General features: G+C 67.3%; 101 protein-coding genes (1 of these 101 only partly in view). 49 read left to right on the top strand and 52 right to left on the bottom strand.

The window, feature by feature from the left end; all coding sequences use genetic code 11:
- From ACI766_RS29560 to ACI766_RS29550, 3 genes are all read right to left on the bottom strand, one after another.
- Positions 1-1091: the 5' portion of a CitMHS family transporter gene (locus tag ACI766_RS29560; protein ID WP_003096918.1), read on the bottom strand. Its footprint begins 214 nt before the window's first position; the window shows 1091 of its 1305 coding nt (coding positions 1-1091); it begins with the start codon at positions 1089-1091; the stop codon falls past the left edge of the window.
- A 279-nt stretch (positions 1092-1370) separates the two neighbouring features.
- Complete coding sequence (locus ACI766_RS29555) at positions 1371-1733, bottom strand: DUF2388 domain-containing protein (protein ID WP_003102543.1); 363 nt, start codon at positions 1731-1733, stop codon at positions 1371-1373.
- Positions 1730-2674 (bottom strand): AEC family transporter, encoded by a 945-nt coding sequence (locus ACI766_RS29550; RefSeq protein WP_003096914.1) that lies wholly within the window; start codon positions 2672-2674, stop codon positions 1730-1732. Before ACI766_RS29550 ends, ACI766_RS29555 begins: the two co-directional genes overlap by 4 nt.
- Positions 2675-2741: 67 nt before the next feature.
- On the opposite strand from ACI766_RS29550, the gene ACI766_RS29545 reads away from it, so the two are divergent.
- On the top strand, positions 2742-3161 hold the full coding sequence (locus ACI766_RS29545; protein WP_023087936.1) for a GFA family protein: 420 nt from the start codon (positions 2742-2744) through the stop codon (positions 3159-3161).
- Positions 3162-3268: 107 nt separating this feature from the next.
- On the opposite strand, the gene ACI766_RS29540 is transcribed toward ACI766_RS29545, so the two are convergent.
- The 10 genes from ACI766_RS29540 to ACI766_RS29495 all read right to left on the bottom strand — a co-directional run bounded on the left by ACI766_RS29540 (position 3269) and on the right by ACI766_RS29495 (position 12540).
- Positions 3269-5227, bottom strand: a complete 1959-nt coding sequence (locus ACI766_RS29540; protein ID WP_003102547.1) for a DUF4105 domain-containing protein — start codon at positions 5225-5227, stop codon at positions 3269-3271.
- A complete protein-coding gene (locus tag ACI766_RS29535) occupies positions 5224-5544 on the bottom strand; it encodes a DUF2388 domain-containing protein (protein WP_003114112.1) in 321 nt (106 codons plus the stop codon). The genes ACI766_RS29540 and ACI766_RS29535 overlap by 4 nt, the downstream gene beginning before the upstream one ends.
- Before the next feature lie 43 nt (positions 5545-5587).
- Positions 5588-5881, bottom strand: coding sequence for a DUF2388 domain-containing protein (locus ACI766_RS29530; protein WP_003096909.1), 294 nt, complete (start codon positions 5879-5881; stop codon positions 5588-5590).
- Between the two features lie 124 nt (positions 5882-6005).
- A complete protein-coding gene (locus ACI766_RS29525; RefSeq protein WP_003096907.1) occupies positions 6006-6323 on the bottom strand; it encodes a DUF2388 domain-containing protein in 318 nt (105 codons plus the stop codon).
- A 95-nt stretch (positions 6324-6418) separates the two neighbouring features.
- The gene (locus ACI766_RS29520) at positions 6419-6631 is read right to left on the bottom strand and encodes a DUF1127 domain-containing protein (RefSeq protein ID WP_003096905.1); all 213 of its coding nucleotides are present in this window, start codon (positions 6629-6631) and stop codon (positions 6419-6421) included.
- 162 nt (positions 6632-6793) lie between these two features.
- Positions 6794-7630 carry a class I SAM-dependent methyltransferase gene (locus tag ACI766_RS29515; protein WP_087823925.1) on the bottom strand — a complete coding sequence of 279 codons (837 nt, stop codon included), beginning with the start codon at positions 7628-7630 and terminating at the stop codon, positions 6794-6796.
- On the bottom strand, positions 7624-8766 hold the full coding sequence (locus tag ACI766_RS29510) for an acyltransferase family protein (protein WP_003118465.1): 1143 nt from the start codon (positions 8764-8766) through the stop codon (positions 7624-7626). Before ACI766_RS29510 ends, ACI766_RS29515 begins: the two co-directional genes overlap by 7 nt.
- Positions 8763-9626 carry a class I SAM-dependent methyltransferase gene (locus ACI766_RS29505; RefSeq protein ID WP_003114110.1) on the bottom strand — a complete coding sequence of 288 codons (864 nt, stop codon included), beginning with the start codon at positions 9624-9626 and terminating at the stop codon, positions 8763-8765. Before ACI766_RS29505 ends, ACI766_RS29510 begins: the two co-directional genes overlap by 4 nt.
- Positions 9623-10924 (bottom strand): glycosyltransferase, encoded by a 1302-nt coding sequence (locus tag ACI766_RS29500; RefSeq protein ID WP_023122432.1) that lies wholly within the window; start codon positions 10922-10924, stop codon positions 9623-9625. Before ACI766_RS29500 ends, ACI766_RS29505 begins: the two co-directional genes overlap by 4 nt.
- Positions 10918-12540: a glycosyltransferase gene (locus tag ACI766_RS29495; RefSeq protein WP_023122431.1), complete on the bottom strand. Its 1623-nt coding sequence runs from the start codon at positions 12538-12540 to the stop codon at positions 10918-10920. The genes ACI766_RS29500 and ACI766_RS29495 overlap by 7 nt, the downstream gene beginning before the upstream one ends.
- A 407-nt stretch (positions 12541-12947) precedes the next feature.
- Between ACI766_RS29495 and rmd the strand changes: the two genes are divergently transcribed.
- The 8 genes from rmd to wbpZ are packed head-to-tail and all read left to right on the top strand — an operon-like array spanning position 12948 to position 21971.
- Positions 12948-13862 carry a GDP-6-deoxy-D-mannose reductase gene (gene rmd, locus ACI766_RS29490; RefSeq protein WP_003114107.1) on the top strand — a complete coding sequence of 305 codons (915 nt, stop codon included), beginning with the start codon at positions 12948-12950 and terminating at the stop codon, positions 13860-13862.
- On the top strand, positions 13859-14830 hold the full coding sequence (gmd, locus tag ACI766_RS29485; protein ID WP_003096890.1) for a GDP-mannose 4,6-dehydratase: 972 nt from the start codon (positions 13859-13861) through the stop codon (positions 14828-14830). The genes rmd and gmd overlap by 4 nt, the downstream gene beginning before the upstream one ends.
- 3 nt (positions 14831-14833) lie before the next feature.
- Positions 14834-16273, top strand: coding sequence for a mannose-1-phosphate guanylyltransferase/mannose-6-phosphate isomerase (locus ACI766_RS29480; RefSeq protein ID WP_003096889.1), 1440 nt, complete (start codon positions 14834-14836; stop codon positions 16271-16273).
- Positions 16273-17070, top strand: a complete 798-nt coding sequence (locus ACI766_RS29475; protein WP_003096887.1) for an ABC transporter permease — start codon at positions 16273-16275, stop codon at positions 17068-17070. The genes ACI766_RS29480 and ACI766_RS29475 overlap by 1 nt, the downstream gene beginning before the upstream one ends.
- Positions 17070-18335, top strand: coding sequence for an ABC transporter ATP-binding protein (locus ACI766_RS29470; protein ID WP_003142110.1), 1266 nt, complete (start codon positions 17070-17072; stop codon positions 18333-18335). Before ACI766_RS29475 ends, ACI766_RS29470 begins: the two co-directional genes overlap by 1 nt.
- A complete protein-coding gene (locus tag ACI766_RS29465; RefSeq protein ID WP_003096882.1) occupies positions 18332-19714 on the top strand; it encodes a glycosyltransferase family 4 protein in 1383 nt (460 codons plus the stop codon). The genes ACI766_RS29470 and ACI766_RS29465 overlap by 4 nt, the downstream gene beginning before the upstream one ends.
- Positions 19698-20825, top strand: coding sequence for a glycosyltransferase family 4 protein (locus ACI766_RS29460; protein ID WP_003122346.1), 1128 nt, complete (start codon positions 19698-19700; stop codon positions 20823-20825). The genes ACI766_RS29465 and ACI766_RS29460 overlap by 17 nt, the downstream gene beginning before the upstream one ends.
- Entirely contained in the window at positions 20826-21971 is a 1146-nt protein-coding gene (gene wbpZ, locus ACI766_RS29455) for a D-rhamnosyltransferase WbpZ (RefSeq protein ID WP_010792440.1), read from the top strand.
- A gap of 55 nt (positions 21972-22026) precedes the next feature.
- On the opposite strand, the gene ACI766_RS29450 is transcribed toward wbpZ, so the two are convergent.
- The 4 genes from ACI766_RS29450 to uvrD all read right to left on the bottom strand — a co-directional run bounded on the left by ACI766_RS29450 (position 22027) and on the right by uvrD (position 26851).
- Positions 22027-22230, bottom strand: a complete 204-nt coding sequence (locus ACI766_RS29450) for a DUF1127 domain-containing protein (RefSeq protein ID WP_003096877.1) — start codon at positions 22228-22230, stop codon at positions 22027-22029.
- A gap of 377 nt (positions 22231-22607) precedes the next feature.
- Positions 22608-24101 (bottom strand): acetyl-CoA hydrolase/transferase family protein, encoded by a 1494-nt coding sequence (locus tag ACI766_RS29445; RefSeq protein ID WP_003096875.1) that lies wholly within the window; start codon positions 24099-24101, stop codon positions 22608-22610.
- Between the two features lie 97 nt (positions 24102-24198).
- Positions 24199-24627, bottom strand: coding sequence for an EamA family transporter (locus ACI766_RS29440; protein WP_003096873.1), 429 nt, complete (start codon positions 24625-24627; stop codon positions 24199-24201).
- Between the two features lie 37 nt (positions 24628-24664).
- The gene (uvrD, locus tag ACI766_RS29435; RefSeq protein ID WP_073665107.1) at positions 24665-26851 is read right to left on the bottom strand and encodes a DNA helicase II; all 2187 of its coding nucleotides are present in this window, start codon (positions 26849-26851) and stop codon (positions 24665-24667) included.
- Between the two features lie 176 nt (positions 26852-27027).
- Between uvrD and ACI766_RS29430 the strand changes: the two genes are divergently transcribed.
- Genes ACI766_RS29430 through ACI766_RS29420 form a run of 3 tightly spaced genes read left to right on the top strand, consistent with a single transcriptional unit; the run spans position 27028 to position 32862 of the window.
- The gene (locus tag ACI766_RS29430; protein WP_019372309.1) at positions 27028-29880 is read left to right on the top strand and encodes a putative bifunctional diguanylate cyclase/phosphodiesterase; all 2853 of its coding nucleotides are present in this window, start codon (positions 27028-27030) and stop codon (positions 29878-29880) included.
- A 58-nt stretch (positions 29881-29938) separates the two neighbouring features.
- Positions 29939-32140: a hypothetical protein gene (locus tag ACI766_RS29425; RefSeq protein WP_019372308.1), complete on the top strand. Its 2202-nt coding sequence runs from the start codon at positions 29939-29941 to the stop codon at positions 32138-32140.
- The gene (locus ACI766_RS29420; RefSeq protein ID WP_019372307.1) at positions 32137-32862 is read left to right on the top strand and encodes a DUF3142 domain-containing protein; all 726 of its coding nucleotides are present in this window, start codon (positions 32137-32139) and stop codon (positions 32860-32862) included. The genes ACI766_RS29425 and ACI766_RS29420 overlap by 4 nt, the downstream gene beginning before the upstream one ends.
- On the opposite strand, the gene yegQ is transcribed toward ACI766_RS29420, so the two are convergent.
- Both yegQ and zwf read right to left on the bottom strand, forming a co-directional pair.
- On the bottom strand, positions 32856-34250 hold the full coding sequence (gene yegQ, locus ACI766_RS29415; RefSeq protein ID WP_003105560.1) for a tRNA 5-hydroxyuridine modification protein YegQ: 1395 nt from the start codon (positions 34248-34250) through the stop codon (positions 32856-32858). The two genes, ACI766_RS29420 and yegQ, sit on opposite strands and share 7 nt — an antisense overlap.
- A gap of 80 nt (positions 34251-34330) precedes the next feature.
- Positions 34331-35797 carry a glucose-6-phosphate dehydrogenase gene (gene zwf, locus ACI766_RS29410; RefSeq protein ID WP_003096859.1) on the bottom strand — a complete coding sequence of 489 codons (1467 nt, stop codon included), beginning with the start codon at positions 35795-35797 and terminating at the stop codon, positions 34331-34333.
- A gap of 85 nt (positions 35798-35882) precedes the next feature.
- Between zwf and hexR the strand changes: the two genes are divergently transcribed.
- Together hexR and ACI766_RS29400 are read left to right on the top strand one after the other, a co-directional pair.
- Positions 35883-36764, top strand: a complete 882-nt coding sequence (gene hexR / locus ACI766_RS29405) for a transcriptional regulator HexR (protein WP_003096857.1) — start codon at positions 35883-35885, stop codon at positions 36762-36764.
- Positions 36765-36870: 106 nt separating this feature from the next.
- Complete coding sequence (locus tag ACI766_RS29400; protein ID WP_003105559.1) at positions 36871-37086, top strand: PA3496 family putative envelope integrity protein; 216 nt, start codon at positions 36871-36873, stop codon at positions 37084-37086.
- Here the strand turns inward: ACI766_RS29400 and pycR are convergent.
- Positions 37040-37975, bottom strand: a complete 936-nt coding sequence (gene pycR / locus ACI766_RS29395) for a LysR family transcriptional regulator PycR (protein WP_003121355.1) — start codon at positions 37973-37975, stop codon at positions 37040-37042. The genes ACI766_RS29400 and pycR overlap by 47 nt on opposite strands.
- A gap of 213 nt (positions 37976-38188) precedes the next feature.
- Between pycR and ACI766_RS29390 the strand changes: the two genes are divergently transcribed.
- The 3 genes from ACI766_RS29390 (at position 38189) to mtr (ending at position 42877) form a co-directional block, all read left to right on the top strand.
- Entirely contained in the window at positions 38189-39604 is a 1416-nt protein-coding gene (locus ACI766_RS29390; RefSeq protein ID WP_003096848.1) for an acetyl-CoA carboxylase biotin carboxylase subunit, read from the top strand.
- Between the two features lie 15 nt (positions 39605-39619).
- Positions 39620-41443: a sodium-extruding oxaloacetate decarboxylase subunit alpha gene (gene oadA / locus ACI766_RS29385; protein WP_003096843.1), complete on the top strand. Its 1824-nt coding sequence runs from the start codon at positions 39620-39622 to the stop codon at positions 41441-41443.
- Between the two features lie 180 nt (positions 41444-41623).
- A complete protein-coding gene (mtr, locus tag ACI766_RS29380) occupies positions 41624-42877 on the top strand; it encodes a tryptophan permease (RefSeq protein ID WP_003096841.1) in 1254 nt (417 codons plus the stop codon).
- Between the two features lie 24 nt (positions 42878-42901).
- Here the strand turns inward: mtr and ACI766_RS29375 are convergent, their stop codons facing one another.
- Together ACI766_RS29375 and ACI766_RS29370 are read right to left on the bottom strand one after the other, a co-directional pair.
- On the bottom strand, positions 42902-43576 hold the full coding sequence (locus tag ACI766_RS29375; protein ID WP_003096837.1) for a GNAT family N-acetyltransferase: 675 nt from the start codon (positions 43574-43576) through the stop codon (positions 42902-42904).
- 8 nt (positions 43577-43584) lie between these two features.
- Positions 43585-44034: a GNAT family N-acetyltransferase gene (locus tag ACI766_RS29370; protein ID WP_003096834.1), complete on the bottom strand. Its 450-nt coding sequence runs from the start codon at positions 44032-44034 to the stop codon at positions 43585-43587.
- 127 nt (positions 44035-44161) lie between these two features.
- Here ACI766_RS29370 and ACI766_RS29365 point away from each other — a divergent pair, with 127 nt between their 5' ends.
- Both ACI766_RS29365 and ACI766_RS29360 read left to right on the top strand, forming a co-directional pair.
- On the top strand, positions 44162-45637 hold the full coding sequence (locus ACI766_RS29365; protein WP_003136388.1) for a PLP-dependent aminotransferase family protein: 1476 nt from the start codon (positions 44162-44164) through the stop codon (positions 45635-45637).
- A 36-nt stretch (positions 45638-45673) separates the two neighbouring features.
- On the top strand, positions 45674-46888 hold the full coding sequence (locus ACI766_RS29360; protein WP_003106317.1) for a YeeE/YedE family protein: 1215 nt from the start codon (positions 45674-45676) through the stop codon (positions 46886-46888).
- A 363-nt stretch (positions 46889-47251) separates the two neighbouring features.
- Here the strand turns inward: ACI766_RS29360 and aspA are convergent, their stop codons facing one another.
- The gene (aspA, locus tag ACI766_RS29355) at positions 47252-48676 is read right to left on the bottom strand and encodes an aspartate ammonia-lyase (protein ID WP_003096822.1); all 1425 of its coding nucleotides are present in this window, start codon (positions 48674-48676) and stop codon (positions 47252-47254) included.
- Positions 48677-48851: 175 nt separating this feature from the next.
- Here aspA and ACI766_RS29350 point away from each other — a divergent pair, with 175 nt between their 5' ends.
- Positions 48852-49760 carry a LysR substrate-binding domain-containing protein gene (locus ACI766_RS29350; protein WP_003096819.1) on the top strand — a complete coding sequence of 303 codons (909 nt, stop codon included), beginning with the start codon at positions 48852-48854 and terminating at the stop codon, positions 49758-49760.
- 36 nt (positions 49761-49796) lie between these two features.
- On the opposite strand, the gene adhP is transcribed toward ACI766_RS29350, so the two are convergent.
- Positions 49797-50825: an alcohol dehydrogenase AdhP gene (adhP, locus tag ACI766_RS29345; RefSeq protein ID WP_034025878.1), complete on the bottom strand. Its 1029-nt coding sequence runs from the start codon at positions 50823-50825 to the stop codon at positions 49797-49799.
- Between the two features lie 347 nt (positions 50826-51172).
- On the opposite strand from adhP, the gene purE reads away from it, so the two are divergent.
- From purE to ACI766_RS29325, 4 genes are all read left to right on the top strand, one after another.
- Positions 51173-51664, top strand: coding sequence for a 5-(carboxyamino)imidazole ribonucleotide mutase (gene purE / locus ACI766_RS29340; protein WP_003106314.1), 492 nt, complete (start codon positions 51173-51175; stop codon positions 51662-51664).
- A gap of 30 nt (positions 51665-51694) precedes the next feature.
- The gene (locus ACI766_RS29335) at positions 51695-52777 is read left to right on the top strand and encodes a 5-(carboxyamino)imidazole ribonucleotide synthase (RefSeq protein WP_021263192.1); all 1083 of its coding nucleotides are present in this window, start codon (positions 51695-51697) and stop codon (positions 52775-52777) included.
- A 114-nt stretch (positions 52778-52891) separates the two neighbouring features.
- Complete coding sequence (locus ACI766_RS29330; protein ID WP_003096795.1) at positions 52892-53137, top strand: GlsB/YeaQ/YmgE family stress response membrane protein; 246 nt, start codon at positions 52892-52894, stop codon at positions 53135-53137.
- Between the two features lie 61 nt (positions 53138-53198).
- Positions 53199-53747: a DUF3299 domain-containing protein gene (locus tag ACI766_RS29325; protein WP_003106310.1), complete on the top strand. Its 549-nt coding sequence runs from the start codon at positions 53199-53201 to the stop codon at positions 53745-53747.
- 65 nt (positions 53748-53812) lie between these two features.
- On the opposite strand, the gene ACI766_RS29320 is transcribed toward ACI766_RS29325, so the two are convergent.
- The 8 genes from ACI766_RS29320 to glyA form a co-directional block, all read right to left on the bottom strand.
- On the bottom strand, positions 53813-54769 hold the full coding sequence (locus ACI766_RS29320; protein WP_003122353.1) for a D-hexose-6-phosphate mutarotase: 957 nt from the start codon (positions 54767-54769) through the stop codon (positions 53813-53815).
- Between the two features lie 83 nt (positions 54770-54852).
- Positions 54853-56052, bottom strand: coding sequence for a formaldehyde dehydrogenase, glutathione-independent (gene fdhA / locus ACI766_RS29315; protein WP_003096788.1), 1200 nt, complete (start codon positions 56050-56052; stop codon positions 54853-54855).
- A 206-nt stretch (positions 56053-56258) separates the two neighbouring features.
- Positions 56259-57116 carry a formyltetrahydrofolate deformylase gene (locus ACI766_RS29310; protein ID WP_003096786.1) on the bottom strand — a complete coding sequence of 286 codons (858 nt, stop codon included), beginning with the start codon at positions 57114-57116 and terminating at the stop codon, positions 56259-56261.
- 49 nt (positions 57117-57165) lie between these two features.
- Positions 57166-57801 (bottom strand): sarcosine oxidase subunit gamma family protein, encoded by a 636-nt coding sequence (soxG, locus tag ACI766_RS29305; RefSeq protein ID WP_003096784.1) that lies wholly within the window; start codon positions 57799-57801, stop codon positions 57166-57168.
- Between the two features lie 93 nt (positions 57802-57894).
- Entirely contained in the window at positions 57895-60912 is a 3018-nt protein-coding gene (locus ACI766_RS29300; protein ID WP_023104820.1) for a sarcosine oxidase subunit alpha, read from the bottom strand.
- Entirely contained in the window at positions 60909-61229 is a 321-nt protein-coding gene (locus tag ACI766_RS29295; protein ID WP_003096781.1) for a sarcosine oxidase subunit delta, read from the bottom strand. The genes ACI766_RS29300 and ACI766_RS29295 overlap by 4 nt, the downstream gene beginning before the upstream one ends.
- Positions 61230-61322: 93 nt before the next feature.
- Positions 61323-62573, bottom strand: coding sequence for a sarcosine oxidase subunit beta (locus ACI766_RS29290; protein WP_003096779.1), 1251 nt, complete (start codon positions 62571-62573; stop codon positions 61323-61325).
- A gap of 85 nt (positions 62574-62658) precedes the next feature.
- Complete coding sequence (gene glyA, locus ACI766_RS29285) at positions 62659-63912, bottom strand: serine hydroxymethyltransferase (protein WP_010792442.1); 1254 nt, start codon at positions 63910-63912, stop codon at positions 62659-62661.
- Positions 63913-64127: 215 nt separating this feature from the next.
- Between glyA and ACI766_RS29280 the strand changes: the two genes are divergently transcribed.
- The 3 genes from ACI766_RS29280 to ACI766_RS29270 all read left to right on the top strand — a co-directional run bounded on the left by ACI766_RS29280 (position 64128) and on the right by ACI766_RS29270 (position 69732).
- The gene (locus ACI766_RS29280; RefSeq protein WP_003114452.1) at positions 64128-64769 is read left to right on the top strand and encodes a hypothetical protein; all 642 of its coding nucleotides are present in this window, start codon (positions 64128-64130) and stop codon (positions 64767-64769) included.
- Positions 64770-64849: 80 nt separating this feature from the next.
- Positions 64850-65890: a low specificity L-threonine aldolase gene (locus tag ACI766_RS29275; protein WP_003105702.1), complete on the top strand. Its 1041-nt coding sequence runs from the start codon at positions 64850-64852 to the stop codon at positions 65888-65890.
- Positions 65891-67302: 1412 nt separating this feature from the next.
- Entirely contained in the window at positions 67303-69732 is a 2430-nt protein-coding gene (locus ACI766_RS29270) for a ferredoxin (protein WP_087823949.1), read from the top strand.
- On the opposite strand, the gene gbcB is transcribed toward ACI766_RS29270, so the two are convergent.
- Positions 69726-70826, bottom strand: coding sequence for a glycine-betaine demethylase subunit GbcB (gbcB, locus tag ACI766_RS29265; RefSeq protein WP_003161131.1), 1101 nt, complete (start codon positions 70824-70826; stop codon positions 69726-69728). The two genes, ACI766_RS29270 and gbcB, sit on opposite strands and share 7 nt — an antisense overlap.
- A gap of 424 nt (positions 70827-71250) precedes the next feature.
- Here gbcB and gbcA point away from each other — a divergent pair, with 424 nt between their 5' ends.
- The 3 genes from gbcA to ACI766_RS29250 all read left to right on the top strand — a co-directional run bounded on the left by gbcA (position 71251) and on the right by ACI766_RS29250 (position 73556).
- Positions 71251-72540 (top strand): glycine-betaine demethylase subunit GbcA, encoded by a 1290-nt coding sequence (gene gbcA, locus ACI766_RS29260; RefSeq protein ID WP_003096766.1) that lies wholly within the window; start codon positions 71251-71253, stop codon positions 72538-72540.
- A gap of 274 nt (positions 72541-72814) precedes the next feature.
- Positions 72815-73375 carry an HdeD family acid-resistance protein gene (locus ACI766_RS29255; RefSeq protein WP_003096765.1) on the top strand — a complete coding sequence of 187 codons (561 nt, stop codon included), beginning with the start codon at positions 72815-72817 and terminating at the stop codon, positions 73373-73375.
- A gap of 4 nt (positions 73376-73379) precedes the next feature.
- On the top strand, positions 73380-73556 hold the full coding sequence (locus tag ACI766_RS29250; protein ID WP_003096763.1) for a hypothetical protein: 177 nt from the start codon (positions 73380-73382) through the stop codon (positions 73554-73556).
- Here the strand turns inward: ACI766_RS29250 and ACI766_RS29245 are convergent.
- The 13 genes from ACI766_RS29245 to ACI766_RS29185 all read right to left on the bottom strand — a co-directional run bounded on the left by ACI766_RS29245 (position 73553) and on the right by ACI766_RS29185 (position 84387).
- Positions 73553-73843, bottom strand: a complete 291-nt coding sequence (locus ACI766_RS29245) for a cell division protein ZapA (protein ID WP_003105708.1) — start codon at positions 73841-73843, stop codon at positions 73553-73555. The genes ACI766_RS29250 and ACI766_RS29245 overlap by 4 nt on opposite strands.
- On the bottom strand, positions 73840-74073 hold the full coding sequence (locus ACI766_RS29240) for a hypothetical protein (RefSeq protein ID WP_003105710.1): 234 nt from the start codon (positions 74071-74073) through the stop codon (positions 73840-73842). Before ACI766_RS29240 ends, ACI766_RS29245 begins: the two co-directional genes overlap by 4 nt.
- 95 nt (positions 74074-74168) lie before the next feature.
- Positions 74169-74402, bottom strand: coding sequence for a hypothetical protein (locus tag ACI766_RS29235; RefSeq protein WP_003105712.1), 234 nt, complete (start codon positions 74400-74402; stop codon positions 74169-74171).
- A gap of 13 nt (positions 74403-74415) precedes the next feature.
- Positions 74416-74820 carry a hypothetical protein gene (locus tag ACI766_RS29230; protein ID WP_003114450.1) on the bottom strand — a complete coding sequence of 135 codons (405 nt, stop codon included), beginning with the start codon at positions 74818-74820 and terminating at the stop codon, positions 74416-74418.
- A gap of 31 nt (positions 74821-74851) precedes the next feature.
- On the bottom strand, positions 74852-75058 hold the full coding sequence (locus ACI766_RS29225) for a helix-turn-helix domain-containing protein (protein ID WP_003096753.1): 207 nt from the start codon (positions 75056-75058) through the stop codon (positions 74852-74854).
- Positions 75059-75065: 7 nt separating this feature from the next.
- Positions 75066-75635, bottom strand: coding sequence for a hypothetical protein (locus ACI766_RS29220; RefSeq protein WP_003096751.1), 570 nt, complete (start codon positions 75633-75635; stop codon positions 75066-75068).
- Positions 75636-75759: 124 nt separating this feature from the next.
- Entirely contained in the window at positions 75760-76533 is a 774-nt protein-coding gene (locus ACI766_RS29215; RefSeq protein WP_087823950.1) for an electron transfer flavoprotein subunit beta, read from the bottom strand.
- A 35-nt stretch (positions 76534-76568) separates the two neighbouring features.
- Positions 76569-77801, bottom strand: coding sequence for an electron transfer flavoprotein subunit alpha/FixB family protein (locus ACI766_RS29210; protein ID WP_023082141.1), 1233 nt, complete (start codon positions 77799-77801; stop codon positions 76569-76571).
- 118 nt (positions 77802-77919) lie between these two features.
- Complete coding sequence (gene dgcB / locus ACI766_RS29205; protein ID WP_003107277.1) at positions 77920-79881, bottom strand: dimethylglycine demethylation protein DgcB; 1962 nt, start codon at positions 79879-79881, stop codon at positions 77920-77922.
- Positions 79882-79984: 103 nt separating this feature from the next.
- Positions 79985-82045, bottom strand: coding sequence for a dimethylglycine demethylation protein DgcA (gene dgcA, locus ACI766_RS29200; RefSeq protein ID WP_003107280.1), 2061 nt, complete (start codon positions 82043-82045; stop codon positions 79985-79987).
- A 15-nt stretch (positions 82046-82060) separates the two neighbouring features.
- Positions 82061-82591, bottom strand: coding sequence for a DUF5943 domain-containing protein (locus ACI766_RS29195; RefSeq protein ID WP_003107282.1), 531 nt, complete (start codon positions 82589-82591; stop codon positions 82061-82063).
- Between the two features lie 126 nt (positions 82592-82717).
- On the bottom strand, positions 82718-83695 hold the full coding sequence (locus tag ACI766_RS29190; protein WP_003106042.1) for a dipeptidase: 978 nt from the start codon (positions 83693-83695) through the stop codon (positions 82718-82720).
- 221 nt (positions 83696-83916) lie between these two features.
- Positions 83917-84387 (bottom strand): DUF1348 family protein, encoded by a 471-nt coding sequence (locus ACI766_RS29185; protein ID WP_003096740.1) that lies wholly within the window; start codon positions 84385-84387, stop codon positions 83917-83919.
- 153 nt (positions 84388-84540) lie between these two features.
- On the opposite strand from ACI766_RS29185, the gene cls reads away from it, so the two are divergent.
- The 5 genes from cls (at position 84541) to argE (ending at position 89980) form a co-directional block, all read left to right on the top strand.
- Positions 84541-86013, top strand: coding sequence for a cardiolipin synthase (gene cls, locus ACI766_RS29180; protein ID WP_003121332.1), 1473 nt, complete (start codon positions 84541-84543; stop codon positions 86011-86013).
- A gap of 293 nt (positions 86014-86306) precedes the next feature.
- Positions 86307-87659 (top strand): flavin-containing monooxygenase, encoded by a 1353-nt coding sequence (locus ACI766_RS29175; protein WP_003122387.1) that lies wholly within the window; start codon positions 86307-86309, stop codon positions 87657-87659.
- Positions 87659-88081 carry a RidA family protein gene (locus ACI766_RS29170; RefSeq protein ID WP_003096732.1) on the top strand — a complete coding sequence of 141 codons (423 nt, stop codon included), beginning with the start codon at positions 87659-87661 and terminating at the stop codon, positions 88079-88081. The genes ACI766_RS29175 and ACI766_RS29170 overlap by 1 nt, the downstream gene beginning before the upstream one ends.
- 13 nt (positions 88082-88094) lie before the next feature.
- A complete protein-coding gene (locus tag ACI766_RS29165; RefSeq protein ID WP_003106037.1) occupies positions 88095-88769 on the top strand; it encodes a DUF1028 domain-containing protein in 675 nt (224 codons plus the stop codon).
- A gap of 56 nt (positions 88770-88825) precedes the next feature.
- Positions 88826-89980, top strand: a complete 1155-nt coding sequence (gene argE, locus ACI766_RS29160; protein ID WP_003121330.1) for an acetylornithine deacetylase — start codon at positions 88826-88828, stop codon at positions 89978-89980.
- Here the strand turns inward: argE and cdhR are convergent.
- On the bottom strand, positions 89910-90920 hold the full coding sequence (gene cdhR, locus ACI766_RS29155) for an HTH-type transcriptional regulator CdhR (protein ID WP_003096721.1): 1011 nt from the start codon (positions 90918-90920) through the stop codon (positions 89910-89912). The two genes, argE and cdhR, sit on opposite strands and share 71 nt — an antisense overlap.
- A 210-nt stretch (positions 90921-91130) precedes the next feature.
- On the opposite strand from cdhR, the gene ACI766_RS29150 reads away from it, so the two are divergent.
- The 5 genes from ACI766_RS29150 (at position 91131) to ACI766_RS29130 (ending at position 95543) form a co-directional block, all read left to right on the top strand.
- Positions 91131-92069 (top strand): choline ABC transporter substrate-binding protein, encoded by a 939-nt coding sequence (locus ACI766_RS29150; protein ID WP_003096718.1) that lies wholly within the window; start codon positions 91131-91133, stop codon positions 92067-92069.
- Positions 92070-92141: 72 nt separating this feature from the next.
- Positions 92142-93026, top strand: coding sequence for a 3-keto-5-aminohexanoate cleavage protein (locus ACI766_RS29145; RefSeq protein ID WP_003096716.1), 885 nt, complete (start codon positions 92142-92144; stop codon positions 93024-93026).
- A 50-nt stretch (positions 93027-93076) separates the two neighbouring features.
- The gene (locus ACI766_RS29140) at positions 93077-94042 is read left to right on the top strand and encodes an L-carnitine dehydrogenase (RefSeq protein ID WP_003096713.1); all 966 of its coding nucleotides are present in this window, start codon (positions 93077-93079) and stop codon (positions 94040-94042) included.
- Between the two features lie 50 nt (positions 94043-94092).
- Positions 94093-94572 carry a thioesterase family protein gene (locus ACI766_RS29135; protein WP_023116425.1) on the top strand — a complete coding sequence of 160 codons (480 nt, stop codon included), beginning with the start codon at positions 94093-94095 and terminating at the stop codon, positions 94570-94572.
- Positions 94573-94577: 5 nt separating this feature from the next.
- The gene (locus tag ACI766_RS29130) at positions 94578-95543 is read left to right on the top strand and encodes an acylcarnitine hydrolase (RefSeq protein WP_003117174.1); all 966 of its coding nucleotides are present in this window, start codon (positions 94578-94580) and stop codon (positions 95541-95543) included.
- Here the strand turns inward: ACI766_RS29130 and ACI766_RS29125 are convergent.
- On the bottom strand, positions 95517-96584 hold the full coding sequence (locus tag ACI766_RS29125; RefSeq protein ID WP_003117173.1) for a YeiH family protein: 1068 nt from the start codon (positions 96582-96584) through the stop codon (positions 95517-95519). The genes ACI766_RS29130 and ACI766_RS29125 overlap by 27 nt on opposite strands.
- Before the next feature lie 107 nt (positions 96585-96691).
- On the opposite strand from ACI766_RS29125, the gene ACI766_RS29120 reads away from it, so the two are divergent.
- Positions 96692-97585: a LysR family transcriptional regulator gene (locus tag ACI766_RS29120; protein ID WP_003104838.1), complete on the top strand. Its 894-nt coding sequence runs from the start codon at positions 96692-96694 to the stop codon at positions 97583-97585.
- A gap of 268 nt (positions 97586-97853) precedes the next feature.
- Positions 97854-98102, top strand: coding sequence for a hypothetical protein (locus tag ACI766_RS29115; RefSeq protein WP_003096701.1), 249 nt, complete (start codon positions 97854-97856; stop codon positions 98100-98102).
- A gap of 46 nt (positions 98103-98148) precedes the next feature.
- Here ACI766_RS29115 and ACI766_RS29110 read toward each other — a convergent pair whose 3' ends face one another.
- Both ACI766_RS29110 and ACI766_RS29105 read right to left on the bottom strand, forming a co-directional pair.
- Positions 98149-99252, bottom strand: a complete 1104-nt coding sequence (locus tag ACI766_RS29110) for a GlxA family transcriptional regulator (protein ID WP_003096699.1) — start codon at positions 99250-99252, stop codon at positions 98149-98151.
- A 419-nt stretch (positions 99253-99671) separates the two neighbouring features.
- The gene (locus tag ACI766_RS29105) at positions 99672-101048 is read right to left on the bottom strand and encodes an L-serine ammonia-lyase (RefSeq protein ID WP_003104839.1); all 1377 of its coding nucleotides are present in this window, start codon (positions 101046-101048) and stop codon (positions 99672-99674) included.
- Positions 101049-101511: 463 nt separating this feature from the next.
- On the opposite strand from ACI766_RS29105, the gene ACI766_RS29100 reads away from it, so the two are divergent.
- Genes ACI766_RS29100 through choV form a run of 3 tightly spaced genes read left to right on the top strand, consistent with a single transcriptional unit; the run spans position 101512 to position 104513 of the window.
- The gene (locus tag ACI766_RS29100; RefSeq protein ID WP_003104841.1) at positions 101512-102450 is read left to right on the top strand and encodes a choline ABC transporter substrate-binding protein; all 939 of its coding nucleotides are present in this window, start codon (positions 101512-101514) and stop codon (positions 102448-102450) included.
- 41 nt (positions 102451-102491) lie between these two features.
- A complete protein-coding gene (gene choW / locus ACI766_RS29095) occupies positions 102492-103331 on the top strand; it encodes a choline ABC transporter permease subunit (RefSeq protein ID WP_003096692.1) in 840 nt (279 codons plus the stop codon).
- 3 nt (positions 103332-103334) lie between these two features.
- On the top strand, positions 103335-104513 hold the full coding sequence (gene choV, locus ACI766_RS29090; protein WP_003096690.1) for a choline ABC transporter ATP-binding protein: 1179 nt from the start codon (positions 103335-103337) through the stop codon (positions 104511-104513).
- Positions 104514-104729: 216 nt separating this feature from the next.
- On the opposite strand, the gene ACI766_RS29085 is transcribed toward choV, so the two are convergent.
- Positions 104730-106280 carry a BCCT family transporter gene (locus tag ACI766_RS29085; protein WP_025271450.1) on the bottom strand — a complete coding sequence of 517 codons (1551 nt, stop codon included), beginning with the start codon at positions 106278-106280 and terminating at the stop codon, positions 104730-104732.
- A 332-nt stretch (positions 106281-106612) separates the two neighbouring features.
- Here ACI766_RS29085 and betI point away from each other — a divergent pair, with 332 nt between their 5' ends.
- The 3 genes from betI to betA all read left to right on the top strand — a co-directional run bounded on the left by betI (position 106613) and on the right by betA (position 110560).
- Positions 106613-107206, top strand: coding sequence for a transcriptional regulator BetI (betI, locus tag ACI766_RS29080; RefSeq protein WP_003096684.1), 594 nt, complete (start codon positions 106613-106615; stop codon positions 107204-107206).
- A 60-nt stretch (positions 107207-107266) separates the two neighbouring features.
- Positions 107267-108739 carry a betaine-aldehyde dehydrogenase gene (gene betB / locus ACI766_RS29075; protein WP_003114436.1) on the top strand — a complete coding sequence of 491 codons (1473 nt, stop codon included), beginning with the start codon at positions 107267-107269 and terminating at the stop codon, positions 108737-108739.
- 135 nt (positions 108740-108874) lie between these two features.
- Complete coding sequence (betA, locus tag ACI766_RS29070) at positions 108875-110560, top strand: choline dehydrogenase (RefSeq protein ID WP_003136284.1); 1686 nt, start codon at positions 108875-108877, stop codon at positions 110558-110560.
- 45 nt (positions 110561-110605) lie between these two features.
- Here betA and ACI766_RS29065 read toward each other — a convergent pair whose 3' ends face one another.
- A complete protein-coding gene (locus tag ACI766_RS29065; RefSeq protein WP_003096677.1) occupies positions 110606-111010 on the bottom strand; it encodes an acyl-CoA thioesterase in 405 nt (134 codons plus the stop codon).
- Between the two features lie 287 nt (positions 111011-111297).
- Here ACI766_RS29065 and ACI766_RS29060 point away from each other — a divergent pair, with 287 nt between their 5' ends.
- Positions 111298-112614 (top strand): MFS transporter, encoded by a 1317-nt coding sequence (locus ACI766_RS29060; RefSeq protein ID WP_412828486.1) that lies wholly within the window; start codon positions 111298-111300, stop codon positions 112612-112614.
- Positions 112615-112720 lie beyond the last annotated feature (106 nt).

The raw sequence follows: 112720 nt of genomic DNA, 5'->3' as shown, positions 1-112720 counted from the left end.
CCGTATTCGGCGGCGGCCTGGGTGAGGATCGGCAGGACGCCGTAGTAGAAGGCGTCGTTGGACATGAAGAAGGTGAACGGCATGCTCACCAGCGCGGTGATGGTCGCCAGGTATGGGCCCAGCGCCGGCGGGATCACCGCCAGCAGGCTCTTGGACATGGCGTCGACCATCCCGGTGCCGGAGAGGATGCCGGTGAACACCCCGGCGGCGAAGATCAGCGAGACCACTGCGAGAATGTTCTCGGCGTGTGCGCCGATGCGCTTCTTCTGCTCCTGGATGCACGGGTAGTTGACGATCATGGCGATGCCGAAGGCGATCATGAACAGCACCGGCATCGGCAGCAGGCCGGCGATCAGGGTCGCCATCAGGACCACGGTGAGAATAGCGTTGAACCACAGCAGCTTGGGCCGGCGCGCCTCCGGATACTGCGACACGCTGATCTCCGCCAGGTCCTCATGGTCGGTGGGCAGGTGCAGCTCGCCGAGGCGGGCGCGCTCGCGCTTGCCGTAGATCCAGGCGATGGCGAAGATCGCCAGCAGCCCGGCGATCATCGCCGGGATCATCGGCACGAAGATATCCGCCGGGTCGACGTGCAGGGCACTCGCCGCGCGGGCGGTGGGGCCACCCCAGGGGGTCATGTTGAGCACGCCGCTGGAGAGCATGATCAGGCAGGCCATCACCAGCGGGCTCATGCCCAGGCGGCTGTACAACGGCAGTACGGCGGCCACGCAGATCATGTAGGTGGTCGAGCCGTCGCCGTCGAGGGAGACGATCATCGCCAGCGCCGCGGTGCCCAGCGAGACCTTCAGCGGGTCGCCCTTGACCAGCCGGAGGATCTTGCGCACCGCCGGGTCGAACAGCCCGGAGTCGATCATGATGGCGAAGTAGAGGATCGCGAACATCAGCATCACGCCGGTCGGCGCCAGGGTGCGGATGCCGTCGAGCATCATCGGGCCGAGGCCGGCGGCGAAACCGCCGATCAGGGCGAAGGCGATCGGGACCAGGATCAGCGCGATCAGCGCGGACAGGCGCTTGGTCATGATCAGGAACATGAAGGTCGCCACCATGGCGAAGGCGAGCAGGGTCAGCATGGGTTCACTCCGGGGAAGACGGCGGACGGGCGTGCGGCGTGCGGTCAGCAGGCGGCGGGCGGGTGGCGTCGCGCGGACGGAGTGCGGCTGTAGGCGTGTGCGGAACGGGGCATGGCAATCACCATTGTTGTTTTTGTACGGGTAAGCGGGCGTCTCGTGGGCGCGCCGTCGTGTCCGGTCTTCTGCCGGTGGTGGGCGGATGCTACGGCGGGAAGCTTTCAGGCAGCTTTCGCTGGATAACGGCGGGAAACGTGCGGGTAATTTCGGATATATGGTCGATCAGGGCTGCCGCGCGAGGAGCGCCGCGGCCAGTTGCAGGTCGCTGTACCCGGCGTATTCCGGGGCTTGGCGCAGGACCTGCAAGGCTGCCTGGAGGTACGCGCCACGGATCGCACCGTCGCTGGCGACGAAGCTGGCGGCGTCGTCCCGCGCCTGGACGAGCTTGTCGCCCTCGTCAGCGCTGGACTCCTGTGCGCTGACGGTGCTGCCGATGAACGGGCCGACGGTGGTGACGGCCGCCCAGAAGAAGGTGGCGGCGCCGGGTTCGTCGTCGAATTCGGGAAACACCTTGATGAAACCGAAGGCCGGTTGGCAGAGCAGGCAGAGCGCCGTGAGGGCGGCGGCGACGCGTCCTGTCGTCATGGGCTTCCTTGCAGCACGAGGAGTACGCCGACCAGAGTGGCGCCGGAAAGCAGCGTTTGCAAGGTAATGATGCCCGCCATCAGGTGGCCGTCGCCGCCCAGTTGGCGGGTCAGCACATAGGCGGTGGGCGCCGTCGGCAGGGCGAAGAACAGTACCAGCACGGCGCTTTCCATGCTCGGCAGGCCCAGCCCGCGAGCGATGGCGAAGGCCAGCAGGGGCATCGCCAGCAGCCGCGCCGCGCAGTTCCAGCCAAGGGCCGCGACTTCGCCGCCGAGTTCCTGGGGTTTCAGCGCCGCGCCGACGCACAGCAGGCCCAGCGGCAGGCTGGCCACCGCCAGCAGGTTGAGCAGGCGATCGCTGCCGCCGGGCAGGCCGACGCCGGCCAGGTTGACCAGTGCGCCGGCGAGGCAGGCGAGGATCAGCGGGTTCTTCAGGATCGGCAGCAGCAGCGCGCGCAGGCTGATGCCGCGCTCGGCGGTCAGCGCCCAGACCGACATCACGTTCACCGTCGGCACCATCAGCGCCAGCATCAGCGCGGCCAGGGTCAGGCCCGGCTTGCCGTACAGGCTGCCGACCGCGGCCAGGCCGAGATAGGTGTTGAAGCGCAATACGCCCTGGGCGATGGCGCCGAAGCGCCCGGCGTCCCAGCCGCGCCAGCGCTTGCAGAGCAGCAGGGCGAGCCAGGCGACGCCGAGCCCGAGCAGTACGGCCAGGGCCTGGCGGGCCAGGCCGGGGTCGTCCAGCGGCGCGGTCGCCAGGTTGCTGAACAGCAGCGCGGGAAACAGGATGAAGTAGTTCAGGCGTTCTGCGGCAGGCCAGAAGGCTTCGCCGGGAAAGTCCCAGCGGCGCAGGGCGTAACCGCCGACGATGAGGGCGAACAGCGGCCAGAGGGAGTAGAGCAGAGCGGTCACGGGCACCCCCGGATAGTGGAATCCGCTCATCTTGCGAGGTGGCTGCGGCACAGGGCAAGTCCGGCTTATGCTGGCACTCCCGCGAGGAGGATTCGCCATGCCCGAGACCCATACCGGCGGTTGCCATTGCGGCTATCTGCGCTACGCCGTCGCCGCGCCGCTGGACGATGTCGCTCACTGCCACTGCTCGATCTGCCGGCGCACCACAGGCGGCATCGTCACCACCTGGGCCACGGTGCCGCGCGCGGCGTTCCGCTGGCTGGCGGGCGAACCGGCGGAATATGCCTCGTCGGCCAGCTGCACGCGCTACTTCTGCCCGCGTTGCGGGGCCAACCTGGCGTTGTTCACCCGGCTCAGCGCCGATACCCTGGACTTCACCGTGGCCAGCCTCGACTATCCCGAGCGCGCCCCCGCCAACCGGCACATCTGGGTCGGCAGCCGCCTGCCATGGCTACACCTCGACCCGCAGTTGCCCGAAGAGGACGAGGAGTTCATCGCCGGAGCGGACGACCCGTGAGCGAAGACCGGAGGTGGCACCTGTAGGGCGAATAACGCAGAGCGTTATCCGCCGTCTGCGAGGCGCTGAAAGAGCGCTCGGGACCATGCGTCCTGCAGGCGCCTCCCTCAGGGCAGCATCAGCCCGCCGGCCGCCTTGTGCAGCTCGCGCAGGTGCGCGCCGACCTCCTTGATGTTGGCCTCGTTGGCTTCCAGCTCGGCGCGGCGCTCGGGATCGAGCAGGGCGCGGACCTCGCGGTCGAGGTCGTCGCTGAGCCGGCGCAGGCGCGCCTGGCGTTCGCGGGTCTGCTCTTCCAGGTGCTTCCACTCGGCGGCCTGCGGCAGGCCGTAGCCGCCCTCCAGGAGTTCCGCCGGACGACTGAGGAAGCCGCTGTCGTCGAGGATCTGCTGGAAGGTCTTGCCGGCCACTTCCAGGCGCTGGTCGCCGGCCGGCTTGTCCAGGTGGCCGAGGTACAGGCGCTTCAACTCGTCCTGGGCGAGCAGCAGCTGGCGCCGCAGCGAGGCCTGCTCGAGCAGCAGCAGCGCCGCGCTGGCGCGCAGGTCGGCCTTGGCGAACCAGGGCTGGCGCTCCCTGGCCGGCAGCGCCAGCCAGTCCTCGACCTTGTCCTGGGGAATGTGCAGGCGCTGCTTGAGCACGTCGAACATCGCCTGGTAGCGGTCGCGGAAGGAGTCGAAGCGGTAGCCCAGGCGCAGGGCTTCCTTGGGGTCGTCGAGCACACTGGGATCGGCCAGCTTGCGGTTCTCCAGCATCTCGAGCACGCCGTAGGGGGTGATGCTGTCCAGGCTTTGCAGCGGTCGCCGGGGGATGCCGCTGCGCAGCAGCTTGAGGGTTTCCACCGCGCAATTGTTGGAGATGAAGTAGTACTGGCCGTCGTAGCTCCAGTGACTCTGCGCGGCGCGCTCGACCAGGCTGGCGACCTCCTCGCGGTCCAGCTTCAGCGGCACCGAGGCGAGGCTGCGCAGCTCGACCTTGGTGTATTCCTCGATCACCTGCGACAGCGGCAGGACGAACAGGCGCGACGGATAGGCGCCGGTCAGGCCGTCCCAGCTGGACAATTGCAGGTCGCCGACGAAGGCGCGGTAGGACAGCACCAGATGCTGGTCGAGGTCCAGCCGGCAGTCCGGACCACGCGGCCGGCCGGGGGCGCAGATCACCAGGCGGAGCATGGTGTGGCCCCAGCGGCTGACCAGGTTGTCGTTGGCCTCGGCCAGCAGGTAGTCGACCTCGTAGACCCGCTCGGGGTCGAGCTGGCCCAGCGGCTGCTGGCCGAAGTCGCGGCCGGCGTTGAGGTAGGCGAAGCTCTGCGCACAGGCACTGTGTTCCGGCGCCCAGCCGAAGCGTTGCTGGTAGTAGCGGTAGAGCGCCGGGCGGCGGCAGGCGTAGCTGGGATCGAGGAGGAAGTACTCCATGTTCACCGCGACGAACTCGCGCGGATTGCTCAGCTCGTAGACGTCCGGGCTGCGCAGTACGAAGCCATTGTGCGCCTCGCGCCGCCCGCGCTGGCCGGCGCGCTGCGGCCAGCCGGCGAGATCGAGCAGGCGCGGGTCGTCGGAGAGCGTGAAGCGGCGACCGCTCTGCCCGCGGCAATCGGTGGGCTGGGCGATCCGGCCGAGGGTTTCTTCCTGGCGCGTGCAGCGGCGGATCTCGCGTTTTTCCTCCGCCGACCACAGGCGCGCGCGATCGTAGACGTGGGTCAGCTCGTGCAGCAGGGTCGCCAGCAGCTCGCGCCGCTCGGTGCCGTGCACGCGCCCGGTCTGGCGGCTGGCGGCGCTGCCGTCGGTGAGATCGGCCAGGTACTTGCGGTTCAGCGCGATGCGCTGCGGGCCACGGGCCTGGCCCATGCCGTTGGCGGGCAGGTCGTCGCGCCACTCGACCTCGATCTCGCGGTCCAGGCGTTCGCGGAAGGCCGGCGGCAACTTGTCCGCGGCTTCGTCCAAGAGTTGCTGGCTGGCCTCGCGCTGCGCAGGGTCCAGTTCAGGCGCGTCGAGTTTCAGGCGCAGGGCCGCCGTCGCGTTGCCGGCTCCGCAGAGGGCCAGCGCCAGCAGCCAGGCGCAGGCCTTCCTCACAGGGCGAGAATGGCTTCGGCAAGTACCTGGTCGGAGGCTTCCCGGGCTTCCGGCAGACGGCTGCGCAGGGTCCGCATCGCGGCTTCCAGCTGGGCGCCGCGAATGGCGCCGTCGCTGGCGACGAAACTGGCGGCGTCGTCGCGCGCCTCGGTGACCACTTTCATGTCGCGCACGGAAGTGGTGGTGTCGGAAGTGAAGTCGATGCTGCGGTCGAGGGCGCGGACGATGATATTGCTGGTCGCGACCACCGAGCGTGCTTCCGCGGCCGTGGCGCAGAGCGCCAGCAGCAGGGCGGCGAACAGGGGGCTATGACGCATGGAGCTACGGCGCATGGAGGTTCTCCGGAACGGTGGTGATCGCCTATTGGGCAAGAATTGCTTCGGCCAGTTCCTGATCGCTGGCCGCCAGCTCGGGGTGCGCGACACGCAACCAGCGCAGCGCCGCTTCCAGGCGCGCACCACGGATGCTGCCATCGCTGGCGACGAAGCTGGCCGCATCGCCCCGGGCATCGCGTAACAATTTGTTCTCGAACGGCGTGCTGGTCAGCTTGCTGGTGACGTAAAGGGACTTCGCGGTGAACGCCGTCGTGGTATCGAAGGCGTGCGCAGCGGGCGCCAGCAGGCAACAGAAGAGCAACGAGAACCGGTAACGCATGGGGTTGGGCGGAATAGGACTGGAACAGCCGCCAAGGCTAACGGAATGTGCGGCGCGGAGCCAGTGTGGCCGGTCGGCCAGGTCATCGCCGCAGCCGGGCGGCTGCGGCGGCGGGGCGGGCGACTCAGATGGTCAGGATCGCCTGGGCCAGTTGCATGTCGTTGGCGGCCAGGCTCGGCAGCTTGCCACGGATGTGGCGCAGTGCGGCTTCCAGGTGCGAACCGCGGATGTCGCCCTGGCTGGCGACGAAGCTGGCGGCGTCGTCGCGCGCTTCGAGGACGATCTTGTCGTCGCGGAAGGAATTGGTGATGTCCGAAGTGGCATTGGAGGTCATGCCGGTGGCGCGGACCAGGGTATCCGTGGTGACCACGAAGCTGCTGGCGAACGCGCTGGAGGCGCAGGCGAGCAGGGCAGCGGCACCGATCAGGCGCAGACGTTTCATGTGAGTTGCTCCGAACGAAGTCAGCGTAGACGGCCGCATCCGCGCGGCCGTGTCAACGCTGAGACTAACCAACTGTGCGCCACGTCACCAGCGGCTCAGCGCCAGAAAGGTTTCGAAATCTCTACGTAGCGTTCGCTCGGGCTGATTGCCAGGTCGGCGAGGTCGTGTTCGGACATTTGCGCAAGATGCTTGCGCGATCGAGCGTTTTGTCGCCAGGAATTCAATTTTTCCAGCAGGGCGGCGAGATGTGGATGGGCGGCCGGGAGACCGCTGGAACTCCCGGCGTGCGGGTGCGGGGATGTCCTCATCGTGCGTTCCTTCCCATCCCGGGGATGGGGGCGGGGTGTGGAACCTCATGATGCGCCGGGACCGCTGGCTTGCTCAGGGGCAACCACGCGGGAGTTGGACGGAACAGTTCGGTGGCCCCGGCAACTGTTCCGCCCGGCTGTAGCGGAACTGTTCCGGTGGTTCTACGCCTGGGCGGGCTTGCGCGCGATGATCACCTGGCTCTTGGCGACCACGGCGTCCAGGGCCTGCTTGATGGCCGGGCCGCGCGGCGAGTCGAGCAGCGCCTGCCAGGTCCTGGCCCAGTGTTCGAGGAGGGGATGGTCGGGATTGCCGAAATCGACCTTGGCCTCCCAGAACAGCAGCATCCACAGCGACCAGTAGAAGCCGTAGCGGCTGTGGCTGAGGATTTCCAGGCCGGCTTCGCGCACCAGTGCGGCGAACTGCTCCTCGCCGAGCACGCGGATGTGGTTGGGCTTGCGGAAGTATTCGTCGGCGGCGAAGTCTTTCTGCAGGTCTTCCGACGTGGGATGCGGCACGCTGAGCAGATAGAGTGCGCCGGGCTGGCCGACCCGTACCAGCTCGGCGAGGAACTGCCGCGGATCGTCGACGTGCTCGATGACCTCGGTGGAGACCACCCGGGTGGCCGTGGCGTCAGCCAGGGGCAGCGGGTCGCAGTCGCTGACCAGGCATTCCAGTTCGCGGGCCGGGGTATCGGCCAGGCGCTCGCGGGTCCTGGCGATCTTTTCCGCGTCGATGTCGGCGATGATGATGCGAGCGCCGCGCATGGCGCAGAAATGAACGTTGCCGCCGTCGCCGCACCCCACGTCGAGCACGGTGTCCTCGGCGGAAATCGGAAAGCCGCTGAACAGCTCGTCGGTCTCCTGGTTGAACCAGCCGCTGAGCACCGCGTCGCGCAACCCGAGCATGTACGGGTCGACCGGCGCGGAGGCGGGTGGCGCGGCGACGGGCTCGGTGGCGGGGCTGGGCGGCGAGACGATCTTCTTGAGGAAGTTCAGCATGAGGTGGCTCCGGAAGTGGTGGCGACGCGGCGGGCGGCGCTCAGGCGCTTGACCAGGCGGGAGCCCAGGTCGCGGCAGGGGCTCTCGACGAAGCGGTAGTTGAGCTCGCTGAGTACGACGATCAGGACCAGGCTGGTGCCGAGCAGCGACAGGGGCCGCTCGCCGGCGTCCCAGCCCAGGCGGAAGCAGAGTTCGCGACTGAGATAGAACGCCGGGATGTGGATCAGGTAGATCGCATAGGAGCGCGCGCCGACCCAGACCAGCAAGCGCTTCAGCGGCCCGTTGGAGAGCAGGTAGTCGCGGTCGTAGGAGGCTATCCACACCAGCAGTCCGCACAATAGCGCGATGGCGCCGATCCGCACGGTGACCAGGCTGTACGCTTCGCTGGCCAGCACGCCCAGGGCCGCGGCCACGGCGGCCAGCAGCAACGGCCCGCTCCAGGCGCGGCCCAGCAGGGTGGGGTTCCAGCGGGCATAGCCAGGCTGCAGGGAGGCGAGGGCGAGTAGTACGCCGATGGCCAGGGCGTCGGTGCGCAATACCATCAGCAGCGGCGTGCGCAGGCTGAAGAACTGGACCAGCACCAGCGCCAGGAGGGCCCAGCCCAGGTAGCGACGCAGGCAGAGGATCAGCAGCGGCAGCAGGAGGTAGAACTGTTCCTCCAGGGAAAGGCTCCAGTAGACGAAGCTGGCACCGTATTCGTAGCGGTAGAAACTGTCGGCGAAGCGGAAGTTGGCGACCTGGAGGAAACCGGCGAGGCTCGCCGCGAGGTTGGCCGACAGGCTGCCGAAGGCTCCGGAGCGGTTCAGCAGCAGGCAACAGGCCAGGATCAGCGCCAGCCACAGCCAGGCCGAGGGCAGCAGGCGGAAGGCGCGGCGGATCCAGAAGTACCGCGCCTGTTCCCAGAATGCCTGGCGTGTGGGCGCCTCGCGCAGTTGCGGGATGAGGGTGCGGGCGATGACGAAGCCGGAGATGGCGAAGAACAGGTCCACGCCCCACCAGAACTGGACGCGCTGGTTGATGCCGTCCAGCAGTGCCGGGGAGCCGCTGAACAGGTTGCCGTGCAGATGGTGGAATACCACGCCGAGCACGGCCAGCCCGCGCAACAGTTCGATGTCGAGGATGCGTTTGCCGCTCATGTCCGCGACGATCCGGGGTCGAGCGGCTTGCGCGCGATGATCACCTGGCTCTTGGGCATGAAATGGTCGAGCAGGTGCTTGATCTCCAGACCGTCGGGGCGGGCCAGGAGGTTTTCCCAGAGCCGTGCCCAGTCTTCCATCAGCGCCGGGTAGGGCGGCTGGATACGGTCGCGGACGGCGCCGCCGAGCTCACGGCCGGCGGCCCGTTCGCTGGCCCAGAAGAAGATCATGCCCATCACCCAGAAGAAGCCGCTGGCCTGGCGGTGCTCGATGACCAGCCCGGCGTCCTGCACCAGGCGCGCGAAGTCGTCACGGGAAAAGATGTGGATGTGGTTGGGCGCCCGGAAGTAGTCGGCCGGGGCGATGCCCTGCTGCAGGTGTTCGCCGACCGGGTCCGGCACGCTCAGCAGGTACTGCGCGCCAGGGCGGCCGAGACGCACGAGTTCGGCCATCACCCGCGCTGGGTTGGCCACGTGTTCGAGCACTTCCATGCACACCAGCTTGTCGGCGCAGGCGTCGCGCAGCGGCAGCGGGTCGCTGTCGCTGACCAGGCCGGTGAAGGGCCGCCGGGCCACCGCCTCGACCTGCTGCGCCAGGCTTCGCACCTTGTCCTCCTCGCTGTCGGTGAAGATCACCGAAGCGCCCTGGCGGGCGGCGAAGAGGGTGGCGACGCCTTCGCCGCAGCCGAGATCGAGCAGGGTGTCCTGGGCGCCGATGGCGAAGCCGGCGAGCAGTTCGCCGGTTTCGCTGCGGAACCAGCCATCCAGCACCGCATCGCGCAGACCGCACATGCGTGGCGACACCGGTTCGCTCGCCGCAGCGGGACGGGAACGCCAGCGTTGGAGCAGGGCGCGGATCATGCCGGGATGCTTTGCAAGGCGGCGGGGTCGCCTTGTGCCGCTTCGTCGAGGAAGCGGCGCAGGCGCTCCACGGCCAGCTTGCGGCTGCAGAAGCGTTCGAGGCTGGCGCTGGCATGCGCGGACATGCGTGCGTAGCGCTCCGGCTCCTGGCGAGCGACCTCGAAACTGGCCCGGTAGGCCCGGCACAGCGACTCCCAGTCGGTGATGTAGCGCAGCGTGCGGTAGGCCGCGCGCGGGTCGTGGGGCCAGGCGGTGGCTTCTTCCGAGGAGTCGACGATGAAGGCGTTGTCGGCGTCGATGTAGTCGATCATCGCGGTATTGCGCGGAGCCACGGCCGGCTTGCCGCTGGACATGAATTCCATCAGCGGCAGGCATTGGCCTTCGCCGTAGGAGGTGTTCACCACGTAGCTGGTGGCCTCGACCAGCCGCTCGTAGTCCGGGTCGGCGAGGTAGCCGTGGATCAGCACGATGCGGCAGCGGTAGGACTGGTTCTTGTACAGGTGGTGAAGCATGTCGGCCAGCGCTTCGCCGACGTTGTGGTGGGTCAGTTTCAGCACCAGGGTGGCGTCGGGCTCGTCGCGGAAGGTGGCGCAGAACGCGCTGATCATGTCCTGCCAGTTCTTGCGCCCGTCGTAGGGGTTGAACACCGAGGTGTAGATGACCCCGTCGAGGCTCAGCTCGACCTGTTTCGCCGCGCGGTCCGGCAGGGCCAGGACCTCCGCCGACGGCTCGGGGTCGGCATGGACGGCCAGGTCCAGGTGGCGGCTGTCCACCAGCAGGCCGTCCAGGCGCAGGCGCACATCCCGGGCTTCGGGACGGCCTGCCTGCTGCGAGGCGCGGTTGGCGAAGCGATCCCAGACCGGCGCCGGCACGCTCAGTACCGGGTAGTCGCGACCCATGGCGGCGCGCACCACGTCGACCGTGAAGCTGGAGTGGGTGATGGCCCGTCCGCTGTGGCGCAGCACATGTCGCCAGTCGTGGCGCGGTTCGCCGTGCCAGGTTTCGCTGGGCAGGGTGCTGAACTCCCAGGCGAACACCGGGATGGTCGGGCAGGCATGGTGGATCGGCGTGCGATGGGGCGGCGAGAAGGAGAGGAAGACGCAGGGTTCGCCGCGCTTGCGGCAGTCGTGGTAGAGGCGGTCCACCAGTTCGTCGGGATCGCTGACTTCGACCACCTGGCCGATCTCTTCCAGCAGCGGACGGAATTCCTTGAGGACGAAGTAATAGCTGTACTCCGGGCGCCCGAGGTTCTGCCGGATGGTGGTCTTGTTGGTCTCGGAGTGGATGATGATCAGCATGGAACGTTGCCTGTGGCGGTGGCCGCCAGTTCGACGCCGGGCGCAGGGGTTGCCTTGCGGGCGGAAAGGAAGGGTTCCAGGCGCTGGCGGACCACGTCGCCGGCGCAGTAGCCGCGCATGCGTTGGTTGGCCGCGGCGGACAGTTGCCGATAGCGCTCCGGCTGTTCCCGGGCTACCCGGTAGCTCTCCAGGTAGGCCTCCTTCAGGGACTCCCAGCTCGGCCGGTAGCGCCGGGTGCTGTACAACCGGCGCGAATCCTGCGGCCAGGCCGCGGGCTCCTGGCTGGAGCGGACCACGAAGCCCACCTGGGCGTCCATGTAGTCGGCCATCGCCGAATGGTCCGGAGCGATCGCCGGGGTGCCGCAGGACATGAATTCCATCAGCGGCAGGCACAGGCCCTCGCAGCGCGAGGCGTTCACGTAGTAGCTGGCGGCTCCGTACAGGCGGGCGTACTCCGCGGCATCGAGATAGCCGTGCAGGGCGATGACCCGGCAGGCGAATGGCGACAGTTGGGAAAGCAGGGTGAGCAGTTCGACGTGGTAGGTCGTCAGGTCGCTCTGGGTCATCTTCAGCACCAGCGTGGCATCGCTGGTGTCGCGGAATGCCCAGCAGAAGGCGGTGATCAGGTGATGCCAGTTCTTGCGCCCGTCCAGCGGATTGAACACCGAGACGTAGACCACCCCGTCCACGACGACCTGCTGGTGCTGGTCGACGGCCGGCAACAGCGCCGGCGGATGCTCGGGCTCGGCGGGCGGCATCGGCTCGATGGCCTGGGGCAATGGCTCCGGCAGCGTTTCCAGCGCCGTTGGCGGGGGCGGCAGCGGCCGGCGCAGGTGACGGAACAGCCAGCGGCGTACCGGTATGGGTACCAGGTCGCTGACGGCTTCCCGGTACCACAGCAGCAGGTAGTGCTTGCTGATGACCAGTCGGCGCCTCCAGTCGAGAGGAACCGGCTCTGGCTCTGGTTCTGGCTCAGGGACCGGTTCGGGCTCGGCGGGCGTCTCGGGGAGGACCTCGAGAATCTCGTCCTCGGTCTCTTCCCTGATCGGTGCGATGAGGCCGTCGGCGGAAAGGCCCAGCAGGCGGCTGTCGATGACGCAGCCCTTGAGTTGCAGGGTCTCGCCGGACTTGACCGGATTCCGTTCGCCTTGCTGGCGGATCGCGGCGAAGTCCTCCCAGATCGGCGTCGGCAGCGCCAGTACCGGAAAGTCTTCGCCCAGCACCCGGCGAACCGCGCGGGCAGTCTGCTCGGAGAGGGTGATGGCTGCGCCATGGCCGGCCAGGACCTGGCTCCAGTCCTGCGCCGGATCGCCGTCCCACGCCACGTCGGGAATCGACTCGAACTCCCAGGCGACCACGCACAGCATCGGGCATTGCAGGCCCCGCGCCGCCTTGTGCGGCGGGGTGAAGGAGAGGAACAGGCAGTCTTCGCCCTGTTCATGCAGTTGCCGGTAGAGCGGGTCGACTTCGTCCGTGCTCTGTACCAGGTGGACCTGTCCCAGCGATTCGAGGATTGGCCGGTAGGCCTTGAGGACGAAGTAGTAGCTGTATTCGGGGCGACCGAGGTTGTGGCCGATCGAGCGCTCGTTGATATCCGAGTAAAGGATGAAATTCATGGCATCTCGTGATGAAACTGCCCGTTCGACAGCTTGGTGGTGATGAGCGAGGCCAGGCGCTGCTTCGTTGTCCGGAAGCCTTCCCGGCGGACTGGTCGACCCATCGTGTTCTTGTTCTGTTATCGCGACCGCGACCTGTTCGATCAACAGAACAGGAGGCAGTCAAGCACGAAATCGAGAGGCATTCTAAACATACCTTTCGCAAAAACGTGAAGGCTGACGGAGAAAACGTCATGCCGTTCGAATCAGAACCTACCGGTCACGAATAAGCGGTTGAAATCGGCGCATTCTTGGCACAGATTGGAGCGCGATAATCAGAACAACACGCTATCCGGCATGACCTCTGGAACGTCGTATTCCTAGGAAGAGCGTCGCCGAGCGTAGCATCAGATAAAAGGCCCGCTTCCTTGACTCAGCGTCTGTTCGTCACCGGGCTCTCCGGTTTCGTAGGCAAGCATCTTCAAGCTTATCTGGCAGCGGCCCACACGCCGTGGGCGCTCCTTCCCGTACCGCATCGTTACGACCTGCTGGAGCCGGATTCGCTGGGCGACCTCTGGCCGGAGCTGCCGGATGCGGTCATCCACCTGGCCGGGCAGACCTACGTGCCGGAGGCCTTCCGCGATCCTGCGCGGACCCTGCAGATCAACCTCCTTGGCACCCTGAACCTGCTCCAGGCGCTTAAGGCGCGGGGTTTCTCCGGTACCTTCCTGTACATCAGCTCCGGCGACGTCTACGGCCAGGTGGCCGAGGCGGCGTTGCCGATCCACGAGGAACTCATCCCCCACCCGCGCAATCCCTATGCGGTCAGCAAGCTGGCGGCCGAGTCGCTGTGCCTGCAGTGGGGTATCACCGAAGGCTGGCGGGTGCTGGTGGCGCGACCGTTCAACCATATCGGGCCGGGGCAGAAGGACAGCTTCGTGATCGCCAGCGCCGCGCGGCAGATCGCCCGGATGAAGCAGGGCTTGCAGGCCAATCGGCTGGAAGTGGGGGACATCGACGTCAGCCGTGATTTCCTCGATGTCCAGGACGTGCTGTCAGCCTATCTGCGCCTGCTCTCCCACGGCGAGGCGGGCGCCGTCTATAACGTCTGTTCCGGGCAGGAGCAGAAGATTCGCGAGCTGATCGAACTGCTGGCGGACATCGCCCAGGTCGAGCTGGAAATCGTTCAGGACCCTGCCAGGATGCGCCGCGCGGAACAGCGGCGGGTTCGCGGCAGCCATGCGCGACTGCATGACACCACGGGCTGGAAGCCTGAAATAACCATAAAACAGTCCCTGCGGGCGATCCTGTCCGACTGGGAGTCACGGGTACGAGAAGAATGACAAGAAGTGCACTGGTAACTGGGATCACCGGTCAGGACGGAGCGTACCTGGCCAAGCTGCTGCTGGAGAAGGGCTACCGGGTCCACGGCCTGGTGGCGCGGCGCAGCAGCGACACGCGCTGGCGCCTGCGCGAGCTGGGGATCGAAGGCGATATCCAGTACGAGGACGGCGACATGGCCGATGCCTGTTCGGTGCAGCGCGCGGTGATCAAGGCGCAGCCGCAGGAGGTCTACAACCTGGCGGCACAGAGCTTCGTCGGGGCCTCCTGGAACCAGCCGGTGACCACCGGCGTCGTCGACGGCCTGGGCGTGACCCACCTGCTCGAGGCGATCCGCCAGTTCAGCCCGGAAACGCGCTTCTACCAGGCTTCCACCAGCGAGATGTTCGGCCTGATCCAGGCCGAGCGCCAGGACGAGAACACGCCGTTCTACCCGCGCAGCCCCTACGGCGTGGCCAAGCTCTATGGCCACTGGATCACCGTCAACTATCGCGAGAGCTTCGGCCTGCATGCCTCCAGCGGCATCCTGTTCAACCACGAGTCGCCGCTGCGCGGCATCGAGTTCGTCACGCGCAAGGTTACCGACGCGGTGGCCCGCATCAAGCTCGGCAAGCAGCAGGAATTGCGCCTGGGCAACGTCGACGCCAAGCGCGACTGGGGCTTTGCCGGGGACTACGTCGAAGCCATGTGGCTGATGTTGCAGCAGGACAAGGCCGACGACTACGTGGTGGCCACCGGTGTCACTACCACCGTGCGCGACATGTGCCAGATCGCTTTCGAGCATGTGGGCCTGGACTACCGCGACTTCCTCAAGATCGACCCGGCGTTCTTCCGGCCCGCCGAGGTCGACGTGCTGCTGGGTAATCCGGCCAAGGCCCAGCGTGTGCTCGGCTGGAAGCCCAGGACCAGCCTGGACGAGCTGATCCGGATGATGGTCGAGGCGGACCTGCGACGCGTTTCCCGGGAGTAAGCCATGCTGATTCCCGTGGTGCTTTCCGGCGGCGCCGGTACCCGCCTTTGGCCGGTGTCGCGTGAAGGACAGCCGAAGCCGTTCATGCGCCTGCCCGATGGCCAGACCCTGTTGGGCAAGACCTACCGACGTGCCGCCGGGCTCCTGGCCGGGCATGGCGAAATCGTCACGGTGACCAACCGCGAGCATTACTTCCAGAGCAAGGACCAGTTCCAGGCGGCCCGCCTGGGGCGGCATCGGGGACATTTCATCCTCGAACCGACCGGACGCAACACCGCTCCGGCGATTGCCGTCGCCGCCCTGGCGCTGCAAGCCGAACATGGCGACGCGGCGGTACTGGTGGTGATGCCGGCGGATCACCTGATCCGCAACGAGGAGGCCTTCCGCGAGGCGGTAGGGCATGCCGCGCGTCTCGCCGTCGCCGGGCACCTGGTTACCTTCGGCGTGGTGCCGGACGCAGCGGAAACCGGTTTCGGCTATATCGAGCTGGGCGACCGGCTGGACGAGCAGGGGGCGGCCAAGGTGCGCCGCTTCGTCGAGAAACCCGATGAGGAAACCGCCCGTCGCTACGTGGAAAGTGGCGGTTTCCTGTGGAACTCCGGGATGTTCTGTTTCACGGCCTCGACCCTGGTCGACGAGCTGGCGCAGCATGCCCCGGCCCTGCTGGAGCAGGCCAGGGCCTGCCTGGCCGCCAGTGCGGCGGTGAAGATGGCCGATGGCATCCAGCATGAGCTGGCGGGCGAAGCCTTCGCCGCGCTGCCGGACATTTCCATCGACTATGCGCTGATGGAGCGCTCCGCGCGGGTCGCCGTGGTGCCGGCGGCCTTCGACTGGAGCGATATCGGTTCCTGGGGCGCGATGAGCGCGCTGCTCGACGCGGACGCAGAGGGCAATCGCGGCAGCGGCGACACCCTGTTCGTCGACACCCGTAACACCTTCGTGCAGAGCGACGGGCGCCTGGTCGCCACGGTCGGGGTCGACGACCTGGTCGTGGTGGATACTTCCGATGCGCTGCTGATCGCCCGCGCCGACCGGGTCCAGGAGGTGCGCAGGGTGGTGCAGCGGCTGAAGGACGAGCGGCACGAGGCCTATCGGCTGCATCGGACCGTCAACCGTCCCTGGGGCAGCTATACCGTCCTCGAGGAGGGGCCGCGCTTCAAGATCAAGCGAATCGTGGTCAGGCCGGGAGAGCGCTTGTCGCTGCAGATGCACCATCACCGCAGCGAGCACTGGATCGTGGTGCAAGGCATGGCCAGGGTCACCAATGGCGATGGCGCGCGGCTGGTCAACAGCAACGAGTCGACCTACATTCCCGCGGGCCACCGGCATCGCCTGGAAAACCCGGGGGTCATCGACCTGGTGATGATCGAGGTGCAGAGCGGCGAATACCTGGGAGAGGACGACATCGTCCGCTTCGAGGACCAGTACGGCAGGGTGGTCTGATGCTTCTTGGCTTGTCTCGTTCCTTGTGGGGCTATCGTGGCTTCGTTCTCGGCAGCGTCAAGCGCGAGTTCCAGTCGCGCTACCGCGGGTCGCTGTTCGGCGCGTTGTGGACGGTGCTCAATCCGCTGTCGATGATCGTCGTCTACACGGTGATCTTCTCCCAGGTGATGCGCGCGCGCCTGCCGGGGGTCGACGACGGCCTGGCCTACAGCGTCTATCTCTGCGCCGGCCTGCTGACCTGGGGCCTGTTCGCGGAAATCACCTCGCGCAGCCAGAGCATGTTCATCGAGAACGCCAACCTGCTGAAGAAGATCAGCTTCCCGCGCATCTGCCTGCCGGTCATCGTACTGCTCAACGCCGGGGTCAATTTCGCCATCATCCTCGCCTTGTTCCTCGGCTTTCTCGCCCTCAGCGGGCGCCTGCCGGGCGCGGCATTGCTCGCGCTGGTGCCGCTGCTGGCGATCCAGGTGCTGTTCGCGGCGGGACTGGGGATGATCCTCGGGGTGCTCAACGTGTTCTTCCGCGACGTCGGCCAGCTGTTCGGCATCTGCCTGCAGTTCTGGTTCTGGCTGACGCCGATCGTCTATCCGATCGGCATCCTGCCCGAGGGTATCCGCTCGCTGATCGAACTCAACCCGATGACCGCGCTGATGCGCAGCTACCAGCAGCTGTTCCTCCACGGGCAATGGCCGGACTGGCCTTCATTGCTGCCGATCACCCTGCTGGCGCTGCTGCTGTGCGCGCTCGGCCTGCGTCTGTTCCGCCAGCGGGTCGGCGAAATGGTGGATGAACTCTGATGGGACAGATACGCGTATCCGGCCTCGGCAAGGCCTACAAACAGTATCCCAATCGCTGGAGCCGGTTGTTCGAATGGCTGGTGCCTTTCAGCCCTCCGCGCCACCACCTGCACTGGATCCTGCGCGAGGTCGAGTTCACCATCGAGCCGGGCGAAGCGGTCGGCATCGTCGGGGTCAACGGCGCCGGCAAGAGCACCCTGCTGAAGATGATCGCCGGCACCACCCAGCCGACCTGCGGCGAGATCCGCGTGGCCGGCCGGGTCGCCGCGCTGCTCGAGCTGGGCATGGGCTTCCACCCGGACTTCACCGGCCGGCAGAACGTCTTCATGGCCGGGCAACTGCTGGGCATGCAGGTCGAGGAAATCCAGGCGCTGATGCCGGAGATCGAGGCCTTCGCCGAAATCGGCGAGGCCATCGAGCAGCCGGTGCGCACCTACTCCAGCGGCATGCAGATGCGCCTGGCGTTCAGCGTGGCGACTGCCCGGCGGCCGGACATCCTGATCGTCGACGAGGCCCTGTCGGTCGGCGATGCCTATTTCCAGCACAAGAGCTTCGAGCGCATCCGCAGTTTCCGCAAGGCCGGCACCACCCTGCTGATCGTTTCCCACGACCGCTCGGCGATCCAGTCCATCTGCGACTCCGCGATCCTCCTGGAGCAGGGACGGATGGCCATGCGCGGGCGGCCGGAAGAAGTGATGGACTACTACAACGCCCTGCTCGCCGAGCGCGAGGGGCAGACCGTGCGCCAGGAAATGCTCGCCGACGGCCAGGTGCGGACGATTTCCGGCACCGGCGAGGCAGCGATCCTCGACGTACGGATGGTCGACCAGCGGCAGCGCGCGCTGGAGGTGGTCGAGGTAGGCCAGGCGGTGACGCTGGAAGTCGAGGTCGAGGTTCGCCAGGACATCGAGCGGCTGATCCTCGGCTTCATGATCAAGGACCGCCTCGGCCAGCCGATGTACGGGATCAATACCCACCGCCTGGACAAGGCGCTCACCGACCTGAAGGCCGGCGAGCGCATCACCTACCGCTTCGCCTTCGACATGCGCCTGGGCAAGGGGCACTACTCGGTGGCACTGAGCCTGTCGCGGCTGGACTCGCACCTGGACCGCAACTTCGAATGGCGCGACTACGGCCTGGTCTTCCATGTCATCAACAACCGCCAGGAAGACTTCGTCGGTTGCTCCTGGCTGGGCGCCGAAACCCATATCAGCCGCTCCGGCGAGGCGGCTCTGGACCCCACTTCCGCGGAGAGCACTCCATGACGCGTCTGTTGGTCGAATGCACCTATGTGTTCGAGCATCCCAAGGTCAATTCCGGTATTCAGCGGGTGGTGCGCAACGTCATCCGCGAGTTGCCGGAAGCCGACGAGACGGTGGAGTGCATCCCGGTGGCAATGCTCGACGGCACCCTGTATCAGGTCCACAGCCTGGCGCCGCTGGACCCGCGGCCGCATTCGCCGCTGGTACGCCTGCGCATCCTGGTGGAGCGAGCCGCCAACTACTTCTGGCTGGGCCAGCGCACCCTGGAAAAGCGCCGCCCGTTCCGTTCCTCGCCGTGGGCCCGGCGCCTTCTCTATGTAGCCTGCCGCCTGTTCGCCTTCGCCTTCCTCAGCATTCCGCTGCGCCTGCTCGACCGCATCCTCGGCAAGCAGCAGCCTGCACCCGTGCGCGCGACCCCGCTCGAACATCGGGCCGGCGACCAACTGGTCTTGCTGGACTCCTCCTGGCACGCCGATTTCTTCCCGCTGGCGGAACGCCTCAAGAGCGAGGGCGTGGGCATCGTCTCGGTGATCTACGACCTGATTCCCCTGACCCATCCGCAATTCTGCGATGCCGGACTGGTCAAGGTGTTCAACCACTGGTTCGACTGGATCGCGGCCACCGCCGACGGCTACGTCGCGATTTCCGAGACCATCCGCGACGAAGTGCGCGCGGAGATGCTGCGGCGCATCGGCCCGGAGAAGGTCGCGCAACGCTGGTTCGATTATTTCCACCTGGGTTCGGAGCTGGACCTGGTGGAGGACGGCGCCTCCGTCGAGCCCGATCTGCTGCGCATGTTCAAGGCCAAGGCGCCGGTATTCCTGATGGTCAGCACCATCGAGCCGCGGAAGAACCACGGTTACCTGCTGGATGCCTTCGAGCGTGCCTGGGCCCAGGGTTCGCAGGCGCGGTTGTGCATCGCCGGACGCATCGGCTGGAAGTGCGAGGCGCTGGTGGAAAGGGTGCGGCAGCATCCGGAGCTGAACAAGCGCCTGTTCATGTTCAACGACCTCTCCGACAAGAGCCTGGAGTACGCATACTCCCATGCCGCATCGCTGGTCTTCCCGTCCTATGTGGAAGGTTTCGGCCTGCCGCTGGTGGAGGCCATGCAGCGCGGCCTGCCGGCGATGGGCAGCGACATCCCGGTGTTCCGCGAGATCGGCGGCGAATTCATGGCCTACTTCGACCTCGCCGATCCGCAGACACTGGCGAACCTGGTCACCCGCTTCGAAGCCACGGGCGAGTTCCCGGCCGAGCGACCGGTCGGCGAATGGCGCTGGATCGGCTGGCACGAGGCGAGTCGGCAACTGATCGCGCGGATCCTGCTCGCCCTCGGCAAGGCCCCGGCGCATGGCGAGGCAGTACATGCGGATTGCGGTTAACGCGCGGATTCTCCAGGCGCCGCGGACCGGCATCGGACATTACCTGGTCGAGTTGCTGGGTGCGTTGCAGGCGCACGCGGACTTAGAGTTTTCCCTGTTCCATGGCTGGGGCTGGAGCGGCGACCTGCCGGCGGCGGCGCTGCCCGGCTATTCGCGTCTGTCGCCCTGGCTGCGCAACCTGCCCGGAGCCTACCGGGCACGACGCTGGCTGGAGCAGCGGCGTTTCGATAGCGGTCGGCCGCCGGTCGATCTCTACCATGAGCCCAGTCTCTGGCCGCTGGACTTCGACGGGCCGATGCTGATGACCCTGCACGACCTGACCCACCTGCATTATCCGGCGACGCAACCCGCCGCCCGCTTGCGCGAAATAGAACGCCGGCTGGCGCGCGGGATGGAAAAGGCGCGGTTGATCCTGACCGACTCGCAGGCGATCGCCGACGAGGCGCAGGCGTATTTCGGCCTGCCGCGCGAGCGCTTCGTGGTGGCGCCCCTCGGCCATGCCGCGCGGTTCCGTCCGCGGGACCGGGAGTCCCTGCGCGAGCCCTTGCGCGCGCATGGCCTGGTGCCGCGCGGGTATTTCCTCTGCGTAGGAACCCTCGAACCGCGCAAGAACCTGTCGCTGGCCCTGCGCGCCCATGGGCAACTGCCGGCGGCGGTCCGCCAGCGTTTTCCGCTGATGATCGTCGGCATGCCGGGATGGGAAAGTCGCTCGCTCGACGACGAACTGCGTCAGGCGCTGGCTTCGGGAACGGTGCGGCTGCTCGGCTACCTGCCGGACGAGCGGGTCGCCGAGTTGATGTCGGGCGCTCGGGCGCTGGTCTTCCCCTCGATCTACGAAGGCTTCGGCCTGCCTGTGCTGGAAGCCATGGCCAGCGGCACGCCGGTATTGCTCACGCGACTCTCCGCAATGCCGGAGGTGGCCGGCGAGGCGGGCAGCTATATTGACCCGGATGATGCCAATGGGCTATCTGACATGCTGGTCCGCATGACCGAGGATACCGTCTACTGGGAGTGCTGCCGGGAAGCCGGCCTGCGACGGGCGGAGCAGTTTTCCTGGAAGCGTTGCGCGAATCTCACCGCTGCAGCCTATCGTCGTGCCGTGGAGGGCTGAATGCGGGTACTGCACTTCTACAAGACCTACCTGAGCGAAACGGTAGGCGGGATCGAACAGGTGATCTTCCAGCTTTGCGAGAGCAGCGGGTCGTGGGGGATCGACAACCACGTCCTGACCCTGAGCAGCGACCCGCATCCGCCTGTCGTGCCCTTCGGCGGACATGTGGTGCATCGCGCCAGGCTCGACCTGCAGCTCGCTTCCACCGGGTTTTCCCTGAGCGTGTTCAAGCAGTTCCGCGAGCTGGCGGCGGAGGCGGACGTGGTCAACTACCACTTCCCCTGGCCGTTCATGGACCTGGTGCATTTCCTCACCGGTATGAACAAGCCGAGCGTGGTCACCTACCATTCGGACATCATCCGCCAGCGCGTCCTGTTGAAACTGTACCGGCCGCTGATGGGGCGCTTCCTTCATAGCGTCGATCGGATCGCGGTGGCGTCGCCCAACTACTTCAGCACCAGCGACGTGCTCCGCCAGTACCGGGAAAAGACCCGGGTGATCACCTACGGCCTGGACAAGGCCTGCTACCCGAAGCCTGCGGCACAGCGTCTGGAGCACTGGCGAGAGAAACTCGGGCCGCGGTTCTTCCTGTTCGTCGGGGTGATGCGCTACTACAAGGGCCTGCATATCCTGCTGGATGCGTTGCAGGGCACCGATTACCCGGTGGTGATCGTCGGTGCCGGGCCGTTGCAGGCCGAGCTGTATGCCCAGGCCGCGGCGCTGGGGTTGCGCAACGTGCACTTCCTCGGGCGGGTGGACGACGAGGACAAGGTCGCCCTGCTGCAACTCAGCTACGCCATGGTCTTTCCGTCACACTTGCGTTCCGAGGCGTTCGGTATCTCCCTGCTGGAGGGCGCGATGTACGGCAAGCCGATGATCTCCAGCGAGATCGGCACCGGCACCAGCTACATCAATATCCATGGCGAGACCGGCCTGGTCGTGCCGCCCAGCCAGCCGGCCGCGTTTCGCCAAGCGATGCGCTGGCTCTGGGAGCATCCGCAGCAGGCGGAGGAAATGGGCAGGAACGCGGAGGCCCGCTATCGGCAACTGTTCACCGCCGAAGAGATGGGGCGTCGCTGGAGCGAGCTGTACCGTGAACTGCTGGAGGAAAAGGCTTCTTCCAGATACGTGAAGGCCGCTCGGTAAGGAGCGGCCTACGGTACAGTTCAGGCTGGGCCGAACCGGGACGTTACAGTATCGCTTAGCGCCAGAACGGCTTGTTCAGCTCGGCGTAGCGCTGGGCTTCGCTGATGCCGGCGTCGGCGAGCAGGCGGGAGTCCAGGCGGGCCAGCTGGCGACGGCTCTGGATGCGGCGCTGCCACAGTTTCATGGTGCCCAGCAGGCTGCTGCTGCGGCGGTTGGAGCGAGCGATGTCGAAAGTGTTGGAACCGAGGGTACGTTCCATGATGTGTCGATCCTTCCCACTTGTGGTGGGTAGTCAGGTTGCTAGTGATTAACTGAGCAATATGATCTGACTAACAGGTCAACAAGAATAGGAACAGTTGCGGAGAATTGCGTTGGATCACCGGGGTGTGTTTCCGAACTGTATGGGTTGTTTCGGTGCGTAACTGTACCGCTCTGCACCGTCATGGTGCGTTACCGAAAGAAACAACGAAGTGTTACAGCAGGAAAAGCGGAAGGGCCGGGTCGGCGTGTTGCGATGGCGGCAAGAGAAAAGGCCGCCGAAATATGTTTTTACGTGGTTTTTTCTGCCCTGTCTAGACGCCCGGAAGAATTAATCGTCCGGGCGCTGGAAATAGTTGCGGATGAAACGGTTCAGCCTCAGCCGGCCAGCATGTGTCCGCGTTCTTCCAGGTTCAGGTGCCAGGCCAGCGCCTCGCGCAACAGATGCGGCGTGTGGCCGCCTTTCGCGCAAGCCGCCTCGAAGTAGTCCAGCAGCGGTGCCTGGTAGGACGGGTGGACACAGTTCTCGATGATCACCCGGGCCCGTTCGCGAGGCGCCAGGCCGCGCAGGTCGGCGAGGCCCTGCTCGGTGACGAGGATGTCGACGTCGTGCTCGGTGTGGTCGACGTGGCTGACCATCGGCACCACGCTGGAAATGTTGCCGCCCTTGGCGATCGACTTGGTGACGAAGATCGCCAGGTGCGCGTTGCGGGCGAAGTCGCCGGAGCCGCCGATGCCGTTCATCATCTTGGTGCCGCCGACGTGGGTCGAGTTGACGTTGCCGTAGATGTCGAACTCCAGCGCCGTATTGATGCCGATGATGCCCAGGCGACGGACCACCTCGGGGTGGTTGGAGATTTCCTGCGGGCGCAGCACCAGCTTGTCCTTGTAGCGCTCCAGGTTACCGAACACGTCGGCGTTGCGCCGCGGCGACAGGGTGATCGAGCTGCCCGAGGCGAAGCGCAGCTTGCCGGCGTCGATCAGGTCGAAGGTCGAGTCCTGCAGCACTTCGGAGTACATGGTCAGGTTCTCGAACGGCGACTCGATCAGGCCGCACATCACCGCGTTGGCGATGCTGCCGATACCGGCCTGCAGCGGGCCGAGGCTGTTGCTCATGCGCCCGGCGTCGACCTCGCGCTTGAAGAAATCGATCAGGTGGTTGGCGATGGCCTGGGTCTCGCCGTCCGGCGGCAGCACGGTGGATGGCGAGTCCGGCTGGTCGTTGATGACGATGGCGACGATCTTCTCCGGCGGGATCGGGATCGCCGTGCTGCCGATGCGGTCGTCGACGCGGGTCAGCGGGATCGGCGTGCGGGTCGGCCGGTAGGTCGGGATATAGATGTCGTGCAGGCCTTCCAGGTTGGTGCTGTGGGCCAGGTTGATCTCGACGATGACCTGCTTGGCGAAGATCGCGAAGCTCGCCGAGTTGCCCACCGAGGTGGTCGGCACGATGTGGCCCTGCTCGGTGATCGCGGCGGCTTCGATGACGGCGATGTCCGGCAGCTTCAGCTGGTGGTTGCGCAACTGCTCGACGGTTTCCGAGAGGTGCTGGTCGATGAACATCACTTCGCCGGCGTTGATCGCCTTGCGCAGGGTGCTGTCGACCTGGAACGGCATGCGCCGGGCGAGCACGCCGGCCTCGGTGAGCTGCTTGTCGAGGTCGTTGCCGAGGCTGGCGCCGGTCATCAGGCTGATACGCAGCGGACGTTCCTTGGCGCGCATGGCCAGCGCCTGGGGTACGGCCTTGGCCTCGCCGGCGCGGGTGAAACCGCTCATGCCGACGGTCATGCCGTCCTGGATCAGGTCGGCGGCTTCGGCCGCACTCATCACCTTGTCGAGCAGGGAGGGCAGGCGCACGCGATCACGGTACATGGAACGAACCTCAGACGACGAATTATTAGAGGCCGCCAGTCTAGGGTTTCCGCGATTTTTCGCCTTTATACCAAGGTCGAAGCGCCATTCAGCGGGCTTATGGGCGGATTGCCAGGACCACCACGCCCGCTGTCACCAGGGCTACGCCGAGCCATTGGCGCAGGTCCAGGCGTTCGCCGAGGAAGGCCACGCCGAGCAGTGCCACCAGCACCACGCTGAACTTGTCCAGCGGCGCCACCAGCGACGCCGGGCCGAGCTTGAGGGCGCGGAAATAGCAGATCCAGGAGGCACCGGTGGCCAGCCCGGAGAGCACCAGGAACAGCCAGCTGCGCGGCGGGATGCTGCCCGGGGCTTGGAACTTGCCCAGGACCGCGAGGATGCCGCCGAGGGTGACGAGGATCACCAGGGTGCGGATGAAGGTGGCGAAGTCCGAATCGACCCGGTCGAGGCCGATCTTGGCGAAGATCGCGGTCAGCGCGGCGAACAGCGCCGAAAGCAGTGCCCAGAAGGCCCAGGATGCCAGCATGTCGTCCTCCTCCGGGCCTTCTCCACGGGCTGCGCCGCTACAGGGCTTCCAGCTTGGCGTAGCCGAGCATCAGCCACTTGCTGCCTTCGCTCTCGAAGTTCACCTGCACCCGGGCCTGGGCGCCGGCGCCTTCGAAGTTGAGGATAGTCCCTTCGCCGAACAGCGCGTGGCGAACCCGCTGGCCGAGGGAGAAGGGCGTCTCCGGCACCCCGGCGCCGCTGAACAGGCTGCCGCCGGCGTTGCGCGAAGTGCCGCCGTAGGGGCGGCTGACGGTATTGGACAGGCGCACTTCCTGGATCAGCGCCGGCGGGATCTCGCGGATGAAGCGCGAAACCTTGTTGTAGGTCTCGCTACCGTAGAGCCGGCGGGTCTCCGCGTAGGTCAGGACCAGTCGCTGCATGGCGCGGGTGACGCCGACGTAGGCCAGGCGGCGTTCCTCTTCCAGGCGGCCGGATTCCTCCAGGCTCATCTTGTGCGGGAACAGCCCTTCCTCCATGCCGACCAGGAACACCAGCGGGAACTCCAGGCCCTTGGCGCTGTGCAGGGTCATCAGCTGGACACTGTCCTCGTGGGCGTCGGCCTGGGTTTCCCCGGCCTCCAGGGAGGCGTGGCTGAGGAAGGCCTGCAGCGGGGTGAGGTCTTCCTCTTCCTCGCTGTTCTCGAAGGCGCGGGCGGCGCTGACCAGTTCCTCGAGGTTCTCCACCCGGGCCTGGCCTTTCTCGCCTTTTTCTTCCTTGTGGTAGCTGATCAGTCCGGACTGCTCGATCACCGTCTGGGTCATCAGGTGCAGCGGCATGTCCATGACCTTCGCCGAAAGATTCTCGATCAGCTCGACGAAGCCGGTCAGGGCGCTGGCGGCGCGGCCGGGCAGGACCTTGTTGGCGATCATCAGGCGGATCGCCTCCCACATCGACACATCGTTGCCGCGGGCGAATTCGCGGATGCTCTCCACGGTCTTCTCGCCGATGCCGCGTGCCGGCACGTTGACCACCCGTTCCAGCGCCGCGTCGTTGCCGCGGCCGTCGAGCAGGCGCAGGTAGGCCATGGCGTTCTTGATCTCGGCACGCTCGAAGAAGCGCTGGCCGCCGTAGATGCGGTAGGGAATCTTCTCCCGCAGCAGGGCTTCCTCCAGCACCCGCGACTGGGCGTTGGAGCGGTAGAGGATGGCGATCTCGCTGCGCGCCAGGCCGCCCTTGAGCGCGCTCTCGATCGACTCGACCACGTAGCGCGCCTCGTCGTGCTCGTTGAACGCGGCGTACAGGCTCAGCGACTCGCCGTCCTCGCCGTCGGTCCACAACTCCTTGCCCAGGCGTCCCTGGTTGTTGGCGATCAGGGCGTTGGCGGCCTTGAGGATCGACGCGGTGGAACGGTAGTTCTGCTCCAGGCGGATCACCTCGGCGTCGGCGAAGTCGTCGCTGAACTGCTGGATGTTCTCGATCCGTGCGCCACGCCAGCCGTAGATCGACTGGTCGTCGTCGCCGACCACCATCAGGCTGTCGCCGCCCTTGGCGAGAATCCGCAGCCAGGCGTACTGCACGGCGTTGGTGTCCTGGAACTCGTCCACCAGGATATGGCGGAAGCGCCGCTGGTAGTGCTCGAGCACGCCGGGATGGTCGCGCCAGAGGTCCAGGGCGCGCAGCAGCAGCTCGGAGAAGTCGATCACCCCGGCGCGGGCGCAGGCCGCCTCGTAGGCTTCGTAGATCTTCAGCATGGTGGCGAGGAACAGGTCGCCGCCGGGCTGGATGTGTTGCGGCCGCAGGCCCTCGTCCTTCTGCCCGTTGATGAACCACTGGGCCTGGCGCGCCGGCCAGCGCTGCTCGTCGAGGCCGAGTTCGCGGATCACCCGCTTGACCAGGCGTTGCTGGTCGTCGCTGTCGAGGATCTGGAAGTTCTCGCTCAGCCCGGCCTCGCGCCAGTGCGCGCGCAGCAGGCGATGGGCGAGGCCGTGGAAGGTGCCGACCCACATGCCCGCCGGATTGATCCCGAGCAACTGCTCGATGCGGTGGCGCATCTCCGCCGCCGCCTTGTTGGTGAAGGTCACCGACAGGATGCTGTAGGGCGAGGCGTGCTCGACCTGGATCAGCCAGGCGATCCGGTGCACCAGCACGCGGGTCTTGCCCGAGCCGGCGCCGGCGAGGACCAGTTGGCGGCCCAGCGGCGCGGCCACGGCCTGGCGCTGCGGGTCGTTGAGGGAGTTCAGCAGGAAGGAGAGGTCGTCGTTCATCGCGGCATTCTACCGGGGCGGGGAAAAGCCGGGCAAACCGGGCCGCCATTCGGCGCAGGCCGGCGCAGCGTCGGGCCTGGCTGCGGAAAAATGCTCTATCCCGGCCTTGGGCAGCCTGCCCCTGCTCGGTTATGCTCCGGCCACTTCAAGGCAAACCACTACAAGAACAAGCGCCTATGACCGTCCATGTCGAGCCCTTGGCGCTGCCGGGCGGCAGCACCGATGTACTGCGGCTCTACGCCCGCGAAATCGCCATCGAGCGTACCCGGCTCCTTTATCTCGGCTCGCGCACGCCGACCCTGCTCATGCTGCTCGGCGGCGTGACCAGCGCCTGCCTGGTGTGGGGCAAGGTCAGCAGCTGGCTGCTCGGCGGCTGGCTGGTCTGGCTGGTGTTGCTCGCCGTCCTGCGCCTGCTGCAGGTCGCCGCCTTCCAGCAGGCCGACAGCCGTCGCCAGGCCAGCCGCCACTGGCGGCGGACCTTCCTGTGCGGCGCCGGCGCCTCGGGCCTGACCCTGGCGTTCGCGGTGATCATGCTGGTCCCGGCCGATGCCTTCCTCCAGCAGGTGCTGGTGTTCGGCCTGGTGGCGGCGGCGATCCTCTCCGCCAGCGTCGCCTATGCGGTGAGCCTGCCGGCCTTCCTCACCTTCGCCTTGCCGGGCCTGCTGCCATCCATCGTTTTCCTGCTGTTGCAGCCGCATAGCCTGTTGCAGGGCTGGGGCGTGCTCGGCCTGATCCTGCTGGTGGCGCTGCTGGTGGTCGCCGGGCAGATCCACCGGCTGGTGCAGGGCGCGCTGCTGCGACGCTTCCAGACCCAGGCGCTGAACCTGCACCTGGAGCGCGTCAACGCCGAGGCCGAAGCGCTCAATCGCAAGCTCGCCCAGGAGGTCGGCCAGCGACGCCTGGTCGAACGCGAGCTGCGCGCCGCCCGCGATGCCTTGCAGCGCCGGGTGGAGGCGCGCACCGAGGAGCTTGGCGCGACCAGCCAGGCGCTCAGCCAGAGCGAGGCGCGCCTGGCCATGGCCCTGGAGGCCAGCGAACTGGGGTTGTGGGACTGGAACCTGGAGAGCGGCCGGGTCCAGCATTCCTATCTCGAGGCGGTCTTCAGCGCCGGGGACGGTCCCGAGGACTATCGCAGGCTGATCGAAAGCATCCACCCCGGCGACCTGCCGCGTATCCGTCGCGCCCTCGCCGAACATCTCAAGGGGCGCAGCGAGCTGTACCGGGTGGAGTACCGCGTGCGCGACCGGGAGGGCGGCTGGCGCTGGCTGGAGGATCGTGGCCGGGCCATGGCTCGCGACCCGCGGGGACGGGTGACGCGGATGCTCGGCACGCGCAGCGACATCAGCGCGCGCAAGCGCCTGGAAGAGCAGCAGCAACTGGCCGCGACAGTGTTCGAGGCGGCCAGCGAGAGCATCGTGATCCTCGATCCGGCCTACAACCTGCTGGCGGTCAACCAGGCCTTCAGTCGCATCACCGGCTATCGCCGCGAGGACGTGGTCGGGCGCAACGCCAGCCTGCTGGTGAATACCCCCGAGGCCCAGCGCCACTACCGGCAGATCCGCGCCGAGCTGCGCCAGCACGGGCAGTGGCAGGGCGAACTGGTGGATACGCGGAAGAATGGCGATCCCTATCCCCAATGGCTGCAGCTCAACCTGCTGCGCGACGGCAATGGCGAGGCGACCCACATCGTCGGTTTCTTCACCGATCTCAGCGCCCGCCGCGACGTCGAGGAGCGCCTGCGTCACCTGCTGCACTACGACGAACTGACCGGCCTGGCCAACCGCCGGTTGTTCCGCGAGCGGCTGCACGAGGCGGCCCAGCGGGCGCGCCAGGAGGAGGGCGGGCTGGCCCTGCTGCTGATCGACCTGGACCGCTTCAAGCTGCTCAACGACAGCCTCGGCCACGAGGTCGCCGACCAGTTGCTCAGGGAGATGGCCCAGCGCCTGCGGCGCACCGCGCCGGAAGCCAACACCCTGGCGCGTCTGGCCGGCGACGAGTTCGCCATCCTCCTCGATGGCGGCACCGGCGCCGCGGCCCTGTCGCGCCTGGCCGAACGCCTGCTGGTCCAGTTGCGCCAGCCGGTGAGCGTGCTCGGCCACGAGCTGATCCTCGGCGCCTCGCTGGGGATCAGCCTGTTTTCCGAGCAGGCGCGGGAAATCTCCGTGCTGATGAGCCAGGCGAACCTGGCGATGCAACATGCCAAGCAACTCGGCGGCAACACCTTCCAGTTCTTCCGCGACAACCTGCAGGACAGCACCCTCGAACGCCTGCGCCTGGAAACCCGGTTGCGCAAGGCGGTCGAGGAGGGCCAGCTGGACGTGCATTACCAGCCCAAGCTGTGCCTGGCCAGCGCCCGCCCGGACTCGGTCGAGGCGCTGGTGCGCTGGCACCATCCGGAGGAGGGCATGATCCCGCCGTCGACCTTCATCGGCCTCGCCGAGGAGTGCGGGTTGATCGGCGAGATCGGCGAATTCGTCCTGCGCCGGGCCTGCCTGCAGGCCGCCGAGTGGAGCCAGCGGGGCCTGAACCTGCGGGTCTCGGTGAACCTCTCGGTCCACCAGTTGCGCCAGGGCGACCTGCTCGACGTAGTGCGCTCGGCGCTGGCCGACAGCGGCCTGCCGGCGGCGCAACTGGAGTTGGAGTTGACCGAAAGCCAGTGGCTGGACGCCCTCGACAGTGTCCTGGCGACCTTCCGCCAGTTGCGCGAGATGGGGGTGAAGCTGTCGGTCGACGACTTCGGCACCGGCTATTCCTCGCTCAGCTACCTGAAGCGCCTGCCGCTGGACTACCTGAAGATCGACCAGTCGTTCGTCCGCGACCTGACCCAGAACAGCGAGGATGCGGCGATCATCCGGGCGATCATCGCCATGGCCCACAGCCTCGACCTGAAGGTAGTCGCCGAAGGCGTGGAAACCATCGAGCAGCGGGACTTCCTGGTGGCCCAGCGTTGCGACGAGCTGCAGGGCTACCTGATCGGCCGGCCGTTGCCGGCCCATGCCCTGGAGGAAGGTTTGCGCCAGGCTCGTTGAACGCGATCCGGCGGAGTATGCTGTAGCACTTTCGACTCCCACGAATTAAGGACGATTCATGCGCTCGAAGCCGCTTCTTCCCGCCCTCCTGCTGGTGGGCGCCGGTCTCTCCCCGCTGGCCCAGGCCAGCAGCGACGACTCCTGCTATCCCGATTGGTCGCTGGTCGGCGGCGGTGTCTGCGATACCTTGCCGTTCCTCGCCCCGGGCAACGACACCCGCGCCAACCTGCGCCTGCTGCTGGCCGACGCCGGCCACTGGCGGTTGGTGGAGGCGCCGCCGTCGGAGGAAGAGAAGCTCGAAGGCTACGGCCTGGTGCCGTTCGGCCTGTTCCGCCTGCTGCCCGGCGACGGCAGCCAGCCGCCCGCGCCTCCGGCGGCGAGCGAAGCCGAGACACCGCCGCCTGCGCCAGCGCCCTCGCCGCTCGCCGAACTGGCCCGGCAGATGGGCGCCGAAGCGCTACCGGAAAAGATCGCCGGCGCCGAATTCTTCGAGGGCGAGGGCAGCCGCTGCCGCAGCAACGACCAGGACAGCGCGCTGGCGTTTCTTCGCCAGGTGCGTGACGCCGGGCTGGGCGAGGCGGAGACCAAGGCCCTGGCCAACAGCCGCCTGGAGCTGCTCGGTGCCTGCGGCTGGGAACAAGAGGAACTGGGCGGTGTGCTCGCGCAAGGCGTCGAGTCGGCCGCAGGCAGGGCCTTCGCCACGTACCTGGAGGCTGCGGCCAACTTCTACAGCGGCCGCTTCGACGAAGCCGAACAGGGCTTCAAGGCGTTGCAGGACGTGTCGCAGCCCTGGCTGAAGGAAACCGCCCTGTACCTGCAGGCGCGCACCCTGCTCAACGCCGCCCAGCAGAACGCCTTCGACGACATGGGCTTCCCCGAGCTGCAGAATGTCGACAAGGCTCGCCTGGAACAGACCCGCAGCGCCCTCGAGGCCTACCTGCAGGCGTATCCGAAGGGGCTCTACGCCGCCTCGGCCAAGGGCTTGCAACGGCGCGTGCATTGGCTGGCCGGCGACCAGAAGCTGCTGGCCCAGGACTATGCCGCGCAATTCGCCGAAGCTGAGCAAGGGCAGCGCAACATGGCCCTGGAAGACCTGGTCCAGGAGGTCGACAACAAGCTCCTGACCGGTATCCAGCTCGGCGACATCCAGACTCCGCTGCTGCTGGCGGTGGCCGACCTGGTGCAGATGCGCGCCCACGATCCGTCGACCCCGCGCAGCTTCACCTGGGAAACGCTGCAGGCCCAACAGGCCAGCTTCGCCGCGCATCCCGAACTGTTCGCCTACCTGCAGGCGGCCTATCGCTTCTATGTCGACCAGGATCCGGCGAAGACCCTCGAAGCGCTGCCGCAAAAGGTCGGCAGCCTCGACTACGTCGGCTTCAGCCAGCAGACCCTGCGCGGGCTGGCGCTGGAGCAGCAGAAGGACTGGAAAGCCGCCGAGGCGCTCTGGCTGGAACTGTTGCCGCAGGCCGCGCAGCCGTACCAGAAGGGCCAGTTGCAGCTGGCCCTGGCGCTCAACTACGAGCGCAGCGGCCAGTTGGAAAAGGTCTTCGCCGAAGGTTCGCCGGTCCAGGAGCCGCTGCTGCGCAGCATCCTCCTGCGCAACGTCGCCGACGCCGCGCTGTTGCGCCGCCAGGCCAAGCAGGGCGCGACGGCGGAAGAGCGCGATACCGCGCTGTTCACTCTCCTTTACAAGGACCTGCGCCGCAGCCGCTTCGCCGACTTCGGCAAGGACTTCGCGCTGCTCGGCGAAACCCCCTCGCAGACCAAGCTGGGCACCAGCCTCGGCTATGTCTACGGCGCCGGTAACAGCCTGGAGCTGTTCCGCTGGAAGGGCGACAAGGCCGAGTCCGGCTACGTTTGCCCGGCCATCGCCGAGTCGGCCGCGGCGCTGGCCGCCGATGACAAGGACCCGAAGGGCCTGAACTGCCTGGGCGAATTCATCCTGCGCAACGGTCTCGACGGCATGCCGCTGGACAGCCAGCCCGAGGCCAACGAGCTGGGCGGCACCCCGAGCGGCTTCAAGGGCGCGGTGTACTCCCGGCTGGATGGCTATCGCCTGGTCATGGACAACCCCAAGGCACCGCGCGAAGACAAGGCCTACGCGCTGTTCCGCGCGATCAACTGCTTCGCCCCGGCCGGCTACAACACCTGCGGCCAGCAGGACATCCCGCAGGCCGAGCGCAAGCAATGGTTCCGTACGCTCAAGTCGACCTACGCCGACAGCTCCTGGGCCAAGGAACTGAAGTACTACTGGTGAGGCGCTGGCGAGCCTGGCTGGCGGGCCTGTTGCTGGGCCTGCCGCTGTTGCCGTCCGTCGAGGCCGCGGTGCGCGCCGAGGACTACGGCGCCTTCTGGCTGTGGAGCGGCGTCGCGCCGCAGCCGGTGCTGGCGCGGGCCGAGACGCTGTACATCCTGCAGGGACAGATCAGCCTGTCGCGCCGGCGCCCCGGCGAGGGCGTGCGGCTGATCGCCCAGGGCATCTCGGTGCCGCGCCTGGCGCGGGGTGAGGTCTGGGTGGTGTACCGCGCCCATACCCTGCGCTGGACGCCGCAGATCTACCAGGCCGTGCTGAACCAGGTGCAGCGCTGGAAGCGTGCCGGCAACCCGGTGGTCGGCATCCAGATCGACTTCGATGCGCGTACCCGCTACCTCGACGAGTACGTCGATTTCCTCCGCGACCTGCGCCGGCGCCTGCCCCGCGAATACCGCTTGAGCATCACCGGGTTGCTCGACTGGGGCAGCAACGCCGAGCCGGCGGCGATCAACCGGCTCAAGGGCGTGGTCGACGAAGTGGTGGTGCAGACCTACCAGGGGCGCCACAGCATTCCCAACCACGCCGCCTACCTCCCGCGGGTCAGCCGCCTGCAGCTGCCGTACCGGATCGGCCTGGTCCAGGGCGGCGACTGGCAAGCCCCCGACTACCTGGAAAAGAGCCCCTGGTTCAGGGGCTACGTGGTGTTCCTGCTCAACCCTCAGTGAGCGCAGCCGCAAGCGCCCTTGCCGGCACATCCGCCGCTGCGTTCGGCCTGCGGCTGGCGGGTATCCTGGCCGGGCTGGAGATCGCGCATCAGTAGCGCGTAGCACAGGTCCAGGCCTTCCGGCAGCGCCAGGTAGACCACGTGGCCATTGCCCGGCGCCACCTCGATGGCCTCGCCGGCGGCGTTGCGCAGGTCCTCCACGCGCAGGCTCAGGTTGCCTCGCGGAGTCATCAGTTCGACGCTGTCGCCGCGCTGGAAGCGGTTCTTCACCTCCACCTCGGCCAGTCCGTCGCGGCGTTCGCCGGTGAGTTCGCCGACGAACTGCTGGCGCTCGGACAACGAATGGCCGTGCTGGTAGTTCTGGTACTCGTCGTGCACGTGGCGGCGCAGGAAGCCCTCGGTGTAGCCGCGGTGGGCGAGGGACTCCAGGGTGTCCATCAGACCGCGGTCGAACGGCTTGCCGGCCGCCGCGTCGTCGATCGCCTGGCGGTAGACCTGGGCGGTGCGCGCCACGTAGTAGTGGGATTTGGTGCGGCCCTCGATCTTCAGCGAGTGCACGCCGATCCGCGCCAGCCGCTCGACGTGCTGCACGGCGCGGAGGTCCTTGGAATTCATGATGTAGGTGCCGTGTTCGTCCTCGAAGGCGGCCATCGGTTCGCCGGGACGGTTGCCTTCCTCGAGGAGGAACACCTGCTCGGTCGGCGCGCCGCGTCCCAGGGTCGGCTCCCGCGCCACCACGTTGCCCAGCTCGTCCTCGCGGCCCTCCACCGCCTTGTATTCCCAGCGGCAGGCATTGGTGCAGGTGCCCTGGTTGGGGTCGCGGCGGTTGATGTAGCCGGACAGCAGGCAGCGCCCGGAATAGGCCATGCACAAGGCGCCGTGGACGAACACTTCCAGCTCCATGTCCGGCACCTGCTGGCGGATTTCCTCGATCTCCTCCAGCGACAGCTCGCGGGAAAGGATCACCCGGGTCAGGCCCTGCTGCCGCCAGAATTGCACCGCGGCCCAGTTCACCGCGTTGGCCTGCACCGACAGGTGGATGGGCATCTGCGGGAAATGCTGGCGAACCAGCATGATCAGGCCGGGATCGGACATGATCAGCGCATCCGGACCCATGGCGACCACCGGCTCCAGGTCGCGCAGGAAGGTTTTCAGCTTGGCGTTGTGCGGGGCGATGTTGACCACCACGTAGAAGCGCTTGCCAAGTGCGTGGGCCTCGGCGATGCCTTCGGCCAGTTGGGCGTGGTCGAAATCGTTGTTGCGCACCCGCAGGCTGTAGCGCGGCTGCCCGGCGTAGACGGCATCGGCGCCGTAGGCGAAGGCATAGCGCATGCTTTTCAGGGTGCCGGCGGGGCACAGCAGTTCGGGGCGGAGGGTGGTGGCGGTCATGGTTCGGGCTCGCAACGACGTGGGCGCGCGACTCTAGCCGAGCGCGCGCCGGGCGATCCTGAGCCGGATCAATGTCCGCGTCATTCCAGCCAGCGTCGACCCTGCAGTTCCAGCAGCAGTTGCGCCTGTTCCGGGCCGTTGCTGCCGGCCGGGTAGGGCCGCGGGCTCTGGTAGTGCTCGCGCCAGCCGGCGAGGATCGGGTCGACCCAGCCCCAGGCGGCCTCTACCTCGTCGCGGCGCATGAACAGCGTCGAGTCGCCCTCGATCACGTCCAGCAGCAGGCGCTCGTAGGCGTCCCAGCGCCGCTTGTTGCGGCTGAGGGCCTCGGCCAGGTTGAGGTCCAGCTCCACCGGTTCCAGTTGCATGCCCTTGCCCGGGGTCTTGGCCATCAGTTGCACGCTGATCCGCTCCTCCGGCTGCAACCTTATCCACAGGCGGTTGGCCGGCCCGCCGCCGCCGTCGATCAGGCTGTGCGGCACCGGCTTGAACTGGATGACGATTTCCGAGCACTTGCGCGCCATGCGCTTGCCGGTGCGCAGGTAGAACGGCACCCCGGCCCAGCGCCAGTTCTCGACCTCGGCCTGGAGCGCGACGAAGGTCTCGGTATCGCTGTCGTTGTCGACGTTCTTCTCGAAGTAGTACGCCGGCACCTCCTGGCCGCCGATCCTGCCGGCGGCGTACTGGCCGCGTACCGTCTTGTCCTGCACGTCGAGCCCGGAGATCGGCTTCAGCGCCTGCAGCACCTTGAGCTTCTCGTTGCGCACAGCCTCGGCGTCGAAACGCACCGGCGCCTCCATCGCCACCAGGCAGAGCAACTGGAGCAGATGGTTCTGCACCATGTCGCGCATCGCCCCGGCGTGGTCGTAGTAGCCGCCACGGTTCTCCACGCCAAGGGTCTCGTTGACGCTGATCTGCACATGGTCGATGTGCGCCGCGCGCCAGACCGGCTCGAACAACGCATTGGCGAAGCGCAGGGCCATCAGGTTCTGCACGGTTTCCTTGCCCAGGTAGTGGTCGATGCGGAACACCCGCGACTCGTCGAACACCCGGCCGATGGACTGGTTGATCGCCCTCGCCGAGTCCAGCGAATGGCCCAGCGGTTTTTCCAGCACGATGCGCGCTTGCGGCCCGGCGAGGCCGGCGATGGAGAGGTTCTGCGCGATCGGCGCGAACAGGCTCGGCGAGGTCGCCAGGTAGTGCACCAGCACCCGGCCCTCGCTGCTCTTCAGGTGCCGCGCGAGACGGCCGAAGTCGGCGCTCTGCGAGGCGTCCATGGCCAGGTAGTCGAGGCGCGCGGCGAAGCCTTTCCATTGTTCGGCGGCGAACTCGCTGCGCGCCACCACCGCGCGGACGTTGCGCTCGGCGAGGGCGAGGAAGGCGGCGTTGTCCAGCGCGCTGCGGGCGAGGGCGAAGATCCGTGTATCGGCCGGCAGGCGGTCCTCCCGGTGCAGGCGATAGAGCGCCGGCAGCAGCTTGTGCAGGGCCAGGTCGCCGGTACCGCCGAAGACCAGGATGTCGCAGGACGTTGGAGTGGCTGGTGTACTCAAGGCAAGCTCCCGACGGCGTTGGCTGGGCGTGGCTGACTGTTTGTAGTATAACTACAAGGTTACTACAGAGAATCGAGCCCAGCCTGTGAACCTGCTGCAGCACATAGCCCAGTCCCGCCAACAGCTCCGCAAGTCGGAACTCAAGGTCGCCGATCACGTTCTCAACGATCCGGCGTCGGTCATGCACAGCTCCATGGCCGAACTGGCCCATGGGGTCGGGGTCAGCGAGCCGACCATCGTGCGCTTCTGCCGCGCCATCGGCTGCAGCGGCTTCCAGGACCTCAAGCTGAAGCTGGCGCAGAGCCTGGCGGCCGGCGCCAGCTTCGGCCAGTTCTCGATCCATGAGAGCGACTCGGTGGCCGACTTCAGCCTGAAGATCTTCGACACCACGCTGCACAGCCTGATGGAAGTCCGCGAGCACCTGGACACCCACGCCCTGGAGCGCGCCATCGCCGCCATCGCCCACGCCCAGCGCGTGGAGTTCTACGGCTTCGGCGCTTCCGGCGCGGTGGCCTCGGATGCCCAGCACAAGTTCTTCCGCCTGCTGCTGTCGGCGGCGGCCTACTCCGACCCGCACATGCAGGCGATGTCGGCGGTGACCCTCAAGCCCAGCGACGTGGCCATCTGCATTTCCCAGTCGGGTCGCTCGAAGGACCTGCTGATCACCGCCAACCTGGTGCGCGAGGCCGGCGCCACGCTGATCACCCTGTGCCCGAGCCAGACCCCGCTGGCCGACCTGGCCACGGTCAACCTGGCGATCGACGTGCACGAGGACACCGACATCTACACCCCGCTGACCTCGCGCATCGCCCACCTGGTGGTGATCGACGTGCTGGCGATGGGCGTGGCCATGGCCCGCGGCCCGGACCTGGTCAACCACCTCAAGAGCGTCAAGCGCAGCCTGCGCAGCCTGCGCCTGTCGCCGAAGGTGATGAAGAACCAGGAAGAGCGCGGCGAGCCGTCCTGAGGCGCCGCCGGGAAGGCATAACGCAGTCTTCACCGGCTTGCCGCCAAACCGTCACATTGCTGCGCGATGCTCGCGACTCCAGCCAGTCGGCCATGGGAGACGCGAGATGCCCCGTCATAGCGATGCCAATGCCCAGCACGTGGATTCGAAAACCCGCCGCAAGCTCGAAGACCAGCGGCGCATGCAATTCCGCCGGGCGATCGAGGACCACTGCGAAGAACTGCGCCTGCGCCAGGAACTGGCCGACTACCCCGAGCTGGTAGCCGCCGCCTACCTCAGCTCGAACCGCCAGGGCCGGCGAAGCGCCCAGCGAGCTGGCTGATCAGCGCCCGCTCCTCGCGGACGAAGGCGACGAACGCCTGGGCCACCGGGCTCAGGCGCTTGCCCTTGGCGTGCACCAGGCACCAGCTGCGATAGAGCGGCAATTCCTCCACCGGTAGTTCGCGCAGCAGGCCGTTGGCCAGTTCCTGGTGCGCCGCATGGCGCGGCAGCAGGGCCAGGCCGAGGCCGGCGATCACCCCTTCGCGCAGGGACTCCAGCGAGGCGATCTCCTGGATCTGCGAGAAGTGCGCGCGGCGTTGCTGGAAGAACTCCTCGCAAGCCTTGCGGGTGCCGGAGCCCGGTTCGCGGACCAGTAGCGGGAAGGGCTCCAGGTCCTTCAGGGCCAGCTTCGCGGCGTTGCACAGCGGATGGTCCGGCGGCGCCACGGCGATGATCGGGTTGTTCAGGAAGGGCAGGAACTCCAGGGCCATGTCCTGCGGTACTAGGGACATGATCACCAGGTCGTCGCGGTTGTCGGCCAGGCGCTTGATCACCTGGGTGCGGTTGACCACCGTCAGGCTCAGGCTGACTTCCGGATGCAGGTTCTGGAACGCCTTGAACAGGTGCGGGGTGATGTACTTGGCGCTGGACTCCACCGCCAGGCGCAACTGGCCCTGCAGCGAGCCCTTCAGGTCCGAGAGCTGCATGTCCAGGCTTTCCAGGCGCTGGAACAGGTCGGTGCTGGTCTTCAGCAGGGCTTCGGCGGCATCGGTCAGGTAGAGCTTCTTGCCGACGTACTCGAACAGCGGCTGGCCGACCAGCTCTTCCAGTTGGCGGATCTGCAGGCTGACCGCCGGCTGGGTCAGGGCCATTTCCTCCGCCGCCCGGCTGTAGGAGCGGCTCTCGCATACGGCACGAAAAACCTGAAGCTGCCGTAATGTCATACGCATCAACGACTTACGCATTCCAGTCACACTCTGACCGAGATCGGTCGGGCGACTATAAAGCTTTTCTAATGGCTATCCCAATAATTATTGATTTTTGTTAATCACCCTCACGGGGGTAGGGTAAAAGCGCGACCGGGAGCTGCCTGCCGGTCATGCAGCGACCGGAATATCCGGATCGACCGTACCAGGTTCCCAACCCCGAAGAGGGAGACCTCCGTGATCAAGAAGATCCTGATCGCCAACCGCGGCGAGATTGCCGTCCGCATCGTGCGCGCCTGCGCCGAGATGGGCATCCGCTCGGTGGCCGTCTACTCCGAGGCCGATCGCCACGCGCTGCACGTCAAGCGCGCCGACGAAGCCCACAGCATCGGCGCGGACCCGCTGGCCGGCTACCTCAACCCGCGCGCCCTGGTGAACCTGGCGGTGGAAAGTGGCTGCGACGCCCTGCACCCCGGCTATGGCTTCCTCTCGGAAAATGCCGAGCTGGCGGAAATCTGCGCCGAGCGCGGTATCAAGTTCATCGGCCCGTCGGCGCAAGTGATCCGCCGCATGGGCGACAAGACCGAAGCCCGCCGCAGCATGATCGCCGCCGGCGTGCCCTGCACCCCCGGCACCGAAGGCAACGTCGCCGATCTCGCTGAGGCCCTGCGCGAAGCCGAGCGGATCGGCTACCCGGTGATGCTCAAGGCCACCTCCGGCGGCGGCGGTCGCGGCATCCGTCGCTGCAACAGCCGCGAGGAGCTGGAACAGGCGTTCCCGCGGGTGATCTCCGAGGCGACCAAGGCCTTCGGCAGCGCCGAGGTATTCCTCGAGAAGTGCATCGTCAATCCCAAGCACATCGAGGCGCAGATCCTCGCCGATTCCTTCGGCAACACCGTGCACCTGTTCGAGCGCGACTGCTCGATCCAGCGCCGCAACCAGAAGCTCATCGAGATCGCCCCGAGCCCGCAGCTCACCCCCGAGCAGCGCGCCTATATCGGCGACCTGGCGGTGCGCGCGGCCAAGGCGGTGGGCTACGAGAACGCCGGCACCGTGGAGTTCCTGCTCGCCGACGGCGAGGTGTACTTCATGGAGATGAACACCCGGGTCCAGGTGGAGCACACCATCACCGAGGAGATCACCGGCATCGACGTGGTCCGCGAGCAGATCCGCATCGCTTCCGGGCTGGAGCTGTCGGTCAAGCAGGACGACATCGTCCATCGCGGCTACGCCCTGCAGTTCCGCATCAACGCCGAGGACCCGAAGAACAACTTCCTGCCCTCGTTCGGCAAGATCACCCGCTACTACGCCCCCGGCGGCCCCGGCGTGCGTACCGACACGGCGATCTACACCGGCTACACCATCCCGCCGTACTACGACTCGATGTGCCTGAAGCTGATCGTCTGGGCGCTGACCTGGGAAGAGGCCCTCGATCGCGGCCTGCGTGCCCTCGATGACATGCGCGTGCAAGGGGTCAAGACCACCGCGCCGTACTACCAGGAAATCCTCCGCAACCCGGAATTCCGCAGCGGCCAGTTCAACACCAGCTTCGTCGAAAGCCACCCGGAACTGACCCAGTACTCGATCAAGCGCAACCCGTCGCACCTGGCCATCGCCATCGCCACCGCCATCGCGGCCCACGCCGGCCTGTAAGGGAAGGAGCAGAACATGAGCAACACCATCCAAGCGAAGAAGACCGGCGTCACCGATACCATCCTGCGCGATGCCCACCAGTCGCTGCTGGCGACCCGCATGCGCACCGAGGACATGCTGCCGATCTGCGACAAGCTCGACCGCGTCGGCTACTGGTCGCTGGAAGTCTGGGGCGGCGCCACCTTCGACGCCTGCGTGCGCTTCCTCAAGGAAGACCCGTGGGAACGCCTGCGCAAGCTCAAGGCGGCGCTGCCCAACACCCGCCTGCAGATGCTCCTGCGCGGGCAGAACCTGCTCGGCTACCGCCACTACAGCGACGATGTGGTGCGCGCCTTCGTCGCCAAGGCGGCGGTCAACGGCATCGACGTGTTCCGCATCTTCGACGCGATGAACGACGTGCGTAACCTGCGCGTCTCCATCGAGGCGGTGAAGGCCGCCGGCAAGCACGCCCAGGGCACCATCTGCTACACCACCAGCCCGGTGCACACCATCGAGGCCTTCGTCGCCCAGGGCAAGGCGATGGCCGACATGGGCGTCGACTCCATCGCCATCAAGGACATGGCCGGCCTGCTCACCCCCTATGCCACCGGCGACCTGGTCAAGGCCCTGAAGGACGCCCTGCCGCTGGACGTGGTGGTGCATTCCCATGACACCGCCGGTGTCGCCAGCATGTGCCAGCTCAAGGCCGTGGAAAACGGCGCCGACCGTATCGACACGGCGATCTCCAGCATGGCCTGGGGCACCAGCCACCCGGGCACCGAGTCGATGGTCGCGGCGCTGCGCGGTACCCCCTACGACACCGGCCTGGACCTGGAGCTGATCCAGGAGATCGGCATGTACTTCCACGCGGTGCGCAAGAAGTACCACCAGTTCGAGAGCGAATTCACCGGCGTGGATACCCGCGTGCAGGTCAACCAGGTGCCGGGCGGGATGATTTCCAACCTGGCCAACCAGCTCAAGGAGCAGGGCGCGCTGAACCGTATGGGCGAGGTGCTCGAGGAAATCCCGCGGGTCCGCGCCGACCTCGGTTTCCCGCCGCTGGTGACGCCGACTTCGCAGATCGTCGGCACCCAGGCGTTCTTCAACGTGCTCGCCGGCGAGCGCTACAAGACCATCACCAACGAAGTGAAGCTGTACCTGCAGGGCCGTTATGGCAAGGCCCCCGGCGAGGTCAACGAGCAACTGCGGCGCCAGGCCATCGGCAGCGAGGAAGTCATCGACGTGCGCCCGGCCGACCTGATCAAGCCGGAGCTGAACAAGCTGCGCAGCGAGATCGGCAACCTGGCCAGGTCCGAGGAAGACGTACTCACCTACGCGATGTTCCCGGACATCGGGCGCAAGTTCCTCGAAGAGCGTGAGGCCGGCACCCTGAAGCCCGAGGAACTGCTGCCGATTCCCACCGGCAAGGGCGTCGCCGCCGCCGGCGCGGAAGGCACCCCGACCGAGTTCGTCATCGACGTGCACGGCGAGACCTACCGCGTCGACATCACCGGGGTCGGCGTGAAGAGCGACAACAAGCGGCACTTCTACCTGTCCATCGACGGCATGCCGGAAGAAGTGGTGTTCGAGCCGCTCAACGAATATGTCGCCGGCTCCGCCAGCGGCCGCAAGCATGCCAGCGAGCCGGGCCACGTCAGCACCACCATGCCGGGCAACATCGTCGACGTGCTGGTGAAGGAAGGCGATAGCGTCAAGGCCGGCCAGGCGGTGTTGATCACCGAGGCGATGAAGATGGAAACCGAGGTCCAGGCCGGCATCGCCGGTACGGTCAAGGCGATCCACGTGGCCAAGGGCGACCGGGTCAACCCGGGCGAGATCCTGATCGAGATTGCGGGCTGACCGCGACAGACGGTTAAAGTCCCTGGGGGAGCATGATGCTCCCCTTTTTTTATCGGCATCGGTTGCCGCGTCGGCCGGCTGTTTGCCCTGCCAGGGTGCGCCCGGCGCGCGCGCCGCCTAGAATGCCGCCTCTGCCCAACGGCGCGTCGCGCCGCAGGCGCTGACTATCGGGAAGTCCAGGTGTCGTCCTCTCCAGCTCAAACGCCCAGCCGCCGGCCCTCGCTGCTCGGCGGTTCGATGATCATCGCCGGCACCGCCGTCGGCGCCGGAATGTTCTCCCTGCCCATCGCCATGTCCGGCATCTGGTTCGGCTGGTCGGTGGCGGTGTTCCTGCTCACCTGGTTCTGCATGCTGCTGTCGGGGATGATGATCCTCGAGGCCAACCTCAACTACCCGGTGGGCTCGAGCTTCTCGACCATCACCCGCGACCTGCTCGGCCAGGGCTGGAATGTGGTCAACGGGCTGAGCATCGCCTTCGTCCTCTATATCCTCACCTATGCCTATATCTCCGGCGGCGGCTCGATCATCGGCTACACCCTGTCCAGCGGCCTCGGCGTGACCCTGCCGGAAAAGCTCGCCGGGCTGCTGTTCGCCCTGGCGGTGGCGCTGGTGGTGTGGTGGAGCACCCGCGCGGTGGACCGCATCACCACGCTGATGCTCGGCGGCATGATCATTACCTTCGGCCTCTCCATCAGCGGCCTGCTCGGGCGCATCCAGCCGGCGATCCTGTTCAACAGCGGCGAGCCGGACGCGGTCTACTGGCCCTACCTGCTGGCGACCCTGCCGTTCTGCCTGACTTCCTTCGGTTACCACGGCAACGTGCCGAGCCTGATGAAGTACTACGGCAAGGACCCGCAGCGGATCAGCCGTTCGCTGTGGATCGGCACCCTGATCGCCCTGGCCATCTACCTGCTGTGGCAGGCCAGCACCCTGGGCACCATCCCGCGCGAGCAGTTCAAGGGCATCATCGCCGGCGGCAGCAACGTCGGCACCCTGGTGGAATATCTGCACCGGATCACCGCGTCGGATTCGCTGAACGCGTTGCTCACCACCTTCTCCAACCTGGCGGTGGCCAGCTCCTTCCTCGGCGTGACCCTCGGCCTGTTCGACTACCTGGCCGACCTGTGCAGGTTCGACGACAGCCACTTCGGGCGCTTCAAGACCGCGTTGCTGACCTTCGTCCCACCGACCATCGGCGGGCTGCTGTTCCCCAACGGCTTCATCTACGCCATCGGTTTCGCCGGGCTGGCCGCGGCGTTCTGGGCGGTGATCGTTCCGGCGCTGATGGCGCGGGCCTCGCGCAAGCGCTTCGGCAGCCCGCTGTTCCGCGCCTGGGGCGGCACGCCGGCGATCGTGCTGGTGCTGCTGTTCGGCGTGGCCAACGCGGTCGCGCACATCCTGGCCAGCCTGCACTGGCTGCCGGAGTACCGTTGAGCGACCGGCAGTCCCTGCCAGGGGCTAGTCGCGCAGCGCCTCCAGCGTCTGCCGCTGGCGGCCTTCGGCGTCGAAGTTGGAAGGATCGAGCCAGCGCTCGAACGCCGCCTGTCGCGCCGGCCATTCGCTGTCGAGCAGGGAGAACCAGGCGGTGTCGCGGTTGCGCTGCTTGACCACCATGTGCTGGCGGAAGGTGCCTTCGTAGGTGAAGCCCAGGCGCTCGGCGGCGCGCATCGAACGGGCGTTGCCGGCATTGCACTTCCACTCCAGGCGGCGGTAGCCGAGGCGGCCGAGGGCGAGTTCGGCGAGCAGGTAGACCGCCTCGGTAGACCCCGGTGTGCGCTGCATAGGCGCGCCGAAGGCGATATGGCCGATTTCGATGACGCCATCCTTCGGCGTGATCCGCAGGTAGCTGAGCAGGCCGACGGCGCGCTGCGTGCGCCGCTCGCGCACGGCGAAGAACAGCGGGTCGCGGCTGGCCGCCTGGCCGGCCAGCCAGGCGTCGAACGCCGGGCGCTCGGCGAACGGGCCGTAGGCCAGGTATTCCCACAGCAACGGGTCGGCGCCAGGCCCTTGCAGGGCGTCCCACAGGTCGTCGCCGTGGCGTTGCGGATCGAGCGGTTCGAGCTTGACGAAGCGGCCGTCGAGCGGGGCGTGGGGTGGAGTGGCGACGGGGCGCCAGTTCAAGGGTTCGCGCATGGTGGGCCTCAGAGAATCCTGCGGTACTGAAGGAAACCGGACTTGTCGGCGATGCGCTCGTACAGCTTCATCGCGTCGCTGTTGCTCTCGTGGGTCAGCCAGTGCACCCGCGAACAGCCAGCGGCGCCGGCCTCGGCGTAGACATGCTCGATCAGCCGGCGCCCTATGCCTTCGCCGCGCAGGCCCTCGGCGACGAACAGGTCCTGCAGGTAGCAGTAGTCGCCGACGGTCCAGCAGGAGCGGTGGTAGATCCAGTGCACCAGGCCCACGGCGCGCTCGTCGAGCCAGGCGAGGGCGGCGTTCATCGGTTCGTCGGCGTCGAGGAAGCGCTGCCAGGTGGCGTCGCTGGTAGCGGCGGCGATCTCGGTCTTGTAGAAGCGCTGGTAGCCCTCCCACAGCGGCAGCCAGGCGGCGTGGTCGCCGGCGCCGACGGGACGAATCTGCAGGGACGTGCTCATGGCTCGGTTCCATGTCCGGGTAAAGGTGCCTCCAGACTAGGCCGGGAAATGGTCCGCTAGAAGATCCATTGCTGGTCAATTCCACAGGTCCAATCCACACTGGCGCTTTCTTCCCTCCGAGACCGCCATGGCCACCGTACTGCCCTTCGACGCCGCCGGCATCCACCTCGACCCCGCCCAGGGCCTGGCCCGCCAGCTCTACGCCGCGCTGCGCGAACGGATCCTCGACGGCCGCCTCGGCAGCCGCACGCGGATGCCCGCCAGCCGCGAGCTGGCCCAGGCCCTGAAGGTCTCGCGCAACACCGTGGTGCGGGCCTATGAACAGTTGCACGCCGAGGGCTATATCGACGGGCGCACAGGCGACGGCACCTACGTTGCCGAGTTGCAGGAAATCCCAGGCAGGGCCCCCGCCGTCGCCCCGAGCGCTCCCGCGCCGCGCGGCCCGGCGGCCCTGGCGCCGCCACCGGAAGGCGCGCCGCGAGCGTTCCGCGTCGGCGTGCCGGCCTTCGACCTGTTCCCCTTCGACACCTGGGCGCGGCTACAGGCGCGCTTCTGGCGCAACCCGCCGGCGGACTGCCTGGGCTACGGCGACCCGGCCGGCGAGGCGCGTCTGCGCGAGCTGATCGCCGCCTACCTGCGCAGCGCGCGCGGCCTGCGCTGCGAGGCGGAACAGGTGATCGTCACCCATGGCGCGCAGCAGGCCATCCGCCTGTGCGCCCAGGTGTTGCTCGAGAACGGCGATCCGGTGGCTGTGGAAAACCCTGGCTACCGCGCGGCGCGCCTGGCCTTCGCCGCGACCGGCGCGGTACCGCACGGGATCGACCTCGACGCCGAGGGGCTGCGCAGCGACCGGCTCGCGGGCATTGCCGGCTGCCGCCTGGCCTATGTCACGCCGTCGCACCAGTACCCCACCGGCGTCACCCTGTCGCTGGCGCGGCGCCTGGAGCTGCTGGAGTGGGCCGAGCGCGCCGACGGTTGGATCGTCGAGGACGACTACGACGGCGAGTATCGCTACAGCGGTACGCCGCTGGCGCCGCTGGCCGCGCTGGACCGACAGGGCCGGGTGCTCTACGTCGGGACCTTCTGCAAGATCGCCTTCCCGGCGTTGCGCCTGGGCTACCTGGTGGTCCCGCCGGCGCTGGTCGAGCGCTTCCGCCAGCGGCGGGCCATCGAGGTACGCCATTCGGAGGTGGGCACCCAGCGGGTCATGGCCGACTTCATCGCCGAGGGGCATTTCCAGCGCCACGTCCGCCGCATGCGCCGCGCCGCCCGCGCCCGCCGCGACGCCTTGCTGCGGGGCTGGCCAGAGGCGCCGGGTTGCCAGCCGTTGCCGGCGGTGGAGGCGGGGCTGCACCTGTGCGTGCGGGTCGACAGCCTGGCGCGGGAGCGGGCCCTGATCGCCGCGGCGGCAGCCGCCGGGGTGGAAGTCAGCGCCTTGAGCGACTACTGGATGGACGACTCCAGCGTTGCGCCAGACGACCGCGCGGGCCTGGTGCTGGGCTTCGCGGCAGTACCCGAGGCGCGTATCGACGAGGCGCTGCGGGCGTTGCGCAAGGCCTGGCGGCGGGAGGCCCTGGTTGGACCCGTCGTCGCGACTGACTAGAATGCCCCCGGATCACCCTCGCGCCCAGGAGTAGCCATGAGTGTCGCCCTTTCCGCCGCGCCCGAGCGCAAGCTCGCCGCCCCCCTGATCGCCTTCGCCCTGCTGGTGCTCGGCGGGCTGTTCCTGTTCAACGCGGTCAGCGCGCGCCAGGCCATCCTCTTCATCGTCGGCGGCGCCCTGGGCCTGACCCTCTACCACGCCGCCTTCGGCTTCACCTCCGCCTGGCGGGTATTCATCCGCGAACGGCGCGGCGCCGGGCTGCGCGCGCAGATGGTGATGCTGGCGCTGGCGGTGCTGCTGTTCTTCCCGGCGCTGGCGGCGGGCAGCCTGTTCGGCCAGCCGGTGAGCGGTTTCGTCTCGCCGGTCGGTACTTCGGTGATCGTCGGCGCCTTCATTTTCGGCATCGGCATGCAACTGGGCGGCGGCTGCGCCTCCGGCACCCTGTTCACCGTCGGCGGCGGCAACGCGCGGATGCTGGTGACCCTGCTGTTCTTCATCCTCGGCTCGCTGATCGCCACCCAGCATGTCGGCTGGTGGTTCGCCCTGCCGTCGCTGCCGCCGATCTCGCTGGTCGCCGAACTGGGCCTGGCACCGGCGCTGGTGTTGAGCCTGGCGGTGTTCATCGGCATCGCCGGGGTCACGGTACGCATGGAGAAGGCCCGCCACGGCACCCTGGAAACCCCGCCGAGCGCCGAATGGCGGGGTTGGCGGCGCTTCCTCCGCGGCCCCTGGCCGCTGGTCTGGGGCGCGTTGGCGCTGGCGCTGCTCAACTTCCTCACCCTGTACCTCGCCGGACGCCCCTGGGGCATCACGTCGGCCTTCGCCCTGTGGGGCGCGAAGATCGCCCAGGGCGTGGGCCTGGACGTCGGCGCCTGGGCCTTCTGGCAGACGCCGGCGAACGCCAAGGCGCTGGCCGCGCCGCTGTGGGAAGACATCACCAGCGTGATGGACATCGGCATCGTCCTCGGCGCGCTGCTCGCCGCCGGCCTGGCCGGACGCTTCGCGCCGAACCTGGACATCCCGCGCCGTTCGCTGGCGGCGGCGGTGATCGGCGGGCTGCTGCTCGGCTACGGCGCGCGCCTGGCCTATGGCTGCAACATCGGCGCGTATTTCAGCGGGATCGCGTCCGGCAGCCTGCATGGCTGGTTGTGGTTGGTGGCGGCGTTTGCCGGCAACAGCGTCGGGGTACGGGTATTGAGGCCCTATTTCTTCCCGGAGGAGCGGCGGGAGCAAGGGTTGACGGGGTGTTGAGAGGGGATATGCCTTCGTAGGACGTATGACGCGGACGTTATCCACAGGTGAGCGCAGCCACACAACACCTCGGCAACGGGGAAGATCTGCGGGCCGTCTTGAGCGGTGAAAAAAAGAAGGGACACCGCAGGTCGCCGTGTCCCTCAGAGTGTAGAGAGGGAAAGTTGGTATCCCTCTCGACCGGTGAGCGTGGCGCCGCGGCTGGGCCGGGGCGCCGGGTATAAAAGAAGGGATGAAGGGTATCCATCCCTAAAGGTCGAGGGGGTAGTACTCCCCCTCTACCGGTGAGCCTTCTTCGATCGGCTGCGCTGCGGCCCGGCTGCGTCGACAGCCGGACCTGGGCGCGCTCGATCTCGTATCGGATCAGGCGCGCAGCGGAATCAGGCGCGGCGCGATCATGTTTTCCGGCAGCAGGATGTCGGCCAGGGTGGCTTCGTCCAGCAGCTTTTCCTCGCGTACCAGTTCCAGGACGCCGCGGCCGCTCTCCAGGGCGGTCTTGGCGATCCGCGTGGAGTTCTCGTAGCCGATGTACGGGTTCAGCGCGGTGACCAGACCGATGCTGTGCTCGACCAGTTCGTGGCAGCGCTCGACGTTGGCGGTGATGCCGGTGATGCAGTGCTCGCGGAGCATGTCCATGGCGCGTTGCAGCAGGCGGATCGAGTCGAAGATCTTGTAGGCGATCAGCGGCTCCATCACGTTCAGTTGCAACTGGCCGCCTTCGGCCGCCAGGGTCAGGGCGAGGTCGTTGCCGATCACTTCGAAGGCGACCTGGTTGACCGCTTCCGGGATCACCGGGTTGACCTTGCCCGGCATGATCGAACTGCCCGGCTGGCGCGGCGGCAGGTTGATCTCGTTGATGCCGGTGCGCGGGCCGCTGGAGAGCAGGCGCAGGTCGTTGCAGATCTTCGACAGCTTGACCGCAGTGCGCTTGAGCATGCCGGAGAACAGCACGAAGGCGCCCATGTCGGAGGTGGCTTCGATCAGGTCGGCGGCCGGCTTCAGCGGCTGCCCGCTGATGGCGGCCAGGCGCTCGACGGCGAGCTTCTGGTAGCCGGGGTCGGCGTTGATGCCGGTGCCGATGGCGGTGCCACCGAGGTTCACTTCGGTGAGCAGCTCCGGCGCCAGGCGACGCAGGCGGTCGAGGTCTTCGCCGAGGGTGGTGGCGAAAGCGTGGAATTCCTGGCCGAGGGTCATCGGCACGGCGTCCTGCAACTGGGTGCGGCCCATCTTCAGTACGCCGGCGAATTCGACGCCCTTGGCGGCGAAGGCCTGGATCAGGCTGTCGAGGCTGGCCAGCAGGGTGTCGTGGCCGAGCAGCAGGCCCAGGCGGATGGCGGTCGGGTAGGCGTCGTTGGTCGACTGCGCCATGTTCACATCGTTGTTCGGGTGCAGGTACTTGTACTCACCCTTGGTGTGGCCCATGGCTTCCAGCGCGATGTTCGCGATCACTTCGTTCGCGTTCATGTTGGTGGAGGTGCCGGCGCCGCCCTGGATCATGTCCACCACGAACTGCTCGTGGAAATCGCCGCGGATCAGGCGGGCGCAGGCCTCGCTGATGGCGGCGTGCTTGTCTTCCGGGAGATGGCCGAGCTGACGGTTGGCGTCGGCGGCGGCCTGCTTGACCATGGCCAGGGCAACGACCAGCTTCGGGTAGTGCGACAGCGGCACCCCGGAGAGGCGGAAGTTGTTCACGGCGCGCAGGGTCTGGATGCCGTAGTAGGCGTCAGCGGGCACTTCGAGGGTGCCGAGCAGGTCTTTCTCGATACGGGAAGATGCAACGGGGGACATGACGGGATTTGTCTCAGAGGGACACGGCCAGTGCCGCGATGCCCACTAGACTAAGGATGTGACGATTTCGTGGCCAATGCTGTTAAACGCTGCCTCATGCACAAACGGCATAATGTTGGATGTGACGCTGGTATGATGGCGGACGTGTCATCGCATTACCGGAGCCTTTCCCGTCGTGAACCTCGAACTGAAGTGGCTGGAGGATTTCATCGCCCTGGCCGGCACCCGCAGCTTTTCCCAGGCGGCGGAGAAACGCTTCGTCACCCAGCCGGCCTTCAGCCGGCGCATTCGCAGCCTGGAGGACGCCCTCGGCCTGACCCTGGTGAATCGCCAGCGCACGCCGGTGGAACTGACCGAGGCCGGGCAGCTGTTCCTGGTCACCGCGCGCAGCGTGGTCGAGCAGCTCGGCCAGGTGGTGCGCCACCTGCACCACCTGGAAGGCGGGCAGGGCGAGGTGCTGCAGTTCGCCGCCGCCCACTCGCTGGCGCTGGGCTTCTTCCCGCAGTGGATCGCGCGGCTGCGCAACGAGGGGCTGAACATCGCCAGCCGGCTGATCGCCACCAACGTCGGCGAGGCGGTGCATTCCCTGCGCGAGGGTAGCTGCGACCTGATGCTGGCGTTCTACGACCCTGACGCCGCGTTGCAGATGGACCCGGAGATCTTCCCCTCGCTGCACCTGGGGCGCACCGAGATGCTGCCGGTTTGCGCGGTGAACGCCGAGGGCCAGCCGCTGTTCGACCTGGAGAACGGCCAGAGCGTGCCGCTGCTCGCCTACAGCGCCAGCGCCTTCCTCGGCCGCGGGGTCAACCTGCTGCTGCGCCAGCGCAACCTGCGCTACACCACGGTCTACGAGACGGCGATGGCCGACAGCCTGAAGAGCATGGCGCTGCAAGGCATGGGCGTGGCCTGGGTGCCACGGCTGAGCGTGGTCAACGAACTGGAGCGCGGTGAGCTGGCGATCTGTGGCGGGCCGCAATGGTTCGTGCCGCAGGAAATCCGCCTGTACCGCTGCGCGCTGGTACGCAAGGCGGCGATCCGCCTGCTCTGGCGCAAGCTGGAAGGCGGGCTGGGCAGCGTCGAGTAGACAGGCAAGGGCGGCGCCGGGACGCCGCCCCGCAGGTCACATCTCGAGGACGATGCGCCCCTCGATCTGCCCGGCGCGCATCTGGTCGAGGATCTGGTTGATGTCGTCCAGCTTGCCCGGATGGATGGTCGCCTTGACCAGGCCTTCGCCGGCAAAGTCGAGGGCTTCCTGAAGGTCCGCGCGGGTGCCGACGATGGAGCCGGCGATGTGCAGGCCCTTGAGCACCACGTCGAAGATCGGCGTCGGGAAGTCACCCGGCGGCAGGCCGACCAGGGCGATGGTGCCGCCGCGGCGCGCCATGCCGATGGCCTGGCCGAAGGCGCTATTGGATACCGCGGTGACCAGCACCCCGTGGGCGCCGCCGATGTAGCGCTGGAGCACCTCCACCGGGTCTTCCTGCCGGGCGTTGACCGTCAGGCTGGCACCGAGCTTGCGCGCCAGTTCCAGCTTGGCGTCGTCGATGTCGATGGCGGCGACGTGCAGGCCCATGGCCCTGGCGTACTGCACGGCGACGTGGCCGAGGCCGCCGATGCCGGAGATCGCCACCCACTGGCCGGGGCGCGCGTTGGTCTGCTTGAGCCCCTTGTAGACGGTGACGCCGGCGCAGAGGATCGGCGCGATTTCAGCGAATTCGACGTTTTTCGGCAGAATTCCGACGTAGTTCGGGTCGGCCAATACGTATTCGGCATAGCCGCCGTTCACCGAGTAGCCGGTGTTCTGCTGGCTCTCGCAGAGGGTCTCCCAGCCGGTCAGGCAGTGCTCGCAGCAGCCGCAGGCGGTGTACAGCCAGGGGATGCCGACCCGGTCGCCTTCCTTCACTCGGGTCACTCCGCTGCCCACCGCGGCGACGTAGCCGACGCCTTCGTGACCGGGAATGAACGGCAACGGCGGCTTCACCGGCCAGTCGCCCTCGGCGGCATGCAGGTCGGTGTGGCAGACGCCGGAGGCTTCGATCTTCACCAGTACCTGCCCGGGGCCGGGCAGCGGAACCTTGACTTCCTCGATCCGCAGCGGCGCGCCGTAGGCGTGCACGACCGCGGCTTTCATGGTCTGTGGCAGGGTCATGGTCATCTCCTTGGACGGGGCTGAGCGCCTGTCGCGGCGCCTTTGACGGGCACCGCGACAGGCTGCGGAACCGGCGCGGCCGCCGCTCCCTCGGAGCGCGCCGCGACAACCAGTCTGGCCGCTCGTGGCAGGCGCGCATTGAGTTGCGGCAAGTTTCCCGCCATGGCGCGAAAAAACGGGACGGACGGTAGCCCCCGGCGCGCGCCCGGCCTGCCTTTGCGGTATACTGCGCCGCCTTCGAACCGGCACTGCCCGCCGGCTCGGCCCAGTACAAGCCACGCCCCTCGACGAAGCGTGGCTTGTTGGTTTCTGACGCGCCGGACGGCGCATTTGAGAGAGGCACGACGATGAGCGCACTGGTTGGCGTGATCATGGGTTCCAAATCGGACTGGAGCACCCTCAGTCACACCGCGGACATGCTGGACAAGCTGGGCATCCCCTACGAAGTGAAGGTGGTTTCCGCCCACCGCACCCCGGACCTGCTCTTCCAGTACGCCGAGGAAGCCGAAGGCCGCGGCCTCGAAGTGATCATCGCCGGCGCTGGCGGCGCCGCCCACCTGCCGGGCATGTGCGCGGCCAAGACCCACCTGCCGGTACTCGGCGTGCCGGTACAGTCGTCGATGCTGTCGGGTGTCGACTCGCTGCTCTCCATCGTGCAGATGCCCGCCGGCGTACCGGTCGCCACCCTGGCCATCGGCAAGGCCGGCGCGGTCAACGCGGCGCTGCTCTCGGCGAGCATCCTCGGCGCCAAGCACCCGCAGTACCACGAGGCGCTGAAGCAGTTCCGCGCCAACCAGACCGAAACCGTGCTGGACAATCCCGACCCGCGCGATGCGTGAGACAGGCTCTGAGAAGGTAAGGCTCGAACCATGAAAATCGGTGTCATCGGTGGCGGCCAGCTGGGCCGCATGCTGGCCCTGGCGGGAACCCCGCTGGGCATGAACTTCGCTTTCCTCGACCCGGCGCCGGACGCCTGCGCGGCCTCCCTGGGCGAGCACATCCGCGCCGACTACGGCGACCAGGAGCACCTGCGGCAACTGGCCGACGAGGTCGACCTGGTGACCTTCGAGTTCGAGAGCGTGCCGGCGGAAACCGTGGCCTTCCTCTCCCAGTTCGTGCCGGTCTACCCGAACGCCGAGTCGCTGCGCATCGCCCGCGACCGCTGGTTCGAGAAGTCGATGTTCAAGGACCTCGGCATTCCCACTCCGGACTTCGCCGACGTCCAGTCCCAGGCCGACCTCGATGCCGCCGCAGCCGCCATCGGCCTGCCGGCGGTGCTCAAGACCCGCACCCTGGGCTACGACGGCAAGGGCCAGAAGGTCCTGCGCCAGCCGGCCGACGTGCAGGGCGCGTTCGCCGAACTGGGCAGCGTGCCGTGCATCCTCGAGGGCTTCGTGCCGTTCACCGGGGAAGTCTCGCTGGTGGCGGTGCGTGCCCGCGATGGCGAGACGCGTTTCTACCCGCTGGTGCACAACACCCACGACAGCGGCATCCTCAAGCTCTCCGTGGCCAGCAGCGCGCATCCATTGCAGGCGCTGGCCGAGGACTACGTCGGCCGCGTGCTGGCCCGGCTCGACTACGTCGGCGTGCTGGCCTTCGAGTTCTTCGAGGTGGACGGCGGCCTGAAGGCCAACGAGATCGCCCCGCGCGTGCACAACTCCGGGCACTGGACCATCGAAGGCGCCGAGTGCAGCCAGTTCGAGAACCACCTGCGCGCCGTTGCCGGCCTGCCGCTGGGCTCGACCGCCAAGGTCGGCGAGAGCGCGATGCTCAATTTCATCGGCGCGGTGCCCCCGGTGGATCAGGTGGTCGCCGTCGCCGATTGCCACCTGCATCACTACGGCAAGGCCTTCAAGAACGGCCGCAAGGTTGGCCACGCCACCCTGCGCTGTGCCGACCGGGCGACGCTGCAGGCGCGCATCGCCGAGGTCGAGGCGCTGATCGAGGCGTGAGCGATTGCCGTCCGCCCATCCTTGGGTTGGCGGGCGGCACTGAACCCAAGGCTTTTCTACACTGTCCCATGGCAGGCGCAATACATGCGCATACACCCGTAAGGAGGGACTGTCATGGGATTAATCGGAACCATCATCGTCGGACTGATCGTTGGTCTCGTTGCACGCTTTCTGAAGCCAGGTGACGACAGCATGGGCTGGATCATGACCATCCTGCTCGGCATCGGCGGTTCGCTGCTGGCCACCTACGGCGGCCAGGCGATCGGCTTCTACCAGGCCGGTCAGGCGGCCGGTTTCATCGGCGCGGTGGTCGGCGCCGTCGTACTGCTGGTCATTTACGGCCTGATCAAGAAGAATTGATGGCTCTGGCCGGCCCCCGCGGGGGCCGGCGTTTCCTCACTTCGCCGGTATTCCCGCCATCATGCGCCGCTTCCCGTTCGCCCGCCTGTTGCTGCTCGCCCTGTTGTCCTCACCCCTGGCCCACGCCGAACTGCCCGAGACCGACTGGCTGGAACTGATGCCGCCGGCTGACCGCAAGGCGCTGGAAGAAATGCCCGACATCATCCACGACACCCCGGAGGCCGCCGGCACCTTCACCAGCAAGGGGGGCCTGAAGCAGTCGGACCGAAAGATGCCGGCGGTGATGTATTCGGCCAAGACCGTCGCCAGCCTGGATGGCAAGGCGATCCGCCTCGGCGGCTACCCGGTGCCGCTGGAGAACGACGCCAAGGGCCGCGTCACCGAATTCTTCCTGGTGCCCTATCCGGGCGCCTGCATCCACGTGCCGCCGCCGCCGCCGAACCAGATCGTCCTGGTGCATTATCCACAGGGGCTGAAGCTGACCGATATCTACACCCCGCTGTGGGTCAGCGGCACGTTGAAGATCGAGCAGGTGAGCAATGACCTGGCCGATGCCGCCTACGCCATCGACAAGGCGCGGGTGAAGGTGGTGGAGGAAGCGGACCTGTAGGGCCGGCACCTGCGCAACGGTCCATGGCGGACGATGCGAGCCGCCCCGTCCGCTCGCCGACCCGCTCAGGGTCGTTTCAGCGGCTCGCTCCAGATCTGCACGCCAAAGCTTTCGCTGCGCCCGGGGGCGACCACCATGAGGTCGTCCCAGACCCGCCCGGTCTCGATGCAGAGCATCTGCTGCCAGGCGTCGTCGGCGAACTGCGAGAGACGCCGGGACTTGTCCACCCAGGGGTTCCAGACCACCGCCGAGCGCGAGTCGAGGGCGTGCAGGTGGATGCTGCGTTCCCAGCGCGGGTCCTTGATCAGCAGGTCGCGTTCGAGACCGAGGTAGATGCGGTCCAGTTCGCCCTTGACCCGTACCGCGCCGTGCTGAGTGCGTTCTTCCCAGTTCTCCAGGGTCTCGATGTAGCGCGCGCCTTCCAGGCCCTCGATGGCGATCTCGCGGCTGTCGCTGACCGCGAAGTAGGTGTGCAGTGCCTGGCTGAGCACCAGCGGCTTGCTGCCGAGGTTCTCGCTGGTGAGTCGCAGGGTCAGGCGCTCGCCGAAGCGGAACAGCATGCGCAGCGCCGCCGGGTGCGGCCAGCCGGGGAGGCCATCGGGGGCGTCGAGGCGGAAGCTGACGCAGAGGTCGCCGTCCTCCTCGGCGATGTCGTCGATTTCCCAGTCGACTGCCCGGACCAGCCCGTGGGCGGGCGCCTTCAGGCCATCTTCCACCTGGCCGCGGACTTCCTGCGGGTTGCGCTCCAGCGGACCGAACCACGGCCAGCACACCGGCACCCCGCCGCGTACCGACTGCCCGCGCCGGTAGCCGGCCTCGTCGCTGAGCCAGACCAGCGGCGGCTGTTCGTGGGGCTGGTAGCTGAGCAGTTGCGCGCCCTGCTGGGCGATCAGCGCCTCGCCATGGGCGGTGTGGATGCGCCAGCAGGCCAGGTCGTCGACCTGTACCTGTTCGACGCGGTTGATCGGGCTATCGGTGTTCATGGCGGTCTCCGGGAGGCGAATGGATGGCAGCAGTATCACCGATCCATTTTATCGCCGGCAGTTCCCCCGGATAGCGCCAACGACGACGCGGCCCGTGGGCCGCGTCGGTTGTTGCCGGAGGTTCAGGCCGCGCGGAACAGGTTGTGTGGGTCGATGACGAATTTCTTCGGCACCCCGGCGTCGAACTCGCCATAGCCTTTCGGCGCATCGTCGAGGGTGATGACTTCCACCCCGACGATGTCGGCGATCTTGATCCGGTCCCACATGATCGCCTGCATCAGCTGGCGGTTGTACTTCATCACCGGGGTCTGGCCGGTATGGAAGCTGTGCGACTTGGCCCAGCCCAGGCCGAAGCGGATGCTCAGGGCGCCGTGCTTGGCGGCCGCGTCCACCGCGCCCGGGTCTTCGGTGACGTACAGGCCGGGAATGCCGATCTTGCCGGCGACCCGGGTGATGCCCATCAGCGAGTTGAGCACGGTGGCCGGGGCTTCCTGCTGCGAGCCCGAATGGCCGTGGCCGCGCGCCTCGAAACCGACCGCATCGACCGCGCAGTCGACCTCCGGCTCGCCCAGCAGAGCGGCGATCTGTTCGTGCAGCGGGGTGTCCTTGGACAGGTCGGCGATCTCGAAGCCCTGTTTCTTGGCGTGGGCCAGGCGGGTCGGGTTGACGTCGCCGACGATCACCACCGCCGCGCCGAGCAGGCGTGCCGAGGCCGCCGCGGCCAGGCCGACCGGACCGGCGCCGGCGATGTAGACCGTGCTGCCCGGGCCGACGCCGGCGGTGACCGCGCCGTGGTAGCCGGTGGGGAGGATGTCCGAAAGGCAGGTCAGGTCGCGGATCTTCTCCATCGCCGCTTCGCGGTTGGGCAGTTTCAGCAGGTTGAAGTCGGCGTAGGGCACCAGCACGTATTCGGCCTGGCCGCCGACCCAGCCACCCATGTCGACGTAGCCGTAGGCGCCGCCGGCACGCGCCGGATTGACCGTCAGGCAGACGCCGGTGTGCTGTTCCTTGCAGGTACGGCAGTGGCCGCAGGCGACGTTGAACGGTACCGAGACCAGGTCGCCGATCTTCATGGTTTCCACGCCACGCCCGATCTCCACCACCTCGCCGGTGATCTCGTGGCCCAGCACCAGGCCTTCCGGCGCGGTGGTACGGCCGCGCACCATGTGCTGGTCGGAGCCGCAGATGTTGGTGGAGACCACCCGCAGGATCACCCCGTGGTCGATCTGCCGGCCCTGCGGGTCCTGCATCTTCGGATAGGGAATGTTCTGCACCTCGACCTTGCCCGGGCCGAGATAGACCACACCACGATTGCCAGACATACGCGTTTCCTCTTTGTCGTTGTGGGTACAAATGCGCGGCGTCCACGGCCGCGCGGCTTTGCACTGGAAAGTCGTCTGTTGCGCGACAGGGCCGGAGAATGCTGGCAGCCGGCGGGCTGTCGGTGTTGCTCGGGACGCGAGGCCGTGGGAAGCGCCCCTCTCCCTGGCCCTCTTCCTTCAGCGAGGGTTGGGAAGAGAGGGCGCGCTTACAGCACCACGGTCCGATTGGCGTTGAGGAATACCCTCCGCTCGATGTGGTAGCCCACCGCCCGCGCCAGGGTCAGGCACTCGATGTCGCGGCCCTTGGCGATCAGGTCCTCGGGGTAGTGGGCGTGGTCGACCGTCTCGACGCCCTGGGCGATGATCGGCCCTTCGTCGAGGTCGTTGTTGATGTAGTGGGCGGTGGCGCCGACCAGCTTCACGCCCTTCTGGTAGGCCTGGTGGTACGGCTTGGCGCCCTTGAAGCCGGGCAGCAGGGAGTGATGGATGTTGATCGCCCAGCCGTCCAGGCGCCGGCACAGTTCCGGCGACAGCACCTGCATGTAGCGAGCGAGGATCACCAGCTCGGCGCCACTCTCTTCGAGCACCTGCCAGACCCTGGCTTCCTGGGCCGGCTTGTCGTTCGGGTCGAGCGGGAAGTGGTGGTAGGGAATGCCGTGCCAGCGCGCCAGCGGCTCCAGGTCCGGGTGATTGGAAATCACCGCCACCACGTCCATCGGCAACTGGCCGATGCGCTGGCGGTAGAGCAGGTCGTTCAGGCAGTGGTCGGCCTTGGAAACCATGATCGCCACCTGGCTGCGGTAGCCCGGCGCGGTCAGCTCGGTACGCATGCCGAACGGTGCCACCCGTTCGGCCAGTCCGGCGCGGAAGGAGGCTTCGTCGAAGCCGTCGCCGGCGCGGAACTCCACGCGGATGAAGAAGCGTTGCGCCAGGCGGTCGTCGAACGAGTGGTGCTCGGTGACGTAGCAGCGCTGCTCGAAGAGGTAGCGCGTCACCACGTCGACGGTGCCCAGCAGGCTGGGACTGTCGGCGGTGAGGATCCAGGTGTCGGGGGTACGGCTCATCGCGAGGCTCCGGGTCCGGTATCCCCTCTCGGGGAGAGGGGAAGGCTGCTCATGCCGCTACCTGCAGGCCGTATTCGGCGCTGGCGTCCTGCAACCAGAGCCAGAAGTAGTCGGCGAAGCTGCGGCGCACGACCAGCTCCCAGGTGTCCTCGCCGGTATGGCGGATCACGCATTGCGACTTGGCGAAGATGCTGCCGACCGCCTTGCCCACCGGGAAGTTGCTCGGATGCACGTCGTAGCTGGTGGATTTCATCAGCAGTTCGCGGACGTTCGCTCCGCTCAGTTCGAGCAGTGTCTGCCCGCCGCTGACGTTGACCACCGCGTAGTGCAGCTCCTCGCCCAGGGCCTGGCGCAGGCGCTGTTCGACGGCATATTCCTCGCCGCCGGGGACGATCAGCAACCATTCGTCCGGGGCCAGCCATTGCAGCGAGGTCTCGCCGCTGGCGACCAGGGTCAGGGCCACCGGCAGTTCCAGGCCGAGGGCCTGGTGCACGGCGGCGGCGAAGGCCGGGTCGGCGGCATCGCCGCGCAGCACCAGGTGGCCGAGCAGCTTCTTCTCGCGCAGGACGATACCGGCCTTCGCGGCGGTCTTGCCGGCGAGCTTGTGCAGCTCGGCATGGTGCAGCGGCGATTCGGCGTGGACGCCGGGTTCGGGGCGTTGCTGGTAGACGTTTGCCTTGCTCATTCGTTTTCACCTTGGGGCGCCGCGCGCCCTGGTAGCCTGTCTGCCTTCTCCCTTCGGGAAGAGGGCCGGGGAGAGGAGCGCATCCCTCTCCGGTCAATCCACGTTCTGCCGCTCCCCTTTGGGGTCGTAGAACACCGAGGAGCAGATCTCCGCCTCGATGAAGCGGCCGTCCGCCAGCGGCGCGTAGACCTTCTGGCCCATGCGCTTGAGGCCGCCTTTCACCACCGCCAGGGCGAAGCCGTGGCCGAGACTGGCGCTCATGTAGCTGGAGGTGACGTGGCCGACCATCTTCATCGGGATCGCCTGCTGGGTGTCGAACACCAGTTGCGCGCCTTCGGGCAGTACCTCCTGCGGGTTGCTCGGCCTGAGTCCGACCAGTTGCTTGCGATCCTCGCGCAGGCAGTCGGCGCGGTTCATGCCGCGCCAGCCGATCCAGGAGAACGGCTTGCTGCGGCCCACCGCCCAGCCCATGTTGAGATCGTCCGGGGTGACCGAGGCATCGGTGTCCTGGCCGACGATGATGAAGCCCTTCTCGGCGCGCAGGACGTGCATGGTCTCGGTGCCGTAGGGCGTCAGGCCGTACTTCGCGCCGTGCTCGGCGAGCGCTTCGAGCACGCCCATGGCGTAGTCGGCCTGGACGTTCACCTCGTAGCTCAGCTCGCCGGTGAAGGAGATGCGGAACACCCGCGCCGGCACCCCGGCGACCTTGCCTTCCTTCCAGGTCATGAAGGGGAAGGCATCCTTGTCCAGGTCGATGTCGGTGACTTCGGCGAGCAGCTTGCGGCTGTTCGGGCCGGACAGGGTGAGGGTCGCGTAGTGGTCGGTGACCGAGGTGAAGTACACCTTCAGCTCCGGCCATTCGGTCTGGTGGTACAGCTCCAGCCACTCCAGTACGCGGGCGGCGCCGCCGGTGGTGGTGGTCATGACGAAGTGGTTGTCGGCCAGGCAGGCGGTCACGCCGTCGTCGAAGACCATCCCGTCTTCCTTGCACATCAGGCCGTAGCGCGCCTTGCCGACGTCGAGCTTGGTCCAGGCGTTGGTGTAGACCCGGTTGAGGAACTCCCGCGCGTCCGGGCCCTGGATGTCGATCTTGCCCAGGGTCGAGGCGTCGAGCAGGCCGACCGCCTCGCGCACCGCGCGGCATTCGCGGACCACGGCGGCGTGCATGTCCTCGCCGCGGCGCGGGAAGTACCACGGCCGCTTCCACTGGCCGACGTCTTCGAACTCGGCGCCGTTCTTCACGTGCCAGGCGTGCAGGGCGGTGAAGCGCACCGGTTCGAACAGGTGCCCGCAGTGGCGGCCGGCGACGGCGCCGAAGGTCACCGGGGTGTAGTTCGGACGGAACATGGTGGTGCCGGTGTCGGCGATGCTCTTGCCCTGGGCCCGCGCGGCGATCGCCAGGCCGTTGATGTTGCCCAGCTTGCCCTGGTCGGTGCCGAAGCCCAGCGCGGTGTAGCGCTTGACGTGCTCGATGGACTCGAAGCCCTCGCGGCAGGCCAGTTCGATGGCGGCGGCGGTGACGTCGTTCTGCGGATCGACGAACTGCTTCGGCGCGCGCGCCGTGGGCTTTTCGTGGGGCACCTGGAACAGCGCGACGGGTGCTTCCTCGCGGCGCGGCTGGACCTTCGGCAGGCTGCCGGCGGCGGTCTTGTAGCCGGCGTCGAGGGCGGCGCGGCTCCCGGCCTGGTAGCCGTCGGCGAGCACCTCGGCGAGCCCGAACACGCCGTTCACGGCGCCGGCGCAGATGCGTTTCTGCAGGCCGTCGCCGGGGACGAAGGCGAGGATTTCCTCGCGCCATTCCGGCTTGCCGCCCAGGTGCGAGGCCAGGTGCACGACCGGGCTGTAGCCGCCGGAGCTGGCGATCAGGTCGCAGTCCAGCCATTCGCCGCCGCTGGCGCGCATGGCCTGCAGGTCGATCCGGGCGACCTTGGCGCCGCTGACCCGCTTGCCGCCGCGAGCCTCGATCACCGAACTGCCGGTGATCACCCGCATACCGCGTTGGCGTGCTTCCTCGACCCACTCGCCGCGCGGATTGGCCCGGGCGTCGGCGATGGCCACCACTTGCAGGCCGGCTTCCTGCCAGTCGAGGGCGACGCGGTAGGCGTAGTCGTTGTTGGTGGCCAGCACCAGTTTCTTGCCCGGTGCCACGCCGTAGCGCCGTACATAGGTGGAAACCGCGCCGGCGAGCATGTTGCCGGGCAGGTCGTTGTTGCCGTAGACCAGCGGCCGCTCATGGGCGCCGGCGGCCAGTACCACGCGCTTGGCGCGCACGCGGTGCACACGCTGGCGGACCTGGCCGAGCGGGGCGACCTCGCCGAGGTGGTCGGTGCGCCGCTCGTGGATGGTGAGGAAGTTGTGGTCGTGGTAGCCGTTGACCGTGGAGCGCGGTAGCAGGATGACTTCCGGCAGGCCTTGCAGCTCGGCCACGGCGTCCGCGACCCACTCGGCGGCGGGCTTGCCGTCGAGGGTCTCGCGGGTGTCCAGCAGGCTGCCGCCGAACTCTTCCTGCTCGTCGGCGAGGATCACCCGCGCGCCGCTGCGGGCGGCGGCGAGGGCGGCGGCCAGGCCGGCCGGGCCGGCGCCGACCACCAGCACGTCGCAGTGGTGGTTCATCCAGTCATAGCTGTCCGGATCGACCTCGGTCGGCGCGCGGCCCAGGCCGGCGGCCTTGCGGATGTACTTCTCGTAGGTCATCCACATCGACTGCGGGTACATGAAGGTCTTGTAGTAGAAACCGGGCGGCATCAGCTTGCCGCCGACCTTGCCGAAGATTCCCATCAGGTCGTTCTGCACGTTCGGCCAGCCGTTGGTACTGGTGGCCACCAGGCCGCCGTAGAGCGCCTGCTGGGTGGCGCGTACGTTGGGGATCTGGGTGGCTTCGCGGGAGCCGATCTGCAGGATCGCGTTGGGCTCCTCGGCGCCGGCGGCGACGATGCCGCGCGCCCGCGAGTACTTGAAGCTGCGGCCGACGATGTCGACGCCGTTGGCCAGCAGCGCGGCGGCCAGGGTGTCGCCGGCATAGCCCTGGTAGTGCTGGCCGTTGAAGCTGAAGGTCAGCGGGCGGTTGCGGTCGATGCGGCCGCCGCTGGACAGGCGATTGATCTGGCTCATGCCGGTTCCCCTTGTACGGCGGGTTTCTTCTCACCGTCGGCGACGACGCTGGGCTGCTCGCCGATCAGGTAGGTCTCGAGGATCTCGTAGGTCACCGTATGGCGGGTGACGTTGAAGTACTTGCGGCAGCCGGCGGCGTGCACCCACAGCTCGTGATGGAGGCCGCGCGGGTTGTCGCGGAAGAACATGTAGTCGCCCCATTCCTCGTCGCTGCAGGCGTTCGGGTCGAGCGGGCGCGGGATGTGGGCCTGACCCTTGGCGTGGAATTCCTCTTCGGAACGCAGTTCGCCGCAGTGGGGGCAGAAGATATTCAGCATTTTGTAGCCTCCGGAAACTGTTCTTGCCGGTTGACCGGCACCCTCTCCCTGAAGGGCGAGGGGCAGCGGATTTCGCCCTTCGGGCGGCTTTTGTCAGTGCGCCACTGCCGCCGCGCCGTGCTCGTCGATCAGCGCACCGCTGTGGAAGCGTTCGATGGAGAAGGGCGCGGCCAGCGGATGCGGTTCGCCCTTGGCCAGGGTGGCGGCGAAGACGTTTCCGGAGCCGGGAGTGGCCTTGAAGCCGCCGGTGCCCCAGCCGCAGTTGAAGAACAGGTTCTGCACCGGAGTCTTGCCGATGATCGGGCAGGCGTCCGGGGTGGTGTCGACGATGCCGCCCCACTGGCGGTTCATGCGTACCCGCGAGAGCACCGGGAACATCTCGACGATGGCTTGCAGGGTGTGCTCGATCACCGGGTAAGAGCCGCGCTGGCCGTAGCCGTTGTAGCCGTCGATGCCGGCGCCGATGACCAGGTCGCCCTTGTCCGACTGGCTGATGTAGCCATGCACGGCGTTGGACATGATCACGCTGTCGATGATCGGCTTCAGCGGCTCGGAGACCAGCGCCTGCAACGGGTGCGACTCCAGCGGCAGGCGGAAGCCGGCGAGCCTGGCCATGTGCCCGGAGTTGCCGGCGGTGACCACGCCGACACGGCGCGCGCCGATGAAGCCGCGGTTGGTCTCGACGCCGATCACCGCGCCGTCCTGCTTGCGGAAGCCGGTGACTTCGGTCTGCTGGATCAGGTCCACGCCGAGGGCATCGGCGGCGCGGGCGAAGCCCCAGGCCACCGCATCATGGCGGGCGACGCCGCCGCGACGCTGGATGGTCGCGCCCATGATCGGGTAGCGGGTGTTCTTGCTGCAGTCCAGGTAGGGAATCTCCTCCGCCACCTGCTGCGCGTTCAACAGTTCGCCGTCGACGCCGTTGAGGCGGTTGGCGCTGACCCGGCGCTCGCCGTCGCGCATGTCCTGGAGGGTGTGGCAGAGGTTGTAGACCCCGCGCTGGGAGAACATCACGTTGTAGTTGAGGTCCTGGGACAGGCCCTCCCACAGCTTCATCGCGTGTTCGTAGAGCAGCGCGGACTCGTCCCACAGGTAGTTGGAGCGCACGATGGTGGTGTTGCGCGCGGTGTTGCCGCCGCCCAGCCAACCTTTCTCGACTACCGCCACGTTGCTGATGCCGTGTTCCTTGGCCAGGTAGTAGGCGGTGGCCAGGCCGTGCCCGCCGCCGCCGACGATGACCACGTCGTAGACCGGCTTCGGCGTGGGCGTGCGCCACATGCGTTGCCAGTTCTCGTGATGGCTCAGTGAATGCTTTAACAGGCCGAAGCCGGAGTAGCGTTGCATGTGGATGCTCCTGAACTGTTGCTCCCTCTCCCGCGGAGAGGGTTGGGCCGGGGCGCGTCGGGCTCCCCGACCGTCTTCGGGGGGCTCAGCGATAGACCGGGAAGTCCGCGCAGAGACCGGCGACCTGGGTGGCGACCTTGGCTTCCACGTCGGCATCGCCGAGGTGGTCGAGGATGTCGCAGATCCAGCCGGCCAGTTCGCGGCTCTGCGCTTCCTGCAGCCCGCGGGTGGTGATGGCCGGGGTGCCGATGCGGATGCCGGAGGTGACGAACGGGCTCTGCGGATCGTTCGGCACGGCGTTCTTGTTCACCGTGATGCCGACCCGGCCGAGGGCGGCGTCGGCTTCCTTGCCGGTCAGGCCCTGGCGCACCAGGCTGATCAGCATCAGGTGGTTGTCGGTGCCGCCGGAAACCACGTCGTAGCCGCGCCCGATGAACACCTCGGCCATCGCCTTGGCGTTGCGGATCACCTGCGCCTGGTAGTCCTTGAAGCCCGGCTCCAGCGCTTCCTTGAAGCACACCGCCTTGGCCGCGATCACGTGCATCAGCGGGCCGCCCTGGGCGCCGGGGAATACCGCGGAGTTGAGCTTCTTCTCGATCTCCTCGTTGGCGCGCGCCAGGATCAGGCCGCCGCGCGGGCCGCGCAGGGTCTTGTGGGTGGTGGTGGTGACCACGTCGGCGAAGGGGATCGGGTTCGGGTAGAGGCCGGCGGCGACCAGGCCGGCGACGTGGGCCATGTCGACGAACAGGTAGGCGCCGACCTTGTCGGCGATGGCGCGGAAGCGCGGGAAGTCGAGGGTCTTGGAGTAGGCGGAGAAGCCGGCGACGATCATCTTCGGCTTATGCTCCACGGCCAGGCGCTCGACTTCGTCGTAGTCGATCAGCCCGGTAGCGGTGTCCAGGCCGTACTGCACGGCGTTGTACAGCTTGCCGGAGGAGGACACCTTGGCGCCGTGGGTGAGATGGCCGCCGTGGGCCAGGCTCATGCCGAGGATGGTGTCGCCGGCGTTGAGCAGCGCCAGGTACACCGCGGCGTTGGCCGAGGAACCGGAATGCGGCTGGACGTTGGCGTAGTCGGCGCCGAACAGTTGCCTGGCGCGGTCGATGGCCAACTGCTCGACCTTGTCGACGTGTTCGCAGCCGCCGTAGTAGCGCTTGCCCGGATAGCCCTCGGCATACTTGTTGGTCAGGCCGCTGCCCTGCGCCTGCATGACCCGCTTGCTGGTGTAGTTCTCCGAGGCGATCAGTTCGAGATGGTCTTCCTGGCGGGCCTCTTCGGCGTCCATCGCGGCGAGCAGTTCGTCGTCGTAGCCGCGGATCTGGTCATGCTTGCTGAACATCGCTGGGTCTCCCTGCGGCGCCGGAACCGCGCCGGAATGGCTGCAACGGGACACGCGGTCCCTTTGCCAGCGATGGTATGACCGGCCCTGCCGGCCCAGATGCCTATGCACGCCACGGGGAGGTGCGTTTGCGACATGGCGGTGGGAATCGGCAACCGATGCGGAACGCCCCGGGCTGGCGCTAAACTGCGTGCTCTTCGTCCTGCGAGAACACCATGAAACGCCCGCTGATCTTCCTTTCCGCCGTGCTGCTCGGCGCATCCCTGCAAGGGTGCGGGGGCGGCGATGAAAAGCAGGCCGCCGCGCCTGCGCTGCCGGCCGATTCCTGCACCGGCCATGAACTCGAAGTGGCCTTGCCGCCGGCCGGCAAGCCACTGTTCGGCTACGACTTCCTCTCCCGCCAGTGCGGCTACAACGACGCCACCGTGGTCTTCGGCGCTGCCGACGGCAGCAAGCGCCTGGAGATCGTCCTCACCGACACCGGCCTGCCGGCGCCGCCGACCGAGGGCGACGCGGTGGCCTATCGGGCGGCGCAGGACAAGCTGCGCGAGATGACCCAGACCAACCTGACCCTGCTCCACAAGACCCGCGAGACCGCCCTTAAGAACGGCACCGCCGAGCGCTTCGGCGGCGAGGACTACCTGCCGCTGATCGATACCACGCGGATGGGCGACCCGCTGGGAGTGATGGTCCCGGCCAAGGGCGAGGAGGGCGTCTCGACCCTCAGCGGAGTGATCAAGAACCGCTACGTACTGACCCTCAGCACCCGCGACACGCCCAATGGCGGCAGCGCCACGGCGATGCGCCAGGTGCTGGTGCCGTTCGTCGAGCAGATGAAGCTGACCAAGCTACCCTGACAGACTGTGCCGGCACGTACCCGTGCCGGCACGACCGCATGGAGCCCCACAAGGGCTCGGCAACCGTTCCAGAGGCCCACATGACCGATCACACCCAACAGTTCGCCAGCGACAACTATTCCGGCATCTGCCCCGAAGCCTGGGCGGCGATGGCCGAAGCCAACCGCGGCCACGAACGCGCCTATGGCGACGACCAGTGGACCGCGCGTGCTTCGGACTACTTCCGCCAGTTGTTCGAGACCGATTGCGAAGTGTTCTTCGCCTTCAACGGCACCGCCGCCAACTCCCTGGCCCTGGCTGCGCTGTGCCAGAGCTACCACAGCGTGATCTGCTCGGAGACCGCCCACGTCGAGACCGACGAGTGCGGCGCGCCGGAGTTCTTCTCCAATGGCTCCAAGCTGCTGCTGGCGCAGACCGAGGTCGGCAAGCTGACCCCGGCGTCGATCCGCGACATCGCTCTCAAGCGCCAGGATATCCACTATCCGAAGCCGCGCGTGGTGACTCTCACCCAGGCCACCGAGGTCGGTACGGTGTACCGCCCGGACGAGTTGAAGGCGATCAGCGCCACCTGCAAGGAGCTCGGCCTGCACCTGCACATGGACGGCGCGCGCTTCTCCAACGCCTGCGCCTTCCTCGGCTGCTCGCCGGCGGAGCTGAGCTGGAAGGCCGGGGTCGACGTGCTCTGCTTCGGCGGCACCAAGAACGGCATGGCGGTGGGCGAGGCGATCCTGTTCTTCAACCGCGACCTGGCCGAGGACTTCGACTACCGCTGCAAGCAGGCCGGCCAACTGGCCTCGAAGATGCGCTTCCTCGCCGCGCCCTGGGTCGGCGTACTGCAGGACGATGCCTGGCTGCGCTACGCCGATCACGCCAACCGCTGCGCGCGCCTGCTGGCCGAGCTGGTGGCCGACGTTCCCGGCGTCAGCCTGATGTTCCCGGTAGAAGCCAACGGCGTGTTCCTACAGCTTTCCGAGCCGGCGATCGAAGCCTTGCGCGCGCGCGGCTGGCGCTTCTACACCTTCATCGGTGAAGGTGGCGCGCGTTTCATGTGTTCCTGGGATACCGATATCGAGCGGGTCCGCGAACTGGCGCGGGACATCCGCCTGGTGATGGGCGCCTGAGTCCGCTCTCGGTCGCCCCCATGGCGCGGGGCGGCCGCTCTTTCCTCAAATCCTGTGGATAACTCTGTGGGCTAACTGTTCGGGAGCTATGCAAAAGTGCTCCCTGGAACGTCCTTCCTGTCTCCGCCCGAGACGCCGAAAGCCTTTATCCACGCGGCTCCACTCCAGTGGCGGGATAACCTGTCCAATCCACAAACACTGTGGAACCGAATGTGAATAACGTGTTCGCAGTCGCTTCCGGGCAGCGCCTCGCCGGGCTCTCCGGAGGCTGGTCGGTTTTTGAGCGAAAACAGCCGTTTGTGAACAGAGGATGACGGTTCGGGTGAAACGCGCTGACGAAACGGTGACGGATATTGTCCCCTCCGGGCCCATGCAAGCCTGTGGATAGAAAAGACGGGGAGCGAAGTGGGCGCAAAAGTCGAAAACACCCTGCGCGGACGTAACGGCTTGAGGAAAAAGACTAAATTCTTCCGTTCCGAAGTCGCTGGGACAATGGAAGCAATCGCCGAGGGGAATTTCCCCCAATTCCTGTTGAGGTCGATGTGAAGAGCCTGTTTATAGAGTGCGGAGAGCCCGGTGGGGCGAGCCTTTCAGGGAATTGCTCAAGAATTGACCGGATGTTCTGTCAACAGGTGGCGGGCTTGCTTTAGGGAGCTTGTGTATAAATGCAGGGTTGCCCACAAAAGGCCTGGAAAGTCTTGTGGACAACCTGTATGGATAGCGCCAGAAGCCGCATAGGGCTAAGCCTGCGGTGGATTGATCAATAAACGATCGGTGCGCATGGGAAGAGCCGGACTGCCTGAGAAAGCAGAGATTTTTCTTCATTCTGTGAATATTTTTTTGTTTTTCCCCACGGGAAGTGTAAAGCCCTGTGGAAAAGTTGTTCGCTCACGCTTGGGGGGGCCGTACGGCGGGGTCTCTGGCGTATTGATCGTTAAATGAGCAGGAGAGTGCGGCCAGGCCGAGCGTGCGGCGAAGTGCGATTTACCCGGAAGGAAAGCCGGATGGGCTTGCGGAGCCCTCGCGCCACGGAGGAGGTATTGTCGGTATGTTGTTTCTGGACCCGCAGGACATAGAGGAGGCGATGGATTGCACAACTTGTGGATAAGTCTGTGATCAACCTAGCCTGGAAAGGGCTTCCCGGAGGCAGGGACGGGCTGAGTAGCCGGCCCTGAAATGCACTTGAATTTGTAGAATTTATCTTTTATTTCAAATGCTTGAGTGAACACATGGCGGACATCCAGGCGGCGAAGGAACACCTGTATGGAATTCCAGTCCGAATGTGGACAACCTTGGCGCCCTGGTGTTTTCCAGTATGAGAAGGTCAGCTTCGCCGTGGCTCTGGTGGTTGGCCGGAGCCTTGATTACCCTTGGCTTTTGCCAGGAAAGTGGGATGGATCATGGATGATCGGATGTCAGACAAGCCGCTCGGCCGCTTGTTGCTCGAAGGCCTCGGCGAGATCGCCTGGATCGCCGTGCTGGTGGCCCTTGGCGTCCTCCTGCCGTTGCCGCTGGTAGCGCTGGGTTGGGCGCTGCTGCTGGGCGCCGAGTGGGCCATGGATCGTTGGCGCGGCAAGGTGCCGTATCGCCTGCAACAGGCGCTGTTCTTCTGGGTTCTGGGTGGCGGCATCGCCCTGGGCCAGGCACTGCCGGGCTTCTGGCTGGGACTGGGCGGTGGCTTGCTGGCGGTGATCGGCGGCGTGCTGCTGCAGATCCGTTTCGAGCGTGGCCTGCGCCTGGAGCGCCAGGCTCCGCAGGCGCTGGACGTACCGCTGCCGGCGGGAGGTAGCGCCTGGGGCGGCGAAGCGCCCGAGCGAACCCCCGAGGGCGAGCCGATCCGCCTGTTCGACGGCGGCGAGATCGCCATGGGCGGCCCGCTGGTATGCCACTACCTGATGCCCGACGGCTGTTTCATCCCCGACTGCAATCCTTCGGCACGCTTTTCCAGCGATGGCCGCCACTTCGTTTCGCCGATACCGAGCCGAGGCGCGTGGGGCCTGGCGATCTTCGACCGGCAGGAGCGGTTGCTCTACCGCTGTGCCGTGGACAACTTCTGGGAGCTGGACAGCGTCACCGAGCGCGAGGTGATCGGCCGGCACAGCCCGCTGACGTCCAACGCACCGCAGCGCCTCGAGCTGCAGGCGCTCAAGGCCGGCAGCGAGGCCGAGGCCTTCGTTGCCATCGGCGACCTCTGGCTGCCCGAGAGCGAATGGCAGCGCTGGAGCGGGGATCTGCGCGCGCAACCGCTACCGTCCCCGCTTGGCGGACCCGCGCTGGAAATCCGCCCCTGGCTGCCGGACAGCCTGCTGGCCCTGGACGATCCTTTCGCGCCGCTGCGCGCCAACCGCGGCGAGCTGTGGATAAACGACGAGGCCAGCGGCCTCTACCTGTCCCGTGAAGCGCCGCCATTGGCTTGGAACGATGACGGCCGGGCGCTGGCGCTGCAGGCAGCAGGCGAGCCGCTGGGGCAGGATGCCTACTGGCTTTGGCGAGAGGACGGCGGTCTGCGTGCGCTGGGCGCGCCGTGGTCGGCGTTGCCCGCCGAGCCCCATGCCGGCGGGCCCGAACTGCTCGGGCTGGAGGATGGCTGGCTGCGTTTCGGCCTGGACCTGGCGCAACCCTGCCTGACCTACGAACGCTACGGCACGCTGGGTTCGTACAGCCATTCCAGCCTCTACCTTCTGCACGCTCGCGATGCGGACGACCGGCCGCGCTGGCGCGAGGCCGACATGCCGCGCCTGGACCTGTTGCTGCCCCTGGATGGCGCGGCCGGCAGGCCGGGATGCCTGTTGCAGAGCGCACCGCTGGCCGATGGCAGCCGGGCCGTCTGGGAGTGGTTGCGCGACGATCAGGAGGCGGAGCGCGGCGCCTATGCCTTGCGCCTGGGCGACTGGCGCCTGGATGGCGAGTGGACGCTCGACCACCGCGTGTCCGATTGCGGTCGCTACCTGGCCGTGGTGGCCTTCGCCGAGGCGCCGACCCTGCCGCAGCGCCTGGCCATACTCGATAGCCGGGAGCGGCGCCTGGAGTGGCTCGCCGAGCCGCTGGCCGATCTACACCTGCAAGGTTTCATCGATGGCCAGGTGCATTTGCTCCACCTGCTCGGCCGCAACGCCTACCAGCCGCCGGGCGGGCCGGGCGAAGGCGACCCCGGCCTGTTGCGCCGCTTCGACGAAGGCTTGCCCGAGCCCGGCGCCTGGCACGCATTCGGCCGCTTCCACGACGACTGGCGGCATTACTACGAGCAGGCGCGGGTGGCGTTCGATGGCACGGCCTGGCGGCTGTGCCCCACGTCGCGCTGGCTGGACGCAGCGCCACGGCCCTGGAGCGACGGCGACTTCGTCTTGCCGTCGGTGGGCGCGGAGGACGCCGCCTGGGGCTTCGGTTTCCACTACGAGGGCATGCACCGCGACGAGGACGTGCGCGCCGGGTTCAGCCGCGACGGCTACCTGCTGACCGCGTCGGGCATCGGCTTGGGCAACCTGGCGGCGCCAATGATCTGGTCGGCGGACGGTCGCTACCTGGCGCTGACCCGGCACGTCCAGCGCTACGAGGAAAGCGACCTGGAACGGGACCAGTGGCGCCTGCTGCTGCTCGACGTGCAAGAGCGGACGTTGCGTCGCTACCGCGACGACCTCGGCGAGTACCCGTGCTTCGACAGCTTCGACGACGACCTGTGCTTCCGCTGCGCGGGGACGGGGCGCTACGTGCTGGCCCTGGACTCGCTGCTGAAGGCTCCCGCCGAGCCGCTGCAGGCCTGCGCCGGACGCTGGCTGCCGGCCGAGGAACTGCCGCGGCGGCGCTACTGGGAGCGCCTGGCGTTTCCCTCGCGCCCTCAGTAGTCGATGACCACGTCGCCCTTGGGCACGCTGCAGCAGGAGAGGATGTAGCCTTCGGCGACATCCTCGTCGGTGATCCCGCCGTTGTGCTCCATCTCCACCTCGCCGGCGGTCTTCATTACCTTGCAGGTGCCGCATATGCCCATCCCGCAGGCCTTCGGAATGTGCAGGCCGAGCTTGGCGGCGGCGGCGTGCACGGTTTCCCCGGGGCTGACGCGGATGCTCTTGCCGGTGGCGGTGAATTCCACCTGGTGCTGGTCGGCGACCGGTACCTCCGGCGCCTCGGCGGCTTCCGCGGCCAGTTCCCTGACGTCGGCGCGGACCTCCGGCGGAGTCGGCCCGAAAGCTTCCTCGTGGTAGCGGCTCATGTCGTAGCCGTGGCCCTGCAGCAGGTGCTTCACCGCGCTCATATAGGGCGTCGGGCCGCAGCAGAAGATTTCCCGCTCGAGGAAGTCCGGGGCGATCAGTTCCAGCATGTGCAGGTTCAGGTAGCCACGGTAGCCGGCCCAGGCTTCGCCGAGGCCGTGGCGCTCGCAGATGATGTGCAGGCTGAAGTTGTCGATCCGCGAGGCCATGTGCTCCAGCTCGCGGTGGTAGATGATGTCCTTCGGCGAACGGGCGCTGTGGACGAAGACCATGTCGACGTTGGCGTTGGTGTCGAAGAACCAGCGCGCCATGGACATCACCGGGGTGATGCCGACCCCGCCGGAGAGGAACAGCACCTTGTCGGCCGGGAAGTCGATGGCGTTGAACAGGCCGACCGGACCGTGCACCGGTAGCTCCTGGCCTTCCTTGAGGTTGTCGTGCAGCCAGTTGGAAACCCGCCCGCCCGGCACCCGCTTGATGGTGATGGAGAAGCTGTAGGGCACCGAGGGCGAGCTGGAGATGGTGTAGGAGCGCATCACCGGCTCGCCGTCGATCTCCAGCTCCAGGGTGACGAACTGGCCCGGCTTGAAGAAGAACAGGATCGGCTGGTCGGCCATGAAGCAGAAGGTGCGCACGTCCCAGGTTTCCTGGATGACCTTGACGCAGCGCACGAGGTGCCGGCCGTTGGCCCAGGTCTGGGTGGTGACCGGATTGAGGAAGTTGCTCGACATGATGATCTCTCCGTGCGCACGGGGCCGAACGATGGCCTGATGGGGCGGATTGTGCGCATCGCCGTGGCCGCTCATTTACCTGCCAGCGACATTTACATGCTTATCGCGACCTGCCTGCTGGGACGCGGCCCGGAGCGTCGGAAACGGATGCGGTCATGTCGCCCATGGATAAGGTCGGCGGCGGGCGCGGGCCCACACTCCAGACCAGCCGAGACGAGGGTTTGCATGAACCCCGGGAGGGTAGAGCCCGGACGTGTAGAGCGACTGACCTTCATTCCCGCCACGGCGGGGCCCGTCCATCGGCAGGGCGGGATTCCGGACGCCGCGCCGGGATGAGGAAGGCTGTGAACGCCACCTTGCGTAGCAACCGTATCAGCCACTTTTTCCGCCGCCACCCGCGCGGGGGCGGCATGAGGAGTTACCGATGGACGTCACTTCCACCCTGAGTCTCGGCGATCCCCTGGAACCGGCCCGCAAGGCCACCGCCGACATGCTGCGCAGCCGCGACCACAGCTTCTCGCTGCCGCAGCCCTTCTACTGCGACCAGCGCCTGTTCGAGATCGACATGCAGGAGATCTTCCACAAGGAATGGCTGATCGCCGGCATGACCTGCGAGATTCCCGCCAAGGGCAATTTCCTCACCCTGCAGATCGGTAAGAACCCGGTCCTGGTGATCCGTGGCGCCGAAGGCCAGGTGCATGCCTTCCACAATGTCTGCCGGCACCGCGGCTCGCGCCTGTGCGTGAGCGAGAAAGGCAAGGTGGCCAAGCTGGTCTGCCCCTACCACCAGTGGACCTACGAGCTGGATGGCCGCCTGCTGTTCGCCGGCACCGAGATGGGCGCCGACTTCGACATGAAGGAGTACGGCCTGAAGCCGATCCAGGTGAAGACCGCCGGCGGCTACATCTTCATCAGCCTGGCGGAGAACCCGCCGGCCATCGACGACTTCCTGGCGACGCTCGAGCACTACATGGAGCCGTACGACATGGAGAACGCCAAGGTGGCGGTGCAGACCACCATCCGCGAAGCCGCCAACTGGAAGCTGGTGATCGAGAACAACCGCGAGTGCTACCACTGCAACGGCTCCCACCCGGAACTGCTGAAGACCCTGCTGGAGTGGGACGACGTCACCGACCCGCGCGCCAGCCAGGCGTTCAAGGACCAGGTGGCGGCCTGCACCAGCGCCTGGGACGCCGAGAAGATCCCGTACGCCCATGCCAGCTTCGGCCTGCGCAATCGCATCGTGCGCATGCCGCTGCTGGACGGCACGGTGTCGATGACCATGGACGGCAAGCAAGGCAGCAAGAAGCTCATGGGCCGGATCAAGAACCCCGACCTCGGCTCGATGCGCATCCTGCACCTGCCGCACTCCTGGAACCACTGCATGGGCGACCACCTGATCGTCTTCACCGTGTGGCCGATCAGCGCCCAGGAAACCCTGGTCACCACCAAATGGCTGGTGCACAAGGACGCGGTGGAAGGCGTCGACTACGACGTGGCGCGCCTGCGCGAGGTATGGGACGCGACCAACGACCAGGATCGTCGGCTGGCCGAGGAGAACCAGCGCGGGATCAACTCCGACGCCTACCAGCCTGGTCCATACTCGAAGACCTACGAGTTCGGTGTGATCAATTTCCTCGACTGGTACAGCGAGCGCATGCTGAACAACCTCGGCGAGGAGTCCGCCCACGTGCGCAAGGTGGCCGGCAGCTGAGCCGGACGAGGCGCCCCCTGGCGGGGCGCCGCTGCGGAGGAAAGGTCATGGACAACCTGCTGTTCTACGTCAGTTCCGCTTTCGTCAGCCTGCTGCTGGCCTGGAACCTGTTCGCCTGCTGGCGCCGCCAGCGGCCGCCGGAGAAGTCCCGGCCCTGAGCCCGCGCGCACGCCTTGCCTCCCGCCTCCGCCCCCTGACAGCCTCCCGGCAAAAGGACTAAGGTGGGAGGACTCAACCTGAACGGGCCGCTCAAGGGCGGCCTCTGGAGGCAAGCGTGGAAAACAATCCCCTGTGGGCCGAACTGGGCAAGCACTGGAAACTGGTGGCCCTGCGCGGCGTGGCGGCGCTGGTGTTCGGCGTCCTGACCCTGCTCTCGCCGGCCCTGGCGCTGACCGTGCTGGTGCTGTTCTGGGGCGCCTACGCGCTGGTGGACGGAGCGTTCGCCCTGATCGCCGCGTTCAACATGCGCAGCGATGGGCAGTTCAACTGGCCGCTGGCGCTGGTCGGGGTGATCGGCGTGGCGGCCGGCCTGGTTGCGTTCTTCTGGCCGCAACTGACCGCCATCGGCCTGCTCCTGATCATCGCCGGCTGGGCGCTGGCGATGGGCATCTTCCAGATCGTCGCGGCGATCCGCCTGCGCAAGTCGATCCAGAACGAATGGTGGATGATCCTCTCTGGTGCCATCTCGGTGCTGTTCGGCGTGCTGATGATCGCCAACCCCGGCGCCGGGGCGCTGGCGGTGGTCTGGGTGATCGGCGCCTACGCGGTGTTCTTCGGCGTGTTGCTGGTCATGCTCGCGCTGCGCTTGCGCAAGACTTCGACCCTGAAGGCCTGACGCGGTGGCGGCGAAGCCGGCGGAGGAAACGCGCTGGTGCCTGTGGCGCCAGGACGACAACGGCAATGCCTTCGTCATGCGCCGCGACCTGACGCGCGACGAGGCCTGCGCGCTGGTCAAGGACTACCAGGCGCGCGGGCATCGGCAGCTGTATTGGGCGAGTCCGCAGGCGCGCGACTAGCCGGATGCCCCGGCGATCCGCTCGACCAGCGCCTCCAGGCGCTGCTCCACCGCCCGCAGGCGCGGCGACTCGCCGTCGTTCGCGCCGAGCTGGCGGGCGCAGAGATTGAGCGCGGAGAGCACCACCAGCTCGTTGCTGGTGACGTAGGGAAACTTGCGCTTGTTGGCGTCCACTTCCGCTTGCAGCAACGCGGCGGCGTCCGCTAGGGCCCTCTCCTCGCCGGCCGGCACGCGGATCGAATAGTCCCGACCGAGGATCGACAGGACCTGGACGCCGTCGCGGCTCATGCGCTAACCGGTTGCTGCGCGCTGAGGCGCTCGACCAGGGCTTCCAGGCGGGCCTGGGTGCCGCTCTGCTTTTCTTCCTGCTCGAGCATGGAGAGTTGCAGGGTTTCGTTTTCCTCGGTGGCCTGGCGCAGCTGCTGCTGAAGCTGGTCGTGGCTGTCGCGCAGGGCCTGGTTCTGTTGCAGCAGCTCGGCTACCAGGGTTTCCAGGCGTTCCAGGGTGTTCTCCAGCATGATCTCGTCCCAGTCGTTCAAAGGGCGCGCAGGATAAAGAAAAGCGCCTGCCGAAGCCAGGTCCGTGGTCGGTTGCCAGGCTTTGGCACCCGGCTTCACCAGTGAAAGCTGCCGCCCAGCGAGTAGTGCCCGGGGTCGGCGACGAAGGGATCGCGATCGGTGGCCGGCGGGCAGTTGCGCCGTTTCAGGCAGTCTTCGGCACGCTCGGCGTAGCTGCGTTCGTCGCCGCTGACGCGGACGTCCGGAAGGATGCCGGAGAAGGAGGGATAGCCCTGGGCGCAGCCGACCAGGAACAGGAACGGCAGGAGAGGGAAGAGGCGTCGGCTCATGGGGATACTCCGATCATTGAGGTTGCTCGACGATGCGGCGGATGGTGCCGCCGCAGATGTCGGTGAAGCAGCGGTCGTAGTCGGAACTGCAGTTGAAGTTGCCGGAGCCGCCGAAGCCGTTGTAGCCGAACGAGGAGGAATAGCCTGGCGCCAGGCATTCCTTGCGCGCCTGCTTCTTGCTCTTGCCCTGGCTGCAATAGTGGTAGCTGCGCCGTTCCGCTTCGCGCAGGCGGTTTTCGTTCTGCCATTCCAGGCGCGCGAGGCTTTCGCACTGGCTCTGTTGCGTGCGGCACTGGGCGACGCAGGTGCGTCCCGCTTCGCTCGGCGGCATCACGTACTGGTAGCGGACGGAGGGGCCGCAGCCCGAGATCAGGGCGAGCGCGAGCGCAACGCCCGAGAGGTTCAGGTGTCTGTTCATGGTTTCTGGTTGGGAAAGGGTGGAGCGGGGATCAGTCGTCCGCGACGTATTCCAGGATGTCGCCCGGCTGGCAGTCCAGGAAGGCGCAGATCTTCTCCAGGGTGTCGAGGCGGATGCCCTTGACCTTGCCGTTCTTCAGCAGGGACAGGTTCTGTTCGGTGATACCGATGGCTTCCGCCAGCTCCTTGGAGCGGACCTTGTTCTTCGCCAGGATGACGTCTAGTCGGATGATGATCATGAGGTCGTCATATGAAGGCTCTTACTTCTTCGTCCAGTTTCCTGGCTTCGCTCATCATCAGGCCGAACGAGCAGAGAAAGATCGCCTTGAGAAACTCGTAGGCCGCTTCGGAAGTGAGTCCTATCGAAACGCTCAGGACACGCTCGCCGTCGGGCAGGTCGAGAGATAGTACAAGACCTTGCAGCGTATTGATAAATGGCTGGAGCAAGAGTGCCAGGAAGGACAGCAGGCCGATGTGCACCAGGGTCCTGGCGTTGCGCTGCGACCAGCGTTCGCCCTTGGCCAGGCGGCGGAAGAACAGGCCGGTGAGCGCCAGGCCGAACGCGGAAAGCAGGGTCGGCAGGTAGTCCAGCAGCATCAGCAGCGCCCGGCTGCTCCAGGACAGGACGAAGCCGTCGCTGGCCAGGCGCGGCATTTCATCGCTCCAGGCCTGCAGGTAGCCCTGCTCGCTGAGGCCGGAGAACCAGAGGTGGGTGTTCGCTCCGAGTTCGATGCAGGCCATGCCCCAGGCCAGGATGGCGCAGAGCATGCCGAGCAGATAGAGCTTGTGGTTGCTGAGATGCGTGGACAGCGCCATGCCGGGTTCCCCTGTGTGTTTCGCGTCTGGATGGCGAAACTAGGGAATAAATTATCGTAATACAATAATTTATCGTCACCACGTCATAACTTGTGATCTGGCGCACAGTGCGTTCTGACCCGCTTCAGCGGATCACGCCTTCCTCGCGCAGGAGCTTGAAGATGGCTTCGGCGCCGGCTTCCGCCGAAAGATCCTTGAGTACCTGCCCGGTACCGCCGGAGGCCTTGGCGGTGGCGGCTTTCATTCGCTCGGCGCCGGTCTTCGCCTTGATTACCTTGAGCCGCTTCGGTCGCGGCCGGGCCGGTTGCAGGCTGTCTTCGGCGAGCAGCGGGTCGTCGACCACCTCCACCTCATCGGCCTCGATCTCGCCACGCCTAGCCGGGCCGAAGGCGCTCTGCCGGGCCACCGGCGCGGCATTGTCGACGCTGGCGACGAACGGCAGGCGTACCCGCAGTCGGCGTCGCTGGCCGCGAGGCAGAGCCTGGAGGACCTGAGCGCTGCCGTCTTCGACCTTCTCGACCTCGGCCAGGCCGACCACCAGTGGCCAGCCCAGGCGCTCGGCGAGGAGGAAGGGCAGCATCCCGGAGCCTTCCCCGGTTTCCGCCTGGCTGCCGGTGAGCACCAGTTGCGCGCGGGAGTCGCGCAGGTGCTCGGCCAGTGCGGGCAGGGCGTCGGCGCCGGCCGGCTGTTCCAGCACGGACAAGCGTTCCAGGCCCATGCCGAGATAGCCGCGCAGCGCCTCGGCGTGCGGGTCGCCGGCGTGCAGCACCTGTAGGCGTGGGCCGCTCAGGCGCAGGCCGAGTTCCACCGCGCGGGCGTCCTGTTCGGCACGGCGCGGGCGTCCGGAGGCGGGATGGGCGCCGATGGAGACCAGCGCGACGATGTTCAGCTCAGTCATGGTTCGATACCGATGAAAGGTACGTGGAAGCGGGTTCAGGCCGCATCGCGGGCGGCGCCGTTGCGGTGTGCCTCGGCCAGGCGGATCAGCGCGCGGAGGATTTCCGTCGAGTCGCCGATCACCGAGAGATCGGCGCGCTTGATCATGTCGCAGCCGGCGTCGCGGTTCACCGCCACCACCTTGTCGCAGGCGCCTATGCCCTGCAGGTGCTGGATCGCCCCGGAGATGCCCACCGCCAGGTAGACCCGCGCGGTGACCCAGGTACCGGTGGCGCCGACCTGGCGGTTGCGCGGCATGTGCCCGTCGTCCACCGCCACCCGCGAGGCGCCCTCGGTGGCGCCGAGGACGGCGGCGGCCTGGTGGAACAGCGTCCAGTCCTGCACGCCGTTGCCGCCGGAGAGAATGAATTCGGCCTCGGCCATGGGAATCCGCGCCGGGTCCACGGCCACCGGGCCGAGGTCCTCGATGCGTGGCAGGTTGCGCGCCACCTGCTCGGCCATGTGCAGTTCGCGAACCTCATGGCGGGTCTCGCTGACCGGCTCGGCGCATTCCGCCGCGGCCAGCAGCAGGCGCGGCAGGGCGCGCTGGATGTCCTCGCGGCCGGCGCCGGCGCGGCCGATGCAGCGGCCGTCCTCGACCTGCCAGACGCGACCGGCCGGCCGCTCGCCGAGCGCGGCGGCCAGGCGCCGGCCCAGTTCGCCGCCGCCGTTGCGACTGTCCGGGAACAGCCAGTGGCGCGGGGCGAGCTGGTTCTCCAGGTTGCGCAGGGCGAGTATTCGCTGCTCGGGCGCGTAGCCGTCGTACTCGCCGCCGGCGAGGTGCAGCAGGCGGTCGACGCCGGCGCTGTCGAAGGCGCTTTCCTTGTGTTCGCCGAACACCACGGCGAGCACCGCGCCGTCGTTGCCGGCGAGCTTGCGGGCCAGTCCGAGGAGGTCCTTGTCGTGGCTGGAGAGACGGCCGCCGACCATGTCCGGGACCACCGCGACGAGGAATGCCGGTTGCTCGACCACATGCAGCGGCAACTGCGCTTCCTGCGCTACGCTGGCGCGGCGCGCGCCGCTGCCCTGCTGGCCGCCGGAGCGATCGATGCGGCGGATGCCGTTGGGGCCGACGAAGCCGACGGCGTGCGGGTTCTTGCGGATCACGCCGTGGGGGCCCATCCAGCGCACCTCGCCGCCTTGGGCGGACTGCATGGCCGCATGCAGCGGATGCAGGCGGTTGCGGGCGATCCATTCGGCGCGTGGATCGCGACGGACGATATCGTTCATGCGGAATGCTTCCTGTGGCTGCGGCTACCCGATCCTGCGGCCCCCTCCCTGGAGGGAGAGGCCGCTATCCGTGCTGCCCCGGTTAGCAGCGGGTTCGATGTGAAGCTCGACACTCTCATCAATGCACCTCCGCCACGGCTTCACGCCGCAACGGCTTTTTTGCCGGCGCTTCCGCCTGTTCTATCAGCGCTTCCGCTACCAGCTCGGCGATGTCCTTGATCTCCGGCCGCGGCGCCACTACGCCTTCGAGCATCGCGGTGCACTGCGGGCAGCCGACGGCCACCAGCTCGGCGCCGGTCTCGCGGATGTCGGCCATGCGCATGTCGGGAATCCGTTGCTTGCCGGGGATGTCGGTGATCGGCGCGCCGCCACCGCCGCCGCAACAGCGCGAGCGGAAGCCGGAGCGTTGCATTTCCTTGACCTCGATGCCGAGTGCGCGCAGCACGTTGCGCGGCGCCTCGTACTCGCCGTTGTAGCGGCCCAGGTAGCAGGGGTCGTGGTAGGTGACGCTGCCGGCCTTGCTGCGGCCCGGTTGCAGCGTGCCGGCGCGCAGCAGTTCGTCGATGAAGGTGCTGTGGTGCAGTACCTGGTAGTCGCCGCCGAGGGCGCCGTATTCGTTCTTCAGCACATGGAAGCTGTGCGGGTCGCAGCTGACGATGCGGGTGAAGCGGTATTTCGCCAGGGTCGCGATATTGCGCCTGGCCAGGTTCTGGAAGGTCGCCTCGTCGCCCAGCCGGCGCGCCACGTCGCCGCTGTCGCGCTCCTCCAGGCCGAGCACGGCGAAGTCCACCGCGGCTGCCTTGAGGATCTTCACGAAGGCGCGCAGGGTGCGCTGGTTGCGCATGTCGAAGGCGCCATCGCCGACCCAGAACAGCACGTCGGCGCTCTTCTTCTCGCTCATCAGCGGCAGGTTCAGGTCGGCCGCCCAGTTCAACCGGCCGCCGGGGGCGAAGCCTCCGGGGTTGTCGGTGGCGATCAGGTTGTCCAGCACCTCGGCGCCCTTGTTCGGCGTGGCGCCTTTCTCCAGGGTCAGGTGGCGGCGCATGTCGACGATGGCGTCGACGTGCTCGATCATCATCGGGCACTCCTCGACGCAGGCCCGGCAGGTGGTGCAGGACCACAGGGTGTCGGCGTCGACCAGGGCCTTGCCATCCAGCGCGACGATCGGCTGGTGCGGGCCGCCGCCGTGCTCGCCCAGCGGTTTGCCTGGATAGGGGCTGCCGGCGAACTTCGCGTCGTTGCCTCCGGCCAGGCCGATGACCATGTCCTGGATCAGCTTCTTCGGGTTCAGCGGCTGGCCGGCGGCGAACGCCGGGCACATCGCCTCGCACTTGCCGCACTGCACGCAGGCGTCGAACCCGAGCAACTGGTTCCAGGTGAAGTCGCTGGGCTTTTCCACGCCCAGCGGCGCCTGCGGATCGGCCAGGTCGAGCGCCTTGAGGCCGGTGGAGCGGCCGCCGCCGAAGCGTTCGGCGCGGCGGTGCCAGGCCAGGTGCAGGGCACCGGCGAAGGCGTGCTTCATCGGCCCGCCCCAGGTCATGCCGAGGAACAGCTCGGACACGCCCCAGGCCACGCCAATGGCGAGGAGGCCGGCGAGGAACCAGCCGCCGAAGCCTTCCGGCAGGATCCCGGCCACCGGCAGGGTGGCGAGGAAGAAGCTCGCGGCGAACGCCAGCAGGCTCTTCGGCAGGCGCATCCAGGGGCCCTTCGACAGCCGCGACGGTGGGTCGAGGCGGCGGCGGGCGACGAACAGCGCGCCGACGAACATCAGCGCCGTGGCCGCCAGCAGGGCGAAGCCGAGGATCCGGCCGTGCAGCCCGAAACCGTGTACCAGGATCGCCAGCAGCGCCGCCAGGACGAAGCCGCCGGCGGTGGCGACGTGGGTCCTGGACATGTACCTGTCGCGCTCTACCACATGGTGCAGGTCCACCAGGTAGCGACGCGGCATCTGCATGAGGCCGCCGATCCAGTCGACCTTGGCGGGTCGGCCGCGGCGCCACATGAGGAAGCGCTTCGCGGCGCCGAGCACGGCAAGTGCCAGGGCGGCGAAGAGCAGGACGGGGAGGAGGGTGTCGAGCATTTCTGGTCTCCCTGCGGGACGTCAGGCGGCGCTGGATCGGCCTCCTCTCCCGCTTGCGGGAGAGGGGGGCCGGCCGTGCCGGTCGGATGCCACGAGGCGTGTCTTAGAAATCCTTGCACAAGCGCAGCGCGTCATAGATCGCCGCATGGGTGTTGCGCTGGGCCACGCAGTCGCCGATGCGGAACAGCAGGTAGCCTTCTCCGGACTGGCTGAGGCAGGGCTGCGGCTGGATCGCGAACAGCGCCTCGACGTCGATCTGGCCCTTGTTCCGCGAGCCCTGCTTGAGCGCGTAGTAGAGGCTCTCGTCGGGGCGCACGCCGTTTTCCACCACCACCTGGTCGACCACCCGCTCTTCCCGCGCGCCGGTGTATTCGTTCTCCAGCACCGCCACCAGCTTGTCGCCCTCGCGGTAGACCTTCTCCAGCATGAGGTCGCCGGTCATGATCACTTCCTTGGGATACATGCTGCGGTAGTAGGTGGGGAAGGTGGTGCCGCCGATGGCCACGCCCGGCTTGATGTCGTCGGTGACGATCTCCACCTGGGCGCCCTTGTCGGCGAGGAAGTCCGCCACCGACATGCCGCTGAACTCGCAGATGGTGTCGTAGACCAGCACGTTCTTGCCTGGCTCGACCGTGCCGTCGAGCACGTCCCAGCTGCTCACCACCAGGCCTTCGGCGGCGCCCCAGTGTTCGTTCTGCTCGAGGAACGGATGTCCGCCGTTGGCCAGCACCACCACGTCCGGGCGCAGGTCGAGGATGGTCTCGGGGTCGGCCGCGGTGCCCAGGCGCAGGTCGATGCCCAGGCGCGCCAGCTCCAGCTGGTACCAACGGGTGATGCCGGCGATCTGGTCGCGTTGCGGCGCCTTGGCGGCGGTGGTGATCTGGCCGCCGAGCTGCTCCTTCTTCTCGAACAGGGTCACGTCGTGGCCGCGCTCGGCCGCCACGCGGGCCGCTTCCATCCCGGCCGGCCCGCCGCCGACCACCACCACCTTGCGCTTCGGTCCGGCGGACTTCTCGATGATGTGCGGCACGCCCATGTATTCGCGGGAGGTCGCGGCGTTCTGGATGCACAGCACGTCCAGGCCCTGGTACTGGCGGTCGATGCAGTAGTTGGCGCCGACGCACTGCTTGATCTGGTCGACCTGGCCCATCTTGATCTTGGCGATCAGGTGCGGGTCGGCGATGTGCGCGCGAGTCATGCCGACCATGTCCACGTAGCCGCCTTCGAGGATGCGCGTGGCCTGGTTCGGGTCCTTGATGTTCTGCGCGTGCAGCACCGGCACGTCGACCACTTCCTTGATGCCGGCCGCCAGGTGCAGGAACGGCTCCGGCGGGAAGGTCATGTTGGGGATGACGTTGGCCAGGGTGTTGTGGGTGTCGCAGCCGGAGCCGACCACGCCGATGAAGTCGAGCATGCCGGTATCGCTGTAGTACTTGGCGATCTGCTTCATGTCCTCGTGGGACAGGCCGTCCGGGTGGAACTCGTCACCGCAGATGCGCATGCCGACGCAGAAGTCCTCGCCGACCTCGGCGCGCACCGCCTTGAGCACCTCGAGGCCGAACTTCATGCGCCCCTCGAAGCTGCCACCCCACTCGTCGGTGCGCTTGTTGACCCGTGGGCTCCAGAACTGGTCGATCATGTGCTGGTGCACGGCGGACAGCTCGACACCGTCCAGGCCGCCTTCCTTGGCGCGGCGGGCGGCCTGCGCGTAGTTGCCGATGACCCGCCAGATCTCCTCCACCTCGATGGTCTTGCAGGTGGCGCGGTGCACCGGCTCGCGGATACCCGACGGCGACATCAGGGTCGGCCAGTGGTAGCCGTCCCAGCGCGAACGGCGCCCCATGTGGGTAATCTGGATCATGATTTTGGCGCCGTGCTTGTGCATGGCGTCCGCCAGGTTCTGGAAGTGCGGGATGATCCGGTCGGTGGACAGGTTCACCGAACTCCACCACTGCTGCGGGCTGTCGATGGCGACCACCGAGGAGCCGCCACAGATGGCCAGGCCGATGCCGCCCTTGGCCTTTTCCTCGTAGTACTTCACGTAGCGCTCGGTGGTCATCCCGCCGTCGGTGGCGTAGACCTCGGCGTGGGCGGTGGAGAGCACGCGGTTGCGGATGGTCAGCTTGCCGATCTGGATCGGCTGGAACATTGCTTCGAAGGCCATGACCCTTTCCTCGGCTTACAGGGGTTTGACGACGAACAGGCCGTCTTCGTGACCGTCCTCGGCGCCGCTGTAGACCTGTTCGGCCACGGTGCGCAGGCTGCTGCCACGGGCGGCGAGGATCTGGTCCATGGCGCCGGCGAACCAGCCGGTGAACATGTAATCGACCTTGCGATTGACCTTGCCGTAGACGTAGACGAAGGCGGAGTGCCGCAGGCGGACCTCGGCGGTGCCTTCCTCGAGGTTGATCCGCTCGATCTCGAACAGGCCCCAGCCGCGCTGGGACAGGCGCTTCATGTAGTGCTCGAACACCGCCACGCCCTCCAGGCCGTGACATTCGGCTTCCTTCTCGCACCAGTGCCAGGCGGACTTGTAGCCGGCCTTGTAGAGGATCTCGGCGTAGGCGTCGGCGCCCAGCACTTCCTCGATGCCCATGTGGTTGTTGACGAAGAAATGTCGCGGTACGTAGAGCATCGGCAGGGCGTCAGTGGTCCAGACGCCGGTCTCGCTGTCGACCTCGATGGGCAGTTGGGGGGCATGTTTGGCCATGGTGTAAGCTCCGATTCTTTTGACTCCCTCTCTCCCTTCAGGGAGAGAGGCGGGGAGAGGGAAGATGGGTGCGATGCAATGCCGCTCCCTTGAGGAAGAGGCGACGAGTCGGGAGTGGGCCGGGAGTTACTCGCCCCAGACGTCGCGCAGGACCCTTACCCAGTTCTCGCCCATCACCTTGCGCACCACGCGCTCGGGCATGCCGCGCTCGAGCAGGGTCTCGGTGAGGTTGGGGAATTCGCCGACGGTGCGGATGCCCAGCGGGTTGACGATCTTGCCGAAGTTGGTCAGGCGCCGGGCGTAGCCCTTGTCGTGGGTCAGCCACTCGAAGAAGTCGTGGCCGTGGCCCTGGGTGAAATCGGTGCCGATGCCGATGGCGTCCTCGCCGACGATGTTCATCACGTACTCGATGGCCTCGGCGTAGTCGTCGATGGTCGAGTCGATGCCTTTCTTGAGGAACGGCGCGAACATGGTCACACCGACGAAGCCGCCATGATCGGCGATGAACTTCAGCTCCTCGTCGGACTTGTTGCGCGGGTGTTCCTTGAGGCCGGACGGCAGGCAGTGGGAGTAGCAGACCGGCTTCTTCGATTCGAGGATGACCTCTTCGGAAGTCTTGCTGCCGACGTGGGAGAGGTCGCACATGATGCCGACCCGGTTCATCTCCGCGACGATCTCCCGACCGAAGCCGGAGAGCCCGCCGTCACGCTCGTAGCAGCCGGTGCCGACCAGGTTCTGGGTGTTGTAGCACATCTGCACGATGCCCACGCCGAGCTGCTTGAACACCTCGACGTAGCCGATCTGGTCCTCGAATGCGTGGGCATTCTGGAAACCGTAGAGGATGCCGGTCTTGCCCTGCTCCTTGGCCTTGCGGATGTCCGCGGTGCTGCGCACCGGGATCACCAGGTCGCTGTTGTCGCGGATCAGCTTGTTGCTGGCGACGATATTGTTCACCGTCGCCTGGAAGCCTTCCCATACCGATACGGTGCAATTGGCGGCGGTCAGGCCGCCCTTGCGCATGTCCTCGAACAGTTCGCGGTTCCACTTGGCGATGATCAGACCGTCGATGACGATGCTGTCGGCGTGCAATTCGGCTGGGCTCATCTGGCATACCCCTTTCAGGCTGGGCGCGCCGGGACTTGTGCCGACGCTTTGGGGGCAGCATATCGTCGGGGCCCGACGCGACCCGGCCCGAAAACGACCAGGGTCGTGCCGAAAGCGTCAAGCGTGCGACCGCAACGACGGGGGGCAATGTCGCGGATGGAACAGGCGCTGGCCGCCCGGGGCCGGCAACGGGGAGTGCGCGCGCCCCTGCCGGCGCGGGTTCAGAGGCCGAGTTCGCCGAGCGACGGATGGTCGTCCGGCCGGCGCCCCAGCGGCCAGCGGAACAGCCGCTGGTCCTCGCGGATCGGCAGGTCGTTGATGCTGGCGTGACGTTCGTACATCAATCCCTGCTCGTCGAACGCCCAGTTCTCGTTGCCGTAGGAGCGGAACCAGTTGCCCGAGTCGTCGTGCCATTCATAGGCGAAGCGCACGGCGATGCGGTTGCCGGTAAACGCCCAGAGTTCCTTGATCAGCCGGTACTCCTGCTCGCGCTGCCACTTGCCGCTGAGAAATTCGACGATCCGCTCGCGGCCGCGGACGAAGGTCGAGCGATTGCGCCAGACGCTGTCGGGACTGTAGGCCAGCGAGACGCGCTGCGGGTCGCGGCTGTTCCAGCCGTCCTCGGCGGCGCGGACCTTCTGCGCGGCGGTTTCGGCGGTGAAGGGGGGAAGCGGGGGACGGACGTCGCTCATGGCGGGCTCCTCGGTCTGCGGTGGTTTTCGATGGGAACAGTGTAGGGCAGGGCGAGCGCGGCCGAATGACGTCGATCCCACGGATCCTGCCAATCCCGCCTCGCCCCCTGGCTGTTTGCCAGGCTGGCCAGACCTACCCCGGAGAGGGCTATGATGGCCGCCACCGGAGTGGACAAGGATCGACCTCGCGCAATGACCTCCACCACCTACCTCGGCCTGCTGCTGGTCGGTATCCAGGTACTCGGCTTCGTCGCGGCCATCCATGCCGTGCTCACCGTGCGCACCGCCCAGGGCGCGATCGCCTGGGCCACCTCGTTGGTATTCATGCCGTACCTGACCCTGCTGCCGTACCTGGTGTTCGGTCGCAGCCGTTTCGACGCCTACATCGAGGCGCGGCGCCAGGCCAACCGCGAGATGCACCTGGCGGCCGCCGAGCTGGACTGGCGTCCCTGGGTCGAGGAGGCCCTGGCGGCCCGCCAGGTCAGCGGCTACAAAGGGCTCAAGGCGCTGGTGCGGATGACCCGCACGCCGACCCTGGCGAACAACCGGGTGCGCCTGCTGGTCAACGGCGAGGCCAGCTTCGAGGCGATGTTCAAGGCGATTTCCGCCGCCCGCCAGGTGATCCTGGTGCAGTTCTTCATCGTCCGCGACGACGCCCTCGGCCAGCGCCTCCAGCAACTGCTGCTGGAACGTGCGGCCAACGGCGTCGAGGTGTTCTTCCTCTATGACGCCATCGGCAGCCACGCGCTGCCGCACCGCTATGTCGAGCGGCTGCGCCAGGGCGGCGTGCAGATGCATGGCTTCAGCACCGGCAGCGGCATGCTCAACCGCTTCCAGGTGAATTTCCGCAACCACCGCAAGGTCGTGGTGGTGGATGGCGAGTGCGGTTTCGTCGGCGGGCACAACGTCGGCGTCGAGTACCTCGGCGAGAAGCCGCCGCTGGCGCCCTGGCGCGACACCCACATGGAACTGCGCGGGCCGGCGGTGGCGTGCCTGCAGGAAAGCTTCGCCGAGGACTGGTACTGGGCGACCCACAGCCTGCCGCCGCTGATCCTGCCGCCGCAGTACGACAGCGAGGGCGCGCTCTGCCAGGTAGTCGCCAGCGGTCCGGCGGATGCCCAGGAAACCTGCTCGCTGTTCTTCGTCGAGATGATCAACGCCGCCCACGAGCGGGTCTGGATCACCTCGCCGTATTTCGTTCCCGACGAAGCGGTGATGGCCGCCCTGCGCCTGGCGGTGCTGCGCGGCGTCGACGTGCGCCTGCTGATACCCTCGCGCCCGGACCACCGCACGGTGTATGCCGCGTCCAGCCTCTACGCGCTGGAGGCGATCCGTGCCGGGGTCAAGGTGTTCCGCTACCAGCCCGGCTTCCTCCACCAGAAGGTGGTGCTGGTGGACCGCGACACCGCCGCCGTCGGCAGCGCCAACCTGGACAACCGTTCGTTCCGGCTGAATTTCGAGGTGATGGTGGTGACCGTCGACGAGGGCTTCGCCGGCGAGGTGGAGGCGATGCTCGAGGCGGACTTCGCCGAGTCGCTCGAATTCACTCCGGAAGACCGCCGCAGCGTGCGCCGCCTGCAGCAACTGGGGATGCGCGTGGCGCGGCTGGTCTCGCCGATCCTCTGAAAACCTTCGCGAACTCTGTACGTCGGCAAAACCGCGTTGGAAACGGCTTCGGAAAGCTCGGTTGCCGTTCGGGGACTCCGCTTCCCCGTCCGTTTTCGCCCGGTTTCTCCAGCTCGCCAGATCGTCGGCAGGTCCTGAGCGACGCCTCTGCCGCCCGCCGACCGCGCGGGCGTGCAGCTTTTCCCTAGCCAGCGACTACAAAAATCATAATTTCGCTATTCCCCGGCTCTGAACAGAATGCGGCCATCACGCAACCGCAGAACAAGAACGACCAGAGTCCGAGGAACCGAGCCATGACCGACCTGAATCGCACCGCCTTGCCCTCGCGCACGGACGGGACCGTGGAAAAGACCGACACCCTCGTCGTCGGCGCCGGCCAGGCCGGCGTGGCGATGAGCGAGCACCTGAGCCGGCTCGGCGTGCCGCACCTGGTCCTGGAGCGCAACCGCATCGCCGAGGCCTGGCGCAGCGGACGCTGGGATTCGCTGGTGGCCAACGGCCCGGCCTGGCACGACCGCTTCCCGGGAATGGAATTCGACATCGATCCCGACGGTTTCCCCGGCAAGGACCAGGTGGCGGCCTATTTCGAGGCCTACGCGAAGAAATTCGACGCGCCGATCCGTACCGGCGTCGAGGTGAGGAAGGTGGTGCGCAATGTCGGCCGCCCCGGCTTCACCGTGGACACCTCCGCAGGGACCATCGAGGCCAACCGCGTGGTCGCCGCCACTGGCCCGTTCCAGCGTCCGGTGATCCCGCCGATCGCGCCGCGCGACGAGCGTATCCGGCAGATCCACTCGGCCCACTACTACAACCCGCAGCAGCTGCCCGAAGGTGCGGTACTGGTGGTCGGCGCCGGTTCGTCGGGGGTACAGATCGCCGACGAGCTGCAACGTGCCGGGCGCCAGGTCTACCTCTCGGTGGGCGCTCATGACCGTCCGCCGCGTTCCTACCGCAACCGCGACTTCTGCTGGTGGCTGGGCGTGCTCGGCGAATGGGATGCGGAAGTCGCCAAGCCCGGGCGCGAGCATGTGACCATCGCCGTGAGCGGTGCCCGCGGCGGACATACCGTGGACTTCCGCGCCCTGGCGCATCAGGGCGTGACCCTGGTCGGACTGACCGAATCCTTCGTCGACGGCGTCGCGACCTTCCGGCCGGACCTGGCGGAGAACCTGGCGCGCGGCGACGAGAACTACCTGGCGTTGCTCGACGCCGCCGACGCCTATATCGCCCGCAACGGCCTTGACCTGCCGGAAGAGCCCGAGGCGCGCCGCCGGCTGCCGGACCCGCAGTGCGTGACCGATCCGATCCTCGAACTGGACCTGGCCGAGGCCGGGGTGGGCAGCATCATCTGGGCCACCGGCTATGCCGTCGACTTCGGCTGGCTGCAGGTCGATGCCTTCGACCGCGACGGCAAGCCGCGCCACCAGCGTGGCGTGTCCAGCGAACCCGGCGTGTATTTCATCGGCCTGCCCTGGCTGTCGCGGCGCGGCTCCTCGTTCATCTGGGGCGTCTGGCACGACGCGCGCCATGTCGCCGACCACATCGCCATCCAGCGCAAGTACCTCGCATACCGCGACGCCGCCCAGCGCCAGGAACAGGACCGCGCCTCGCAAGCTCCGCAAACCAGCCTCCAGGAAGTCAGCTGATGCCTACCCATACCCGCATTCGCATGTTCAACACCAAGGACACCTACCCCAACCAGTCCCTGGACAACGATCTCTGCCAGGCCGTGCGCGCCGGCAACACGGTGTACGTGCGCGGCCAGGTCGGCACCGACTTCGACGGCAACCTGGTCGGCCTCGGCGACCCGCGCGCCCAGGCCGAGCAGGCGATGAAGAACGTCAAGCAACTGCTGGAGGAAGCCGGCAGCGACCTCTCGCACATCGTCAAGACCACCACCTACCTGATCGATCCGCGCTACCGCGAGCCGGTCTATCGCGAAGTCGGCAAGTGGCTCAAAGGGGTGTTCCCGATCTCCACCGGACTGGTGGTCTCGGCCCTCGGCCAGCCGCAGTGGCTGATGGAGATCGACGTGATCGCGGTGATTCCCGACGACTGGCAGCAATGAGGAGGCGCGCGCCATGACCTTTTCCATCGTCGGCCGCTGCGCCGAAACCGGCCAGCTGGGCATCGCCATCAGCTCGTCGAGCATCGCCGTCGGCGCCCGTTGTCCCTGGCTGCGCGCCGGCACCGGCGCGGTGGCTACGCAGAACATCACCCTGCCGGCGCTCGGCCCGCAGATCCTCGACCGCCTCGACCAGGGCCTGGCCCCTGGCGAAGCGCTGGACCAGGCGCTGAGCAGCAACGGCTATGGCCAGTATCGCCAGGTCACGGTGATCGACCAGCACGGCCGCACCGCGTTGTTCACCGGCCGCGAGGCGCTCGGCGTCCACCATGCGCGGGCCGGCGAACAATGCGTGGCGGCCGGCAACCTGCTGGCCGCGCCGGAAGTGATCGAGGCGATGGTGGATGCCTTCGAGAACGCCGAAGGCCTGCTCGCCGAGCGCCTGCTGGCGGCGATGCGTGCCGCGCTGGCCGCTGGTGGCGAAGCCGGGCCGGTGCATTCGGCGGCGCTGTCGGTGGTCGGCGACCTGCTCTGGCCGGTGGTCGACCTGCGCGTCGACTGGGCCGAGCACGACCCCATCGGCCAGCTCGAGCGACTGTGGCTCGCCTACAAGCCGCAGATGCAGGACTATGTGACCCGCGCCCTCGACCCGACCCGTGCGCCGAGCTACGGCGTGCCCGGCGACGAGTGAGCGGGTCGTTCCCTTCCTCGACGGCGCAGCGCGAGACCTGCGCCCTGGAGCCCGACATGCCCGGCAGCCGCGACATCCTCGCCGACCTGGTGGCCTTCGACACCGTCAGCCGCGAGTCCAACCTGGCGCTGATCGACTACGTCCGCGACTACCTGGCGGGTTTCGGCGTCGACAGCGAACTGTTCTTCGACGCCGACGGCCGCAAGGCCAATCTCTATGCCACCATCGGCCCCAGCGACCGTGGCGGCGTCTGCCTTTCCGGGCATACCGACGTGGTGCCGGCGGACGGCCAGGCCTGGAGCGTGCCGCCGTTCCGGCTCAGCGAGCGCGATGGCCGCCTCTACGGGCGTGGCACGGCGGACATGAAGGGCTACCTGGCCTGCGTGCTGGCGGCCGTCCCGGCGTTCCTCGCCGCGCCGTTGCGCCTGCCGGTGCACCTGGCGTTCTCCTACGACGAGGAAGTCGGCTGCCTGGGCGTCCGTTCGCTGCTCGCGGCGCTGGAGCGGCGTCCGCACAAGCCGTTGCTGTGCATCATCGGCGAGCCCACCGAGCTGAAGCCGGTGCTCGGCCACAAGGGCAAGCTGGCCATGCGCTGCGAGGTGCACGGCGCGGCCTGCCATTCGGCCTACGCGCCGCAGGGGGTGAATGCCATCGAATACGCCGCGCGGCTGATCGGTCGCCTCGGCGAGATCGGCGCGCGCCTGGCGGCGCCGGAGCGCCACGACCGGCGTTTCGACCCGCCCTACTCGACGGTGCAGACCGGACTGATCCAGGGCGGCCGGGCGCTGAACATCGTGCCCGCCGAGTGCCGCTTCGACTTCGAGGTCCGCGCGCTGCCGGCGGACGACCCGCGGCAGGTCGCCGAGGAACTCCGCGACTATGCCGAAAGCGAACTGCTGCCGCGGATGCGCGCGGTGGAGCGAAGTACCGATATCCGCTTCACGCCGCTATCGGCCTATCCCGGCCTGCTCACCGCAGACGACAGCCAGGCGGCGGAGCTGATCGGCCTGCTCAGCGGTTCGACGGATTTCTCCACCGTGGCCTTCGGCACCGAGGGTGGGCTGTTCCACCAGGCCGGTATCCCGGCGGTGATCTGCGGTCCCGGCAGCATGGACCAGGGCCACAAGCCGGACGAGTTCGTCAGCCTCGCTCAGCTCGAGGCGTGCGACGCCCTGCTGGCGCGCCTGGCGGCGTGGCTGCGGGAGCCTTGAGCGGCAGCACCGCGCGGTCCTGGCTGGGACTGGCGGCGAAGCGCGCGCGGTAGCTGCGGGAGAAGTACGAAGGCGACTCGAAGCCGCAGGCCAGGCTCACCTGTAGCACGCTGAGGTCGGTCTGGCGCAGCAACTGGCGGGCCTTGTCCAGGCGCAGGCCGAGGTAGAAGTTCGAGGGCGTGTCGTCCAGGTGCACGCGGAACAGCCGTTCCAGCTGGCGGCGGGTGACCTGGATGCGCTCGGCCAGCTCCAGGGTGGTCAGTGGCGGCTCGGTATGCCGCTCCATCTCGCCGATCACCTGCACCAGCTTGCGGTTGCTCACGCCATAGCGGGTCGCCACCTGCAGGCGCTGGTGGTCCTGGCGCGGGCGGATGCGGCCGAGCACGAACTGCTCGGAAACCTGCACCGCCAGTTGCGGACCGTGGGCCTGGGCGATCAGGTCGAGCATCAGGTCGATGGAGGCGGTGCCGCCGGCCGAGGTGATGCGCGGCCCGTCGATCTCGAACAGCTCCTGGGTCACGCTCAGTTGCGGGTAGGACTCCTGGAAGGCGTCGATGGCTTCCCAGTGCAGGGTCGCGCGGCGCCCGTCGAGCAGACCGGCCTCGGCCAGCACCACGCTGCCGGTATCGATGCCACCGAGGGTCACGCCGTTGCGGTCGAGCTTGCGCAGCCACTGCACCAGTGCCGGGGTGACCGCCCGCAGCGGCTCGAAACCGGCCACCACGAACAGCAGGTCGCCTTTCTTCAACGGCTCCAGCGCGCCGTCGCTGTTCACCGACATGCCATTGCTGGCCAGCACCGGACCGCCGTCGGCGCTGAGCACGTGCCAGCGGTAGAGGTCGGCGTGGAAGCGGTTGGCCACTCGCAGTGGCTCCACGGCGGAAACGAAGCCCATTACCGAGAAGCCGGGCAGCAGGAGAAACCAGAAGTCCTGGGACATGGGGCGCTCCGGGGTTGAGGTTGCGCAGCCTGTGTGTAGCGCAGGCCCGCCGCGCTTGGCAATGGCCAGGTCGCTGCAGTGCAAGAGCTGGTCGCCGCAGTGCGCTTCGCCGCCGTCCCGGCTGCGTACCTTGGTCGCCAGGGTCGGTCTCGCAAGGGGCCGGCGCCCACCTCGCAGAAAAACAATCAATAGCCGCACGAGGGGAGACCGATGAAGACGACGATTCGCCAGCTGGGCTGCGCCCTGCTGATCCTGGCCAGTGGCGCCGCCCTGGCCGCCGAACCCGAGCAGTGCCGCACGGTGCGCCTGGGCACGGTGAACTGGACCGACGTGGTCGCCAGCAGCGCCGTGGCCGAAGCCTTGCTCGACGGCCTGGGCTACCAGGTGAAGCAGACCAGCGCCTCGCAACAGATCGTCCTGGCCGGCCTGGCCGACAAGCAGCTGGACCTGTTCCTCGGCTACTGGCAACCGACCATGCAGCCGGTCGCCAGGCCTTACCTGGACAAAGGCCGGATCGAAGTGATCGAGCCGCCGACCCTGGCCGACGCGCAGTCCACCTATGCGGTGCCGAGCTACGTCGCCGAGGGCGGGCTGAAGACCTTCGCCGACATCGCCCGCTTCAAGGACAAGCTTGGCGGCCGCATCTACGCCATCGAGCCGGGCAGCGGCTCGAACCGCATCACCCGGAAGATGATCGACGACAACCGTTTCGGCCTGAAGGGCTTCCAGCTGGTGGAGTCCAGCGAGGCCGGGATGCTCACGGCGGTGAAGCGGGCGATCAAGCGCAAGCAGTGGGTGGTGTTCTTCGGCTGGAAGCCGCATCCGATGAACCTGCAGATCGACATGACCTACCTCACCGGCAGCGAGGATGTGTTCGGTCCCGACGAAGGCGCGGCCACCGTCTCCACCATGACCGCCGCCGGCTACCAGGCGCAGTGCGGCAACGTCGCCCGGCTGCTGCACAACCTGCGCTTCAGCAGCGCCCAGGTCAGCCAGGTGATGGCGCCGATCCTCGATCGCACCCAGCCCCTCGACGCCGCGCGCCAGTGGCTGAAGGCCAACCCCGAGCCGCTGAAGGCCTGGCTGGATGGCGTGAGCACCTTCGACGGCAAGGACGGCCTGGCCGCGCTCCAGGCCTCGCTGAAGTAACCCGCACCTATCCGTTCCGCCCGGCGCGGCCGGGCGGGGCTTCGTACACCCCGAATACAGGAAGCTACCACCGTGAACCATGAAGTCATCGTCACCTGCGCGGTGACCGGCGCCGGCGATACCGTCGGCCGGCATCCGGCGATCCCGGTCACTCCGAAACAGATTGCCGAGGCCGCCATCGAGGCGGCCAGGGCCGGCGCCACCGTCGCCCACTGCCACGTCCGCGACCCCGCCACCGGCAAGCCCAGTCGCGACGTGGCGCTGTACCGCGAAGTGGTCGAGCGTATCCGCGAAAGCGACACCGACGTGATCATCAACCTCACCGCCGGCATGGGCGGCGACCTGGAGATCGGCAAGGGCGAGCAGCCCCTGGAGTTCGGTGCCGGCACCGACCTGGTCGGCCCGCTGGAGCGGCTCAGGCATGTCGAGGAGCTGCTGCCGGAAATCTGCACCCTGGACTGCGGCACCCTCAATTTCGGCGACGGCGACTACATCTACGTCTCCACCCCTGCGCAACTGCGCGCCGGCGCCCGGCGCATCACCGAGCTGGGGGTCAAGGCCGAGCTGGAAATCTTCGATACCGGCCACCTCTGGTTCGCCAAGCAGATGCTCAAGGAAGGGCTGCTGGAGGATCCGCTGTTCCAGATCTGCCTGGGCATTCCCTGGGGCGCGCCGGCCGATACCACGACCATGAAGGCGATGGCCGACAACCTGCCGCCGGGGGCGACCTGGGCCGGCTTCGGCATCGGCCGCACGCAGATGCCGATGGTCGCCCAGGCCATGTTGCTGGGCGGCAACGTGCGGGTCGGCCTGGAGGACAACATCTGGCTGGACAAGGGCGTGCCGGCGAGCAACGGCAGCCTGGTGGAGCGCGCCATCGAGATCATCGAGCGCCTCGGCGGGCGCGCCCTGAGCCCGGCGGAAGGGCGCCGCAGGATGAACCTGAAGCCGCGCTGATTTCTTCCTCCCCGCCCCGTCGGGGGCGGGAACAACTTCTGGAGATGTCCATGTCCTTCGTCACCGAGATCAAGACCTTCGCCGCCCTCGGTAGCGGCGTCATCGGCAGCGGCTGGATCGCCCGCGCCCTGGCCCACGGCCTCGACGTCGTCGCCTGGGATCCGGCGCCGGGCGCCGAAGCGGCGTTGCGCGCGCGCGTCGCCAATGCCTGGCCGGCCTTGCGGAAACAGGGCCTGGCGCCCGGCGCGGCGCAGGAGCGCCTGCGCTTCGTCGCGAGCATCGAGGAATGCGTGGGCGACGCCGATTTCATCCAGGAGAGCGCCCCCGAGCGGCTCGACCTGAAGCTCGACCTGCACGCCAGGATCAGCGCCGCGGCGCGGCCCGACGTGCTGATCGGTTCCTCCACCTCGGGCCTGCTGCCCAGCGAGTTCTACGCCGAGGCGAGCCACCCCGAGCGCTGCCTGGTCGGCCACCCGTTCAACCCGGTCTACCTGCTGCCGCTGGTGGAGGTGGTCGGCGGCGAACGCACCGCTGCCGAGGCCGTGCGGGCGGCGATGCGGGTCTACGAATCGCTGGGCATGCGTCCGCTGCACGTACGCAAGGAAGTGCCCGGCTTCATCGCCGACCGCTTGCTCGAGGCGCTCTGGCGCGAGGCGCTGCACCTGGTCAACGACGGCGTGGCCACGACCGGCGAGATCGACGATGCGATCCGCTTCGGCGCCGGCCTGCGCTGGTCGTTCATGGGCACCTTCCTGACCTACACCCTGGCCGGTGGCAACGCCGGCATGCGCCACTTCATGGCGCAGTTCGGCCCGGCGCTGCAATTGCCCTGGACCTACCTGCCGGCGCCGGAACTCACCGAGGCCCTGATCGACCGGGTGGTGGAGGGCACCGCCGAGCAGCAGGGCGCGCGCAGCATCGCCGAGCTCGAGCGCTACCGCGACGACTGCCTGCTGGCGGTGCTCGGGGCGATCAGGGAAACCAAGGCCCGGCACGGCTTCGCCTTCGCCGAGTGACATGACGCGCCTTCCGCCCCGCCGGGCGTAGCGCAACCACGGAGCCTGCCATGAGCCAAGCCCTGACGACCTACGAGACGCCGGTCCTGCCCGAGTGGGTGGACTACAACGGCCACTTGCGCGATGCGTTCTACCTGCTGGTGTTCAGCTACGCCACCGATGCGCTGATGGCGCATATCGGCCTGGACAGCCAGAACCGCGACGCCAGCGGACACTCGCTGTTCACCCTGGAATGCCACCTGAACTTCCTCCATGAGGTGAAGGAGGGCGCCAGGGTCGAGGTGCGTACGCAACTGCTCGGTCACGATCGCAAGCGCCTGCATATCCACCATGCCCTGTACCTGCCTGGCAGCGGGCAGGCGCTGGCGCTGAGCGAGCAGATGCTGCTCCACGTCAGCCTCGACGGCCCGCGCTCGGTACCGTTCGAAGGCGAGGTGCTGGCGCGGGTCGAGGCGCTCGCCGAGGCACATCGCGCGCTCCCCGTGCCGGAAGGTGTCGGTCGGGTGATCGGCCTGCCGCCGGTGCGCTGAGCGCGATGGCTGCGAAGTATCCGCTGTCTCCGGCGATGTGGCGCTTCGTCGAGCACAGCCGGGCGTTCGCCAGCGACAGTCCGCGCCTGGATGCGCAACGTGCGGCCTACGCGCGGATGTGCCAGGCGTTCGCGCCGCCGCGCCCGGCCGGTTTGCGGGTGCTCGACTCCTGCTTGCCGGCCGCGCCGCCGGTGCGCGTGCGCCGCTATCGCCCCGACCGCCCGGCACCGCCCGGTGGCTGGCCGGCGCTGCTCTACCTGCACGGTGGCGGCTGGATGCTCGGCGGCCTCGATTCACACGATTTCATCTGCGCCGACCTGGCGGCGCGCCTGGGCCTGCTGGTGCTGGCGGTGGATTACCGACTGGCGCCGGAGCATCCGTTCCCGGCGGCATTGCAGGATTGCCTGCGTGCCTGGCAGGCGCTGAGCCTGGGCGAGCTGGACGAAGCGCTGGATGGGCGACGCCTGCTGGTGGCCGGCGACAGCGCCGGCGGCAACCTGGCGGCGGCGCTGTGCCTGGCACTGCGCGATGGCGGCGCGCCGTCGCCGGCCGCGCAGATATTGCTCTATCCCTTGCTGTCCGCTGCGCCATCGCCCTCGCGGATCGACTGCGCCGACGCGCCGTTGCTCGGCCTCGGCGATGTGCAGGCGTGCCTGGACGCCTACCTGCCGCTGGCGGCGCTGCACCGACAGCCGCTGGCGCTACCCCTGGAGGCCGCTGATTTCACTGGCCTGCCGCCGGCCTTCGTGGCGGTTGCCGAATTCGATCCGCTGCGCGACGACGGCGAGCGCTATGGTGCAGCGCTACGCGCGGCGGGTGGCGAGGCAGGGTTCTATCCGGGAAGCGGGCTGGTCCATGGCTGCCTGCGCGGCCACGGCATCGATGAGGTGGAAGCCCTGCATGAGGCCTTGCGGCGGGCCGTGCAGGGCTTCCTGGCGGAGGACTCAGGCGAGCGCCAGGCGGGTGAGTAATCCACCGCCGAGCACCAGCCAGGCGAATAGCAGGGCGGCCAGCAGCAGCGGCTTGAGGCCGGCGCGGCGGATCGCCGAGAGGTGCGTGCCGAGGCCGAGGCCGGCCATTGCCATGGCCAGGAGGAAGGTGTCGAGGTCGTTGACGTGGCTGACCAGCGCCGGCGGCAGGCTGACCAGCGAGTTGAGCCCGGCGACCAGTACGAAGCCGACGGCGAACCAGGGAATGGTGATCTTGGTCGCGCCGCTGTGCTGCCGGCGGTGCGCCTTGTCGCGTGCCAGCCAGGCCGAGAGCAGGATCAGGAAGGGCGCCAACATCATTACCCGGACCATCTTGGCGATCACTGCGGTATCCGCTGCCTCGATGCCGATCGAGCGACCCGCGGCGACCACCTGGGCCACCTCGTGCACCGTGGCACCGATGTACACGCCCCAGGTGCCAGGGTCGCGCGGTAGCAGCCCCCAGTCCTGGTCGAGCTGGAACAGCACCGGATAGAGGAAGATGCCCAGGGTGCCGAACACCACCACGGTGGAAACCGCCACCGCGACCTGTTCGGCGCGGCCACGCACGACCGGCTCGGTGGCCATCACCGCGGCGGCGCCGCAGATCGAACTGCCGGCGCCGATCAGCAGGGTGGTGGTGCGGTCCAGGCCGAACAGCCGGGTGCCGAGCAGGCACGCCAGGCCGAAGGTGCTGGCGAGCATCAGGGCGTCCAGCAGCACGCCGTGCAATCCGACGCCGGCGATGTCCTGGAAGGTCAGGCGCAGGCCGTAGAGGATGATCCCGGCGCGCAGCAGGATCTGCTTGGAGAAGCCGACGCCGGCGGCGCTGCCGGCGGCGATCCGAGGGTACAGGGTGTTGCCGACGACGATGCCGAGCACGATGGCCAGGGTCAGCGCGCTGATGCCGTTGTGCTGCAACCATTGCGAACGACCCAGGAGGATCGCCACGCCGGCCAGGGCGGCGCTGAGCAGCAGGCCGGGGATGAGTTTCTGGACCTGGGCCAGGGGTCTGGTACCGGTCTTGACGGGGAGGGTGTGCATCCTTCGCTCCTCAGGTGAGGTCACGGGACGCAGGTTAGGTAGCGGGAATGAATTTGTGAAACAAATAGTTTCTGTATTAAATACCTGAAAAACAGGTAGGTGAGTCCATGGCCCTCAGTTTCCGTCAGCTCCAGATCTTCTGTGCGGTGGCTCGCTGCGGCAGTACCACGGCGGCGGCGGAATCCATCTCGCTGTCGCAGTCGGCCACCAGCGCCGCGCTCAACGAGCTGGAATCGCAGCTTTCCACGCGCCTGTTCGACCGGGTCGGCAAGCGCCTGCAACTGAACGAGGTCGGCCGCCGCTTCCTGCCCCAGGCATTGCGCCTGCTCGACGGGGTGGCGCAACTGGAGCAGCAGTTCGCGGTTTCCGCCGCGCCCCAGGCGAGCCTGACGGTGGCGGCCAGCAGCACCATCGGCAACTACGTGCTGCCGCGCCTGCTGGCCTCCTTCGAGCGGGAGCAGCCGGGCGTGAGGGTCAACGCCAGCATCGGCAACACCGGTTCGGCGGTGCAGGACGTGGTGACCTTCGCGGCGGACATCGGCCTCATCGAAGGCCCCTGCCACGAGCCGGGCCTGCGGGTGGAGCCCTGGCTCGAGGACAGCCTGATCGTGGTGGCGGCGCCCGGCCACCCGCTGGCCTCGCGCACCCAGGTCTCCCGCGAGGCCCTGCGCCGCGCGCGCTGGCTGCTGCGCGAGCCCGGCTCGGGCACGCGCGAGGAGGTCAGCCACGCCCTGCTGGGCCACCTGCATTACCTGGAAGACAGCCTGGACCTGGGCAGCTCCGAGGCGATCAAGCACAGCGTCGCCGCCGGGCTGGGCATCAGTTGCCTGTCGCGCTGGGTGGTCGAGGAACAGTTGGCCTCCGGCGCGCTGGTCGAACTGCGCAGCAGCCTGCCGCCGTTGCGCCGGCGCTTCTACATGCTGCGCCAGCGCGACAAGTTCCTCTCGCCGGGCTTCGAGCGTTTCTGGGAACACTGTCGGGCGGGACTCGGCGCCGGCTAGCTGGCTTCCGGCAAAAAAATCCCCCTGCCGCGCCCGACGCGCGGAGGGGGATGAAAAAGGAGCCAGGAACGGCCCTCAGTGTGAGTCTGGCGTTTTCCGGAAGCCGTCCGCTGCATTCCGCAAGCCGCTGGAGGCGATTGTGGCGGTGTCGCTGGCGGTCGAATTAGCCGAAAACGACCTGCCCATGTCCAGGCGGGACAGCCCCCTTGCCGGGAGCGACGTGGGCTCAGCAGAATCGATGGCAATCCCCATCGAAGGAGCTGCCGCGATGATGCACGCCGATCTGATCGACCAGGACGATTTCCGCGAACGCCTGCAGGCGCTGGGCTTCAGCGTGCCGCCGGACTCGACTCCGGAGCAGGCCTGCGAATACGCCGTGCGCGGCCTCAGCCCGGAGCGCGCCCAGGCGCTGCGGCGGCTGGTGGAGGACATGCTCGGCGGGCACGCCACGCTGCTCCCGGCGGTGCGCGAGGCGATTTCCCGGCAATTGCTGCCGGCGCTGGTGCCGCGGGGCTGACAAGGCCCTGCCCGCTCCCGTGGACGGGGCGGGCAGGGACGCGCCGTCAGATCCGCACGCTGGCGAAGGTCGACTCGCCCTGCGCCTGGCTCAGGGCCGACAGCGCCGAGGAGTTGGGCATCAACGCCAGGTCCTGCGGGATCGGCATCAGCACCACCGGCTGGCCCAGCGGCTGGCCCTGGCGCTCGTCGCGCGGCGGGATGCCGAAGTACTCGCGGTAGCACTTGGAGAAGTGCGGGGTGGAGACGAAGCCGCAGACCGAGGCCACCTCGATGATCGACATGGACGTCTGCTTGAGCAACTGGCGGGCGCGGATCAGGCGCAGCTTCAGGTAGTAGCGCGATGGCGAGCAGTGCAGGTACTTCTGGAACAGCCGCTCGAGCTGGCGACGCGAGACGTTGACGTAGACCGCCAGTTCGTCGAGGTCGATCGGTTCCTCCAGGTTGGCCTCCATCAGCGCGACGATCTCCTGCAACTTCGGCTGGTTGGTGCCGAGCATGTGCTTGAGCGGCACGCGCTGGTGGTCCTGCTCGTTGCGGATGCGCTCGTAGATGAACATCTCGGAGATCGCCGCCGACAGCTCGCGGCCATGCTCGCGGCCGATCAGGTGCAGCATCATGTCCATCGGCGCGGTGCCGCCGGAAGAGGTGAAGCGGTTGCGGTCGATGGAGAACAGGCGGGTGCTCATGGCCACCCGGGGGAAGGCTTCCTGCATCGCCGCCAGGCATTCCCAGTGCACGCTGCAATCGTAGCCGTCGAGCAGGCCGGCGCGGGCCAGCGCCCAACTGCCGGTGCACACCGCGCCGAGGCGCCGACCCTGGCGGGCCTGGGCCTGGAGGAAAGTGACGTGCTCGCGGGTGACGCTGCGCTGGATGCCGACGCCGCCGCAGACGATCACGCAATCCACCGCCGGGGCGTTGTCGGTACCGGCGTCGGGGGTGATCTGCAGGCCGTCGCTGGCCCAGACCTGGCGGCCGTCCAGGCTCAGCGTATGCCAGCGGTAGAGTTCGCGTCCCGAGAGCTGGTTGGCCATGCGCAACGGTTCCACCGCCGAGGCCAGGGAGATCAGGGTGAAGTTGTCCAGCAGCAGGAAGCCGATGGACTGCGGATTTCGGTTCTGTGGTGGGACTCCGGGCGCGTACGTGGTCATGGGTGTATCTCCTCACGCTGAGCAAGCAGGCCTCTCACGAGGCTTTTTTTATGATTGTTGGAATTTCCGGGTGGCTGCTTGGGCCACGCCGTCGGCGTTGCTTGTAACCAGAGCAAGGCAAATGCCATGCCTATATTGATTGGGCGTTCAATCAAAAAAGCCGGAAGGCTTTAGCCCGGTATTTCCACTCGGACCTGGCACAACGACAGCATGGGCGACGGCTGGCGGCGCGCCGCGCGCCTGGGCATTTCGGTAGCACCAGGGCGGCCCCCGGCGAGAAGCCGGGGCAGCGGCCGTGGCGACAAAGGTAACGACGGGCGGCGAGCCGTTACTCCGCAGTGTGACGGATGACGACCGCCCGGTCACGCGTCATATGCGCCAAAAAGTGGCGTCTCGATCGTTTCGTGAGCAATTCCGGTTCAGCACTCGATGGCGTTCACCGCCAGGCCCCCGCGCGAGGTTTCCTTGTACTTGTCGTGCATGTCGGCACCGGTGTCGCGCATGGTGCGGATCACCTTGTCCAGCGAGATGAAATGCTGGCCGTCGCCGCGCAAGGCCATTTGCGCCGCGTTGATGGCCTTCACCGCGGCGATCGCGTTGCGCTCGATACAGGGCACCTGGACCAGCCCGCCGACCGGGTCGCAGGTCAGCCCGAGGTTGTGCTCCAGGCCGATCTCGGCGGCGTTCTCGACCTGCGCCGGGGTGGCGCCGAGGACTTCCGCCAGTCCGGCGGCGGCCATCGCGCAGGCCGAGCCGACCTCGCCCTGGCAGCCGACCTCGGCGCCGGAGATCGAGGCGTTCTTCTTGCACAGGATGCCCACCGCGGCGGCGGCCAGCAGGTAGTCGACGACGTCGCGGTCCTGGGCGTCGGGATTGAACTTCATATAGTAGTGCAGCACCGCCGGGATGATCCCCGCCGCGCCGTTGGTGGGCGCGGTGACCATGCGCCCGCCGGCGGCGTTCTCCTCGTTCACCGCCAGGGCGAACAGGTTGACCCATTCCATGGCGCTGAGGGTCGAGCCGATCACGTTGGGCTTGCCGATCTCCTGCAGGTTGCGGTGCAGGCGCGCGGCGCGGCGTTGCACGTTGAGCCCGCCGGGAAGGATGCCTTCGTTGCGCAACCCGTTGTCGACGCAATCGCGCATCGCCTGCCAGATGCGCCGCAGGCCTTCGCGGATGTCGGTCTCGCTGCGCCAGATGCGTTCGTTGGCCAGCATCAGCTCGGATACCCGCAGGTTGTGGCGCTTGCACAGCAGCAACAGTTCCTCGGCGCTGGAGAAGTCGTAGGGCAGCACCGTGTGGTCCTGGTCGAGCTGTCCCGAGGCGGCCTGTGCCGCATCGACCACGAAGCCGCCACCCACCGAGTAGTAGGTCTCCTGGTGCAGTTCGCCTTGCTCGCCGTAGGCGACCAGGGTCATGGCGTTGGGGTGGTAGGGCAGGTTCTCGTCGAGCAGGCGCATGTCGCGCACCCAGTCGAACGGTACCGCCACGCGGCCGTCCAGTTGCAGCAGGCCGCTATCGAGCAGCGCGGCCATGCGTGGGGCGATCTGGGTCGGGTCGATACGATCCGGCCATTCGCCCATCAGGCCCATGATCACCGCGCGATCGGTGCCGTGGCCGACGCCGGTGGCGGACAGCGAGCCATACAGGCGCACTTCGAGACGCCGCACCGCCGACAGCGCCTGGCGTTGGCGCAGGGCAGTGGTGAACAGCGCGGCGGCGCGCATGGGGCCGACGGTATGCGAACTGGACGGGCCGATACCGATCTTGAAAAGGTCGAACACACTGATAGCCATGCCGGCCTCCGGGATTGCCGCGGCATCCGTGCCTGCGTAGTGGGGGTGGCGGCTCCTCCGCCCGCGATTCCTGCGCATCATCGGGCTTTCCCCGGGGCGGGCCGCATCCGCCACCGACCCGGCCATGTCCAAAAGCGCCGCGTCCGCGCCCGGATCGGGGAACCTCTGCGGCCGAGGGGCGTCTGCACCTGCACGGCGTCGGAATGAGAACGGGCTCGCGCCGCTCCGAAAACGGCATCCGCTGGTCGCCGGCAAAGACCACTATGATTGAATGCGACACAGCGGGTACTGAATGCGACCCCGCCTGCACTGGTTGCGACCCACCCTGTAGGCGACGGATGCGTCCTGTTTCATGATCGTTCACGAATTGCCCGCTGAGGGCCGCTACCGGTCGGCCCGATACAGACAGACCGCCGCGCCCTTCGGGGTAGCGCCGGCGCCTTACCCTGCAGAGGAGTTCGCTATGAAAGGTTGCAAGTCTTGGCTGCTGGCCGTGTCTCTGTGCGCACCGCTGGCAGCCCAGGCCGCGGAGCCCGAATCCTGTGCGTCGGTGCGTTTCGCCGACGTCGGCTGGACCGACATCACAGTGACTACTGCGGTCACCCGCCAGGTCCTCGAGTCCCTCGGCTACAAGACCAAGGTCAATCTGCTCTCGGTGCCGGTGACCTACCGCTCCCTGGCCAACAACGACCTCGACGTATTCCTGGGCAACTGGATGCCCACCATGACCAACGACATCAAGCAGTACGCCGAGAAAGGTACGGTCGAGACACTGCGCGCCAACCTGGAGGGCGCCAAGTACACCCTGGCGGTTCCCCAGTACGTCTACGACGGCGGCCTGCGCAGCTTCGCCGATATCGCGAAGTTCTCCGACAAGCTGGGCAACAAGATCTACGGCATCGAGCCGGGCAACGACGGCAACCGCGTCGCCCAGAGCATGATCGACAAGAACGCCTTCGAACTGGGCAAGTTCAAGTTGGTGGAATCCAGCGAGGCGGGCATGCTCTCGCAGGTGCAGCGGGCCATCCGGCGCAACCAGTGGGTGGTGTTCCTCGGCTGGGAGCCGCACCCCATGAATACCCGCTTCCAGATGAAGTACCTGGAAGGCGGCGACGACTTCTTCGGCCCCAACTATGGCGGCGCGACCATCTACACCAACGTGCGCAAGGGCTACGCCCAGGAGTGCGCCAACGTCGGCCAACTGCTGAAGAACCTCAGCTTCACCCTCGAGATGGAGAACAAGCTGATGGACGCGGTACTCAACGAAAACAAGAAACCCGAGGAAGCCGCTAAGGCCTGGTTGAAGGATCACCCGGAACAGCTGGATGCCTGGCTGGCCGGTGTCACCACCCGCGACGGGCAGCCTGCCGCAGCCGCGGCCAAGCTGGCGTTCGCCAAGTAGGCGACCGGTCGTTCATTTCCCGCTCTTGATGGACCCTGATTATGTTCCTGACTGATCACAAGCTCCCGCTGGGAGAGCAGATCGCCGGTTTCGTCGACTGGCTGACCCTGCATGGCGCATCGTTCTTCGACAAGATCTCCGACACCCTTGAGTTCCTCATCCATGGCGTCACCAACGGCTTGCTCTGGTTCAACCCGCTGGTGCTGATCGCCTTGCTGGTAGGGCTGGTGCATTTCATCCAGCGCAGCTGGGGGCTGACCGTGTTCGCCCTGGCCTCGTTGCTGCTGATCCTCAACCTGGGCTACTGGCAGGAGACCATGGAAACCCTCGCCCAGGTGATATTCGCCACCCTGGTGTGCATCGCCGTAGGCGTGCCGCTGGGCATCGTCGCCGCGCACAAGCCGTGGTTCTACACCGCGCTGCGGCCGCTGCTGGACCTGATGCAGACGGTGCCGACCTTCGTCTACCTGATCCCGACCCTGACCCTGTTCGGCCTCGGCGTGGTGCCGGGCCTGATCTCCACGGTGATCTTCGCCGTCGCCGCGCCAATCCGCCTGACCTGCCTGGGTATCCAGGACGTTCCGGCGGAGCTGCTCGACGCCGGCAAGGCCTTCGGCTGCTCGCGCTGGCAACTGCTGACGCGCATCGAGCTGCCGCACGCGATGCCGAGCATCGCCGCCGGCATCACCCAATGCATCATGCTCTCCCTGTCGATGGTGGTGATCGCCGCGCTGGTCGGCGCCGATGGCCTCGGCAAGCCGGTGGTGAACGCGCTGAACACCGCCGACATCTCCCTCGGCTTCGAAGCCGGCCTGGCCATCGTCCTGCTCGCCATCCTGCTCGACCGGGTGTGCAAGCAGCGCGCCGTGAAGGGGAAATAAGCCATGACCGCGATCCGATTCGACCATGTGGACGTCATCTTCGGCACCCACACCAAGGAAGCCCTGAAGCTCCTCGACCAGGGCCTCGGCCGCGCCGAGATCCTCAAGCGCACCGGCCAGGTGCTCGGCGTCGAGGACGCCTGCCTGGACGTCAACCGCGGCGAGATCTGCGTGCTGATGGGACTTTCCGGCTCCGGCAAGTCGAGCCTGCTGCGCTGCATCAACGGCCTGAACAAGGTCAGCCGCGGCAAGCTGCTGATCGAGCACGAAGGTTCGCAGGTGGACATCGCCAACTGCTCGCCGGCGACCCTCAAGGCCATGCGCACCAAGCGCATCGCCATGGTGTTCCAGAAGTTCGCCCTGATGCCCTGGCTGACGGTGGCCGAGAACGTCGGCTTCGGCCTGGAGATGCAGGGCCGTCCGGCCGCCGAGCGGAAGAAGCTGATCGACGAGAAGCTCGAGCTGGTCGGTCTCTCGCAGTGGCGCGACAAGCGTCCCGACTCGCTCTCCGGCGGCATGCAGCAGCGCGTCGGCCTGGCTCGCGCGCTGGCGATGGATGGCGACATCCTGCTGATGGACGAACCGTTCTCCGCCCTCGACCCGCTGATCCGCCAGCAATTGCAGGACGAACTGCTGGTGCTGCAACGGCAACTGCACAAGACCATCGTGTTCGTCAGCCACGACCTCGACGAGGCGCTGAAGATCGGTACCCGCATCGCGATCATGAAGGACGGCCGGATCATCCAGCACGGCAAGCCGGAAGAGATCGTGCTGAGCCCCGCGGACGACTACGTGCGTACCTTCGTCGCCCATACCAACCCGCTCAACGTGCTGTGCGGCCAGAGCCTGATGCGTGGCCTCGACCAGTGCATCCGGCAGAACGACGAGATCTGCTTCGACCAGGGCCGCGACTGCTGGATCGGTCTCAGCGAAGGCGACGTGCTCAAGGGCGCGCGCCAGGGCAGCAACGTCATCGACCTGCAACGCTGGCGCCAGGGCGACCCGGTGGAGAAGCTGCGCCGCGAACCGACCCTGGTGGATGTCAGCATCCGTATGCGCGATGCCCTGCAGATTCGCTACCAGACCGGCCACAAGCTGGTCCTTCAGGAGCAGGACAGGGTGGTCGGGGTGCTCGGCGACAGCGAGCTGTACCACGCGCTGCTGGGCAAGAACCTCGGCTGACCCCCAAGGCCCGCTCGGGGCCGCTGCGAATGCCCGGCGCTGCCGGGCATTCGCGTTTATCCTCCGCGCTTTTTCCGTCTGTTCTTCCTTTCGCACGCTCCCGCGCGCCGGTTCCTGCGGCATGCGACGGGCGCTAGGCGGCAGAAAAGAAAGGCCCGGCGAAACGCCGGGCCAAGTACGCACCTGATTGGCGAGGGCGCCCTAGCGGCGCCAGGTTCAGGTCTGGTGCTGGGTTGGCGCCGGCACCGGCTGGTAGGTGCGGCGGTCGCCGACCTGGGCCTCGTAGTCGGCGCGCATGGCCTTGTGCAGGCCGAACATGAACAGGATCAGCACCGCCGAGAACGGTAGCCCGGCGAGCACCACGACGGTTTGCATCGCCGTGAAGTTGCCGGCGAACAGCAGGCCGATGGTGACTAGCGTGACGACGGCCGACCAGAGGATGCGCAGCCAGTTCGGCGCGTCCTCGTCCAGCTCGCCGCCGCTGCGCGAGAGATTGGCCAGCATCACCGAGCCGGAATCCGCCGGGGTGAGGAACAGCACGAAGCCGACGAAGATCGACAGGCCGATGACGATCTTCGACAGCGGATAGTGTTCCAGCAGCAGGTAGATCGACATCGACGGCTGTTCCAGCGCGGCCTTGCCCAGGTCGGTCGCGCCGTGGTTCATCACCAGGTCCAGGGCGCTGTTGCCGAATACCGACAGCCAGGCCAGGGTGAAGCCCAGCGGGATCAGCAGCACCCCGCAGACCAGTTCGCGCACGCTGCGACCGCGGGAGATGCGGGCGATGAACATACCGACGAAGGGCGCCCAGGAAATCCACCAGGCCCAGTAGAACAGGGTCCACAGGCCCAGCCATTCCTCGCTCTTGCCGGCGCCGGCACCGGTGTAGACGTAGAGGTCGAAGGTCTTCAGCACCAGGCCGTCGAGATAGTCGCCGAGGTTCTGTACGAAGCCGTTGAGCAGTTCCAGGGTCGAACCGCAGACCAGCACGAACAGCAGCAGCGAGCTGAACAGCACGATATTCAGGTTGGACAGCCGGCGGATGCCTTTCTCGACACCGGAGACCGCCGCCAGGGTGGCGACCAGGCTCATCGCCAGGATCACCGCCAGCAGGGTGCCTTTGCTGTGCGGCATGCCGGTCAGGTACTCGAGACCGGACGACACCTGCAAGGCGCCGATGCCCAGGTTGGTCACCAGCCCGAGAAGGGTGACGAAGATGCCGAAGCAATCCACCGCGTGGCCCGCGGCGCCTTTCACCCAGCGCTCGCCGAGGATCGGATAGAGCGCCGAGCGCAACGCCAGCGGCTGGCGATGGCGGTAGGCGAAATAACCGACGGCGAGGCCGACCAGGGCATAGATCGCCCAACCGTGCAGGCCCCAGTGGAGGAAGGTCAGTTGCAGCGCCTGGCGCGCCGCCTGAGGGCTGCCGGGAACGCCTTCGGGTGGATGGTAGAGGTGGTCGATCGGCTCGGATGCGGCGAAGTAGAGCAGCGAGATGCCGATCCCGGAGGAGAACAGCATGCCGGCCCAGGCGCCGTAGCTGAAGTCCGGCTTTTCATGCTCCTCGCCGAGCTTGAGGGTGCCGAAGCGCGAGAAGGCCACCCAGGCGACGAAGAACAGGTAGGCGCCGATGGCCAGCATGTAGTACCAGCCGAAGCTGTGCGACAGCCACGCCTGGATGCGGCCGAGCAAGGCTCCGGCGCTGTCGGGATAGAGGATGAGGGCGGCGGTCAGAACCAGGATCAGTGCGGTCGAGCCGAAGAACACGATCGGATTCAGACGTACCTGCTCGTTTGTTTTTATTGGCGAAGCAGTACTCATTGGAGGATGACCCCATGGCAGTGAAAGCATGGCGGCTTATGGCCGCGGACTACAGACACAGCATTGCCACCCCACTTGAAGCCCGGATTCTGCGATCCTTGGCGGACTTCGGCGACGAGGTGATGAACGGCGCGGGCCAGGTTGCACGCAGGCTGGGAGCCGCTCATGGACGCCGAGCTTATTCTTAGTTGATTGAACGTTCAATAAAAACAAAATAGACTGGCCACCAATGACGTCGGTCGGTGCCCGCACGCACCCATCGACGAGAGGAGATAGCAATGCCCAAGGTCGGTATGCAGCCCATCCGCCGCTCGCAACTGATTCACGCCACCCTGGAGGCGGTCGATCAGGTCGGCATGGGAGACGCCAGCATCGCCCTGATAGCCCGCCTGGCGGGTGTTTCCAACGGCATCATCAGCCACTACTTCCAGGACAAGAACGGCTTGCTGGAAGCGACCATGCGGCACCTGCTCAGCGCCTTGAGCAAGGCCGTACGCGAACGCCGCGCGGCGCTCTACGACGACAGTCCGAGGGCGCACCTGCGAGCGATCGTCGAAGGCAACTTCGACGACAGCCAGGTCAATGGTCCGGCGATGAAGACCTGGCTGGCGTTCTGGGCGACCAGCATGCACCAGCCGGCACTGCGTCGATTGCAGCGGGTCAACGACCATCGCCTGTATTCGAACCTGTGCTACCAGTTCCGCCGCCAGCTCTCGGCGGACGACGCCCGCGCCGCGGCACGCGGCCTGGCGGCCCTGATCGACGGCCTGTGGTTGCGTGGCGCGCTGACCGGCGACGCCTTCGATACCGACGAGGCCCTGAACATCGCTTACGACTACCTCGACCAGCAGTTGGCAAAACAGTCGGGGTAGGGACGAAAACCCCCGCGGCGCCGCCTTGCGCCTGCGATACCGATAAGAGAGGACTGCAACATGGCCCGATTCGAAGAACAGAAGCTCTACATTGGCGGTCGCTACGTGGAGGCCAGCAGTGGCGCCACCTTCGAGACCATCAACCCGGCCAACGGCGAAGTGCTCGCCAAGGTCCAGCGGGCTTCCAGGGAAGACGTCGAGCGGGCCGTGCAGAGCGCCGTCGAGGGGCAGAAGGTGTGGGCGGCGATGACCGCCATGCAGCGCTCGCGCATCCTCCGTCGCGCCGTCGACATCCTCCGCGAGCGCAACGACGAACTGGCCGCCCTGGAAACCCTGGATACCGGCAAGCCGCTGGCGGAAACCCGCTCGGTGGACATCGTCACCGGCGCCGACGTGCTCGAGTACTACGCCGGCCTGGTCCCGGCCATCGAAGGCGAGCAGATTCCCCTGCGCGAAACCAGCTTCGTCTACACCCGCCGCGAGCCGCTGGGCGTGGTCGCCGGCATTGGCGCCTGGAACTACCCGGTGCAGATCGCCCTGTGGAAATCCGCCCCGGCCCTCGCTGCCGGCAACGCGATGATCTTCAAGCCCAGCGAAGTCACCCCGCTGACCGCCCTCAAGCTGGCCGAGATCTACACCGAGGCCGGCGTGCCGGACGGCGTGTTCAACGTGCTCACCGGCAGCGGACGCGAAGTCGGCCAGTGGCTGACCGAGCACCCGCTGATCGAGAAGATCTCCTTCACCGGTGGCACCTCCACCGGCAAGAAAGTCATGGCCAGCGCTTCCAGCTCGTCGCTGAAGGAAGTGACCATGGAGCTGGGCGGCAAGTCCCCGCTGATCATCTTCCCCGACGCAGACCTCGACCGTGCCGCCGACATCGCCGTCATGGCCAACTTCTTCAGCTCCGGCCAGGTCTGCACCAACGGCACCCGGGTGTTCATCCACCGTTCCCAGCAGGCCCGCTTCGAAGCCAAGGTACTGGAGCGCGTGCAGCGCATCCGTCTCGGCGACCCGCAGGACGAGAACACCAACTTCGGCCCGCTGGTCAGCTTCCCGCACATGGAAAGCGTGCTCGGCTACATCGAGTCCGGCAAGGCGCAGAAGGCTCGCCTGCTGTGCGGCGGCGAGCGTGTGACCGATGGAGCGTTCGGCAAAGGCGCCTACGTCGCGCCGACCGTGTTCACCGATTGCCGCGACGACATGACCATCGTCCGCGAGGAAATCTTCGGCCCGGTGATGAGCATCCTGGTCTATGACGACGAAGACGAGGCGATCCGCCGCGCCAACGATACCGAGTACGGCCTCGCCGCCGGCGTCGTGACCCAGGACCTGGCCCGCGCCCACCGCGCCATCCATCGCCTGGAAGCCGGCATCTGCTGGATCAATACCTGGGGCGAGTCGCCGGCGGAAATGCCGGTCGGCGGTTACAAGCAATCCGGTGTCGGTCGCGAGAACGGTCTCACCACCCTGGCTCATTACACTCGCATCAAGTCCGTGCAAGTGGAGCTGGGCGACTACGCCTCGGTGTTCTGAGCCTCGACGCAGCGCTCGAACCCCTAACCAGGCCGGTCCCAGGCAACGCTCCCTGACACCGGCCATTCCGAACTTCCAGACACCGGCGCGCCAGCGTCGCGGCCGGTGTCATGCCGAGAAAAGAGGAAGGCCTGCATGTCCCAGGAATTCGACTACATCATCATCGGAGCCGGCTCTGCCGGTAACGTACTCGCTACCCGCCTCACCGAAGATGCCGACGTCAGCGTCCTGCTGCTCGAAGCCGGCGGTCCCGACTACCGCTTCGACTTCCGCACCCAGATGCCGGCGGCCCTTGCCTTCCCGCTGCAGGGGCGGCGCTACAACTGGGCCTACGAGACCGACCCCGAGCCCTACATGAACAACCGCCGCATGGAGTGCGGTCGCGGCAAGGGCCTGGGCGGCTCCTCGCTGATCAACGGCATGTGCTACATCCGCGGCAACGCCCTGGACTTCGACGGCTGGGCCAAGGAGCCGGGCCTCGAGGACTGGAGCTACCTCGACTGCCTGCCGTACTTCCGCAAGGCGGAAACCCGGGACATCGGCCCCAACGACTACCATGGCGGCGACGGCCCGGTCAGCGTGACCACGCCGAAGGCCGGCAACAACCCACTGTTCCATGCGATGGTCGAGGCCGGCGTGCAGGCCGGCTACCCGCGAACCGATGACCTCAACGGCTACCAGCAGGAAGGCTTCGGCCCCATGGACCGGACCGTCACCCCGGAGGGCCGTCGCGCCGCCACCGGGCGCGGCTACCTGGACCAGGCCCGCGGCCGGCCCAACCTGACCATCGTCACCCACGCCCTGAGCGACCGCATCCTGTTCAGCGGCAAGCGCGCCATCGGCGTCTCCTACCTGGTGGGCAACGGCGACAACCCGGTCACCGCCCACGCCCGCCGCGAAGTATTGGTGTGCAGCGGCGCGATCGCCTCGCCGCAATTGCTGCAACGCTCCGGCGTCGGCCCGGCGGCCCTGCTGCGCGACCTGGACATCCCGGTGGTGCATGACCTGCCGGGCGTCGGCGCCAACCTGCAGGATCACCTGGAACTCTACCTGCAGTACGCCTGCAAGCAGCCGGTGTCGATCTACCCGGCGACCAAATGGTGGAACCAGCCGGCCATCGGTGCCCAGTGGCTGTTCCTCGGCAAGGGCCTCGGCGCCAGCAACCAGTTCGAGGCCGGCGGCTTCATCCGAACCCGCGAAGCGTTCGAATGGCCGAACATCCAGTTCCATTTCCTCCCGGTGGCGATCAACTACAATGGCAGCAAGGGCGTGCAGGAGCACGGCTTCCAGGCGCACATGGGCTCGATGCGCTCGCCGAGCCGCGGGCGCATCCACCTGAAGTCCAGGGACCCGCGCCAGCATCCGAGCATCCTGTTCAACTACATGTCCCACGAGCAGGACTGGCAGGAGTTCCGCGACGGCATCCGGCTGACCCGCGAGATCATGAACCAGCCGGCGCTGGACCCCTATCGGGGCCGCGAGTTGAGCCCAGGGGTGAACGTGCAGTCGGACGCCGAACTCGACGAGTTCATCCGCAACCATGCTGAGACCGCTTTCCACCCATCCTGTTCGTGCAAGATGGGCAGCGACGACATGGCGGTGGTCGATGGCCAGGGACGGGTCCATGGCATGGAAGGACTGCGAGTGGTGGATGCGTCGATCATGCCGCTGATCATCACCGGCAACCTCAATGCCACCACCATCATGATGGCCGAGAAGATCGCCGACAGGATCCGCGGTCGCCAGCCGCTGCCGCGCAGCACGGCGAAGTACTACGTGGCCGGGGATGCGCCGGTACGCGGCAACCCCGTGCGGGCCTGAGGAACGCGCAAACAAGAACGCCGGCGATAGCCGGCGTTCCTGCGTCTAGCCCCGGCGTGGCGGGACCGGGCGGGTGCGCCCGCTGCCATCGATGGCGACGAACACGAACACCGCCTCGGTGACTTTGCGCCATTCGCTGGACAGCGGGTCGTCGCTCCACACCTCGACCAGCATGCGGATCGAGCTGCGGCCGACTTCCAGGGTCTGGGTATAGAAGGAAAGCTGGGCACCTACCGCGACCGGCACCATGAAGGCCATGCGGTCGATGGCGACGGTGGCGATACGGCCGCCGGCGATCTTGCTGGCCATGGCGGTTCCCGCCAGGTCCATCTGGGATACCAGCCAACCGCCGTAGATATCGCCGAAACCGTTGGTTTCGCGCGGCAGCGCGGTAATCTGCAAGGCCAGGTCTCCCTGGGGAATGGGGTCTTCTTGTTCAAGCTCGATCATAGGTAAGGGCCTCGTGCCCCCCGGATTTCTTGTTCAAGCGCGGTTTAGGGGAAAACTCTCCCAAAACGCCTGCCGGTGCAAGGTCTTGGGACAGCTTTCAGAGGCGCCCGGGCATTATATAGAGGAGTAGGGCAGCCGACGACCGCCCGGTTCTCTCTTCGACCGACTGTGTGGACATTCGTCGATTTGCTATGGTTTCGCTCCTGCGTCCCCGGGTCGCAGGTCGACACGCCTGCCGGTCGAACCCCGCTCATGCTTGCTGAACGAATAAAGAGAACAATCCCGACATGCCATCCGCGAATGCTCCCGAGGCGCCGGCCCAGCGTCCATTGACCCGCAGCGACTACAAGACCCTGTCCCTCTCCGCCCTGGGTGGAGCGCTGGAGTTCTACGACTTCATCATCTTCGTGTTCTTCGCCACCGTGGTCGGCAAGCTGTTCTTCCCGGCGGACATGCCGGAATGGCTGCGTCAGCTGCAAACCTTCGGCCTGTTCGCCGCCGGCTACCTGGCGCGGCCGCTGGGCGGCGTGATCATGGCCCACTTCGGCGACCTGCTCGGGCGCAAGCGCATGTTCACCCTGAGCATCTTCATGATGGCGGTGCCGACCCTGATCATGGGCCTGCTTCCGACCTACGCGCAGATCGGCATCTGGGCGCCCCTGGCGCTGCTCCTGCTGAGGGTGATCCAGGGCGCCGCGATTGGCGGGGAGGTGCCGGGGGCTTGGGTCTTCGTCGCCGAGCATGTACCGGCACGGCATGTCGGTTATGCCTGCGGGACGCTGACTTCCGGCCTGACGGCGGGCATCCTGCTGGGCTCGCTGGTGGCTACTGCGATCAATAGCTTCTATAGCGCGACAGAGGTGCGGGACTACGCCTGGCGGATTCCCTTCCTGCTCGGCGGGGTGTTCGGCCTGTTCTCGGTCTACCTGCGCCGCTGGCTGCACGAGACGCCGGTATTCGCCGAGCTGCAGCAGCGCAAGGCGCTGGCAGAGGAAGTGCCGTTGAAAGCGGTGGTCCGCGATCATCGTGGCGCCGTCCTGGTGTCGATGCTGCTGACCTGGGTGCTGTCGGCCGCGATCGTGGTGGTCATCCTGATGACCCCTACCGTGCTGCAGAGCGTATACGGCTTCGATGCCGCCACGGCGCTCAAGGCCAACAGCCTGGCGATCGTCTGCCTGACCCTTGGCTGCATCGTCGCCGGGCGCATGGCGGATCGTTACGGCGCGGGACTGACTTTCGTTGCCGGTAGCGTGCTGCTGGCGCTGGTGTCCTGGAGCTTCTACGGCAACCTCAAGGCCCACCCGGACTGGCTCTTTCCTTTATATGCACTGACCGGCTTCTTCGTCGGCATCGTCGGCGCCGTTCCCTACGTGATGGTCAATGCGTTCCCACCGGTTGTGCGTTTCTCCGGCCTGTCCTTTTCCTACAACCTGGCCTACGCCATCTTCGGTGGGCTGACGCCGATGGCGGTGGCCCTGCTGCTCAAGCAGAGCCCGATGGGGCCGGCTTACTACGTGGTCACTCTGTGCCTGGTCGGCTTCCTCGTCGGGCTCTACCTGCTGGCGCAGAAAAAGCCGGCTGGCGAGGCGGTTTCGGTGGGCTGAAAGCGCTTCCGGCGGTTATTTGAATTATTTTTGAAATAATCGTTGACGCCAGTTTCTATCTCCCTATAATGCGCACCACTCCCGGCGACGACGAAGAGTAAATGCT

Source organism: Pseudomonas sp. DL, from assembly GCF_047199225.1.
GTDB classification, from domain to species: Bacteria; Pseudomonadota; Gammaproteobacteria; order Pseudomonadales; family Pseudomonadaceae; genus Pseudomonas; species Pseudomonas aeruginosa.
Note: the sequence above shows the minus strand (reverse complement) of the source record. Positions and strands in the feature narration are given on the sequence as shown.

Coding starts and splice junctions, on each gene's coding strand:
- ACI766_RS29555 (WP_003102543.1), bottom strand. CDS start 1,733: ATGACGACAGGACGCGTCGCCGCCGCCCTCACGGCGCTCTGCCTGCTC.
- ACI766_RS29550 (WP_003096914.1), bottom strand. CDS start 2,674: ATGAGCGGATTCCACTATCCGGGGGTGCCCGTGACCGCTCTGCTCTAC.
- ACI766_RS29545 (WP_023087936.1), top strand. CDS start 2,742: ATGCCCGAGACCCATACCGGCGGTTGCCATTGCGGCTATCTGCGCTAC.
- ACI766_RS29535 (WP_003114112.1), bottom strand. CDS start 5,544: ATGCGTCATAGCCCCCTGTTCGCCGCCCTGCTGCTGGCGCTCTGCGCC.
- ACI766_RS29530 (WP_003096909.1), bottom strand. CDS start 5,881: ATGCGTTACCGGTTCTCGTTGCTCTTCTGTTGCCTGCTGGCGCCCGCT.
- ACI766_RS29525 (WP_003096907.1), bottom strand. CDS start 6,323: ATGAAACGTCTGCGCCTGATCGGTGCCGCTGCCCTGCTCGCCTGCGCC.
- ACI766_RS29520 (WP_003096905.1), bottom strand. CDS start 6,631: ATGAGGACATCCCCGCACCCGCACGCCGGGAGTTCCAGCGGTCTCCCG.
- ACI766_RS29515 (WP_087823925.1), bottom strand. CDS start 7,630: ATGCTGAACTTCCTCAAGAAGATCGTCTCGCCGCCCAGCCCCGCCACC.
- ACI766_RS29510 (WP_003118465.1), bottom strand. CDS start 8,766: ATGAGCGGCAAACGCATCCTCGACATCGAACTGTTGCGCGGGCTGGCC.
- ACI766_RS29505 (WP_003114110.1), bottom strand. CDS start 9,626: ATGATCCGCGCCCTGCTCCAACGCTGGCGTTCCCGTCCCGCTGCGGCG.
- ACI766_RS29500 (WP_023122432.1), bottom strand. CDS start 10,924: ATGCTGATCATCATCCACTCCGAGACCAACAAGACCACCATCCGGCAG.
- ACI766_RS29495 (WP_023122431.1), bottom strand. CDS start 12,540: ATGAATTTCATCCTTTACTCGGATATCAACGAGCGCTCGATCGGCCAC.
- gmd (WP_003096890.1), top strand. CDS start 13,859: ATGACAAGAAGTGCACTGGTAACTGGGATCACCGGTCAGGACGGAGCG.
- ACI766_RS29480 (WP_003096889.1), top strand. CDS start 14,834: ATGCTGATTCCCGTGGTGCTTTCCGGCGGCGCCGGTACCCGCCTTTGG.
- ACI766_RS29475 (WP_003096887.1), top strand. CDS start 16,273: ATGCTTCTTGGCTTGTCTCGTTCCTTGTGGGGCTATCGTGGCTTCGTT.
- ACI766_RS29470 (WP_003142110.1), top strand. CDS start 17,070: ATGGGACAGATACGCGTATCCGGCCTCGGCAAGGCCTACAAACAGTAT.
- ACI766_RS29465 (WP_003096882.1), top strand. CDS start 18,332: ATGACGCGTCTGTTGGTCGAATGCACCTATGTGTTCGAGCATCCCAAG.
- ACI766_RS29460 (WP_003122346.1), top strand. CDS start 19,698: ATGCGGATTGCGGTTAACGCGCGGATTCTCCAGGCGCCGCGGACCGGC.
- wbpZ (WP_010792440.1), top strand. CDS start 20,826: ATGCGGGTACTGCACTTCTACAAGACCTACCTGAGCGAAACGGTAGGC.
- ACI766_RS29450 (WP_003096877.1), bottom strand. CDS start 22,230: ATGGAACGTACCCTCGGTTCCAACACTTTCGACATCGCTCGCTCCAAC.
- ACI766_RS29445 (WP_003096875.1), bottom strand. CDS start 24,101: ATGTACCGTGATCGCGTGCGCCTGCCCTCCCTGCTCGACAAGGTGATG.
- ACI766_RS29440 (WP_003096873.1), bottom strand. CDS start 24,627: ATGCTGGCATCCTGGGCCTTCTGGGCACTGCTTTCGGCGCTGTTCGCC.
- uvrD (WP_073665107.1), bottom strand. CDS start 26,851: ATGAACGACGACCTCTCCTTCCTGCTGAACTCCCTCAACGACCCGCAG.
- ACI766_RS29430 (WP_019372309.1), top strand. CDS start 27,028: ATGACCGTCCATGTCGAGCCCTTGGCGCTGCCGGGCGGCAGCACCGAT.
- ACI766_RS29425 (WP_019372308.1), top strand. CDS start 29,939: ATGCGCTCGAAGCCGCTTCTTCCCGCCCTCCTGCTGGTGGGCGCCGGT.
- yegQ (WP_003105560.1), bottom strand. CDS start 34,250: ATGACCGCCACCACCCTCCGCCCCGAACTGCTGTGCCCCGCCGGCACC.
- ACI766_RS29400 (WP_003105559.1), top strand. CDS start 36,871: ATGCCCCGTCATAGCGATGCCAATGCCCAGCACGTGGATTCGAAAACC.
- pycR (WP_003121355.1), bottom strand. CDS start 37,975: ATGCGTATGACATTACGGCAGCTTCAGGTTTTTCGTGCCGTATGCGAG.
- oadA (WP_003096843.1), top strand. CDS start 39,620: ATGAGCAACACCATCCAAGCGAAGAAGACCGGCGTCACCGATACCATC.
- ACI766_RS29375 (WP_003096837.1), bottom strand. CDS start 43,576: ATGCGCGAACCCTTGAACTGGCGCCCCGTCGCCACTCCACCCCACGCC.
- ACI766_RS29370 (WP_003096834.1), bottom strand. CDS start 44,034: ATGAGCACGTCCCTGCAGATTCGTCCCGTCGGCGCCGGCGACCACGCC.
- ACI766_RS29365 (WP_003136388.1), top strand. CDS start 44,162: ATGGCCACCGTACTGCCCTTCGACGCCGCCGGCATCCACCTCGACCCC.
- ACI766_RS29360 (WP_003106317.1), top strand. CDS start 45,674: ATGAGTGTCGCCCTTTCCGCCGCGCCCGAGCGCAAGCTCGCCGCCCCC.
- aspA (WP_003096822.1), bottom strand. CDS start 48,676: ATGTCCCCCGTTGCATCTTCCCGTATCGAGAAAGACCTGCTCGGCACC.
- adhP (WP_034025878.1), bottom strand. CDS start 50,825: ATGACCCTGCCACAGACCATGAAAGCCGCGGTCGTGCACGCCTACGGC.
- purE (WP_003106314.1), top strand. CDS start 51,173: ATGAGCGCACTGGTTGGCGTGATCATGGGTTCCAAATCGGACTGGAGC.
- ACI766_RS29335 (WP_021263192.1), top strand. CDS start 51,695: ATGAAAATCGGTGTCATCGGTGGCGGCCAGCTGGGCCGCATGCTGGCC.
- ACI766_RS29330 (WP_003096795.1), top strand. CDS start 52,892: ATGGGATTAATCGGAACCATCATCGTCGGACTGATCGTTGGTCTCGTT.
- ACI766_RS29325 (WP_003106310.1), top strand. CDS start 53,199: ATGCGCCGCTTCCCGTTCGCCCGCCTGTTGCTGCTCGCCCTGTTGTCC.
- fdhA (WP_003096788.1), bottom strand. CDS start 56,052: ATGTCTGGCAATCGTGGTGTGGTCTATCTCGGCCCGGGCAAGGTCGAG.
- ACI766_RS29310 (WP_003096786.1), bottom strand. CDS start 57,116: ATGAGCCGTACCCCCGACACCTGGATCCTCACCGCCGACAGTCCCAGC.
- soxG (WP_003096784.1), bottom strand. CDS start 57,801: ATGAGCAAGGCAAACGTCTACCAGCAACGCCCCGAACCCGGCGTCCAC.
- ACI766_RS29300 (WP_023104820.1), bottom strand. CDS start 60,912: ATGAGCCAGATCAATCGCCTGTCCAGCGGCGGCCGCATCGACCGCAAC.
- ACI766_RS29295 (WP_003096781.1), bottom strand. CDS start 61,229: ATGCTGAATATCTTCTGCCCCCACTGCGGCGAACTGCGTTCCGAAGAG.
- ACI766_RS29290 (WP_003096779.1), bottom strand. CDS start 62,573: ATGCAACGCTACTCCGGCTTCGGCCTGTTAAAGCATTCACTGAGCCAT.
- glyA (WP_010792442.1), bottom strand. CDS start 63,912: ATGTTCAGCAAGCATGACCAGATCCGCGGCTACGACGACGAACTGCTC.
- ACI766_RS29280 (WP_003114452.1), top strand. CDS start 64,128: ATGAAACGCCCGCTGATCTTCCTTTCCGCCGTGCTGCTCGGCGCATCC.
- ACI766_RS29275 (WP_003105702.1), top strand. CDS start 64,850: ATGACCGATCACACCCAACAGTTCGCCAGCGACAACTATTCCGGCATC.
- ACI766_RS29270 (WP_087823949.1), top strand. CDS start 67,303: ATGTCAGACAAGCCGCTCGGCCGCTTGTTGCTCGAAGGCCTCGGCGAG.
- gbcB (WP_003161131.1), bottom strand. CDS start 70,826: ATGTCGAGCAACTTCCTCAATCCGGTCACCACCCAGACCTGGGCCAAC.
- gbcA (WP_003096766.1), top strand. CDS start 71,251: ATGGACGTCACTTCCACCCTGAGTCTCGGCGATCCCCTGGAACCGGCC.
- ACI766_RS29245 (WP_003105708.1), bottom strand. CDS start 73,843: ATGAGCCGCGACGGCGTCCAGGTCCTGTCGATCCTCGGTCGGGACTAT.
- ACI766_RS29240 (WP_003105710.1), bottom strand. CDS start 74,073: ATGCTGGAGAACACCCTGGAACGCCTGGAAACCCTGGTAGCCGAGCTG.
- ACI766_RS29235 (WP_003105712.1), bottom strand. CDS start 74,402: ATGAGCCGACGCCTCTTCCCTCTCCTGCCGTTCCTGTTCCTGGTCGGC.
- ACI766_RS29230 (WP_003114450.1), bottom strand. CDS start 74,820: ATGAACAGACACCTGAACCTCTCGGGCGTTGCGCTCGCGCTCGCCCTG.
- ACI766_RS29225 (WP_003096753.1), bottom strand. CDS start 75,058: ATGATCATCATCCGACTAGACGTCATCCTGGCGAAGAACAAGGTCCGC.
- ACI766_RS29220 (WP_003096751.1), bottom strand. CDS start 75,635: ATGGCGCTGTCCACGCATCTCAGCAACCACAAGCTCTATCTGCTCGGC.
- ACI766_RS29215 (WP_087823950.1), bottom strand. CDS start 76,533: ATGACTGAGCTGAACATCGTCGCGCTGGTCTCCATCGGCGCCCATCCC.
- ACI766_RS29210 (WP_023082141.1), bottom strand. CDS start 77,801: ATGAACGATATCGTCCGTCGCGATCCACGCGCCGAATGGATCGCCCGC.
- dgcB (WP_003107277.1), bottom strand. CDS start 79,881: ATGCTCGACACCCTCCTCCCCGTCCTGCTCTTCGCCGCCCTGGCACTT.
- dgcA (WP_003107280.1), bottom strand. CDS start 82,045: ATGGCCTTCGAAGCAATGTTCCAGCCGATCCAGATCGGCAAGCTGACC.
- ACI766_RS29195 (WP_003107282.1), bottom strand. CDS start 82,591: ATGGCCAAACATGCCCCCCAACTGCCCATCGAGGTCGACAGCGAGACC.
- ACI766_RS29190 (WP_003106042.1), bottom strand. CDS start 83,695: ATGAGCCCAGCCGAATTGCACGCCGACAGCATCGTCATCGACGGTCTG.
- ACI766_RS29185 (WP_003096740.1), bottom strand. CDS start 84,387: ATGAGCGACGTCCGTCCCCCGCTTCCCCCCTTCACCGCCGAAACCGCC.
- cls (WP_003121332.1), top strand. CDS start 84,541: ATGGCCGCCACCGGAGTGGACAAGGATCGACCTCGCGCAATGACCTCC.
- ACI766_RS29175 (WP_003122387.1), top strand. CDS start 86,307: ATGACCGACCTGAATCGCACCGCCTTGCCCTCGCGCACGGACGGGACC.
- ACI766_RS29170 (WP_003096732.1), top strand. CDS start 87,659: ATGCCTACCCATACCCGCATTCGCATGTTCAACACCAAGGACACCTAC.
- ACI766_RS29165 (WP_003106037.1), top strand. CDS start 88,095: ATGACCTTTTCCATCGTCGGCCGCTGCGCCGAAACCGGCCAGCTGGGC.
- argE (WP_003121330.1), top strand. CDS start 88,826: ATGCCCGGCAGCCGCGACATCCTCGCCGACCTGGTGGCCTTCGACACC.
- cdhR (WP_003096721.1), bottom strand. CDS start 90,920: ATGTCCCAGGACTTCTGGTTTCTCCTGCTGCCCGGCTTCTCGGTAATG.
- ACI766_RS29150 (WP_003096718.1), top strand. CDS start 91,131: ATGAAGACGACGATTCGCCAGCTGGGCTGCGCCCTGCTGATCCTGGCC.
- ACI766_RS29140 (WP_003096713.1), top strand. CDS start 93,077: ATGTCCTTCGTCACCGAGATCAAGACCTTCGCCGCCCTCGGTAGCGGC.
- ACI766_RS29135 (WP_023116425.1), top strand. CDS start 94,093: ATGAGCCAAGCCCTGACGACCTACGAGACGCCGGTCCTGCCCGAGTGG.
- ACI766_RS29130 (WP_003117174.1), top strand. CDS start 94,578: ATGGCTGCGAAGTATCCGCTGTCTCCGGCGATGTGGCGCTTCGTCGAG.
- ACI766_RS29125 (WP_003117173.1), bottom strand. CDS start 96,584: ATGCACACCCTCCCCGTCAAGACCGGTACCAGACCCCTGGCCCAGGTC.
- ACI766_RS29120 (WP_003104838.1), top strand. CDS start 96,692: ATGGCCCTCAGTTTCCGTCAGCTCCAGATCTTCTGTGCGGTGGCTCGC.
- ACI766_RS29115 (WP_003096701.1), top strand. CDS start 97,854: ATGATGCACGCCGATCTGATCGACCAGGACGATTTCCGCGAACGCCTG.
- ACI766_RS29110 (WP_003096699.1), bottom strand. CDS start 99,252: ATGACCACGTACGCGCCCGGAGTCCCACCACAGAACCGAAATCCGCAG.
- ACI766_RS29105 (WP_003104839.1), bottom strand. CDS start 101,048: ATGGCTATCAGTGTGTTCGACCTTTTCAAGATCGGTATCGGCCCGTCC.
- ACI766_RS29100 (WP_003104841.1), top strand. CDS start 101,512: ATGAAAGGTTGCAAGTCTTGGCTGCTGGCCGTGTCTCTGTGCGCACCG.
- choW (WP_003096692.1), top strand. CDS start 102,492: ATGTTCCTGACTGATCACAAGCTCCCGCTGGGAGAGCAGATCGCCGGT.
- choV (WP_003096690.1), top strand. CDS start 103,335: ATGACCGCGATCCGATTCGACCATGTGGACGTCATCTTCGGCACCCAC.
- betI (WP_003096684.1), top strand. CDS start 106,613: ATGCCCAAGGTCGGTATGCAGCCCATCCGCCGCTCGCAACTGATTCAC.
- betB (WP_003114436.1), top strand. CDS start 107,267: ATGGCCCGATTCGAAGAACAGAAGCTCTACATTGGCGGTCGCTACGTG.
- betA (WP_003136284.1), top strand. CDS start 108,875: ATGTCCCAGGAATTCGACTACATCATCATCGGAGCCGGCTCTGCCGGT.
- ACI766_RS29065 (WP_003096677.1), bottom strand. CDS start 111,010: ATGATCGAGCTTGAACAAGAAGACCCCATTCCCCAGGGAGACCTGGCC.
- ACI766_RS29060 (WP_412828486.1), top strand. CDS start 111,298: ATGCCATCCGCGAATGCTCCCGAGGCGCCGGCCCAGCGTCCATTGACC.